Origin of the sequence: Subtercola sp. YIM 133946, from assembly GCF_036553535.1 — a bacterium.
Taxonomy (GTDB): Bacteria; Actinomycetota; Actinomycetes; order Actinomycetales; family Microbacteriaceae; genus Subtercola.
Genome location: NZ_JAZHPE010000023.1, coordinates 56,613 through 170,403, shown reverse-complemented (window position 1 = coordinate 170,403; position 113,791 = coordinate 56,613). Strand labels below are relative to the sequence as shown.

At 66.8% G+C, this 113,791-nt stretch carries 109 protein-coding genes and 1 pseudogene (2 of these 110 only partly in view); 56 read left to right on the top strand and 54 right to left on the bottom strand.

Going from position 1 to position 113,791, the window contains the following annotated elements; all coding sequences use genetic code 11:
* Positions 1-1,020, top strand: partial view of an NYN domain-containing protein gene (locus tag V3W46_RS09105; RefSeq protein ID WP_331782779.1) — the 3' portion only. The gene continues 105 nt to the left of window position 1, outside the view; the window shows 1,020 of its 1,125 coding nt (coding positions 106-1,125); the start codon falls outside the window, past its left edge; the stop codon is at positions 1,018-1,020.
* A 105-nt stretch (positions 1,021-1,125) separates the two neighbouring features.
* The gene (locus V3W46_RS09100) at positions 1,126-2,904 is read left to right on the top strand and encodes an MFS transporter (protein WP_331782778.1); all 1,779 of its coding nucleotides are present in this window, start codon (positions 1,126-1,128) and stop codon (positions 2,902-2,904) included.
* 46 nt (positions 2,905-2,950) lie between these two features.
* Here V3W46_RS09100 and V3W46_RS09095 read toward each other — a convergent pair whose 3' ends face one another.
* From V3W46_RS09095 to V3W46_RS09080, 4 genes are all read right to left on the bottom strand, one after another.
* Positions 2,951-4,105, bottom strand: coding sequence for a bifunctional 2-methylcitrate synthase/citrate synthase (locus V3W46_RS09095; protein ID WP_331782777.1), 1,155 nt, complete (start codon positions 4,103-4,105; stop codon positions 2,951-2,953).
* Between the two features lie 114 nt (positions 4,106-4,219).
* Positions 4,220-5,125, bottom strand: a complete 906-nt coding sequence (gene prpB / locus V3W46_RS09090; RefSeq protein WP_331782776.1) for a methylisocitrate lyase — start codon at positions 5,123-5,125, stop codon at positions 4,220-4,222.
* Positions 5,125-6,636: an MmgE/PrpD family protein gene (locus V3W46_RS09085; protein WP_331782775.1), complete on the bottom strand. Its 1,512-nt coding sequence runs from the start codon at positions 6,634-6,636 to the stop codon at positions 5,125-5,127. Before V3W46_RS09085 ends, prpB begins: the two co-directional genes overlap by 1 nt.
* The gene (locus tag V3W46_RS09080; RefSeq protein ID WP_331782774.1) at positions 6,633-7,331 is read right to left on the bottom strand and encodes a GntR family transcriptional regulator; all 699 of its coding nucleotides are present in this window, start codon (positions 7,329-7,331) and stop codon (positions 6,633-6,635) included. The genes V3W46_RS09085 and V3W46_RS09080 overlap by 4 nt, the downstream gene beginning before the upstream one ends.
* Positions 7,332-7,728: 397 nt before the next feature.
* Here V3W46_RS09080 and V3W46_RS09075 point away from each other — a divergent pair, with 397 nt between their 5' ends.
* Entirely contained in the window at positions 7,729-8,667 is a 939-nt protein-coding gene (locus V3W46_RS09075; protein ID WP_331782773.1) for a type IV toxin-antitoxin system AbiEi family antitoxin domain-containing protein, read from the top strand.
* 357 nt (positions 8,668-9,024) lie between these two features.
* Here the strand turns inward: V3W46_RS09075 and V3W46_RS09070 are convergent, their stop codons facing one another.
* Both V3W46_RS09070 and V3W46_RS09065 read right to left on the bottom strand, forming a co-directional pair.
* Entirely contained in the window at positions 9,025-11,625 is a 2,601-nt protein-coding gene (locus V3W46_RS09070; RefSeq protein WP_331782772.1) for an ATP-dependent Clp protease ATP-binding subunit, read from the bottom strand.
* A 92-nt stretch (positions 11,626-11,717) separates the two neighbouring features.
* Positions 11,718-12,335, bottom strand: coding sequence for a TetR/AcrR family transcriptional regulator (locus V3W46_RS09065; RefSeq protein WP_331782771.1), 618 nt, complete (start codon positions 12,333-12,335; stop codon positions 11,718-11,720).
* Positions 12,336-12,449: 114 nt separating this feature from the next.
* On the opposite strand from V3W46_RS09065, the gene V3W46_RS09060 reads away from it, so the two are divergent.
* The 3 genes from V3W46_RS09060 (at position 12,450) to V3W46_RS09050 (ending at position 15,975) form a co-directional block, all read left to right on the top strand.
* A complete protein-coding gene (locus tag V3W46_RS09060; protein ID WP_331782770.1) occupies positions 12,450-13,715 on the top strand; it encodes an ABC transporter permease in 1,266 nt (421 codons plus the stop codon).
* Between the two features lie 37 nt (positions 13,716-13,752).
* Positions 13,753-14,952 carry a low temperature requirement protein A gene (locus V3W46_RS09055; protein ID WP_331782769.1) on the top strand — a complete coding sequence of 400 codons (1,200 nt, stop codon included), beginning with the start codon at positions 13,753-13,755 and terminating at the stop codon, positions 14,950-14,952.
* A gap of 90 nt (positions 14,953-15,042) precedes the next feature.
* Complete coding sequence (locus V3W46_RS09050) at positions 15,043-15,975, top strand: 2-deoxy-5-keto-D-gluconate 6-phosphate aldolase domain-containing protein (protein ID WP_331782768.1); 933 nt, start codon at positions 15,043-15,045, stop codon at positions 15,973-15,975.
* 56 nt (positions 15,976-16,031) lie between these two features.
* Here V3W46_RS09050 and V3W46_RS09045 read toward each other — a convergent pair whose 3' ends face one another.
* Positions 16,032-16,457 (bottom strand): MarR family winged helix-turn-helix transcriptional regulator, encoded by a 426-nt coding sequence (locus V3W46_RS09045; protein WP_331782767.1) that lies wholly within the window; start codon positions 16,455-16,457, stop codon positions 16,032-16,034.
* A 62-nt stretch (positions 16,458-16,519) separates the two neighbouring features.
* Here V3W46_RS09045 and V3W46_RS09040 point away from each other — a divergent pair, with 62 nt between their 5' ends.
* Positions 16,520-17,266 carry an alpha/beta fold hydrolase gene (locus V3W46_RS09040; protein WP_331782766.1) on the top strand — a complete coding sequence of 249 codons (747 nt, stop codon included), beginning with the start codon at positions 16,520-16,522 and terminating at the stop codon, positions 17,264-17,266.
* 114 nt (positions 17,267-17,380) lie between these two features.
* Here the strand turns inward: V3W46_RS09040 and V3W46_RS09035 are convergent, their stop codons facing one another.
* On the bottom strand, positions 17,381-18,364 hold the full coding sequence (locus V3W46_RS09035) for an alpha/beta fold hydrolase (RefSeq protein WP_331782765.1): 984 nt from the start codon (positions 18,362-18,364) through the stop codon (positions 17,381-17,383).
* Between the two features lie 86 nt (positions 18,365-18,450).
* Between V3W46_RS09035 and V3W46_RS09030 the strand changes: the two genes are divergently transcribed.
* Both V3W46_RS09030 and V3W46_RS09025 read left to right on the top strand, forming a co-directional pair.
* Positions 18,451-19,527: a Gfo/Idh/MocA family protein gene (locus V3W46_RS09030; RefSeq protein WP_331782764.1), complete on the top strand. Its 1,077-nt coding sequence runs from the start codon at positions 18,451-18,453 to the stop codon at positions 19,525-19,527.
* A 141-nt stretch (positions 19,528-19,668) separates the two neighbouring features.
* Complete coding sequence (locus V3W46_RS09025) at positions 19,669-20,181, top strand: DUF6790 family protein (protein ID WP_331782763.1); 513 nt, start codon at positions 19,669-19,671, stop codon at positions 20,179-20,181.
* 63 nt (positions 20,182-20,244) lie between these two features.
* On the opposite strand, the gene V3W46_RS09020 is transcribed toward V3W46_RS09025, so the two are convergent.
* The 3 genes from V3W46_RS09020 to V3W46_RS09010 form a co-directional block, all read right to left on the bottom strand.
* Positions 20,245-21,486, bottom strand: a complete 1,242-nt coding sequence (locus V3W46_RS09020) for a beta-ketoacyl-[acyl-carrier-protein] synthase family protein (protein WP_331782762.1) — start codon at positions 21,484-21,486, stop codon at positions 20,245-20,247.
* Between the two features lie 229 nt (positions 21,487-21,715).
* Positions 21,716-22,510, bottom strand: coding sequence for a hypothetical protein (locus V3W46_RS09015; protein WP_331782761.1), 795 nt, complete (start codon positions 22,508-22,510; stop codon positions 21,716-21,718).
* Between the two features lie 219 nt (positions 22,511-22,729).
* Positions 22,730-23,530, bottom strand: a complete 801-nt coding sequence (locus V3W46_RS09010; RefSeq protein WP_331782760.1) for a fumarylacetoacetate hydrolase family protein — start codon at positions 23,528-23,530, stop codon at positions 22,730-22,732.
* A 15-nt stretch (positions 23,531-23,545) separates the two neighbouring features.
* Between V3W46_RS09010 and V3W46_RS09005 the strand changes: the two genes are divergently transcribed.
* The 5 genes from V3W46_RS09005 (at position 23,546) to V3W46_RS08985 (ending at position 27,739) form a co-directional block, all read left to right on the top strand.
* Positions 23,546-23,752, top strand: coding sequence for a hypothetical protein (locus tag V3W46_RS09005; protein WP_331782759.1), 207 nt, complete (start codon positions 23,546-23,548; stop codon positions 23,750-23,752).
* Complete coding sequence (locus V3W46_RS09000; RefSeq protein ID WP_331782758.1) at positions 23,749-24,657, top strand: alpha/beta hydrolase family protein; 909 nt, start codon at positions 23,749-23,751, stop codon at positions 24,655-24,657. Before V3W46_RS09005 ends, V3W46_RS09000 begins: the two co-directional genes overlap by 4 nt.
* A gap of 63 nt (positions 24,658-24,720) precedes the next feature.
* Positions 24,721-25,080, top strand: a complete 360-nt coding sequence (locus V3W46_RS08995; protein WP_331782757.1) for a hypothetical protein — start codon at positions 24,721-24,723, stop codon at positions 25,078-25,080.
* Positions 25,081-25,188: 108 nt separating this feature from the next.
* Positions 25,189-26,907, top strand: a complete 1,719-nt coding sequence (locus tag V3W46_RS08990) for a lamin tail domain-containing protein (protein ID WP_331782756.1) — start codon at positions 25,189-25,191, stop codon at positions 26,905-26,907.
* A 103-nt stretch (positions 26,908-27,010) separates the two neighbouring features.
* The gene (locus tag V3W46_RS08985) at positions 27,011-27,739 is read left to right on the top strand and encodes a Pr6Pr family membrane protein (RefSeq protein WP_331782755.1); all 729 of its coding nucleotides are present in this window, start codon (positions 27,011-27,013) and stop codon (positions 27,737-27,739) included.
* On the opposite strand, the gene V3W46_RS08980 is transcribed toward V3W46_RS08985, so the two are convergent.
* Entirely contained in the window at positions 27,697-28,587 is an 891-nt protein-coding gene (locus V3W46_RS08980; RefSeq protein WP_331782754.1) for a DUF5996 family protein, read from the bottom strand. The two genes, V3W46_RS08985 and V3W46_RS08980, sit on opposite strands and share 43 nt — an antisense overlap.
* A 101-nt stretch (positions 28,588-28,688) precedes the next feature.
* On the opposite strand from V3W46_RS08980, the gene V3W46_RS08975 reads away from it, so the two are divergent.
* Both V3W46_RS08975 and V3W46_RS19640 read left to right on the top strand, forming a co-directional pair.
* Positions 28,689-28,898 (top strand): hypothetical protein, encoded by a 210-nt coding sequence (locus V3W46_RS08975; protein ID WP_331782753.1) that lies wholly within the window; start codon positions 28,689-28,691, stop codon positions 28,896-28,898.
* Positions 28,899-28,965: 67 nt separating this feature from the next.
* Positions 28,966-29,718, top strand: coding sequence for a sulfite exporter TauE/SafE family protein (locus tag V3W46_RS19640; RefSeq protein ID WP_443069960.1), 753 nt, complete (start codon positions 28,966-28,968; stop codon positions 29,716-29,718).
* A 261-nt stretch (positions 29,719-29,979) separates the two neighbouring features.
* Here V3W46_RS19640 and V3W46_RS19635 read toward each other — a convergent pair.
* Positions 29,980-30,450 (bottom strand): annotated as a pseudogene (locus V3W46_RS19635) (HupE/UreJ family protein); the annotation flags it as partial.
* A gap of 605 nt (positions 30,451-31,055) precedes the next feature.
* Positions 31,056-32,225, bottom strand: coding sequence for a DUF3500 domain-containing protein (locus V3W46_RS08960; protein ID WP_331782750.1), 1,170 nt, complete (start codon positions 32,223-32,225; stop codon positions 31,056-31,058).
* A gap of 93 nt (positions 32,226-32,318) precedes the next feature.
* Between V3W46_RS08960 and V3W46_RS08955 the strand changes: the two genes are divergently transcribed.
* The 5 genes from V3W46_RS08955 (at position 32,319) to V3W46_RS08935 (ending at position 38,128) form a co-directional block, all read left to right on the top strand.
* The gene (locus V3W46_RS08955) at positions 32,319-33,401 is read left to right on the top strand and encodes a LacI family DNA-binding transcriptional regulator (RefSeq protein WP_331782749.1); all 1,083 of its coding nucleotides are present in this window, start codon (positions 32,319-32,321) and stop codon (positions 33,399-33,401) included.
* 188 nt (positions 33,402-33,589) lie between these two features.
* Positions 33,590-35,275 carry a xylulokinase gene (locus V3W46_RS08950; RefSeq protein ID WP_331782748.1) on the top strand — a complete coding sequence of 562 codons (1,686 nt, stop codon included), beginning with the start codon at positions 33,590-33,592 and terminating at the stop codon, positions 35,273-35,275.
* 74 nt (positions 35,276-35,349) lie between these two features.
* Positions 35,350-36,027: an L-ribulose-5-phosphate 4-epimerase gene (locus tag V3W46_RS08945; RefSeq protein WP_331782861.1), complete on the top strand. Its 678-nt coding sequence runs from the start codon at positions 35,350-35,352 to the stop codon at positions 36,025-36,027.
* A complete protein-coding gene (gene araA, locus V3W46_RS08940; RefSeq protein WP_331782747.1) occupies positions 36,024-37,541 on the top strand; it encodes an L-arabinose isomerase in 1,518 nt (505 codons plus the stop codon). Before V3W46_RS08945 ends, araA begins: the two co-directional genes overlap by 4 nt.
* A gap of 74 nt (positions 37,542-37,615) precedes the next feature.
* The gene (locus V3W46_RS08935; RefSeq protein ID WP_331782746.1) at positions 37,616-38,128 is read left to right on the top strand and encodes an SDR family NAD(P)-dependent oxidoreductase; all 513 of its coding nucleotides are present in this window, start codon (positions 37,616-37,618) and stop codon (positions 38,126-38,128) included.
* Between the two features lie 33 nt (positions 38,129-38,161).
* Here V3W46_RS08935 and V3W46_RS08930 read toward each other — a convergent pair whose 3' ends face one another.
* The 6 genes from V3W46_RS08930 to V3W46_RS08905 all read right to left on the bottom strand — a co-directional run bounded on the left by V3W46_RS08930 (position 38,162) and on the right by V3W46_RS08905 (position 41,601).
* Entirely contained in the window at positions 38,162-38,569 is a 408-nt protein-coding gene (locus V3W46_RS08930) for a VOC family protein (protein WP_331782745.1), read from the bottom strand.
* A gap of 175 nt (positions 38,570-38,744) precedes the next feature.
* On the bottom strand, positions 38,745-39,443 hold the full coding sequence (locus tag V3W46_RS08925; protein WP_331782744.1) for a helix-turn-helix transcriptional regulator: 699 nt from the start codon (positions 39,441-39,443) through the stop codon (positions 38,745-38,747).
* Between the two features lie 79 nt (positions 39,444-39,522).
* Positions 39,523-40,272 carry an alpha/beta fold hydrolase gene (locus V3W46_RS08920; RefSeq protein ID WP_331782743.1) on the bottom strand — a complete coding sequence of 250 codons (750 nt, stop codon included), beginning with the start codon at positions 40,270-40,272 and terminating at the stop codon, positions 39,523-39,525.
* Between the two features lie 2 nt (positions 40,273-40,274).
* On the bottom strand, positions 40,275-40,589 hold the full coding sequence (locus V3W46_RS08915) for a ferritin family protein (protein WP_331782742.1): 315 nt from the start codon (positions 40,587-40,589) through the stop codon (positions 40,275-40,277).
* 23 nt (positions 40,590-40,612) lie between these two features.
* Positions 40,613-41,218: a GNAT family N-acetyltransferase gene (locus V3W46_RS08910; RefSeq protein ID WP_331782741.1), complete on the bottom strand. Its 606-nt coding sequence runs from the start codon at positions 41,216-41,218 to the stop codon at positions 40,613-40,615.
* Between the two features lie 2 nt (positions 41,219-41,220).
* Entirely contained in the window at positions 41,221-41,601 is a 381-nt protein-coding gene (locus V3W46_RS08905; protein ID WP_331782740.1) for a hypothetical protein, read from the bottom strand.
* A 50-nt stretch (positions 41,602-41,651) separates the two neighbouring features.
* Here V3W46_RS08905 and V3W46_RS08900 point away from each other — a divergent pair, with 50 nt between their 5' ends.
* The 5 genes from V3W46_RS08900 to V3W46_RS08880 all read left to right on the top strand — a co-directional run bounded on the left by V3W46_RS08900 (position 41,652) and on the right by V3W46_RS08880 (position 47,932).
* Entirely contained in the window at positions 41,652-42,851 is a 1,200-nt protein-coding gene (locus tag V3W46_RS08900; RefSeq protein WP_331782739.1) for a histidine kinase, read from the top strand.
* Complete coding sequence (locus V3W46_RS08895) at positions 42,848-43,525, top strand: response regulator transcription factor (RefSeq protein ID WP_331782738.1); 678 nt, start codon at positions 42,848-42,850, stop codon at positions 43,523-43,525. The genes V3W46_RS08900 and V3W46_RS08895 overlap by 4 nt, the downstream gene beginning before the upstream one ends.
* A gap of 74 nt (positions 43,526-43,599) precedes the next feature.
* A complete protein-coding gene (locus V3W46_RS08890; RefSeq protein ID WP_331782737.1) occupies positions 43,600-45,027 on the top strand; it encodes an alanine--tRNA ligase-related protein in 1,428 nt (475 codons plus the stop codon).
* Positions 45,028-45,143: 116 nt separating this feature from the next.
* Positions 45,144-46,556 (top strand): flavin monoamine oxidase family protein, encoded by a 1,413-nt coding sequence (locus V3W46_RS08885; RefSeq protein ID WP_331782736.1) that lies wholly within the window; start codon positions 45,144-45,146, stop codon positions 46,554-46,556.
* Entirely contained in the window at positions 46,553-47,932 is a 1,380-nt protein-coding gene (locus V3W46_RS08880) for an NAD-dependent succinate-semialdehyde dehydrogenase (RefSeq protein WP_331782735.1), read from the top strand. The genes V3W46_RS08885 and V3W46_RS08880 overlap by 4 nt, the downstream gene beginning before the upstream one ends.
* Here the strand turns inward: V3W46_RS08880 and V3W46_RS08875 are convergent.
* From V3W46_RS08875 to V3W46_RS08860, 4 genes are all read right to left on the bottom strand, one after another.
* The gene (locus V3W46_RS08875) at positions 47,929-48,939 is read right to left on the bottom strand and encodes a patatin-like phospholipase family protein (RefSeq protein WP_331782734.1); all 1,011 of its coding nucleotides are present in this window, start codon (positions 48,937-48,939) and stop codon (positions 47,929-47,931) included. The two genes, V3W46_RS08880 and V3W46_RS08875, sit on opposite strands and share 4 nt — an antisense overlap.
* Positions 48,940-49,143: 204 nt before the next feature.
* A complete protein-coding gene (locus V3W46_RS08870; RefSeq protein WP_331782733.1) occupies positions 49,144-49,401 on the bottom strand; it encodes a DUF6458 family protein in 258 nt (85 codons plus the stop codon).
* Positions 49,402-49,482: 81 nt separating this feature from the next.
* The gene (locus V3W46_RS08865) at positions 49,483-49,647 is read right to left on the bottom strand and encodes a hypothetical protein (protein WP_331782732.1); all 165 of its coding nucleotides are present in this window, start codon (positions 49,645-49,647) and stop codon (positions 49,483-49,485) included.
* A 137-nt stretch (positions 49,648-49,784) separates the two neighbouring features.
* On the bottom strand, positions 49,785-50,297 hold the full coding sequence (locus V3W46_RS08860; protein WP_331782731.1) for a MarR family winged helix-turn-helix transcriptional regulator: 513 nt from the start codon (positions 50,295-50,297) through the stop codon (positions 49,785-49,787).
* 92 nt (positions 50,298-50,389) lie between these two features.
* Here V3W46_RS08860 and V3W46_RS08855 point away from each other — a divergent pair, with 92 nt between their 5' ends.
* From V3W46_RS08855 to V3W46_RS08845, 3 genes are all read left to right on the top strand, one after another.
* Positions 50,390-51,865, top strand: a complete 1,476-nt coding sequence (locus tag V3W46_RS08855) for a serine/threonine-protein kinase (RefSeq protein WP_331782730.1) — start codon at positions 50,390-50,392, stop codon at positions 51,863-51,865.
* Entirely contained in the window at positions 51,862-52,566 is a 705-nt protein-coding gene (locus tag V3W46_RS08850) for a VIT1/CCC1 transporter family protein (RefSeq protein ID WP_331782729.1), read from the top strand. Before V3W46_RS08855 ends, V3W46_RS08850 begins: the two co-directional genes overlap by 4 nt.
* A 160-nt stretch (positions 52,567-52,726) precedes the next feature.
* Entirely contained in the window at positions 52,727-53,341 is a 615-nt protein-coding gene (locus tag V3W46_RS08845; RefSeq protein WP_331782728.1) for a VTT domain-containing protein, read from the top strand.
* Here the strand turns inward: V3W46_RS08845 and pxpA are convergent.
* From pxpA to V3W46_RS08820, 5 genes are read right to left on the bottom strand one after another with little or no spacing between them, the layout of a single operon-like run.
* Entirely contained in the window at positions 53,338-54,108 is a 771-nt protein-coding gene (gene pxpA / locus V3W46_RS08840) for a 5-oxoprolinase subunit PxpA (RefSeq protein ID WP_331782727.1), read from the bottom strand. The genes V3W46_RS08845 and pxpA overlap by 4 nt on opposite strands.
* Positions 54,105-55,604, bottom strand: coding sequence for an amidase (locus V3W46_RS08835; protein ID WP_331782726.1), 1,500 nt, complete (start codon positions 55,602-55,604; stop codon positions 54,105-54,107). Before V3W46_RS08835 ends, pxpA begins: the two co-directional genes overlap by 4 nt.
* A gap of 13 nt (positions 55,605-55,617) precedes the next feature.
* Entirely contained in the window at positions 55,618-56,670 is a 1,053-nt protein-coding gene (locus tag V3W46_RS08830; RefSeq protein ID WP_331782725.1) for an ABC transporter permease, read from the bottom strand.
* Between the two features lie 3 nt (positions 56,671-56,673).
* The gene (locus V3W46_RS08825) at positions 56,674-58,269 is read right to left on the bottom strand and encodes a sugar ABC transporter ATP-binding protein (RefSeq protein ID WP_331782724.1); all 1,596 of its coding nucleotides are present in this window, start codon (positions 58,267-58,269) and stop codon (positions 56,674-56,676) included.
* 3 nt (positions 58,270-58,272) lie between these two features.
* The gene (locus V3W46_RS08820) at positions 58,273-59,358 is read right to left on the bottom strand and encodes a sugar ABC transporter substrate-binding protein (protein WP_331782723.1); all 1,086 of its coding nucleotides are present in this window, start codon (positions 59,356-59,358) and stop codon (positions 58,273-58,275) included.
* A gap of 147 nt (positions 59,359-59,505) precedes the next feature.
* Between V3W46_RS08820 and V3W46_RS08815 the strand changes: the two genes are divergently transcribed.
* Complete coding sequence (locus V3W46_RS08815; protein ID WP_331782722.1) at positions 59,506-60,315, top strand: FadR/GntR family transcriptional regulator; 810 nt, start codon at positions 59,506-59,508, stop codon at positions 60,313-60,315.
* A gap of 30 nt (positions 60,316-60,345) precedes the next feature.
* On the opposite strand, the gene V3W46_RS08810 is transcribed toward V3W46_RS08815, so the two are convergent.
* Positions 60,346-60,528 carry an Rv0909 family putative TA system antitoxin gene (locus V3W46_RS08810; protein ID WP_331782721.1) on the bottom strand — a complete coding sequence of 61 codons (183 nt, stop codon included), beginning with the start codon at positions 60,526-60,528 and terminating at the stop codon, positions 60,346-60,348.
* A gap of 409 nt (positions 60,529-60,937) precedes the next feature.
* Between V3W46_RS08810 and V3W46_RS08805 the strand changes: the two genes are divergently transcribed.
* Entirely contained in the window at positions 60,938-61,105 is a 168-nt protein-coding gene (locus V3W46_RS08805) for a hypothetical protein (protein ID WP_331782720.1), read from the top strand.
* Positions 61,106-61,200: 95 nt separating this feature from the next.
* Positions 61,201-62,457, top strand: coding sequence for a M23 family metallopeptidase (locus V3W46_RS08800; protein WP_331782719.1), 1,257 nt, complete (start codon positions 61,201-61,203; stop codon positions 62,455-62,457).
* Between the two features lie 53 nt (positions 62,458-62,510).
* Here the strand turns inward: V3W46_RS08800 and V3W46_RS08795 are convergent, their stop codons facing one another.
* From V3W46_RS08795 to gabT, 3 genes are all read right to left on the bottom strand, one after another.
* Positions 62,511-64,028 (bottom strand): NAD-dependent succinate-semialdehyde dehydrogenase, encoded by a 1,518-nt coding sequence (locus V3W46_RS08795; RefSeq protein WP_331782860.1) that lies wholly within the window; start codon positions 64,026-64,028, stop codon positions 62,511-62,513.
* Between the two features lie 61 nt (positions 64,029-64,089).
* The gene (locus tag V3W46_RS08790; RefSeq protein WP_331782718.1) at positions 64,090-65,373 is read right to left on the bottom strand and encodes a Glu/Leu/Phe/Val family dehydrogenase; all 1,284 of its coding nucleotides are present in this window, start codon (positions 65,371-65,373) and stop codon (positions 64,090-64,092) included.
* Positions 65,370-66,731 carry a 4-aminobutyrate--2-oxoglutarate transaminase gene (gabT, locus tag V3W46_RS08785; protein ID WP_331782717.1) on the bottom strand — a complete coding sequence of 454 codons (1,362 nt, stop codon included), beginning with the start codon at positions 66,729-66,731 and terminating at the stop codon, positions 65,370-65,372. Before gabT ends, V3W46_RS08790 begins: the two co-directional genes overlap by 4 nt.
* Positions 66,732-66,926: 195 nt before the next feature.
* Between gabT and V3W46_RS08780 the strand changes: the two genes are divergently transcribed.
* The gene (locus V3W46_RS08780; RefSeq protein WP_331782716.1) at positions 66,927-68,666 is read left to right on the top strand and encodes an APC family permease; all 1,740 of its coding nucleotides are present in this window, start codon (positions 66,927-66,929) and stop codon (positions 68,664-68,666) included.
* 37 nt (positions 68,667-68,703) lie between these two features.
* Here the strand turns inward: V3W46_RS08780 and V3W46_RS08775 are convergent, their stop codons facing one another.
* Positions 68,704-70,203, bottom strand: coding sequence for a PucR family transcriptional regulator (locus V3W46_RS08775; protein WP_331782715.1), 1,500 nt, complete (start codon positions 70,201-70,203; stop codon positions 68,704-68,706).
* 141 nt (positions 70,204-70,344) lie between these two features.
* Here V3W46_RS08775 and V3W46_RS08770 point away from each other — a divergent pair, with 141 nt between their 5' ends.
* The 6 genes from V3W46_RS08770 to V3W46_RS08745 all read left to right on the top strand — a co-directional run bounded on the left by V3W46_RS08770 (position 70,345) and on the right by V3W46_RS08745 (position 76,765).
* On the top strand, positions 70,345-71,643 hold the full coding sequence (locus tag V3W46_RS08770) for an aspartate aminotransferase family protein (RefSeq protein WP_331782714.1): 1,299 nt from the start codon (positions 70,345-70,347) through the stop codon (positions 71,641-71,643).
* Between the two features lie 49 nt (positions 71,644-71,692).
* Complete coding sequence (locus V3W46_RS08765; protein WP_331782713.1) at positions 71,693-72,094, top strand: cupin domain-containing protein; 402 nt, start codon at positions 71,693-71,695, stop codon at positions 72,092-72,094.
* Positions 72,094-73,500 carry an NAD(P)/FAD-dependent oxidoreductase gene (locus tag V3W46_RS08760; protein ID WP_331782712.1) on the top strand — a complete coding sequence of 469 codons (1,407 nt, stop codon included), beginning with the start codon at positions 72,094-72,096 and terminating at the stop codon, positions 73,498-73,500. The genes V3W46_RS08765 and V3W46_RS08760 overlap by 1 nt, the downstream gene beginning before the upstream one ends.
* A gap of 129 nt (positions 73,501-73,629) precedes the next feature.
* Positions 73,630-74,934: an ABC transporter substrate-binding protein gene (locus tag V3W46_RS08755; protein WP_331782711.1), complete on the top strand. Its 1,305-nt coding sequence runs from the start codon at positions 73,630-73,632 to the stop codon at positions 74,932-74,934.
* Positions 74,931-75,869 (top strand): carbohydrate ABC transporter permease, encoded by a 939-nt coding sequence (locus tag V3W46_RS08750; protein WP_331782710.1) that lies wholly within the window; start codon positions 74,931-74,933, stop codon positions 75,867-75,869. Before V3W46_RS08755 ends, V3W46_RS08750 begins: the two co-directional genes overlap by 4 nt.
* Positions 75,870-75,913: 44 nt before the next feature.
* Positions 75,914-76,765 (top strand): carbohydrate ABC transporter permease, encoded by an 852-nt coding sequence (locus tag V3W46_RS08745; RefSeq protein WP_331782709.1) that lies wholly within the window; start codon positions 75,914-75,916, stop codon positions 76,763-76,765.
* A 71-nt stretch (positions 76,766-76,836) separates the two neighbouring features.
* On the opposite strand, the gene V3W46_RS08740 is transcribed toward V3W46_RS08745, so the two are convergent.
* The 3 genes from V3W46_RS08740 to V3W46_RS08730 all read right to left on the bottom strand — a co-directional run bounded on the left by V3W46_RS08740 (position 76,837) and on the right by V3W46_RS08730 (position 79,649).
* Positions 76,837-78,057, bottom strand: coding sequence for an NAD(P)/FAD-dependent oxidoreductase (locus V3W46_RS08740; protein ID WP_331782708.1), 1,221 nt, complete (start codon positions 78,055-78,057; stop codon positions 76,837-76,839).
* Between the two features lie 165 nt (positions 78,058-78,222).
* On the bottom strand, positions 78,223-79,206 hold the full coding sequence (locus tag V3W46_RS08735) for a zinc-binding dehydrogenase (RefSeq protein ID WP_331782707.1): 984 nt from the start codon (positions 79,204-79,206) through the stop codon (positions 78,223-78,225).
* Positions 79,203-79,649: a MarR family winged helix-turn-helix transcriptional regulator gene (locus V3W46_RS08730; RefSeq protein WP_331782706.1), complete on the bottom strand. Its 447-nt coding sequence runs from the start codon at positions 79,647-79,649 to the stop codon at positions 79,203-79,205. Before V3W46_RS08730 ends, V3W46_RS08735 begins: the two co-directional genes overlap by 4 nt.
* Before the next feature lie 406 nt (positions 79,650-80,055).
* Here V3W46_RS08730 and V3W46_RS08725 point away from each other — a divergent pair, with 406 nt between their 5' ends.
* A complete protein-coding gene (locus V3W46_RS08725) occupies positions 80,056-81,042 on the top strand; it encodes a hypothetical protein (protein WP_331782705.1) in 987 nt (328 codons plus the stop codon).
* Here V3W46_RS08725 and V3W46_RS08720 read toward each other — a convergent pair.
* Positions 81,015-81,464, bottom strand: a complete 450-nt coding sequence (locus V3W46_RS08720; protein ID WP_331782704.1) for a MarR family winged helix-turn-helix transcriptional regulator — start codon at positions 81,462-81,464, stop codon at positions 81,015-81,017. The two genes, V3W46_RS08725 and V3W46_RS08720, sit on opposite strands and share 28 nt — an antisense overlap.
* 101 nt (positions 81,465-81,565) lie before the next feature.
* On the opposite strand from V3W46_RS08720, the gene V3W46_RS08715 reads away from it, so the two are divergent.
* Positions 81,566-82,015, top strand: a complete 450-nt coding sequence (locus tag V3W46_RS08715) for a RidA family protein (RefSeq protein ID WP_331782703.1) — start codon at positions 81,566-81,568, stop codon at positions 82,013-82,015.
* A 53-nt stretch (positions 82,016-82,068) separates the two neighbouring features.
* On the opposite strand, the gene V3W46_RS08710 is transcribed toward V3W46_RS08715, so the two are convergent.
* Positions 82,069-83,286, bottom strand: a complete 1,218-nt coding sequence (locus V3W46_RS08710) for a DNA polymerase domain-containing protein (protein WP_331782702.1) — start codon at positions 83,284-83,286, stop codon at positions 82,069-82,071.
* A gap of 181 nt (positions 83,287-83,467) precedes the next feature.
* Positions 83,468-84,475: an oxidoreductase gene (locus V3W46_RS08705; RefSeq protein WP_331782701.1), complete on the bottom strand. Its 1,008-nt coding sequence runs from the start codon at positions 84,473-84,475 to the stop codon at positions 83,468-83,470.
* Between the two features lie 393 nt (positions 84,476-84,868).
* Between V3W46_RS08705 and V3W46_RS08700 the strand changes: the two genes are divergently transcribed.
* Entirely contained in the window at positions 84,869-85,672 is an 804-nt protein-coding gene (locus V3W46_RS08700) for a helix-turn-helix domain-containing protein (RefSeq protein WP_331782700.1), read from the top strand.
* A 154-nt stretch (positions 85,673-85,826) separates the two neighbouring features.
* Here V3W46_RS08700 and V3W46_RS08695 read toward each other — a convergent pair whose 3' ends face one another.
* From V3W46_RS08695 to V3W46_RS08685, 3 genes are read right to left on the bottom strand one after another with little or no spacing between them, the layout of a single operon-like run.
* Positions 85,827-86,279: a hypothetical protein gene (locus V3W46_RS08695; protein ID WP_331782699.1), complete on the bottom strand. Its 453-nt coding sequence runs from the start codon at positions 86,277-86,279 to the stop codon at positions 85,827-85,829.
* Entirely contained in the window at positions 86,276-86,686 is a 411-nt protein-coding gene (locus V3W46_RS08690; RefSeq protein WP_331782698.1) for a helix-turn-helix domain-containing protein, read from the bottom strand. The genes V3W46_RS08695 and V3W46_RS08690 overlap by 4 nt, the downstream gene beginning before the upstream one ends.
* Positions 86,687-86,716: 30 nt before the next feature.
* Positions 86,717-87,094 (bottom strand): hypothetical protein, encoded by a 378-nt coding sequence (locus V3W46_RS08685; RefSeq protein WP_331782697.1) that lies wholly within the window; start codon positions 87,092-87,094, stop codon positions 86,717-86,719.
* 463 nt (positions 87,095-87,557) lie between these two features.
* On the opposite strand from V3W46_RS08685, the gene V3W46_RS08680 reads away from it, so the two are divergent.
* Positions 87,558-88,205: a hypothetical protein gene (locus V3W46_RS08680; protein WP_331782696.1), complete on the top strand. Its 648-nt coding sequence runs from the start codon at positions 87,558-87,560 to the stop codon at positions 88,203-88,205.
* Here the strand turns inward: V3W46_RS08680 and V3W46_RS08675 are convergent.
* From V3W46_RS08675 to V3W46_RS08665, 3 genes are all read right to left on the bottom strand, one after another.
* Positions 88,202-88,339, bottom strand: a complete 138-nt coding sequence (locus V3W46_RS08675) for a hypothetical protein (protein WP_331782695.1) — start codon at positions 88,337-88,339, stop codon at positions 88,202-88,204. The genes V3W46_RS08680 and V3W46_RS08675 overlap by 4 nt on opposite strands.
* A gap of 2 nt (positions 88,340-88,341) precedes the next feature.
* Complete coding sequence (locus tag V3W46_RS08670; RefSeq protein ID WP_331782694.1) at positions 88,342-88,848, bottom strand: hypothetical protein; 507 nt, start codon at positions 88,846-88,848, stop codon at positions 88,342-88,344.
* Between the two features lie 137 nt (positions 88,849-88,985).
* The gene (locus V3W46_RS08665) at positions 88,986-89,537 is read right to left on the bottom strand and encodes a hypothetical protein (protein WP_331782693.1); all 552 of its coding nucleotides are present in this window, start codon (positions 89,535-89,537) and stop codon (positions 88,986-88,988) included.
* Between V3W46_RS08665 and V3W46_RS08660 the strand changes: the two genes are divergently transcribed.
* From V3W46_RS08660 to V3W46_RS08650, 3 genes are all read left to right on the top strand, one after another.
* Positions 89,536-90,105, top strand: a complete 570-nt coding sequence (locus tag V3W46_RS08660; protein ID WP_331782692.1) for a helix-turn-helix transcriptional regulator — start codon at positions 89,536-89,538, stop codon at positions 90,103-90,105. The two genes, V3W46_RS08665 and V3W46_RS08660, sit on opposite strands and share 2 nt — an antisense overlap.
* Before the next feature lie 343 nt (positions 90,106-90,448).
* Positions 90,449-91,126 carry a hypothetical protein gene (locus V3W46_RS08655; RefSeq protein ID WP_331782867.1) on the top strand — a complete coding sequence of 226 codons (678 nt, stop codon included), beginning with the start codon at positions 90,449-90,451 and terminating at the stop codon, positions 91,124-91,126.
* The gene (locus V3W46_RS08650) at positions 91,050-91,253 is read left to right on the top strand and encodes an integrase (protein WP_331782859.1); all 204 of its coding nucleotides are present in this window, start codon (positions 91,050-91,052) and stop codon (positions 91,251-91,253) included. The genes V3W46_RS08655 and V3W46_RS08650 overlap by 77 nt, the downstream gene beginning before the upstream one ends.
* Positions 91,254-91,763: 510 nt before the next feature.
* On the opposite strand, the gene V3W46_RS08645 is transcribed toward V3W46_RS08650, so the two are convergent.
* From V3W46_RS08645 to V3W46_RS08630, 4 genes are all read right to left on the bottom strand, one after another.
* Positions 91,764-92,813: an LLM class flavin-dependent oxidoreductase gene (locus tag V3W46_RS08645; RefSeq protein WP_331782691.1), complete on the bottom strand. Its 1,050-nt coding sequence runs from the start codon at positions 92,811-92,813 to the stop codon at positions 91,764-91,766.
* A gap of 4 nt (positions 92,814-92,817) precedes the next feature.
* Entirely contained in the window at positions 92,818-94,119 is a 1,302-nt protein-coding gene (locus V3W46_RS08640) for an O-acetylhomoserine aminocarboxypropyltransferase/cysteine synthase family protein (protein WP_331782690.1), read from the bottom strand.
* A 32-nt stretch (positions 94,120-94,151) separates the two neighbouring features.
* Positions 94,152-94,907, bottom strand: a complete 756-nt coding sequence (locus tag V3W46_RS08635; RefSeq protein WP_331782689.1) for an alpha/beta hydrolase — start codon at positions 94,905-94,907, stop codon at positions 94,152-94,154.
* 96 nt (positions 94,908-95,003) lie between these two features.
* On the bottom strand, positions 95,004-96,050 hold the full coding sequence (locus V3W46_RS08630) for an LLM class flavin-dependent oxidoreductase (protein ID WP_331782688.1): 1,047 nt from the start codon (positions 96,048-96,050) through the stop codon (positions 95,004-95,006).
* Positions 96,051-96,298: 248 nt separating this feature from the next.
* On the opposite strand from V3W46_RS08630, the gene V3W46_RS08625 reads away from it, so the two are divergent.
* Together V3W46_RS08625 and V3W46_RS08620 are read left to right on the top strand one after the other, a co-directional pair.
* Entirely contained in the window at positions 96,299-97,669 is a 1,371-nt protein-coding gene (locus V3W46_RS08625; RefSeq protein ID WP_331782687.1) for an aminotransferase class I/II-fold pyridoxal phosphate-dependent enzyme, read from the top strand.
* Between the two features lie 143 nt (positions 97,670-97,812).
* On the top strand, positions 97,813-99,222 hold the full coding sequence (locus V3W46_RS08620) for an LLM class flavin-dependent oxidoreductase (RefSeq protein ID WP_331782686.1): 1,410 nt from the start codon (positions 97,813-97,815) through the stop codon (positions 99,220-99,222).
* Between the two features lie 73 nt (positions 99,223-99,295).
* On the opposite strand, the gene V3W46_RS08615 is transcribed toward V3W46_RS08620, so the two are convergent.
* On the bottom strand, positions 99,296-100,132 hold the full coding sequence (locus V3W46_RS08615; RefSeq protein ID WP_331782685.1) for a DUF1684 domain-containing protein: 837 nt from the start codon (positions 100,130-100,132) through the stop codon (positions 99,296-99,298).
* Positions 100,129-101,139, bottom strand: a complete 1,011-nt coding sequence (locus V3W46_RS08610; RefSeq protein WP_331782684.1) for an LLM class flavin-dependent oxidoreductase — start codon at positions 101,137-101,139, stop codon at positions 100,129-100,131. Before V3W46_RS08610 ends, V3W46_RS08615 begins: the two co-directional genes overlap by 4 nt.
* A 199-nt stretch (positions 101,140-101,338) precedes the next feature.
* On the opposite strand from V3W46_RS08610, the gene V3W46_RS08605 reads away from it, so the two are divergent.
* The 8 genes from V3W46_RS08605 to V3W46_RS08570 all read left to right on the top strand — a co-directional run bounded on the left by V3W46_RS08605 (position 101,339) and on the right by V3W46_RS08570 (position 110,790).
* A complete protein-coding gene (locus V3W46_RS08605) occupies positions 101,339-102,898 on the top strand; it encodes an ABC transporter substrate-binding protein (protein WP_331782683.1) in 1,560 nt (519 codons plus the stop codon).
* A gap of 144 nt (positions 102,899-103,042) precedes the next feature.
* On the top strand, positions 103,043-104,083 hold the full coding sequence (locus V3W46_RS08600) for an ABC transporter permease (protein WP_331782682.1): 1,041 nt from the start codon (positions 103,043-103,045) through the stop codon (positions 104,081-104,083).
* Positions 104,084-104,087: 4 nt separating this feature from the next.
* The gene (locus V3W46_RS08595; RefSeq protein WP_331782681.1) at positions 104,088-105,098 is read left to right on the top strand and encodes an ABC transporter permease; all 1,011 of its coding nucleotides are present in this window, start codon (positions 104,088-104,090) and stop codon (positions 105,096-105,098) included.
* Positions 105,095-105,964, top strand: a complete 870-nt coding sequence (locus V3W46_RS08590) for an ABC transporter ATP-binding protein (RefSeq protein ID WP_331782680.1) — start codon at positions 105,095-105,097, stop codon at positions 105,962-105,964. The genes V3W46_RS08595 and V3W46_RS08590 overlap by 4 nt, the downstream gene beginning before the upstream one ends.
* The gene (locus V3W46_RS08585; RefSeq protein ID WP_331782679.1) at positions 105,957-106,841 is read left to right on the top strand and encodes an ABC transporter ATP-binding protein; all 885 of its coding nucleotides are present in this window, start codon (positions 105,957-105,959) and stop codon (positions 106,839-106,841) included. The genes V3W46_RS08590 and V3W46_RS08585 overlap by 8 nt, the downstream gene beginning before the upstream one ends.
* Before the next feature lie 34 nt (positions 106,842-106,875).
* The gene (locus tag V3W46_RS08580; protein ID WP_331782678.1) at positions 106,876-108,213 is read left to right on the top strand and encodes an NtaA/DmoA family FMN-dependent monooxygenase; all 1,338 of its coding nucleotides are present in this window, start codon (positions 106,876-106,878) and stop codon (positions 108,211-108,213) included.
* A 90-nt stretch (positions 108,214-108,303) separates the two neighbouring features.
* Positions 108,304-110,064, top strand: coding sequence for an FAD-dependent monooxygenase (locus V3W46_RS08575; protein ID WP_331782677.1), 1,761 nt, complete (start codon positions 108,304-108,306; stop codon positions 110,062-110,064).
* Positions 110,065-110,298: 234 nt separating this feature from the next.
* Positions 110,299-110,790, top strand: coding sequence for a beta-class carbonic anhydrase (locus V3W46_RS08570; protein WP_331782676.1), 492 nt, complete (start codon positions 110,299-110,301; stop codon positions 110,788-110,790).
* A 681-nt stretch (positions 110,791-111,471) separates the two neighbouring features.
* Here V3W46_RS08570 and V3W46_RS08565 read toward each other — a convergent pair.
* On the bottom strand, positions 111,472-113,085 hold the full coding sequence (locus V3W46_RS08565; protein ID WP_331782675.1) for a SulP family inorganic anion transporter: 1,614 nt from the start codon (positions 113,083-113,085) through the stop codon (positions 111,472-111,474).
* 341 nt (positions 113,086-113,426) lie between these two features.
* Positions 113,427-113,791, bottom strand: the 3' portion of a protein-coding gene (locus tag V3W46_RS08560; protein WP_331782674.1) for a DUF6325 family protein. It continues 124 nt past the right edge of the window; only the last 365 of its 489 coding nucleotides appear in the window; its start codon lies off the right edge, out of view; its stop codon occupies positions 113,427-113,429.

The following is a 113,791-nucleotide window of genomic DNA, read 5'->3' as shown; positions in this document are numbered from 1 at the left end:
GGCATCCGTGACTTCGTGCGGTCGAGCCCGGAGGCCGATCCCGAGGTCGCGGCGAGACTGGCGGCCGCGACGGTCGACTTCGACGCCATCATCGACTTCGCCGCCTCGTTCGGCACGATGGTCGTCAACCGCGCCTACGCCGACTGGTCGGTGCCGGTGAACGCGAGCTACCAGCGCCAGCTGATGTCGCGGGCGGTCGACCTCACCCAGCTCTTCACCACCACGACGCGCGGCACGAAGAACGGCGCCGACATCAGGCTCGCCGTCGACGTGGTCGAAGACCTCTTCAGGCTGCCCGACCTCACCCACGTCATCATCGTGGCGGGCGACAGCGACTACATCGCGCTGGCCCAGAAGTCGAAGCGGCTCGGGCGCTTCGTCGTGGGCATCGGCGTGGCCGGTTCGACGAGCACGTCACTGGCGGCGGCGTGCGACGAGTTCGAAGACTACGACTCACTGCCGGGCATCCAGCGGGTCGCCGTGACCGCCCCCGTCGGGGCCGCTCGGGGCGAGCGGCAGGCGGCAGCGGGGTCGGGCGCCTCGGCCGGCGGGTCAGTCGGCAGAGGCGGCTCGGCCGGTGCCACCGCTGCTACCGCTGACACCGCTGCGGCGGCACCCGCGTCGACGGCCGACGCTGCCGCCGACGCCGCAGAGGCACCCGAGGCGCCGCCCGCCAAGAAGTCACGGCGTGTCTCCACGATTCCGACGTTCTCGCACATCGTCGACACCCAGCTCGACGACCTCGACCCCGAGCCCGCCCCCGACATCGACCCGCAGACCTTCGCCACCGAGCTGCTCGTGCGCGCCCTGCAGATCGGTCACGCCAAGGGCGACGCCGAAGAGTGGCTGAACACGGGCACGGTGAAGAACCAGATGCGCCGCATGGATCCGTCGTTCAACGAGAAACCCCTCGGCTTTCGTTCGTTCACCGACTTCCTGGCCTCGCACAGCGACATCGCCGAGCTGCAGGAAGACGGCCCGCAGCGGCTGATCAGGCTGCGCCCCACCGCCGACCGCTGACCGAATTCTCCTGAGGTTGGCCTCAGACTCACCAGTGCAGATATAGTTGCTATACAACAACTATCTTTCTGCGCTCGATGGCGAGGCTGACCCTACGGAGGAATCGTGGCTGAGAAGGCTACTCGCGAACGCGGCATGATGTTCAGCAAAGACCACCCCCGGTACAAATGGGTGGCACTGAGCAACACCACGCTCGGCATGCTGATGGTCACCATCAACAGCTCGATCGTGCTCATCTCGCTGCCCGCCATCTTCAAGGGCATCCAGCTCAACCCCCTCGAGCCCGGCAACGTCAGTTACCTGCTCTGGATGCTCATGGGCTTCATTCTCGTGACAGCTGTTCTGACGATGACGTTCGGCCGGCTCGGTGACATCTACGGTCGCGTGAAGATCTACAACCTGGGCTTCGTGATCTTCACGGTGGGCGCCATCGCTCTGGTCTTCGACCCGTTCCTGTCGGGGCAGGGCGCCCTGTGGCTGATCGGCTGGCGCGTCATCCAGGCTGTCGGCGGCGCCATGATCTTCGCCAACTCGACCGCCATCCTCACCGACGCCTTCCCGTCGAACAAACGCGGCATGGCCATCGGCATCAACCAGATCGCGGCCATCGCGGGGTCGTTCCTCGGCCTGCTGATCGGCGGCGTTCTGGCCACGATCGACTGGCGAGCGATCTTCCTCGTGAGTGTGCCGTTCGGCATCCTCGGCACCATCTGGTCGTTCAAGTCGCTGCACGAGGTGGGCCAGCGCAACCCGGGCAAGGTCGACATTCCGGGCAACGTGCTCTTCGCGGTGGGCCTCATCACGCTGCTCACCGGCATCACGTACGGAATCCAGCCCTACGGCAACGATTCGATGGGCTGGCTGAACCCGTGGGTGCTCGGCGCCATCATCGGCGGCGTCGCCCTGCTCGTGATCTTCGTCTTCGTCGAGCTGCACCACAAAGACCCGCTGTTCAACGTGCGGCTGTTCGCCATCAAGGCCTTCGCCTGGGGCAACGTCGCCGGCCTGATGGCCTCGATCAGCCGTGGTGGGCTGCAGTTCATGCTGATCATCTGGCTGCAGGGCATCTGGCTGCCGCTGCACGGCTTCTCGTACGAGTCGACCCCGCTCTGGGCCGGCATCTACCTGCTGCCGCTGACGGTCGGCTTCCTCATCTCCGGCCCCCTCTCGGGCACGCTGAGCGACAAGTTCGGTGCTCGCACGTTCGCCGTCGGCGGCCTGCTGCTGGTCGCGGCGACCTTCATCGCGATGCTGCTCATCCCGGTCGACTTCAACTACGGAATCTTCGCGGTGCTGACCTTCCTCAACGGCGTCGGCTCGGGCATGTTCGCGGCCCCGAACCGCACCGCCATCATGAACAGCGTGCCGGCGAACCAGCGCGGTGCGGCATCCGGTATGACTGGAACGTTCCAGAACGCGGGCAACTCGCTCTCGATCGGCATCTTCTTCTCGCTGATGATCGCGGGCCTCGCAGCCACCCTGCCGAGCGCCATGTACGACGGACTCACCGCTCACGGCATCGCGACCGATGTCGCCAACCAGGTCGCGGCGACTCCTCCGGTGGGCAGTCTGTTCGCCGCGTTCCTCGGGTACAACCCGATCGAGTCGATTCTCGGCCCGACGGGCGTGCTGAACACGCTCTCGCCCGCGAACGCCTCGGCGCTCACCGGGCAGGAGTTCTTTCCGCAGCTGATCAGCGACCCGTTCCACTCGGGGCTCGTGATCGTGTTCACGGTCGCCGCGGTGCTTTCGGTGTTCGGTGCGGTCGCGTCGTTCCTCGCCGGCGGCAAGTTCATGCACACTGACACCGCAGCCGTCACGACGCAGCCCGCCACCGAGCGCCCCGAGCCCGCCGACCTCGCAGCCGAGCTCAGCGACGTCTGATCCGCCGACGGGTCAGAGCAGGTCGCGAGTCAGAGCAGGTCGCGAGTCAGAGCAGGTTGGCGACGTGCCGCTCTTCCGGGCCATTGTAGAGGCTCAGGGGGCGGATCAGCGCGTTCGAGGCGAGCTGCTCCATGATGTGCGCCGTCCAGCCGGTGATGCGTGAGGCCACGAACAGCGGCGTGAACATCTCGGTGTCGTAGCCGATCAGGTGGTAGGCCGGGCCCGACGGGTAGTCGAGGTTCGGCTTGATCGCCTTGCGCGCCTGCATCGCCTCGTCGAGGGCGACGTACAGCTCGAGCAGCTCAGGCGCGTCGTACTCTTCGATCAGCGTGTCGAGGGAGGCCTTCATGGTGGGCACCCGCGAGTCGCCGTTCTTGTAGACGCGGTGGCCGAAGCCCATGATCTTGCGCTTCTCCGACAGCGCCTGCTCGAGCCAGTCTTGCGCCTTATCGGCCGTGCCGATCTCGTCGAACACATGCATGACCGCCTCGTTCGCCCCGCCGTGCAGGGGGCCCTTGAGCGCGCCGATGGCGCCGACCACGGCCGAGTACAGGTCGCTCAGCGTGCTCGTGATCACGCGTGCGGTGAACGTCGACGCGTTGAACGAGTGCTCGGCGTACAAGATCATCGACACGTCGAACGCCTTCACCACCACGTCTGACGGAACCTCGCCGAACGTCATGTTCAAGAAGTTCGCCGAGTAGCTGAGGTCGTCGCGGGGTTCGACCACGCCCAGCCCGCGCCGGCGGCGCTGGTCGTACGAGACGATCGCGGGCAGCTTGGCGAGCAGCGTGATCGACTTCGCCAGGTTCGACTCGGGCGACGAGTCGGCCGTGCTGGGGTCGAGCGCACCGATGACGCTGACGGCGGTGCGCACCACGTCCATCGGATGAGCGGTCAGGGGCAGCTCGTCGATGACCCGTTTCACGGCGTCGTCGAGGCCACGCTGCGATCGCTCGGCGGCTTCGAACGCGCCGAGCTGCTGGGCATCCGGAAGCTCACCGTGCCACAGCAGGTACGCCACCTGCTCGAACGAGCAGTTCGCGGCCAGCTCCTGCACCGGGTAGCCCCGGTAGAGCAGCGAGTTGGTCTCGGGGTTGACCTTCGAGACGGCGGTGTAGTCGACGACGACGCCCGCGAGGCCCTTGCGGATCTCGGGCTCGGCGGGGCTGGTGGCGGTGGGTGTTTCGGTGGTGCTCATGGTCACTCCCTTGTGAGGTGTCTGCTGGTGCGGGTTCGCTGATGCGGTGGTCTGGTGAGGTGGTCGCCGGTGAGGTGGTCGCCGGGTGAAGTGGTTGCCGGGCGGGATGATCGGTCAGCGTGCGCTGGGGATGTCGAAGTTGAAGACCGAGGTGTCGAAGGCGTTGTACGCCTCGTAGTCGAGCAGTTCATACAGTCTGGCGCGCGTCTGCATGTTCGTCACCTGACTGTTCAGTGAACCCTCGGCGACGATCGTGTCGAGGCCACGCTCGGCGGCCCCCATCGCGAGCCGCAGCAGCGACACCGGGTAGATCACGATGTTGATGCCGGCGCTGGCGAGCTGCGACGTCGAGAACAGCTCGCTCTTGCCGAACTCGGTCATGTTCGCCAGCACCGGAACGTCGAGGGCGTTGCGCATCGCCTCGAACTCGCTGAGGTCGGCCATCGCCTCGGGGAAGATGGCGTCGGCTCCCGCGTCGACCAGCGCTTTGGCCCGATCGATGGCCACGGCGAGGCCCTCGATCGCCCTGATGTCAGTGCGGGCCATGATCAGCAGGTCGGGGTCGCGCCGGGCGTCGACGGCGGCCCGGATGCGCTTGGTCGCCGTGGTGGCGTCGACCACCGCCTTGCCGTCGAGGTGCCCGCAGCGCTTCGGGTTGACCTGGTCTTCGATGTGCAGGCCGGCGACCCCGGCGTCTTCGAGGGTCTGCACGGTTCGCGCCACGTTCATCGGCTCGCCGAAACCGGTGTCGGCGTCGACGATGGCCGGCAGGTTCGTCATACGCGCGATCTGCTGAGAGCGCCCGGCCACCTCGGTCAGCGTGGTGAGCCCGATGTCGGGCAGCCCGAGGTCGGCGGCGAGCACGGCACCCGAGATGTATACGCCTTCGAAGCCCTTGTCTTCGATCAGCTTGGCGCTGAGCGGGTTGAACGCGCCCGGAAAGCGCAGCAGCTCGCCGCTGGCGAGGGCTTGGCGCAGGGCTCGGCGCTTGTCGGCCGGGGTCACGGTGGAGTACAGCATCAGAACAGGCCCTTCGGGTTGTCGGCGGCGATGATGAGGCCGGGCTTCGCGGTGACGGTCAGGCCGGCGAGCTCGTGCGGCTCGAGCTCGGGCAGGCGCTGCACCAGCTCGAGAAAGCGCTCGATCTCGGCGGGCTCGAGCACGCCGTCTGCGAGCGTTCTGAACTTCTGCGTGTACTGCTCGCGGGCGAACGGCCGGGCGCCGAGCGGATGCGCGTCGGCCACAGCGATCTCGTCGACGATGCGGGTTCCGTCGGTGAGGGTGATCTCCACCCGGCCGCCGAATGCCTTCTCGGCGGGGTCGTTGGAGTGGTACCGGCGGGTCCACTCGGCGTCTTCCTCGGTGCTGATCTTCTGCCAGAGCTTCACCGTGTCGGCGCGGCCCGCGCGCTCGGGCGCGTACGAACGCTCGTGGTTCCACTCCCCGTCTTGCAGGGCGACGGCGAAGATGTAGGGCACCGAGTGGTCGAGCGTCTCGCGGCTCGCGGCGGGGTCGTACTTCTGCGGGTCGTTGGCGCCCGATCCGATGACGTAGTGCGTGTGGTGGCTCGTGTGCAGCACGATGCTCTCGACGCTGTCGGCGGTGACCTCCGGATGCCCGTGGTGCAGCTTCCGGCCCATGTCGATCCACGCCTGAGCCTGGTACTCGGCCGAGTGCTCCTTCGTGTACGTGTCGAGTATCGCGCGCTTGGCCTCACCGCGTTCCGGAAGAGGTACTTCGTACCGGGCATCCGGCCCGTCGAGCAGCCACGCGATGACGCCGTCTTCGCCCTCGTAGATGGGGGTGGGGCTGGTCTGGCCGCGCATGGCCCGGTCGACGGCCTCGACCGCCATCTTGCCGGCAAAAGCGGGGGCGTGCGCCTTCCAGGTGCTGATCTCACCCTTGCGCGACTGGCGGGTGGCCGTGGTGGTGTGCAGCGCCTGGCCGACCGCCTGGAAGATGGTCTGAACGTCGAGGCCGAGCAGGGTTCCGATGCCCGCTGCCGCGCTCGGGCCGAGGTGCGCCACGTGGTCGATCTTGTGGGCGTGCAGGCTGATCGCCTTCACGAGGTCGACCTGGATCTCGTAGCCGGTCGCGATGCCGCGCACGAGGTCGGCGCCGGTGCTGCCCACGTGCTGGGCCACGGCCAGAATGGGCGGAATGTTGTCACCCGGGTGCGAGTACTCGGCCGCGAGAAAGGTGTCGTGGTAGTCGAGCTCGCGCACGGCCACGCCGTTCGCCCACGCAGCCCACTCGGGGCTGACGCGCTCGGCGGCGTCGAGTCCGAAGACCGTCGAGCCGGGGCTGAAGGGGTGCGCTTCGGCCTGCGAGCGGGCGGCCACGGCGGGGGCCCGGGTGAGGGAGGCGGTGGCCACGGCGGCGTTGTCGATCATCCGGTTGATCACCATCTCGGTGACCTCGTCGGTCACGGCCACGGGGTCGGCGGCGACCTCGGCGATGGCGTAGGCCAGCTGGTCTTCGCGGGCGAGGTTCTCTTCGCTTCGGTAGACACGTACGTGGTGCAGTTTCATCGGGTTGGTACATCTCTCTGTTCGGGGGCTGCGCGGGTGAGCGTGGTGTCGAGCGACCCGAGGGTCGAGTGCAGGCTGCGGTAGAGATGCACCCGCGTCGCGTCTTCGGCGAGCCGGGCATCCCCGTCGACGATCGCGTCGACGATCATGAGGTGTTCGCGGGCGGCCTCGAGCAGCCGCGCGGGGTTGTCGTGCGACAGGCGACGGATGCGCGAGAGGTGCGTGCGCACCCCGTTCAGCGCGCCGACGAGGTACGGGTTCTTCACGGCTGCGTCGACGGCGTCGTCGAACCGGCTCACCAGCTCGTAGTAGGCGCGGCGTGAGGGGTCTGCCGCGGCATCCGCTTCGGCCAGCAGCGCCGGAACCTCGCGCAGCTCGTTCTGCAGACGGACGAAGACGCTCACATCGCGGCGCTCGGCGGCCAGCGCCGCGGCCTGCTGCTCGAGCGCCTGGCGCAGCTCGAACAGCTCCACCACGTTCTCGGCCGAGACCTGGGTGACCACGAGCCCGCGCCCGCCCTGCGGCTCGGCGAGCCCGTCGGCGACGAGTCGGGCAAGCGCCTCCCGCACGGGCGTGCGCGAGATGCCGAGCCGGTTGCTCAGCTCGACCTCGGCCAGCACGGTGCCCGGCTCGAGCTGCCAGCCCACGATCTCGGCGCGCAGCCGCTCGTAGGCGCTGTCGCTAGCGCGGGCCACGGGATGCCCGCCCCTCCGCCGCGCTTGCGCCCTCGCCCGCGTTTGCGCCCTCGGCCGCACCTTGTGTATACACAAACCCCACCTTAGCCCCGCCCCACCCCCCCTCGCAACCCCCTGTGTATACACACTCCTCCCTGCACGCCGCCCCCTCTGCGGTTCCTCGCACCCCACCCATTCGGCGGGAGCGAACCCTTTCGGCGGGAGCGCACCCTTCCGGCAGGTTTGCACCCTTTCGGTGAGAGTGCACCCCCTCGAAGTGGAGCGCACCGACCGAAAGGGCGCGCACACAGAGGGTCGAAACCCGTGCAGGGCATTCCACAGCCGAGCCAGGCACGCGTTATCCACAGATCGTGGTCGCGGCGGGGAATCCGCGAGCGACCGCGGCGACGATTGACGGATGACCCAGGCCATCCCTCCGACCATCACACAGGTGCGCGAACTCGACTTGAGCGACGATCGACACCGGCTCGCTCAGGCGGCGCGCGCAGGAGTGCAGCATCGCATCCGTCGCGGCGCCTACGTGAGCACGGCGAGCTGGGCCGGTCTGCACGCCGACGCGCGGTATCGCCTTCGCTGCCTCGCCGAATCAGAGGCGAAGCGCACGCGCCCGATCTTGTCGCACTGGTCGGCGGCCGTCGTACACGGCATCCCTGTCATCGGTGATTGGCCGCCGCACGTACATCGACTCGTCGAGCGCGCCTCGGGAGGTCGTTCCCGCAACGCGGTGGTGGCGCATCCCACCTCGCTCGACTCCGTCGAGACGGTCGAGGTCGATGGCATGCTCGTCACGTCGGTGGCCCGCACGATCGTCGATCTCGCCGGCGCCGGTTCGTTTATCTCGGCCGTCACCAGCGCCGACTACGCCCTTCAGCGAAGGCGCAAGAATCGGGTACGTGCGAGCGATCTCAGGGCTGCGTTCGATGCGGCGATGCCTGTGAGGGCGACCGCACGAATCGAGAGGGTGCTCGAGTTCGCCACCGAACTCACCGACTCCCCCGCAGAATCGGTGAGCCGAGTGAACATGTACGTGAGCGGGTTCGTCATGCCGAGCCTGCAGTCCGAATTCTTCGACGCGCAGGGGTTCATCGGCGCTGTCGACTTCGATTGGCCGCAGCTCAACCACGTGGGCGAAGTGGATGGCCGGCACAAGTACATCAAAGACGAGTACCTCAACGGCCGCACGCCCGGCGAGGTCGTCTACGAGGAGAAGCTGCGTGAAGATCGCCTTCGGGCACTCCCGAAAAAGGTCACCCGCTGGGACTGGCACTGCGCCCTCGACCCGCAGCGACTGCGCGCCCACCTTCTGCGTGCAGGCATCCCGCTCCGGCGCCGCTAGCCTGCCTCGTTTCCGCTCCCTCCCTCTCTCCTCTCACACTCCCTCTCCTCTCCACCTCCGTCCCTCCCCCCTTCCTCCTCCCTCCCCCAGCCCTCGCTCCTCCCTCGTTCCCTCTCCCTCCCTCCCCCCTCCCTCCCCCCTCCTTGTTCCTCCATCCGGCGCGCACGCTGGCTTCGAATGCGCACCCTTTTGGCAGGACCGCACCGGCTCGAAAGGGTGCGGTCTTGCCAAAGGGGTGCGGATGGGAGGCTTGCGGGACGGGCGGGACGGGCGGGACGGGCGGGACGGGCGGGACGGGCGGGACGACGAAAGGCCCGCCTCCGGAGGAGACGGGCCTTTCGAGGGGGCGGGACGGTACTAGGCCGCGAACGCCAGTTCGGGGGTGTCGGGGTCGGCGGCGTCCGCCGAGCCGACGGCGGCAGCCGCGGTCACGGTGAGGTCGCCCGCCGAAGCGGAGACGGTCACCGAACCGCCGTCGGTCAGGGCGCCGCTGACGAGCAGGTCGGCGATACGGTCATCCACATCGCGCTGGATCACGCGACGCAGCGGCCGGGCGCCGTACTCGGGCTCGTAGCCGTGCTCGGCGATCCAGTCGGTACCTGAATCGTCGACGACGAGCGAGATCGACCGGGCCGCAAGCCGGGCGCGCGAGGCACCCAGCAGCAGCGACACGATCTGGCGCAGCTGCGGCTTCTCGAGCTTCTGGAACAACACGATCTCGTCGATACGGTTCAGGAACTCAGGCCGCATGGCCTCGCGCAGCTTGCCCATCACACGGTCGCGTAGCGCCTTGTCGGAGCCGAATCCGCCGCCGGCCGAGTGGTCGGCAACGAAGCCGATTCCGCCACTGCGGCTGGCCAAGAACTCAGAGCCCAGGTTCGAGGTCATGATGACCACCGTGTTGCGAAAGTCGACCGTGCGACCCTGACCGTCGGTCAGGCGACCGTCGTCGAGCACCTGCAGCAGCAGGTTGAACACGTCGGGGTGCGCCTTCTCGATCTCGTCGAACAGGATGACCGAATACGGGTTGCGGCGAACGCGCTCGGTGAGCTGCCCGGCCTCGTCGTAGCCGACGTATCCAGGAGGGGCACCGACGAGCCGCGACACGGTGTGCCGCTCGCCGTACTCGCTCATGTCGAAGCGCAGCATGGCCTTCTCGTCGCCGAACAGCGAGCCCGCGAGGGTCTTCGCCAGCTCGGTCTTGCCGACACCGGTCGGGCCGAGGAACAGGAAGCTGCCGACGGGCCGGTTGCGGTCGCCCATGCCGGTGCGGTTGCGCCGCACGGCCTTGGCCACCACGGTCACGGCGTCGTCCTGCCCGATCACGCGGGCGTGCAGTTCGTCTTCGAGCAGAGCGAGCCGCTCACGGTCGACCTGGGTCAGCCGGTTGGCGGGGATGCCCGTGGCCCGCGAGATCACGGCAGCGATCTCGGGCTCGTCGACGACGGCCGCGACATCCGCGATGTCGGTCGACTTCACATTCGACAGCTTCGCCTGAACGCCCTCGATCTCGTCGCGAAGACGCGACGCCTCCTCGTAGTGCTCGGCCGCGACGGCCGAGTTCTTCGAGGCTTCGAGATCGGCCAGCTGCTGCAGCAGCGCCGACGCGTCGACCTTCTTACCGAGACGCAGCCGCAGTCGCGCGCCGGCCTGGTCGATCAGGTCGATGGCCTTGTCGGGCAGGAAGCGGTCGCTGACGTACCGAGCCGAGAGCTCGACGGATGCCCGGATGGCCTCCGGCGTGTACGTCACGGCGTGGTGCTCCTCATACGCCGGGGCGAGCCCCGCGAGGATCAGCACGGCGTCTTCGATGCTCGGCTCCCCCACGGTCACGGGCTGGAAGCGGCGTTCGAGCGCCGGATCCTTCTCGATGCCGCGGTACTCCTTCAGCGTGGTGGCGCCTACGAGGTGCAGGTCGCCGCGGGCCAGCCGGGGCTTCAGGATGTTTCCGGCATCCATACCGCCCTCGCCAGAACCACCGGCGCCGACCACGGTGTGGATCTCGTCGATGAACACGATCAGCTCACCCTTGTGGGCAGTGATCTCGTCCATCAGCTTCGTCAGCCGCTCTTCGAAGTCGCCACGGTACTTGGTGCCGGCGAGCATCGCGGGCAGGTCGAGCGAGACGACGCGCTTGTCGCGCAGCTGCTCGGGAACGCCGCCATCCATGATGGCCTGCGCCAGGCCCGACACGATCGCGGTCTTGCCCACGCCCGCCTCGCCGATCAACACGGGGTTGTTCTTGGTGCGGCGCGACAGAATCTCGATGGTCTGCTCGATCTCGTCGAGCCGGCCGATCACGGGGTCGAGGTCGCCCTCACGGGCCATCTCGGTGAGATCGGTGCCGAACTTGTCGAGTGTGGGGGTGTCGGATGCGGACTCAGCCGTCTCGCCGGATTCGGCAGAGCCCGGCGCGCCCGCATTGACGGTTTCGCGCATGCCGGCTTGCAGAGCATCCGGGGTCACCCCGGCGGCAGCCAGAACGGCACCCGCGGGCGAGTCCTGGTTGATGACGAGCGCGAAGAAGAGGTGCTCGGGGTCGATGTAGGTCGAACCGGATGCGCGGGCGACCTGGTACGCGTGGAACAGGGTGCGCGTGGCCGACTGGGTCAGCGACGGGGCGACGTCGGTGCGCTCCTCAGAGGCCTGCGGCAGACGCTGCTCGGCCGCCTCCGCGATGGCGCGCGGGTTCGCACCGACACGACGGATGGCGTCGGCGGCGGGCTCCTTCTCGGCGATGGTGCGCAGAATGTGCAGTGCGTCGAGCTCGGACTGGCCGTGCTCGAGCGCGTACTTGCCGGCCTCGGCCAGCACCTCGTGGGTGCGACGGCTCAGGAACCGGCTGATGTCGATGGAACGGGCACCCTGTTGGGCGGCGCGTTCACCCTCGAGGTAACGGGCGAGAAACTCGTCGAATGAGTTGCCGCCGGTACCTTCGGGGTTTGAGTTGTTTGGCAAAATGTCCTCCTGGTGAAACTTGAGTGCCCTCGACTCAAGTTAACGCTACGGAGGGTGGGTTATTCCCGGCTGATCGCTCTGGGCGAAAAACCTTAGTCGCCTGCGCTCATGTTTACCGCCTGAGCGGGCCGGAGGGCCGATGCGGCGGCGAAGTAGGCCTCGCGGTCGAAGCTGTCGAAGATGGCGTTCTGAATGACGTAGCCCTGCACGAGCCCGACGTACAGAGGCGCGAATAGGGTGGCGTCGCGTGCGGCGTCCGGCCCGGGCATCCGGAGCCCGCGGGCGTACCAGTCGGTCAGGTACGACTCGAAGACGCGCCTCAGGTGTGCGCCGACACTGTCGGTGGCCTCGCGACTGGAAGGGTCGAGGGCCGCCTGCGCCCACACCTGCAGCAGCAGGCCGAGGTCGCCCACTTCCTCGCCCATCGCCGTCACGAACCGGCGCAGCAGCTCACCCGGGTCGACCGGAGAGTCGGCGTCGAGCGAGCCGACGGCATCGAGGCGAAACTGCAGGATGTCGGAGATCGCGTGGTGGATGAGTTCGTCTTTGCTCTTGTAGTGCCCGTAGATCGCTCCGGCCGACAGACCGCTCTCGGCGATGATGTCGGCCATCGACGTGGCCTGGAAACCCTTCTGCGCAAAGAGGCGCAGCGCGGCCCTGGCGATCTCATGGCGGCGGGCGTCGCGGTACTCGGCGGTGACTTTGGGCATGGTGCCAGCCTAAAAAGAACGATCATTCTTGACAAGTGGCGCGACCCTGATTGACAATAAAAAACGAACATTCTTTTTAGCTCGATGTGATCGGGCACTGATCGAGGAGCAGTCATGAGCCACGTATTCACCACACCGCCGCCCTCGGCGTCGCGAGCGCCGCAGGCCGCACAGACGACGCGGGCGCCGCAGACGCCGCCTCTGCGCCCCCACACCGCCTGGGGGCGCAGCGTCGGCATCGCCGTCGGTGCCGCGCTCGTCGTCGCGCTGATCGTGCTGGCCTTCGTGTGGCCGACGGTCACCTCGAGCGTGAAGAACATTCCGATCGCGGTCGCCGGCACGTCGCAGCAGGTCACCGCGGTGACGGATGCCCTGAACCGCGCCGCCGACGGGGCGTTCACAGTCACGCCGGTGGCCGACCGGCAGGCCGCGGTCGACCTCATCGACACCCGCGACGTGTACGGGGCGATCGTGCTCGGCGACGCGTCGGCCGGCGGCAGTGCGGGCAGCTCGGCCGTCGGTGCGGGCACCGGCTCGGGCACCACCACCGGCCCCGAGATTTTGACCGCCTCGGCGAACGGAGTGGCCGTCAGCCAGGTGCTGGCGCAGCTGGCTGCGCCCATCCAGAGCCAGGCGAATGCGGCGGCCCAGGCCGCCGTCGCGGCAGCCGTGGCCTCGGGCGCGGCGCCGGCCGGTACCACCGCCCCGGCGATCTCTGTGACCGTGACCGACGTGGTTGCGCTGGCTTCGACGGATGCCCGCGGCCTCGGTCTCACGGCAGCGGCGTTCCCGCTCGTGCTGGGCGGCATCCTGGGCGGCGTGCTGGTGTCGCTGCTGATCACCGGTGTGTGGCGCAGGCTCACCAGCGTTCTGGTCTACGCGGTCGTCGCCGGACTCGCCGTCGCGGTGGTGATGCAGCCGCTGTTCGGCATTCTGCAGGGTTCGTTCTGGATCAATGCGCTGGCGATCATGCTCGCGATGGCTGCGACATCGTCGTTCGTCGTCGGCGCCAACGCCCTCCTCGGCCGCGCCGGCATCGCGGTCGGCTCGGTGCTCACAATGCTGATCGGCAACCCGCTGTCGTCGGCGGCCCAGCCCCTGCAGTTCACCGTGGCGCCGTGGGGAGCGGTGGGGCAGTGGTTCGTGCCGGGGGCGTCGTCGACGCTCATCCGCGACCTGTCGTACTTTCCCGCCGCGAACACCGCGTTCCCGTGGCTGGTGCTGGCCGGCTGGACGGCGCTCGGCGTCGCCGGCATGATCGCCGGTCACTGGCGCAACCAGCGCGTCATCCGCTCCCTTCCGGTGGAGGAAGACGCTCGGCATGCGGCGACCCACGCGGCCCCGCACGGCGCCGATGCCGCGGTGCCGAGGCCCGCCTAGGCGAGCACGCGCGGGCGGGTTCGCGCGAGAATGGAGCATGCCGAGCATCCTGAATCGCCTCGACCTGCTGCCCGTGCGGCCCCGCGACAAGCACGAGAAGGGGCGCGTCGCCTCGAGCCTCGAGCTGTTCTTCGACCTGGTGTTCGTGATCGCGGTGGGGCTGGCGGCGACCACGCTGCACGAACTCGAGGGCGACGGGCACCTCTGGTCGGGGGTCGGGGCGTACCTGATGGTGTTCTTCGCCATCTGGTGGGCCTGGATGAACTTCACCTGGTTCGCGACGGCCTTCGACAACGACGACTGGTTGTACCGGTTGACCACGATCGCCCAGATGGCGGGGGTGCTGGTGCTGGCGGCGGGGGTTCCGACCGGCATGGAGCACGGCGACTTCACCGCGGTGACGTTCGGCTACGTCATCATGCGCCTGGCGATGGTGAGCCAGTGGATTCGCGTGGCGGTGAACTCCCCCGAATACCGTGCCACGGCCCTGCGCTACGCCGCGGGTATCACAGTGGTGCAGGTCGCGTGGGTGCTGCGCCTGCTGCTGCCGCCCGAGGTCGGGGTGGCGAGCTTTCTCGTGCTGGTGCTGGCCGAGGTGATGGTGCCGATCTGGGCCGAGCAGAAGAACGTGACGCCGTGGCACAATCACCACATCGCGGAACGGTTCGGGCTGTTCACGCTGGTGGTGCTCGGCGAGGGGCTGCTCGGGTCGGCGAACGCCATCATCGACGGGCTGCAGGATGCCGAACACGTTCTGCCCCTCGCGCTGCTGGCGGCCTGCGGGCTGATCATCACGGCGGCCATGTGGTGGATCTACTTCGCGGTGCCGCAGCACGACCACTTCACGAACCTGCGGCAGTCGCTCGTGACCGGATACACGCACTCGGTGATCTTCGCGGCGGCGGGGGCGGTGTCGGCGGGCATCGAGGTCGCCGTCGCCCTGCAGTCGGGCACGACCGAGCTCTCGCCGGTCGAGTCTGCGGGCGCACTGACGATTCCGGTGGCGGTGTTCGTGCTGGCGGTGTGGGCGCTGGCCATCAGGCCGGCGGGGCGGCGGGTGCCGAACATCCTGATTCCGGTGGGCGCGGTGCTCGTCGGGCTGAGTGCGTTCACGCCGTGGGCGCTTGCGACCGCGACGGTGCTGCTCGTGGCGATCGTCGTCGTGGTGGTGGCCGGGGTGCAGCCGCACGTGCCGGCGGAGGGGGCGGCCGAGGGGGCGGCGGTCGAGGTCGAGTAGGGGCACGAGCCAGAACCTCGCGGTCTCCTGGCGTCGGCGTGCCCGTCGGGTTACGATTCGAGCGCACCCCACACCGAGCCGGAGGCAGCCATGACCGATCCCGAAGACGCGGCGCCGCGCGAACTGCTGCTGCTCGCCATGGACCACCGCGAGTCGCTGCAGAAGAGCGTCTACGGCATCACGGGCGAGCCCACCCCCGCCGAGGTCGAGCAGATCGCCGCCGGCAAGACGCTCATCTTCGAGGGCCTGCTCGAAGCGGTCGCGCAGGGCATCGACCCCGGCGCCGTCGGCGTTCTCGTCGATGAGCGCTACGGCACCGCCGTGGCTGAGAAGGCCCTCGCCAACGGCATCGACCTCGCCATGCCGATCGAGAAGAGCGGCCAGGACTTCTTCACCCTCGAGTACGGCGACTTCACCACCACCGAGTGGCTGACCCACGTCGAGACCTTCGACCCCGCCCAGGTCAAGGTGCTGGTGCGCGACAACCCCGCCTTCGCTGCCGCCGACCGCCAGGCCCAGATGACACACCTGGCGGCGGTCGGCCAGGTGCTGCGTGAGGCCGGGCGAACCTTTCTGATCGAGCTGCTGATCCCCGCGACGCCCGAGCAGCTGAAGGGCGCCGGGGATGCGCTGCAGTACGACCGCGAGTTGCGTCCGGCGTTGACGACGCAGGTGATCGGCGAACTGCAGCGCGCCGGCGTCGAGCCCGACATCTGGAAGATCGAAGGCCTCGAGACCGGCGACGCCGCCGCTGCGGTGGTGGCTGCGGCCAGGCAGGATGGTCGGGCATCCGTCACCTGCATCGTGCTCGGTCGCGATGCCCCCGCCGACCGCCTCGACCACTGGCTGAGCGTGGCGGCACCGGTCGACGGCTTTCGGGGCTTCGCGATCGGCCGCAGCATCTGGGAGCAGCCGCTCGTCGCGCAGCTGCAGGGAACGATCGGGCAGCGCGAGCTCGTCGACCGCGTCGCCGCCGCCTTCACCCACTTCGTGGCGGTCTACGACAGCGCCCGCGCGGCCTGAGGCGCTGCGCGCCGCGGTGCGCGCCGCGGTGCGCGGCCCGGTTCGCTTTCGAGAGCTCAGAGTGACGCGAGGTCGGGCGGGGCGACCCGGGCGAGCAGGGCGAGGAGGGTGGCGCGCTCGGGCTCGGTGAGGGCGGCGAAGGAGCGCTCGAGCATGGCCTTCGAGTGGGGGCGTCCGGCGTCGAGGGTGGCCTGGCCGGCGGGAGTCAGGCGGTGCTCGATGCGGCGGCCGCGACCGGGGATGCGCTCGATCAGGCCCTGCGCGGCCAGGCGGTTTGCGAGAGTGCCGAACGCCTGGTCGCTCTGGAAGGTGGCCGTCGCCAGAGCGTGGGCCGACGCGCCCGGGGTGCGCCCGATGGCTCGCAGGGCATCCCACTGGGCGAGGGTGGTTCCCGCGGCGGCGAGCCGGGCATCCATCGCCCTGTGGTGCCGGTACTGCACTTCTTTGATCGTGCGGCCGAGGGTTTCGAGCTCTGTGACCATGATTCGACTTTAGCAGAGTGAATAAGGTTGCGTATATAAACATGTTGACTTAAGGTGGAACCATGAACACTTCATCAACACCCCGCCTGGCCCTCGTTCTGCACGGTGGCGGCGGTCCGTTCACCGTCGCGTCGATCGCCGCACACCTCGACGGGCTGCGCACGCCCGACGGGAGCCCGGCGTACCGCACGTTCGCACCCACCCTGCCCGGCTGGAACTCGACCGAACGCCCCGAATCCATCACGCAGGTCTCCGACCTCACCGCGCTCTACCTCGAGTTTCTGATAGCGAACGACCTGCGTGACGTGCTCGTCGTCGGCTCGTCGCTCGGCGGATGGATCGCCGCCGACCTCGCCAGCCGCGACACCGAGGGTCGCATCGGCGCGATCGTGCTCATCGACCCCGTCGGAATCGAGGCGCCGGGCCAGCCCATCCGCGACTTCTTCGCCCTCGACGCGCGCGGGGTCGCCGAGTACGCGTGGCACGACGCCGACCGTTTCTATGTCGACCCGGCCACCGTGCCACCCGCCCAGCAGGCCGCGCAGCGCTCGAACATGGCGACCATGGCCGCCCTCACCCCCGGCGGAATGTTCGACCCCACGCTGCTCGCCCGCCTCGCCGACATCACGGTGCCCGCGTTGGTGCTCTGGGGCGCCAGCGATCGCATCGTGACGCCGGAGTACGGCGCGGTCTTCGCCGCCGCGATTCCGGATGCTCGGCTCACGGTCATCCCCGACGCCGGCCACCTCCCCCACCTCGAGCAACCCGCGCCCACCTTCGCCGCGCTCGACGCCTTTCTCACGCCCTGACCCACGTACTGACCCCGCCCACTGACTTCGCTCACTGACCTCGCACACTCACCTCGCTTATCCACCTCGCCCGATCACCTCACCCAGCCGGGGTGATGACGGCGGTTCGGGGCGTCAGGGGTGTGAGCTCATCCAGTCGAGCGCCGCCGGGCAGGCGTTCAAGACGGAGATGTGGCCGTCGAGAGGCCGCGACCAGAGTTCGGCCGAGGGGATGCGGGCGAGCATCCATTCGGCGTGCAAAGGCGGAACGACCCGGTCGCGCGAGCCCTGAACGAGCAGCACGGGTGCGACGATCGACTCGAGCTCGAAACCCCAGGGCCGGGTGAAGGCGACGTCGTCGTCGATCAGGCCGTCGAGGCCGGCCGGGCCTGCGGCCGTGGCCAGGGCGACGTCGGCGCCGAGGCTCGACCAGGGCCCGTTCAGCGCGTCGATGTCGCGGTCGATGAACGAGTCGGGGTCGAACTCGGCGGTGAGCTCGTGGGCGCGGCGCGCATCGCGGCCTCGGAGCGCCGCCCGCAGTCCGCTGGGGTCGGCCATGCCCGCGAAGAAGTCGAACCCGCGGGGAGTGCCGGGCGCAACGGGGTACGGCGCGATGCCGGCGAGCGTGACGGCGGCAGACACGCGGTCGGGCAGAAGGGCCGCGCAGGCGAGGGCGTGCGGGCCCCCGCCAGAGGCTCCCATGACCGCGAAACGCTCGAGCCCCAGGGCATCGGCGAGCTGCTCCACGTCGCGCGCCGCCGAGGCGACCGAACGGCCCGGGTCGGGCGTCGAGGTTCCGTAGGCGGGCCGGCCGTACGAGACGAGCCGGATGCCGCGCCGCACGGCCTCGCTCAGAACGGGTTCGAGCGGGGCGCCGGTCTGCGGCGACCCGTGGTGCCAGATCACCGTCATTCCGCCGTTCGGCGTCTTCACACCGGAGGCGGCCGCGCGGCCCCAGACGGATCGGCCGCCCACCGGCCGGCGACCATCAGCCGCCCCACCCTCGACCGGCCCACCGTCGTACGTGCGCAGCACCCGCCCGTCGTCGAGCCGCAGGTCGCGCACCGTGACGGGGTAACCGCCGATGTCGCGAACGCTCAGCCCGATGATGCTGGTCACGAGCACAGCGTAGATCATCGGGCGCACGCCGGGCACCCCCGGGCTGCACTCCCCGCTCGGCGCGACGGTTCTGACACGATGGAGTCATGACCACCGATTCACCCGATGCCCGCGCAACCCAGAAACCGAACACAGGCGCAGGCCTGAACGCCAACGTGAGTACCACCGCGCGAGCCCTCCGCATCGGCATCCTCGGCGCCGCCGGCATTGCGCCCGCCGCGATCATCCGCCCCGCCCGCCGCCGCCACGATGTCGAGGTGGTCGCGGTGTCGTCGCGCCGGGCATCCGCCGCCGCCGACTACGCAGGCGCGCACGGCATCGAGCGGTCGTACGGCGGGTACGCCGAGATGCTCGCCGACCCCGACATCGACCTGGTCTACAACGCCTTGCCGCCCTCAGAGCACATGCAGTGGTCGATCGCAGCGCTCGAGGCCGGCAAGCACGTGCTCTGCGAGAAGCCGTTCGCCATGAATGCGGCGCAGGCCGAGGCGATGAACCGGTCGGCCGCCGACACCGGGCTGAGGCTCATCGAGGCCTTCCACGACCGCTACCATCCGCTCAGCCTCGAGGTCGACCGCATCGTCGATTCGGGCGTTCTGGGCGATATCGTCGACGTGCACGCCGACTTCTCGGGGTCGAACCCGTTCGATCCGAGGTCGATCAGGCACGATCCGGCCGTCGGCGGCGGCTCGCTGATGGATCTCGGCTGCTACCCCGTGCACTGGGTGCGCGCGCTGCTGCGCGACGAACCGACGGTGGTCGAGGCGCAGGCCACCCTGAATCCGCTCGGCGCCGACCTGACGATGGATGCCGCACTCACGTTCCCGTCGGGGGCCCGTGCCCGGGTGACCTCGAGCATGGTCGACGGCGTCACCCTGAACGCGACGCTCGACGTCACGGGCCGACGCGGAACGGTGCACGTCGACAACCTCGTCTTCCCGTCGTCGGGGCACAGCATCACGGTCGCGGTCGACGGCGTCGACTACGTCACCACCGTCGCTGGCCGCACCACCTACGACCACCAGCTCGACGCAGTGGTGGCGGGGCTGGCGAGCGGCGAGACGCTGCCCACTGAGGGCGCCGACACGGTCTCGAACATGGCGCTCATCGACGCGATCTACACGGCGGCGGGCTTCGACCGAACGGTGTACTCCGCTCGCTGAGCGGCGGCCCTCTGCGCGGCACATCCCCGAGCATCCCTCGACCGGGCGCCGCCGCTCCGCTACTCTCGTCTCAGGGTCGCCCGCGGCGCGTTCGCGGGCCGCCGCAGGAGCATTCTTCGTGCTGAGGGGAACGGGGTCGTCATGTCTGCCACCACCTATTCGACGCAGGCCGAGCAGAAGCCGAACCTGGTCGTGGGGCTGTTGCCCTTCGCCGGGGTGGTGCTGTTCGTCATCGCCGAGATCGTCACACTGGTGGCCTCGGGCACCAGCGGGTTTCTCGAGGCATCGACGCTGAACGCCGTGCTCTTTCTGATCGGCTCGTCGGGCATCGGCAACGGCATCGCCCACCTCTTCTTCGGCCCGGCGATCGCGCGGTCGATCGGCTGGCAGCCGGGGCCGTTTCAGTTCGAGGTGGGCGGCGCGAACCTCGCGATCGGCATCGCCGGGGTGGTGGGCGCCTTCTACGGCAGCGACTTCTGGCTGGCGGTGATCATCGTCGACCTGATCTTCCTGTTCATGGCGGGCGGCGGCCACATCGCCGAGATCGTCAGAAAGAAGAACTTCTCGATCAACAACGCCGGCCCCATTCTCTTTCTCGACTTTCTGATGCCGGCCTTCACCCTCGCCCTCTGGATCGCCTACACCGCGAGCTGACGCCGCGACCGGCCGCCCGTCACTCCCCCGACCACCGGTTCACCGAGCTGCGGATGCCCGGGCTCAGGCCGAGACGGGCACGAAGACGAGGCTGCCGTTGTGGCCGCCGAACCCGAAGCTGTTCGACAGAACAGGGCCGGGCTGCCAGGGCCGGGCATCCGTGGCGATGTCGAGGTCGATGGCCTCGTCTTGGTTCACGAGCCCCGCGGTCGGCGGAACGGTGGCGTTCTTGATCGTGAGGGCCACCGCGACCGCCTCGATGGCGCCGGCGGCGCCGAACGAATGGCCGGTGACGCCCTTGATGCTGGTGAGCACGGGACGCGCGTCGCCGAAGACCCGGGCGACGGCCTGGCTCTCGGCCGCGTCGTTCAGGCCGGTCGAGGTGCCGTGGGCGTTGATGTGGGTGATGTCGCCGGGCTCGAGGCCGGCGTCGTCGAGGGCGAGACGCATGGTGCGCTCGGCTCCGCGACCCTCGGGGGCGGGGGCCGTCACGTGGTAGGCGTCGGCGGTCGAGGCGGCGCCCTCGATGGTCATGTAGACGTGGGCGCCGCGCGCCAGGGCCTGATCGAGGGGCTCGAGCACGAGCATCCCACAGCCCTCTGAGGCCGCCAGGCCGTCGCGGTCGCGGTCGAACGGGCGCGAGATGCCCGACTTAGACAGGGCGCGCATGTTGCCGAAGCCGGCGATGCAGACCGGGGTGAGGCTCGAGTCGGTTCCGCCGGCGAGCACGACGTCGGCCGTGCCCTGGGCGATCATGCGCGCGCCGGCCGCTATGGCGTCGGTGCCCGCGGCGCAGGCGGTCGTGATAGTCGAGGCGGTTCCGCGCAGGCCGAAGCGGATGCTCAATGCCCCTGCAGCAGCGTTCGGCATCACCATCGGCACGGTGTGCGGCGACACGAGCCGCTCGCCACGGTCGCGCAGCACGTCGGCCTGCGCCGCGAACGTCTGGATTCCCCCGATGCCGGTGCCCATCGACACCGCCGCGCGGTCGAGGTCGACCTCGTCGACGAGCGGCTGCACGTCGGTCTCGGCGGGGCCGTCGTGTGCGGCATCTGCCAGCAGGCCGGCGTCGCGCAGCGCCTCGTCGGCGGCCACCACGGCGAAGTGCACGTTGATGTCGGCGTTCTTCGCGGCCTTGTGCGTCATCACCCGGCGCGCGTTCAGCTTCTCTTCGTCGACGCGCCGCACGGCGGCATCGGCCGCGGGCTCGAACAGGCTCTGCCAGAAGTCGTCGACGCCCACCCCGCCCGGCGTGACGACGCCGATTCCGGTCACGGCGACGGTGCGGTTCTGCAGTGGCTTCACGAACGGTTCTCCTCAACGTGCGTTTCGGGCGACGGATGCCCGGCAGAAGCCGGCGGCCCGACCAGTCATGCTCTGGTACCCCTCAACCCAAACACCCCGAGGCTGTCGGCGAGGCCCACGAGAGGCTAAACATCGTCGTGAGGATTTGTAGCATTCCCACCACAGATCCCGCGAGACGCGAACGTTTGCGCCACTGCAGCAGCGGGATCGCCTCGAGCAGCCTGCGGAATCAGCCCCAGGTGCCCGACGGCGATGCGTAGATCGGAACGGCCGTGTACGACCAGTGCGCGCCGTTGGCGTAGTGGCTCGCCGCCCACGGCGACGCCCAGATGGCCGCCTCGATCTGCGCGGTGGGCGCGCTCGCGGCGAACCCCGCGACGATGCCCGAGTAGCCGCCGACGCTGTGCAGCGCCTCGGCGGCGTTCTCGGCGGCCGTGACGAGGTTGTCGTAGCTGCCGAAGCCGCTGCCTCCGCCCGAGCCCCAGCCGTTGTTGAGCGGGTTGTTGCGGTTCCACCAGTCGTCGGGCCCGTTCTCCTGGCGCATCCAGCGCAGCATCACGGTGATGTTGGAGTCCGACATCGGAAAGCCGGCCAGGAACAGCACGAGGGTCGCCCAGTCGCGGTTGGTGCTGCCCGCCGAGAGGGTCTTGACGCCGGGGGTCGACGAATAGTCGTCACGCGTGATGATGACACCGCTCGCCGAGCCGGGAACGGAGATCACCTGAAGGGTGCCCTGCAGGCTCGACTGCGCGTACGACTCGGTGACGGGCAGCGGCGGCGGGGCGAGGGAGGTGATGGCGACCAGTGCGAACGCCGCGGCCGCCGCCGCGATGGCGACGATGCGCCCCACCCGGCGGGTGTCGGTGTCGAGGGGCCCCGGCTGCACCGCGCGCTGGGGCTGCTCCGGCATCCTGGGCATCCCGGGCATCCCGGGCATCCCGGGCATCCCGGGCTTCCCGGGCATCACGGCGCCGGAGCGCTGCGCGCCGGGGGTCGTCGCTGGGGAGGGGTTCGGTTTCGTCATGGGGGCTCAGCCGGTGGGGCGGCACGCCTCGCTCGAGGCAGCGCAAGACCCCAGATTACCAGCGGGGGCGGATGCTGCACAGGGGGCCGGGGCCGGCCGGCGACGCTGGGGCTGCCTATGGGCCACGCCCGGGCGGGCGGGCGGCGGCGCTCGGGGTGGCCTACGGGCCACGCTCGGGCAAGCCGGGCAGCGACGCTCGGCCCAGCCACCCGGCTAGGTTCAGACGACGGTGAAAGCGATCTCGGCCAGGCCGCCGATGCCGCCCGCCGCCGAGTCGCCCACCACCAGTGCACCGACGCCCGCGGGTGTACCCGTGAAGACGAGGTCGCCCGGCCTGAGCTCGACGAACGACGACAGCGCCGCCACGATCTCGGCGACGCTCCAGATCTGGTCGGCCAGGTCGCCGGTCTGCCGCCGCACGCCGTCGACGTCGAACCAGATGGGTGCGGCATCCGGATGCCCCGCCACTCCCGCCGGAACGAGCTCGCTGACCGGGCCCGAGTAGTCGAACCCCTTCGACAGATCCCAGGGGCGACGCTGCTGTTTCGCGGCATCCTGCAGATCGCGCCGGGTCAGGTCGACGCCCACGCCGTAGGCCACGACGTGGTCGAGGGCGTCGACGGGGTCGATGTCGCGGCCTCCGGTGCCGATGGCGACGACGAGTTCGATCTCGTGGCTGAGGTTCGCGGTCTGCGGGGGGTAGGGTACGGTGCCCGGGGCGATACCCTCTGCCGAGACCCCTTCGGCGACCGCGTAGACGGCGTCGGCCGGCTTGGTGAAGAAGAACGGCGGTTCGCGGTTGGGGTCGCCGCCCATCTCGCGGGCGTGCTCGGCGTAGTTGCGGCCGACGCAGTAGACCCGGCGAACGAAGAACCGGTCGGGCGTTGACTGCGTCGGGCCGGGCGTTGCCTGCGTCGGGTCGGGCGTTGCCCGCGTCGGGCCGGGCGTTGCCCGCACAGGAAGGCTGGTGGGTTCGGGCGCGACAGACGCGTTCGCGGCGGCGGTCATGGGTGAGGTCATGGGTGCCTCGTCTCTGTGCTGGTAGTCACGGTGCTGGTCGTCACGGTGCTGGTCGTCACGGTGCTGGTCGTCACGGTGCTGGTCGTCACGGTGCCGGTCGTCACGGTTCCGGCCGCCGGGCCGGGCGGCGACGATGCGCCTCGGCGAGGCTCATGCACTATTGTCGCAGTGGCGCGCGGCTCCCCGTTGCCAGCCCCCGTCCGCGGAAAGGCACCCCCGTGACTTCGATCGACTTCGGCATCGCATCGGCCCTCGGCGACATCCCCGCCACCCTCGTCACGCCCGACACGTCTGACCTCTCAGGAGCACGGGCCCCAGGAGCTCGGGCCGCGGGAGCACGGGCCGCGGGAGCACAGGCCGTGGGTGAGCGGCTCGACGTGCCCACAGACCCGAGAGAAGCCGACGGGCGGCCCGGCGTACCCGCGGTGCTCCTGCTGCACGGAACCGCCAGCAGCCGCAGCGAGGTCGGCGGAATGTTCGTTCGGCTCGCCGAGGCACTGGCGGCCCGCGGCGTCGCGTCGTTGCGCATCGACTTCGCCGGCAGCGGCGACAGCACCCGGCCGCAGACCGGGTTCACCGTCGCCTCGCAGCTGGCCGACGCGCAGGCCGCCTTCGACTGGCTGGCCGCCGAAGGCCGCATCGACGCGGGTCGCATCGGCGTGCTCGGGTTCTCGCAGGGGGGCATGATCGCGACACTGCTCGCAGGCCGGGAGCCGCAGGTGGCCGCCCTCACCCTGTGGTCGTCGGGCATCGTCGCCGGCGGTGCGTTCGGGGTCTTCGCGCCGTACTTCGAGGGGCTCGAAGCCGTCGACGAGGCCACGGTCGACCTCGGTTTCACGACGTTCACCTTCACACGCGAGTGGTGGCTGCAGGCGCAGAGCATGCCGCTCGTAGGCGCGATCGGGCGGTACGGGCATCCACTGTTCGTCGTGGCTGGCTCAGACGACGACACCATCGCGCCCGACGCGTCGCTCGAATTGCTCAGGCACGCCGCCTCGGCCGACGTCGAGTTTCGGATGATCGCGAACGCCGACCACATCTTTCGGGCGCTCGATGCGGGCTCGCCCCTGGCCGACACCGTGATCGAACTCACTGCCAGCTGGTTCGCCCACCGCCTGGGCGCCTGACGGCGGCGACGGAGGTAAACTGGCGGCTGGAACAGACCCTGCTCACTAGCGAAGGATGCCTCGGTGACCACTCAGACGCACGATTTGATGACACCCGAGACGAACGTGCAGCGCATCATGTGGACAGGTACCGCCTGGTTCGGCGTCGCCGTCGGCGCCTCGGCGATCACGCTCGCCCTGCTGCTCTCGTCGGGCTGGCGCCCGGCGATTCTGCCCATCGGCATGAAGGTGCTGTGGTGGATCGGGTCGGGCCTCGTCGCCCTCAGCATCGGCCTGATCGGCTGGTCGGGTTGCCCCATTCTCGAGGTCAACGTTCCGGTCGCCGACCGCAACAAGACGCGCACGATGCAACTGGGCACCCTGCTGTTCATCGTGGGCGGCTGCGCCGCGATGCTCGCCGTTCTGCTCGGGCCGGCCACCTAGGGCGGCACCCCGGCGCTGTTCTTCCGGCGTTCACGTTCTGTTCGCCGGCCGGGGGCACAGTGGAAGCTGTCTGAGAAGACTGACATCCACTGCTCCCGAAGGACTCCCATGCCCAGATTCTGGCGACCATCGACGGTTGCGCTCACCACACTCGCACTGGCGGTGCCCCTGCTTGCCGCCGTGGCACCTTCGGCCACCGCATCTGCGAGCGCCGCCGCACTGCCCACCCTCGTCGTGAACGAGGTCGACGCGAGCGGAGTGCCGCAAGACTGGATCGAGCTGAAGAACGTGGGTGCGGCATCCGTCGACGCCTCGGGCCTCATTCTCAAAGACGACAAAGACGACGACCGTTTCGACATTCCGGCCGGAACCGTCATCGCCGCCGGCGGCTACGCCACGTTCGACGTGGCCGGCTCGTTCGACGGCGCCTTCGGCCTGGGCAAGGGTGGTGATTCGGCCCGCCTGTTCCTCAGCGACAACACCACGCTCGTCGACGGCTTCACCTGGTCGAGCGACGCCGCGCCGGCGACGTGGGGCCGCTGCCCCGACGGCACCGGAGCCTTCGCCGTCACCAACGCCGGCACGAAGGGCGCCGCGAACGACTGCGTCACCGCTCCGCCGACGACACCGCCCACCACTCCCCCGACGGTGACGGATGCCCTGGCCTGGCCGGGCGGCGCTGATGTCAGCACGGCGAGCGTCAAAGACTTCTTCGGCAGCAACCTGAGCGGGCTGAACTACCAGCTCGGCGCCGGCGGCAGCCCCGACACGCTCTGGGCCGTGCAGAACGGCCCTGGCACGCTGTACCGCCTGCAGCAGAGCGGCACCGACTGGGTGCCCGCCACCGACGACGGCTGGGGCGCCGGCAAGGCGCTGCACTACGCCGACGGCACCGGCGACGTCGACGCCGAGGGTGTTGCCGTCACCGACACCGGCGTGTTCGTCTCGTCAGAGCGCGACAACGACCAGAACGATGTGAGCCGCCCTGCCGTGCTGCGCTACGACACCGGCGCCTCCGGCACCGAGCTCTCGGCCGCCATCGAGTGGAACCTCGCGGCAGACCTTCCGGCGGTCGGGGCGAACCTCGGTCTCGAGGGCATCACCTTCGTGCCCGACTCGTTTCTCGTGGCAGAGAAGTTCGTCGACGAGAAGACCGGCAGCGCCTACGACCCGGCGCGGTACGCGAACCACGGCGACGGGCTCTACTTCGTCGGGCTCGAGGGCACCGGCTCGGTGTACGCCTACGCGCTCGATCAGACCGACGGCTCGACGTTCACCCGCGTCGCGACCATCGCGAGCGGGTTCCCCTCCATCATGGAGGTGCAGTACGACCCCGAGAAGCGGGCGCTCTGGGCCGTCTGCGACAACACCTGCGGGGGTCAGTTCGCGCTGCTCGACGTGGCCCAGTCGGGCGCCGACGCCGGCCACTTCGCCGTGACGACCGTCTACAACCGCCCCGCCGGGCTCGGCGACTTCAACAACGAGGGCTTCGTCACCGCCCCGCAGGCGCTCTGCGCCGACGGCGTCAAGCCGGTGTTCTGGGCCGACGACGACGAAGACGACGGCTACTCGCTGCGACAGGGCACGATCGACTGCACCGCGGCGGCCGTCACCCCGACCGACCCGACTGCCACACCGACACCCAGCACGCCGGCGGCCCCCGCGGCCGGCGCCGCAGCCGGCGGCAGCGGCTCGGGCACGAGCACCGGCACCGGCGCCCTGGCCTCCACCGGCTCGGAGCCCCTGCTGCCCGCGGGCGTGGGCGTGCTGGTGCTGCTGACGGGAGCCCTGGTGCTGACCGTCACGCGCCGGCGCAGGCGCGCCTGAGCGACGGCCGCCCGGTGAGGGGTGCGGGTGCCCGGGCATCCGCACCCCTCACCGATACCATGGCTGAGTGTGGGCGACGGGGTGCCCCGGGGAGGGGTACGACATGACCGAAGCGACGACGGATGCCCGCCTGCGTGCCGCTCGCACCTGGTTCGGTGCCATCGCCGTCGTCGTGGCCTTCGCGCTCGTGGTTCAGCTCATCCTGATCTTCACCGGCGGCCAAGACGCCAACTCGGGCTCGAGCGGATCGGGCGAGAGCCTCGGCACCCGCCTCGGTCGGCTGTTCAGCTTCTTCACCATCCAGAGCAACCTGTTCGTGCTTGGCACGTCGATCGTGCTGGCCCTGCGCCCCGCCCGCGACGGCCGCGTCTGGCGCGTGCTGCGGCTCGACGCGCTGCTCGGCATCATCATCACCGGCCTCGTCTACGAGACCGTGCTCGCGCCGCTAGTGCACCTCACCGGGTGGGCGTTCGTGGCGACGATCTGCTTCCACTACATCTCACCCTGGGCGACGCTGATCGGCTGGCTGCTCTTCGGGCCGCGGCCGCGCATACCGTGGAGCACCACCGCGTGGGCCTTCGTCTGGCCGGTGCTGTGGCTCGTCTACACGTTCGCGCACGGGGCCGTCAGCGGCTGGTACCCGTACCCGTTCCTCGACGTCACCACGATCGGCCTCGGCGACTCGCTTCGCAACTCCGCGGTCATCCTCGTCATCGGCATCGTGATCACGGTGCTGCTGACCGTCGCAGATCACCGGCTGCCCGCGACACCCCGCCCGGCGCCGCCCCCTCAGGCCTCGCCCCAGGAGCCGAGGCCCGCCGCGGCGTCGTAGGTCGCCTGCAGAAACGAGAGCACCAGCGCGTCGGGATCGTCGGCCGCCCTTGCCACCTCGTAGGGCAGCAGAAACTCGCCGTACTCTGCGCTGAAGAACGCGCCCGCCGGCATCGGCGCGTCGGCGAAGCCCTCGGGCGACGGATAGGCGTACGAGTAGAACGCGCCCTCGGCGCCGCCGCCCGGCCAGAATCCGGCGCTGCTGATCTCGTGCGAATAACCCTCGACCATCACGCGGGCGGGGCAGTTCGGCACGCCACCGGGATGCTCGGGTGCGGGGCGTCCGGAGAAGCGGGTGACCGCCAGGTCCATCGCTCCCCAGAAGAAGTGCACGGGACTGACCTTGCCGGTGAACTGCGCACGGAACCGCCCCAGAACCCGGTCGGCCTGAATGAGCTGCAGCCAGAACGCGTGGATGCTCGCGCGGTCATATGACGCGTGAACAGTGTCGTCGGCGAACGGAATCGCCTCAGCGACCTCGTTGGGCACCGGGTGGATGTTCGCTTCGACGCCGACGCGCCGCAGGGCATCCTGAACCTCGCCGAAGAAGGTCGCGACCGTCATCGGGCGAAGCGCCACCACCTGGCGACCGCCGGCGCTGTGCCGAACGACGAACTCGTGGTCGACGAGGTCGAACTCCATGTCGAACACGTCGACCCCGTGCGGAATGGCGCCGGTGGTGAGGCCCCTGGCACTGACGTAGAGCGGCACCTGCCACCAGTGGTTCACCATCGGCGCGAACGCCATGCGGATCTTGCCGACGATCTGAGTGAACATGTGGAAGGTCGAGCGGGTGTCTGGCCACTGGTCGACGGCCAGCGCGGGCCACGCCTTCGGTTCGCGGGTCATGAGCACCAGCGTAGACGTGGGCGCCAGCGTTGAGCAGTACCCGCTGCGCCCTCGCAGCGCAACGGGGGGCGCCAGCCGGTGGGTGAGCGTAGGTTCGGCACATGACCACTTCAGACGACAAGCCCGACGCCACCCTGACCGGCAACACCGATCGCGACACCGACTCGAGCGCGCCCGCCAGCACCGACAGCGACGCCGGTGCCAGCACCGACCCGAACGCCTCCGACCCCTTCCACGATTTCAGCGTGCCGCAGGACGCCGACTTCACGTCGACCGAGACCGAGGAGCCCGACGACACCGACGGGCAGTAGGAGGCCTGGAGCTGTCGCGCGGCCCACTGGCGCGCTTCGCACGCGTGCGCTGTGACAGGGTGGTCACGTGACCGGTGCAGCGGAGTGGGCGTTCCTTCTGAGCGCCGGGCTCGTCGCGGGCGTCATCGGAACGGCGGGCGGCATCACGTCGCTCGTGGCGTATCCGGCGCTGCTCGCGGTGGGCATTCCGCCCCTCGCGGCCAACGTCACCAACTCCGTCGCCCTGCTCGGCAGCGGGTTCGGCTCGGCCCTGCGCGCCGGGCCGGATGTGACGGGGCACTCGCGCACCATCCGAACCTGGCTGCCGCCCACCGTCGTGTTCTCGCTGGCCGGGGCCGTGCTGCTGGTCGTGACGCCGAGCGACGTGTTCGACCGTGTCGTGCCGTTTCTCGTGGCCGCCGGGTCGGTCATCCTGCTGCTGCAGCCCGCCATCTCACGCTGGCAGCAGCGCGGCGGCACCCGGCTCAGCCGAACCACCATCGGCGCCTCGGGTGCCGGCGTCGCCCTGTACAACGGCTACTTCGGCGCCGGATCGGGCATTCTGTTGATCGCCCTGCTGCTGCTCAGCACCGAGCCGGTGCTGCACCGCGCCAACGCCCTGAAGAACGTGATTCTCGTCGTCGCCGACATTCTGCCGGCCGTGCTGTTCGCCGTGCTCGGCACGGTGGTGTGGCACTCGGTGTGGCCGCTCGCCATTGGTGCCGTCGCGGGCGGACTGATCGGCCCGAGCGTCGCCCGTCGGGTGCCTGCCGCGATTCTGCGCTGGTGCATCGCGGCATGCGGGTTCGCCCTCGCGGCGTGGCTGTTCGTGAGCTACTGAGGCCCGCGACGGCGGCGCCGAAGCACCGACACGCTCAGCCCGTCTTCGGCTTAGCATCACGCCCAGGGCAGCGCCCAGGGCAGCGAGCCACAGCCCGGCGACCACCGGAATCGACAGCACGCCGATGGCGTCGGCCATGGTGGCCACCGGGTTCGCGAACCCGATTCGCGCGACCAGCCAGCCGACGGCGGCGACCGCGGTGGCCACGGCCGCCATCGCCCGCAGCACGGAGTAGCGCCGTGTGCGCGTACGTGACAGCACGATGAGCGGCGGCAGCACGAGGGCGACGACCGCGAGCTGCATCGCCTCGATGCCGAGGTTGAAGCCGAGCAGCGATAGCGCGAGCCTCACGCCGGTCAGGTCGAGTTCGCGCAGCGTCTCCGAGAAGGCCAGCCCGTGAACGAGGCCGAACAGCCCGGCGATCAGCACCTCCCTGCCCGCGAAGATCGGCCTCAGTGCATGCACGGCCGCGACGAGGATGCTCGCGGCGATCAGCACCTCGATGAGCCCCGCCGGCACGGGCAGCCCCATCGCGCCGAGCGCTAGCGTGATCGAGTGCCCCACCGTGAAGGCCAGCGTGATCGACGCGATGCGGCGCACCGCCGTCTTCACCGGGGCGACGGATGCCCATCGGCGGCCGCGCGCGACGAGGGGCGCGGGCAGCAGCAGCGTGAGCAGGAACAGCTGGTGATCGGTGCCCTGCTGAATGTGCTGCACCCCGAGCGTCACCATGCCGGCGAAGCCGCTCCAGAGACTCGCGTCGCCCAGGTCGACGTGCAGCGACGGCACCGTGTCGGTGACCGTGTCGAGCCTGATCGTGCCGATCTCGCGAGCGCCGCCGAGGTCGCCTCCGGCCCAGTCTGAGCGCACCGTCACGAGCACGACGTGCGTCACCTCTCTGTCGACCACGATGTCGTAGCCGAGGTCGAACGAACGCCTCTGGTCGCCGGCCGGCGGTGTCAGCACGAACGTGGTGGTCAGCTGCGCGTACAGGCCGGTCGTCACGGTGTCGCCGGCCTGCGTCACCGTCAGCGCACCGACCGTGACCGCCCAGGCCGAGCCGTCGTCGCTCGTGGGCGCGAAGTGCGCGAGCAGGTAAGCCGTGATCGCAGCAGCGTTCGCGTCGACCGAGGCCTGCGACTCGTCGGCGAGCACGATTCCGCTCGCCGACTCGAGATCGGCGAGCGGAATCGCAACCGCGGCGTCGATGTCGCTCTCGTGCACGTCGAGCTGCACGGTCGACGTGGGCAGCACGTGCGCCGAGGCGGCGGGTGCACCGGCGACGAGCAGCAGCAGTGCCACGGCGAGCGCAGCGACGACGGCGCCGAGCCGGCGCATCAGCTCTGGGTTCCGCCGTAGTCGGTCGTGCGATCGCGCCACACCGAGTGCGGGTGATTGCCCGACAGAACGATGCCGTTCTGCATCGAGAATTCGATCCACACCGACGGCCCGTCGATGCGCACGTAGTCGTTGCGCTGCGTGAGGGCTGTCGTGCCCGAGTAGGCGATGAAGGTGTCGTCGAGCTCGCCCTGGTACCGGGCGAGAACGGCCTGGGCATCCGCGTCGGCGAGATCGTCGACGTACCCTGCGATCGCCGCGAGGGCGAGCTGCTTCTGGGCATCGGTGAAGGTCGAAACCTGCACGCCCTGGCGAGTGGCCGGAAACGCCCAGTCGTTGCCGGGGCCGAGCTCGAGGTCGCTGTAGACGTCGCTGAGCTTCGCCGTGGCCAGCTGGTCGGCGCTGAGGCCCGCGAGCAGCGCCGTGAACGCTGCCTCCTTCACCGCGAGAGGCTGGTTGGTGCGACCGTTCTCGTCGAACGCCGCGTTCGGCTCGATGCCGCGGAACGACGGGGTGGCACCGGCGAGCGTTCCGTCGACGTAGGTGTTGGCGACGGCGAGGTGGTGGCCGCCGAACTGCAGCTCCCACGTGCCGGTGTCGGCGGGTGTGCCGAGAAAGGCGACGTAGAAGTTGGCGCGGCCGTAGGTGCTGCCGCCGCCGTTCGCGGCGAGGTAGTCGTCGGCGTTCAGGTGCTGCTGAATCTCGTCGTAGCCCTCACCCGCACCCGAGCCGGTCGCTGCCGCGAGCAGGGTGTCGAACGCGGCCAGCTGCGCGTCATCGAGGTCGCCGAGACTGAGGCCGATACGTGCGCCGGTGCCGCCGCCCGGCCCGCCGGCACCGCCCATTCCGCCGCTCAGGAGGCCCTGCGGCAGGTTCGACCAGAGCTTCGCGTTGGCGAGCGAGTACTGCTGCAGCAGGGTCGACTGCTGGTCGCTCGACAGGGTCGACTGGAACGCCTGCGCGAGGGCGGCCACGCTGCCGGCCGCCGCGGCACCCGAGGCCGTGGCCGACGGTGTCGCGGTGGCACCGGTCGTGGCCGTGGCGGTCGTCGACGTGGTGCCGGCGTTCGCCGAGCATCCGGCCAGCACGAGCGCGGCGGCCGGGATGCCCGCGAGCAGTGTTCGCCTCGAGAGGGTCGCCGCGGTGAGGGGTGAGGTGGTTTTCGACATACGTGCACCGTAGAGAACCTCACTAATCAATCACTATGCGGCGGCTATGAGGTCACTGTGCGACGCCGGGCGGCCGTCACATAGAGTGGGCGCATGTCGGTCGAGCAACCACCGCGCCGGCCACCGGGCCTCTACGACGTCGCGAAGCGAGCAGGCGTGTCGCACCAGACCGTGTCGCGGGTGCTCAACAATCACCCGAGCATCCGCGAGTCGACGCGCGAGCGTGTGCAACAGGCGATCGACGAGCTGAACTACCGGCCGAACCGTCTCGCCCGCGCCCTGAAGTCGAACCGCTCGCTGCTGCTCGGGGTGCTCTCGGCGTCGAGTTCGCAGTTCGGGCCGTCGGCGTCGATTCGCGCGATCGAGGTCGCAGCCAGAAGCGAGGGCTACTTCGTCATCACCGTGAACGTCGACTCGTCGGTGCAGGCCGAGGTCGAACGCGGCCTCGACAGTCTGCTCGACCACGCCGTCGAGGGCCTGGTGGTGATCGCGCCCGAGCTGCACGTGCTCGAAGCGTTCCAGGCGCTGAACGTGTCAGTGCCGTTCGTCACCCTGCAGTCGACCGCCGACAGCCGCGACAGCGAACTCTCGGTCGACCAGATCGCGGGTGCGCGCGCCGCCACCCGGTACCTCATCGACCTCGGGCATCGGTCGATCGCCCACATCGCGGGGCCCGGCGACTGGTTCTCGGCGCAAGCCAGGGCCCAGGGGTTCGCCGCTGAGATGAGCGCGGCCGGGCTCGCGGCGCCGCCGCCCTTCGCGGGCGACTGGTCGGCGGCCTCGGGGTACCGGCGCGGGCTCGAGCTGCTTGGGTCGGGCGCGTTCACGGCAGTGGTCTGCGCCAACGACCAGATGGCCCTCGGGCTGATGCACGCCGCTGACGAGCTCGGGCTCGCCGTGCCCGACGACCTCAGCGTCATCGGGTTCGACGATATGCCCGAAGCGGCATATTTCAGCCCGCCGCTCACGACGATGCGGCAAGACTTCGAGGAGCTCGGCCGCCGGTCGGTCGAACTGCTGTTGCGCAAGCTGAGTGGTACGGCCGAATACCAGCTCTCGATGCAGCCCGAGCTGATCGTGCGGGCCAGCACAGCGCGGGTCGGCACTGCGCGGGTCGGCACGGCGGAAAGCAGCACGGCGGGGTCCAGCACGGAGACCGCCGCGGGGGCTGACTGATCGAGAGGGGCGGCACGGCGCCCATCACGGGGCCTGCCCGGTCACGCGGGTGCACGCCCGGGGCCGCCCGGTCTGCGCCCGACGTCGCGATTTCGCTTTCCGAAGTCGCTCTCGTATGTTAACGTTCACATAGATCGCTGTTCTGCTCCGGATGCACGGCAGCGCCGCCTGAGACGAAGAGGTCGATCATGCCCACCCCCCCTGCCGCCGCCGACGCATCTGTCGCAACCGGGAATGTCGCCGCCGACCGGGCGGCCATCCGCGACGCCATCGCCGACGGCCGAACCTCGCTCGGCATCGAACTGGGCTCCACCCGCATCAAGGCCTGCCTCGTGGGCGACGACCCCGCCACCGCGCTCGCCGTCGGCAGCCACGACTGGGAGAACCAGTTCGTCGATCGCACCTGGACGTACTCGCTCGACACCGTGTGGTCGGGTCTACAAGCCGCCTATGCCGATCTCGCCGCCGACGTCGAGCGACGATACGGCGTGCGCCCGCAGACCTTCGGCGCCATCGGCGTCTCGGCGATGATGCACGGCTACCTCGCGTTCGACGAGAACGACGAGCTGCTCGTGCCGTTCCGCACCTGGCGCAACACCAGCACGGGGGTCGCGGCGGCAGAGCTCAGCGAGGTGCTGGGCGTGAACATTCCGTTGCGCTGGTCGATCGCGCACCTGCACCAGGCGATCGTCGACGACGAGCCACACGTCGCCCAGGTGCGATCGATCACCACGCTGGCCGGGTATGTGCACTGGCGGCTCACCGGCCGCCGCGTCATCGGCGTCGGCGACGCATCGGGCATGTTCCCCATCGACTCGGCGACCTGCGACTACGACGCCCGACTGCTCGACCGCTACGACGAACTCGTCGCCGGGCGCTCCGCGGCCGTGCACCTGGCGGAGCTGTTGCCCGCGGTGCTCGTCGCCGGCGAGGCTGCCGGCACGCTCACCGGCGACGGCGCGATGTTGCTCGACCCGTCGAGCGGGCTGCGGCCGGGCGCGGTGTTCTGCCCGCCCGAGGGCGACGCGGGCACTGGCATGGTGGCGACGGCCTCGGTGGCGCCGCGCACGGGCAACGTGAGCGCGGGTACCAGCATCTTCGCGATGGTCGTGCTCGAACATCCGCTGGCCGGCGTGCACCACGAGCTCGACCTGGTCACCACTCCGGCGGGCGACCCCGTGGCGATGGTGCACTGCAACAACGGGGCCAGCGAACTGGCCGCATGGGCAGGGCTGTTCGGGCGGTTCTCGGCGGCCGCCGGCACGCCGGTCGACGCCGACACGGTGTTCGAGACTCTGCTCGGCGAAGCGCTCGAGGGCGATTCCGACGCGGGCGGCCTGCTCGCGTACAACTACCTGGCCGGCGAACCGATCACCGGTCTCACCGAGGGCCGGCCGCTGGTGGTGCGCTCGCCCGACAGCCGGCTGACGCTCGCCAACTTCATGCGGGCCCAGGTGTACGGCGTCTTCGGCACGCTGGCCCTCGGCATGCAGGTGCTGAACGAGGAGGGCGTCGCCCTCGAGCGGATGTTCGCCCACGGCGGCATCTTCCGCACCGCGGGTGTGGCGCAGCGCTTTCTCGCCGCAGCCCTCGACTCGCCGGTCTCGATCGCCCACTCGGCCTCGGAGGGCGGGGCCTGGGGAATCGCCGTACTCGCCGCCTACACAGCGGCCCTGACGGCCGAACCCGACGACGGGCCGACCCTCGAGGCGTACCTGCGCGACCGGGTGTTCGACCGCGCGAGCTTCGAGACCGTGCATCCCGTCGCCGACGACGTCGCCGGCTTCGCCTCATACCTCGCACGCTACCGGGCGGGCCTCGACATCGAGCGCGCCGCCCAGACCGCCCTGCCCCTGGAAGGAACCCGACCGTGACCGATCTCTCCCCCGACACCGACACCGCCCCCGATGCCACCCCCGACGCCGATGCCGACGCCCTCGAGGCGACCATCGCCCGCGTGCGGGCCGACGTGGCCGCGCTGCACGCCGAGCTCACGAAGTACGGCCTCGTCATCTGGACGGGCGGCAACATCTCGGCCCGCGTGCCCGGCGCCGACCTCTTCGTCATCAAACCGAGCGGTGTGAGCTACGACGAGCTGAGCGCCGAGAACATGATCCTCTGCGACCTCGACGGCACCGTCGTGCCCGGCTCGCCCGGTAGCGACCGCTCGCCCTCGAGCGACACCGCCGCGCACGCCTACGTGTACCGGCACATGTCGCACGTGGGCGGTGTCGTACACACCCACTCGACCTACGCCACCGCGTGGGCGGCGCGCGGCGAGGCGATTCCGTGTGTCATCACCGCCATGGCCGACGAGTTCGGCGGCCCGATACCCGTGGGCCCGTTCGCCATCATCGGCGACGACTCGATCGGCGTGGGCATCGTCGAGACCCTCACCGGCCACCGGTCGCGCGCGGTGCTGATGCAGAACCACGGCGTCTTCACCATCGGAACAGACGCGCGCGACGCCGTGAAGGCGGCCGTGATGACCGAAGACGTCGCCCGCACCGTGCACATCTCCCGCCAGCTCGGCGAGCCCCTGGCCATCCCCGGGGCCGCCATCGATTCCCTGTTCGACCGCTACCAGAACGTCTACGGCCAAGCGCCAGAAGGAGCACTGAAGTGACCCGCATCACCCCCGACCTGGCCTCGTACGAAGTCTGGTTCTTCACCGGCAGCCAGAACCTCTACGGCGATGAGACGCTGCGCCAGGTCGCCGAGCAGTCGCAGCAGATCGCCGCCACCCTGCAGGCCTCGACCGACATTCCGGTCACCGTGGTGTGGAAGCCCGTGCTGAAAGACTCCGAGTCGATTCGGCGTGCCGCCCTCGATGCCAACGCGAACGACAGGGTCGTCGGCCTGATCGCCTGGATGCACACCTTCAGCCCGGCCAAGATGTGGATCGCCGGCCTCGACGCCCTGCAGAAGCCCCTGCTGCACCTGCACACCCAGGCGAACGTCGAGCTGCCCTGGGCCGACATCGACTTCGACTTCATGAACCTGAACCAGGCCGCGCACGGCGACCGCGAGTTCGGCTACATCCAGACTCGGCTCGGTGTGGCGCGCAAGACCGTGGTCGGCCACGCCTCGAACCCTGCGGTCACGGCCTCGATCGGCACCTGGAGCCGCGCGGCAGCGGGCTGGGCCGCGACCCGCAGTCTCAAACTCGCCCGCTTCGGCGACAACATGCGCTACGTCGCCGTCACCGAGGGCGACAAGACCGAGGCCGAGCTGAAGTTCGGGGTTCAGGTCAACACCTGGGGCGTCAACGAGCTGGCCGATGCGGTCGCTCTGGCGACGGATGCCCAGATCGACGCCCTCGTCGCAGAGTACCTCGAGGCGTACGACGTCGCGCCCGAACTGCTGCCCGGGGCCGACCGCCACGAGTCGCTGCGCTACGGCGCCGCCATCGAGATCGGCCTGCGCTCATTTCTCGACGAGGGCGGATTCGGCGCCTTCACCACGAGCTTCGAAGACCTCGGGGCCCTGCGACAGCTGCCGGGGCTGGCCGTTCAGCGCCTGATGGCCGACGGCTACGGCTTCGGCGCCGAGGGTGACTGGAAGACCGCGGTTCTGGTGCACGCCGCGAACGTCATGGGGTCGGGGCTGCCCGGTGGGGCATCCCTCATGGAGGACTACACCTACGACCTGACCCCCGGCAGCGAGCTCATTCTCGGGGCGCACATGCTCGAGGTCTCGCCCTCGCTCACCACGTCGAAGCCCACGCTCGAGATTCACCCGCTCGGCATCGGCGGCCGCGAAGACCCCGTGCGCCTGGTGTTCACCGCCGACTCGGGCCCGGCCGTGGTGGTGGCGATGAGCGACATGCGCGACCGGTTCCGGCTCGTCGCCAACGTGGTCGAGGTCGTTCAGCCGACCTCGCCGCTGCCGAACCTGCCTGTCGGCCGTGCGGTGTGGAAGCCCCAGCCCGACTTCGCGACCAGCGCCGCCGCGTGGCTGACTGCGGGTGCCGCCCACCACACGGTCATGTCGACCGCGCTCGGCATCGAGGCGTTCACCGACTTCGCCGACATCGCGAAGACCGAACTCCTGGTCATCGACGAGGGCACCGAACTGCGGGCGTTCTCGAAAGAGGTGAAGTGGAACCAGGCGTACTACCGCCTGGCACAGGGCCTGTAGGCGGCCTGGCCGGGTGTGTACCTCACCCGGCCCCGCCGATCAAGGGATGCCCGGGGCCGGCCGGCCGGCGCAGGATGACCTCACGAGCGAGCCACATCGACGTGTGGGTGAACAACGTGGGCATCGGCGCGCTCGGTCTGTTCTGGGACATCCCGCTCGACGACCACGCCCGCGTCATCGACGTCAACCTGAAAGGGCTGATCTATGGCGCGCACACGGCTCTGCGGTTGTTCCGGGCGCAGGGCGCGGGCATCCTGATCAATGTCGGGTCGGTCGACAGCGAGGTTCCACTCGCCTACCAAGCCTCGTACGCCGCCTCGAAGGCCGCGGTGCTGAGCCTCGGCCGCTCGCTCAACGAAGAGCTGCGCCTCGTCGGCGACGACGACACCATCTCGGTGGGCACGATTCTGCCGTGGGCCGTCGACACCCCGTGGTGGACCCACGCGGCCAACTACACCGGTCACGAGCCGCGCATGGCCGCGATGGACGACCCCGCCATCGTGATCGAAGCGATCGTCGCCGCCTGCACGAACCCCGTCGATGGCGGCATCCGCGCGCGCATGAAGGCCGAAGACCAGCGCCGCTGACCCGAACGCCGGGCCGCCAACGCCGCTCCGCCGTCAGCGGGGCGTCTCGGCGAACCTCTGAATCGCATCCGGGCTCACCGGCGTGAACAGGTTGACGAGGGTGCCGTCGGTGTCGCGCAGCAACAGCGACCGATTGCCCCACGGCAGCGTGGTCGGCCGGTTGACGAACGTCGTCACCCAGCCGGCCAGCCGCTCGTAGACCGCATCGACGTCGTCGACGAGAAACTCCACGATGAGGCTGCGGTTCGCCCCGGGCTCCGCAGAGCCCGCACCGAACAACGCGACCGTTCGCGTGCTGCCGACAGCGATCGTGGCGCTCGGCGTTCGCACCTCGGCGAAGTCGTCGGTGAGGTGCACGACGGTTCCGCCGGTGAGGCGTTCGTAGAAGGCGGCGAGCGCCGCAACGTTGTCGGTGATGATGCGTACAGACACCAGGTTCATGTCGGTCCTTTCCGAGGATGACCGTCGCAGACGGCCGGTCGGGAGCATCCCGACACTCCATCGTCGCCACCACTCGCGACAGCCCCCTGTCGGTGTTCGGCGGCACCTCGAATGTTCCGGCGTGTGCCGGAGAAGCCGTGTGCCGGACAAGCCGAGTGCCGGAGACGGCCGGGCGTCAGAGCAGTTCGAGCGTGCGCACGTCGCCGTACGGAATGTCGAGGTCTTCGGGTCGCAGCACTCTGGGCGCGGGCACCTCGGCGGTCATCGCGCTCGACGTGATGCGGTCGGTGCGAAAGGCCCGAACGCCCTCGCGAAGGCGGCACCAGCCGATGAGGAACCAGTGCGCCGGCGTTCCCACGTAGCCGAGCGGCTCGACGTCGCGCGTGGTGACCGCCGCCTCTCGGTCGCGGTAGCGCAGGCGAATCACGCGCCCGGCGGCGAGCGCGTCGGCGATCACGGCCGGCACCGACCGGGGCGTCTGCACGTCGTCGAGCAGGTGCACGCGCCCGGCGAGCTCTCGCGCGGAGGCCGCGTCGGCACCGTGCATCGAAGCGAGCACCTTGCGCAGCGCGGCCCTGGCCTGCTGGTCGAACGGGGTGCCGGTCATGCGTTCGAGTGCCACCGCCATCGCCACGGCCTCTGACGGCGTGAGGTTCAGCGGCGGCAGCGTGCGCGCCGCGTCGAGGCAGTATCCGCCGGTGCGCCCCGGCTCGGCCCAGATCGGCGTGCCCGCCTGCTGCAGCGCCCCGATGTCGCGCTCGATCGTGCGCAGGCTCACCTCGAAGTGCTGAGCGAGCCAGCTCCCGCTGCGGGGACGCGGGGCGACCGCCCGCAGCTCTTCGACCAGCGCGTAGAGCCGATCGGTTCTGTTCATACCGACACCCTAGGCCGCTCCTCCGACGCCCGACGCCCGACGCCCGGCGAGCCGAGCGCGGCAGACCGGCGTCACCGGGTCAGCGGTGCTGCGCCCGCCTCACCGGGGCGAACGTGGCCGGGCGCTCGATCCGCAGAAACTCCCTGATCAGGTCGGCGCACAGCTCGGGCTTCTCGACGAGCACACCGTGTGACGCGTGCGGCACGACCGCGAGTTCGCCCTGCGGCAGGGCGCGGTAGAGGGCGATGATGTGCTCGAGCGCCATGTCGTCGTCATCGCCCACGATGATGAGAACGGGCATCCGGATGCCCGCCACCTCATCGAGCGTGAGCGTCGGCCCGAGCTCGTGCGTCCGCCGCAGCTTCGCCAGTACGACCTCGTAGTGCCCGCGCCCGTCGGGTGAGACCTCGGCGTACGCGTCGGCCATGAACGAGGGGACCTCGTCGTCGAGAGTCTCGGCCGGCCAGCCGTCGAGCGAGTACACACCCGATACGAAGACGAGGTGCGACACCAGGTCGGGCCGGCGCAGCGCCACCAGCAGCGCGACGACCGCGCCGTCGCTGTAGCCGAGCAGAACGACCGGCGGGCCGCCGAGGTTCTCGAGCAGCGCGACGGTGTCGTCGGCCATGCCCTCGAACGTCATCTCGCCGGCGTCATCGGGCGTGCGGCCATGACCGCGACGGTCGGGCAGCAGCACCGTGTGGTCGCCCGCGAACTGTGCCGCGATCGCCCCGAGGGCGCGCGAGTCGGTGCCACCCGGATGCAGCATCACGAACCCCGGCCCAGCACCCTGCCGGGTGACGTACAGGCCGCTCGCATCGACCGGCACGTTCAGCCGGCCGCCTCCTCGGCGGCCTCGCCGTGGTCGACGATGTCGCCCTCGGTGAACAGGATGCCCTGGGCGATCTCGCGCCACTTCGGGGTCTTGCGCAGCAGAAACTCGAGCTCCATGCTGAAGTGCTTGAACTCCTCGCCGAGCGAGTCCTCCATGATCGCCCTGGCCTCCTCGTCGGGCTCGACCGAGATGCGCTGCACGTACCAGCCGATCGCCTCCGCCTCCTCGCTGAGTCCGGCGCACATGCGCGCGAACGTGCGTGTCTCGGCGCTGAGTTCTTCGGGCGGTTCGTGATACTGGTCTGTCGCCATGGGATCTGCCTTTCGGTTCGCCCTCAGTCGACCACATCGGCGTCGCCGCGGGAACCCCCTTGCCGCGGCACCTCGGCCCGCATCACCCAGCGCCATTTCGCGATGCGGCGCACCCGCGTGAAGCCGAACTGCTCGTAGAGGCTCTCTGGCCCGGTCTGGAAGTACGCTCCGCGCTGCGGCGCGCGCCCCTCGGCCTGCTCGGGGTACGCCTCGACGAGCCCGCCCCCGGCGGCGCCGATCTCAGCGAGCGCCGCCGCCACGGCCGCACGGGCGACCCCCCGGCCGCGAAAGCCGTTGCCCGTGAAGATGCAGCCGATGCGCCAGTCGGGCAGAACGTCGAGTTCTTTCTCGTACGTCTTCGCGTTCTTGATGCGCGGCAGCTCGGGGGGCGGCCCGAACTGGCACCAGCCCGCGCAGCGCTCGTCGTCGTAGACGAGCACCTGGTGCACGCTGCCCTCCTGCACGTGCGCGAGCTTGGCCTCGCGGTTGGCCTGGCGACTGGGCGGGTCGGCGAATCCCTCGACGTGAAAACCCATGCACCAGCATCCGCCCCACACCCCGTTGTTGGCCTCGACCAGCCCCGCGAAGTCGTTCCACGTCGCCGGGGTCAGAAGTCGGGTCGTGAACACCGCTATTCGCCCGTCGCCACCGGTGCAGGCTCGTCGACGATGGCCACGAAGCGGCTGCCGATGCCGTCGATCTCGCGGCGCACCAGCCCGGCCGACGCGCGTGGCAGGTCGGCCGGCGAGTGGCTGTCGCAGCTCACGTAGGTGAACGCGGGCCACCACTTCTTCGGGCGCACCGCCTCGGAGTAGCCGCAGACCCAGCACGACAGCTGCACCCACACCGGCTTCTTACCCGTGCGGTTCGCCCGCGACTGCACGAGCCACGCCGGCGGATCGGCATCGATCGCCACGATGTCGGCCTCGCTGAGCCGCGCGGGGATGCCGTGCCGCTGCGCCATCTCGAGCGGAATGTCGAGCCTCAGGGCCGCTTCTCGTCGTGTGATCATCGTGCTACGAGGGTAACAGCGCCGCCGCGCGCCGGGTTAGAGTGACGCCTGTGTTCGCATGGTTCGAGGGTCGCCCGAGGGTCACTGACGTGCTGCTCGGTGCCGTGGCGCTGGTGCTCTTCGGCACGGCCGACCTGGTGCGCGACGGCGTGACTGCCGCGCTCATCACGATCATCTTCGCGGTCGCCATCGTGTTCTGGCGACGGATGCCCGGGCTGGGGCTCGCGATCGCCTGGGTCGGGGCGCTGGTGCAGATCGCGACCGTCGACGGGCTGCTGGTCGGCGACCTGCTCATTCTCGGGGTGGTCTTCGCCACCGGGCTCTCGGGCAGCAGAACGGTGCGGTGGTCGGGACTCGTCTCGAGCATCGCCGGCGGCGGGGTCGCCGGCACCCGCCTGATCCTCTACGCACCCGCGTACGGCGACGGCGCGCTGGTACCGACCGACCCGCTCTATCGCGGCGTCTACTTCGTCGTCGTGAGCGGCGTCATCGCGGCGGCACTCGCCCTGTTCTGGACCCTCGGCGTGATCGTGCGCAGCCGGAGCGCCACCGCGGCGGCGCGTTCCGAGCGCGAGCGCGAGCGCATCGTCGCCGAGGCCACCCTCACCCAGGAGCGCGAGCGCGCTCTGCTCAGTCGTGAGATGCACGACCTCGTCGGGCATGCGCTCGCCGTGGTCATCGCCCAGTCAGACGGCGCCCGCTACGCCAAGCTCACCGACCCGAACGCCGAGACCGCCGCGCTCGAGACCATCAACCGCACCGCACGCTCGGCGCTCGACGACGTGCACGAGCTGCTGCAGGTGCTGCGCGAGCCGTCGGGCGGCAGTCGGGCGACTCCTGGCGCCGCCGACTTCGAGTCTCTGGTGGCGAGCGTTCGGGATGCCGGACTCACCGTGACGCTGACCGAGTCGCCCGGCCGGCTGCCCATGTCGGCGGCCCACGAACTGGCCCTCTACCGTGTGCTGCAGGAGTCGCTGACCAACGCCATCAAACACGGCGGCCGCGGCACCGAGGTCGACGTGACCCTCGACTGGCAGAGCGACGCCGTCGCCTTCCGGGTGCTCACCACCGAACCGGCCGCACTCACCGTGCCGGCCCGCCGCACCGAGCTCGGCCAGGGCCTGGTCGGCATGCACGAACGCATGCGGCTGCTCGGCGGCACCGTGCACACCGGCGTTCGCACCGTCGGCGGCACGGGCCACCTCGTGGAGGGACGACTGCCGTTCACCCCTGCGGAGGGCGATCGGTGAGCGCGGCATCCCGGGCCGCAGAGGCGCCGATCACGATCGGCCTGGCCGACGACCAGCCGCTGTTCAGGGCCGGCATCGCCATGGTCGTCGACTCTCAGCCCGACCTCACCGTCGTGTGGCAGGCATCTGACGGGGTCGAGGCCGTCGAACGCTGCGCGACTTCGCCCGTCGACGTGGTGCTGATGGATCTCGAGATGTCGCGCATGGGCGGTGTCGAGGCCATTACCCGCGTCATGGCCGCCGGCGGGCATCCGCCCCGGTTCATCGTGCTGACGACGTTCGACCTCGATGACACCACCTTCAGGGCGGTGAACGCCGGGGCGAGCGGCTTTCTGCTCAAGACGACCGACCCGGAGTTCTTGCTCGCCGCCATTCGCACAGTGCATGCGGGCAGCGCAGTGCTTGCACCGAGCGCCACGGCGAACCTCGTGCGGCGGTTCGCCGGCCACAGCGCGGCGCGTGCACCGGGCGACGTGCTTTCGGCGCTGACCCCGCGCGAGCGCGATCTGTTCGCGGCCGTCGCGACCGGCCTGAGCAATGCCGAGATCGCCGCATCGCTGCACCTGAGCGATGCCACCGTGAAGACCCATGTGAGCCGCATTCTCGGCAAGCTCGAGCTGCGCGACCGGGTGCAGCTGGTCATCTTCGCCTACCAGAACGGGCTGATCTCCTGACGCGGCCGACACCGTACTCGCGACGACGCGCAGACGGCCGTGGCGGTGACCGGCGAGTGTGAGATTCTAAGGGCATGGACGCCCACGAGATCCGCAACTCGTTTCTGCAGTACCTCGAGAGCAGGGGCCACACGGTCATCCCACCCGCCGACCTCGTTCCCGCAGACACGAGCACACTCTTCACCGGCAGCGGCATGCAGGCCCTGCTGCCGTACCTGCTGGGCGAGCCGCATCCCGACGGCGTACGCCTCACCGACAGCCAGCCGTGTGTGCGCGCCCAAGACATCGAAGACGTCGGTGACAACCGGCACACCACCTTCTTCGAGATGCTCGGCAACTGGAGCCTCGGCGACTATTTCAAAGAGCAGCAGATCAGGCAGTTCTTCGAGTTTCTGGTCGACATCGTCGGCCTCGACCCCGAGCGGCTGTCGGTGACCTGCTTCCTCGGCGACGAGGCCTACGGTATTCCGCGCGACGACGAGGCCGCACGCATCTGGCAGGCCGTCTTCGCCGAGCGCGGCATCGAGGCCGGCATCGTGGCGATCGGCAGCCAGGCCGACGGGGATGCCCGGGGCGTTCACGCGGGCGAGCGCATCTTCTTCTACGACGGCGGTGAGAATTGGTGGTCGCGCGGCGGCTCGCTCGTCGGCACACCCATTGGCGACCCCTGCGGGCCCGACAGTGAGGTGTTCTACGACTTCGGAGCCGAGCACCACGACCCGGCCTACGGCAGGGCGCACCCGGCCAGTGACAGCGGCCAGTACATGGAGATCGGCAACCAGGTCTTCATGCAGTACCGGCGGCTCGCCGACGGCTCGTTCGAGCCCCTGGCTCGCCGCAACGTCGACTTCGGAGGCGGGTTGGAGCGCATTGCGGCGGCCGCCATCCACTCGTCTGATGTGTTTCGCATCAGCCTGCTCTGGCCCATCGTCGAGAAGCTGCAGCAGCTCACCGGGCGCAGCTACGACGACGAGACCACCTCGATGCGCATCATCGTCGACCACCTGCGCGGTGCGACGTTTCTGGCCGTCGACGGCGTGCGCCCCTCGAACAAAGAGCAGGGCTACGTGATGCGCCGCCTGCTGCGTCGGGCCATCCGGTTCGCGCTGTCGCTGGGGTTGAACGAGAACTTCTTCGGCGAGATCGTTCCGGTGATCGCCGACCTCTACGCCGACGACTACCCCGAGGTGCGCGAGCGCCGCGCCGAGGTCATCGAGGTGCTGGTCAGAGAGGAGCGGGCCTTCCGGCGCACGCTCGCCGCCGGCCTCGCTGCGGTCGCCGGCTTCGCCGGGCAGACGATGACGGGGCACGACGTGTTCGTGCTCTCAGACACGAGCGGTTTTCCTAAAGAACTGAGCGTCGAAGAGGCGCTGCGCCTCGGCATCGACGTGTACCCCGACTGGCGGGCCGACTTCGACGCGGCTCTCGAACAGCAGCGGGCCCGCTCCCGCGCGGCAACCCGGCTCGGCGCGGCGGGCCTTCCGGGTGGCGCGGGTGCATGACCGCGTCATCTTCTGCGCGGCAGAGCGGGGCGTGATGTTCCGAAAAGCGCAGTGATATGAGAATATGAATGCGGATTCGTTACCGAAACGCGTCTTTTTATGCGAAATGAGTAGAAGTGCAGCACTTAGAGCGTGACGTCGTCATCGTCGGGGCGGGGGCGACCGGGCTGACCGCCGCCGTTCAGTTGCAGCGGAGCGGCCTGTCGGTCATTGTGCTCGAGGCGCGCGACCGCGTCGGCGGGCGGCTCTGGACAGACCGCATCGACGGCCAGCTCTACGAGATCGGCGGCCAGTGGGTCTCGCCCGACCAGACGGCGCTGCTCGAGACCCTCGACGAGCTGAACCTGCAGACCTACGAGCGCTACCGCGACGGTGACAGCGTGTACATCGGCGCCGACGGCGTTGCCAGGCGCTTCACGGGCGACATCTTTCCGGCGAGCGAGCACACGAAGGCCGAGATCGAGCGCCTGATCGTGACGCTCGACGCCCTGGTGGCCGAGATCGACCCGGCGGCGCCGTGGAAGCACCCCCACGCAGCCGAGTTCGACCACGTCTCGTTCCGCTCGTGGCTCGAACAGCAGAGCGACGACGCCGAAGCGCGGGAGAACATCGCCCTGTTCATCGCCGACGCCATGCTCACCAAGCCCGCGCACTCCTTCTCGTTGCTGCAGGCGCTGCTCATGGCGGCGAGCGCCGGCAGCTTCAGTCACCTCGTCGACGCCGACTTCATCCTCGACAGGCGGGTGATCGGGGGCCTGCAGCAGGTTCCGCTGACCCTCGCCGGGCAGCTGTCGCCAGACGACCTGCGACTCGGGCAGCCCGTGCGCCGCATCCGCTGGTCGAACGCGGCCCTGCCCGACGATGCCGTCGAGGGCGAGCCGGTCGAGGTGGTGACCGACGACCTCACGGTGACCGCACGCCGGGTGATCGTGGCGGTGCCGCCGAACCTGCAGAACCGCATCGAGTACGCCCCCCCTCTGCCCCGCCTGCGCCAGCAGTCTCAGCAGCACCAGTCGCTCGGCCTGGTGATCAAGGTGCACGCCAGCTACGAGACCCCGTTCTGGCGCGAAGACGGCCTGTCGGCCACCGCCTTCAGCCCGTACCAGGTCGTGCACGAGGCCTACGACAACACGAACTTCGGCGAGACGCGCGGCACGCTGGTGGGCTTCGTCTCAGACGAGAAGGCCGACAGACTGCTCGCGCTGCCGGCCGCCGAGCGCAGGCAGCGCATCTTGAGCTCGCTCGCCGCCTACTACGGTGAGCGGGCACTCGACCCGGTCGTCTACTTCGAGAGCGACTGGGCGGCCGAGGAGTGGACGCAGGGAGCCTACGCCGCGAGCTTCGACCTCGGTGGGCTCACGCGGTACGGCGCGCTGCAGCTCGAGCCCGTCGGGCCGCTGCGATTCGGCTCGAGTGACGTCGCCGCCGAGGGGTACCAGCACGTCGACGGCGCCATCCGCGTCGGCCGTCGGCTGGCAGAAGAGACCGTGGCGAGCCTTCGCCATGTGAACGAGGAGGTTTCAGTATGAGTGTGTATGCCGTCGTCAATCCCGCCACCGGCGAGACCCTGAAGGAGTACGCCACGGCCACCGACGCCGAGCTCGCAGACGCGCTCGCGTCGACCTCGTCGGCGTTCGAGAGCTGGCTGCGCCGGGTGAGCGTGGCCGAACGTGCCGCGCTGATCGCGAAGGTGGCGCAGCTGCACACCGAGCGGCGCGACGAGCTGGCCGGGATCGTGGTGCGCGAGATGGGCAAACCGCTCGACCAGGCCCTCGGCGAGGTCGACTTCGCCGCCGCGATCTACCAGTACTACGTCGACAACGGCGAGCAGTATCTCGCCGACGAGCCGATCGAGCTCGAGGAGGGCACCGGTTCGGCCATCGTCAGGCGCCAGGGTCTCGGCGTGCTGCTCGGCATCATGCCGTGGAACTTTCCGTACTACCAGGTGGCCCGCTTCGCCGGCCCGAACATCGTCGTCGGCAACGCCATCCTGCTGAAGCACGCCCCGCAGTGCCCCGAGTCGGCTCTCGCGATCGCCGCGATCTTCACCGAGGCCGCCGCCGCGGTGGGCGCGCCCGACGGCGTCTACGCGAACATCTTCGCCAGCAACGACCAGATCGCGACGGTCATCGCCGACCCGCGCGTGCAGGGCGTATCGGTCACCGGGTCTGAGCGTGCCGGTTCTGCCGTCGCCGAGATCGCCGGTCGGCACCTCAAGAAGGTGGTGCTCGAGATGGGTGGCTCAGACCCGTTCATCCTGCTCTCGACCGACGACATCGACAGCGCGGTTCAGGATGCCGTGAACGCCCGTCTCGACAACAACGGGCAGTCGTGCAACGCCGCCAAGCGCTTCGTGGTGATCGACGGCCTCTACGACGAGTTCGCCGAGAAGTTCACCGCCGCGTTCACCGCCGCCCAGCCCGCCGACCCGCTGGCCGACGGTACGCTGCTCGGCCCGCTCTCGTCGGATGCCGCCACCGACCGTCTCGCCGAACAGGTCGAACGCGCTGAGCAGCAGGGCGCCACCGTGCTGGCCGCCGGCACCCGCTCGGGCAACTACTTCGGCCCGACCGTGCTCGCCGACGTGTCACCGCAGATGGACGCGTACCACGAGGAGTTCTTCGGCCCCGTGGCCACCCTCTACCGGGTCGCGACAGAAGACGAGGCGGTGCGTCTCGCGAACGACACGCCCTTCGGGCTCGGCTCGTACGTCTACACGACCGACCCCAACCAGGCGCTGCGCGTGGCCGACGCCATCGACGCCGGCATGGTGTGGATCAACCTCGTGCTCGGCGACGCCGCCGAGCTGCCCTTCGGCGGGGTCAAGCGCTCGGGCTCGGGCCGCGAGCTCGGGCGCTTCGCGCTCGACGAGTTCGTCAACAAGAAACTCATCCGTATCGCCTAGGCGCGCGGGGTGCCGGCGATGATCGGCGCGTAGTTCCCCTTCTTCCACAGCTCCCAGTCCCAGCACCTCAGGAACGCCTCACCACTCGACCGGCCGTTGTCGTAGAGGGTCGCCTTGTCGGCCGCGGTCAGGTCGAACTGGGTGGCCGAGTATCCGGTGGTGTCGACGAAGACGGTGCGCGACGCGAAGGCGGGGTTCGAGATGTAGGCGCGGTCGTGCGCGCCCAGCAGGGTGCGCAGCACCGAGACCGCGAACTTCAGAATCGAGTTCGTCACATTGTCTTCATCGGCGACCGCCGTCTCGCGCGCCGACAGCTTCACCCCGATCGTCGGCCAGCGGGAGTTCTCAGGGTCGGGCCGATCGAAGATGTCGATGGGGTAGTTCGAGAGCAGGCCGCCGTCGACGATCATCGCCGACCCCTTCGCGCGGGCGAACGAGAATGGGCGGAAGAAGAAGGGAATCGAGGCCGAAGCCGTCACGGCGTCGGCGACGAGCCGGTCGTCGGGGTCGACGCCGTACTCGGGCGCGAACGCCCACGGAATGCGGCGCATCTTGCCGGCCGACACGTCGGAGACCATCACGACCAGCCGGTACCGCTGCTCGGGTGGCAGCGCGCTGCCCGGATCGTCCTGCTTGAGGTCGGCCCAGGTGACCACGCCCTTCGCCTTCAGCTTGTCGGCGATCCACGAGTGCATGAAAGCGGTGCGGTACATGCCCCGGCGGAACACGAGCCCGATGATCGACCCGGCCTTCTTGGTGCCGGCGGTCATCCGGAACGCCTTGGGCAGGTCTTCGAAGAGAATGAAGTCGAGTTCATCCATCACCACCTTGAGCTCGTCGGTGGTGTACCCCGCGGCGAGCAGGGCCGCGACGATGGCCCCGGCCGAGGTTCCGGCGTAGCGCTTGAAGACGTAGGGGTCGTCGCCCGCCTGCAGCGCGGCGACCGCGCCGACCAGCCCGGAGCCCTTCACGCCCCCACCCTCGAGCACCAGATCTGCAAACGGCATGTGGCTCCCCCGCCTTCGTCGGCGACACCGGTCGCGACGCCCGCGCGTCGCAGCATCCGTTATACCCCCCTGCGGCGACCCGGTCCAGTCGCTCCAACCGACCCACCCCACGACAGACGCGGTTGCTGGCGCACATCCGGTCGGTAATGGTGCCAGCGAACTGGCGTTCTGACCGGGTCTCGCAGGGTCCCGCCGTGGCTCCGCTCAGACGAGCGGGTCGTCGCGATCGACGGTGCGCCGCGAGACCTGGTCACCGCTGACGGGATCGACGCCCGACCGCGTGGTCATGGTCGTCTGGCGCCGCCTCGTGATGAGCACGATGCCGAGGATGATGCCCACGACCCCGGCAGCCATGAGGATGTAGCCGACGAGGTGCAGGTCGATCCACGACACCTGGATGTCGAGCGCGAACGCCAGAATGGCCCCTACGACGAACAAGAAGATTCCTGATCCGAGACTCATGCTCTGTTCTCTCTCTGTTGGTTCGGCGCACTGTTGGTTCAGCGCGTTGTTGGTTCAGCGCGAACGGGTCTGGCGGCGCGGTCAGACGCGGCGGTTGCCGGTGATGAAACGCAGCAGGAAGACGATGAGCGCGATGACCAGTAGAACGACACCGACCCAGATGAGGAAGTTCAGGGTGTGTGCGATGCCTCCGGTGATCAACAGGATGATGGCGATGATGGCGATGATCGCGACGAGGATGTTCATGGGGCCTACCTTTTCTCAGTCTGCTCGCCGAGTGCGAGCCTGAAATCGACTCACGGGTGAGAGTCAAGCGATGCTAACAACTAGTTCAGTGATCTAGCAATTGCTTGACAAACACGACGGCGCTGTGCCACGCGTGACTAACTGGAGGAACCGATCGAGTCGACCGTCTGGCGCATCAGCGTCAGAAACCGGGCGACCGTGCGAGCCTCGTCGACGGTCAGGGTCTGGATGGCCGTGGCCATGCTGTTCTGAGCAACGGCGAGCATGGGGCCGGTGTCACCCTCTGCCGCAGGGGTCGGCACGATCTCGCTCGACCGCCGATCCGCGAGGTTCTCGCGGCGCTCGACGAACCCGCCCGACTCGAGCCGCCTGAGCAAGACGGTGGTCGAAGCGCTCGAGATGCCGAGGTATCTCGTGACGTCTTTCGAGGCCACAGGATGCCCGGCGGCCCTCTGGTCGAGAATGAACCGCAGCGCCAGAAGGTCGTTCTCGCCGAGCCCCATCGCCGTGCCCGTGCGGCGCCGCATAGCCGCTTCGGCCGCACGATACATGTGCAGCGCCTCGAGCACATTCGCTTCGTCGTGCGCGTCGGCTGCAGCTGGGTTAGAGTCTGCTCTGACGAGATCGCTGAAGTCGAATGTGCCAGTCACGACCTCTAGTCTCCGTCACGATTCGCTAGTTTGCCTAGCGAATCGGCGCATACCCAGCTACCGACACGATTCCCCGCGCCAGAGAGGAAGCCATGGCGTCTGACGATGGCGACCCCGTCGGCACGAACCTCGCGGGGCGGTATGCGATCACCTCACGCATCGGCTCCGGCGGCATGTCGACGGTCTACGAAGCGCTCGACAGCCAGCTCGGCCGCAGGGTCGCCGTCAAGATCTTCCATTCGGGCGAGGCCCGCGACGACCAGCGCCGACGAAGCGAGGTCGACGTACTCGCCAGGCTGAACCATCCGAACCTGGTCACGATGTACGACGCCCACCTGGCCTCGGCTGACTCGGCCGCGTCGAGCTTCGTCGTGATGGAACTCGTCGACGGGCCCGACCTGCGCACCACTCTCGACCACGGGCCCCTGCGCGGAGCGATCGCCGCCCAGGTGACCACCGACATCGCAGACGCTCTGGCTGCGATGCACGCCCAGGGCATCGTGCACCGCGATCTGAAGCCGGCCAACATTCTGCTCTCCCCCACCGGCGTCGCATCGGCGCCGTACCGGGCAAAACTGACCGACTTCGGAATCGCCCACCTGGTCGGCACAGACCGCATGACCACCGCCGGAACCATCGTCGGAACTGCCTCGTACCTGAGCCCTGAGCAGGCCGAAGGCGCGCCTCCCGGCCCAGAGGCCGACGTGTACGCCCTCGGCCTCGTCATTCTCGAGAGCCTCTCGGGGCACCGCGAGTACCCCGGCACCGTCGTCGAGTCGATGAGTGCACGGGCATCCCGAGATCCCGTGGTGAGCGACGACCTGCCGGCCCAGTGGGTGTCGCTCCTCACCCGGATGACCGCCCGCTCGCCCGAGGCTCGACCGAGCGCCCTCGGCGTCGCCCAGCAGTCGCGGCAGATCGCCCCCGACCTGGCTGAGTGGCAGGGCGGCTCGCCGTCGACAGACGAGGAGCAGGTCACCGTCGCGATGGCTCCTCCGACACGCAGGCTGCCCGAGGTCGTCGCTGAACCGATCGAATCCCTCGGACCGGTCGAACCCGTCGGACCGGTCGAACCCATCGAACCGGTCGAACCGGTCGAACCGGTGCGACGTCGCGGGCTCCGGCCGGGCATCCTGATCGGAGCGGCGGTCGTCGTTCTGGCCGGTGCCATCTGGGCGGGGGCGATGCTGCTGCCGTCGGCGGTGACGTCGGAGTCGAATCAGCCGGCGCCCGTTACCACGACGGCTCCCGCCACGAGTGCGCCCCCTGCCGACCAGGGCGCGACCACCGAGGTCGAGCCCGTAGCGACGACCGAACCGACGACCTCGCCGCCCGCCGACACGACAACCGACGCCCCGGTGCCGGCGCCGACCCCCACGTCCGCCACGACGACCCCCGCGACCGGCGACACCGGGAACGGGAACGGGAACGGAAATGGGAACGCCAACAACGGGAACAACGGGAACGGGAACGGGAACGGGAACGGGAACGGGAACGGGAACGGCAACGGGAACGGGAACAACGGGAACGGGAACGGCAACGGCAACGGAAACGGTGGCAACGGATGACACGCGTCGAACCGCACTCCGGTAGCCTGGCGGGCCGGCTGAACTGGCTGCGCGCCGGCGTTCTCGGCGCGAACGACGGCATCGTCTCTGTGGCAGCCATCGTCGTCGGCGTCGCGAGCGCGAATGCACCGACGGCGGCCGTCGTGGCGGCCGGGTCTGCCGCGCTGGTCGGCGGGGCCATCTCGATGGCGCTCGGCGAGTACGTGTCGGTGAGCAGCCAGCGCGACTCGCAGAACGCCCTCATCGAGAAGGAGCGCGTCGAACTGCACGACGACCCGGCGGGCGAGCTGGATGAACTGGCGGCCCTCTACGAAGACCAGGGCCTGTCGCCGCAGACCGCCCGGCAGGTCGCCGTCGAACTCACCGCGAAGAACGCCCTCAAAGCCCACCTGGCCATGGAGCTCAACCTCGATGAGGATGACGTCGTGAGTCCGTGGGCAGCAGCCGGAGCATCCGCTCTGTCGTTCATCGTCGGCGGAATCCTGCCCCTGTTGGCGATTCTGCTGCCGCCAGAGACGGTGCGCGTGGCCGTCACCTTCGGCGTCGTGCTCATCGCCCTCGCGGCTACCGGCGTCACCGGCGCGGTGCTCGGAGGCAGTCGAGTGGTTCGCGCCACCCTGCGCGTGCTGTTCGGCGGGGCCCTCGCCCTCGTGGCCACGTTCGTGATCGGCTCACTGCTCGGCACGTCGGGCATCGGGTAAGCGGCTGCTGCCCCCTTCGGTCACCTCGCACCTCCGCCCGCGTCATCACAACGGTGTACGCGCCCGCCCGAAGGTCATTCGCACGGCCGATTCGCTGAACTCGGCGCTCTCCTAGCGTGGAATCGACCCTGACGCGATCTGCCCGAGCATTGGCCACCGAGTGAACCTGCTGAACCCCACCGCCCTCCTCGAAGGCGCGGGCCCCTGGGTCATGGTCGTCGTCATGGTGATCGTCTTCATCGAGACCGGCCTGCTCTTTCCGTTTCTGCCCGGCGACACTCTCGTCTTCACCGCCGCGCTGCTCTCGGTGCCCCTCGGCCTGCCGCTCTGGGTGCTTGTGCTCGGCACCGCTGTCGCCGCCGTGCTGGGTGACCAGACCGGCTACCACATCGGCAGACGCTTCGGGCCTCGCCTGTTCAGACCGGATGCCCGCATCTTCAAGACGCGCTACCTGAACGAGGCCGACGCGTTCTTCACGAAGTACGGCGGCCGCTCGCTCGTGCTCGCTCGGTTCGTGCCCATCGTGCGCACGTACGTGCCCCCCGTCGTCGGCATGTCGAAGATGCCCTTCCGGGGCTTTCTCGTCTGGAACACCATCGGCGGTGTCGCATGGGCGCTCGTTCTCACTCTGGCGGGCTACTTTCTGGGCGGCATCCCGCTCGTGGCGAACAATGTCGAGATCATCGCGGTGATCATCGCGGTCGTCTCCATCGGCCCCGTGGTCGTCTCGTTCATCCGCGGCCGCCGCAGCGGCCAGAAGAGCGAAAGCGCCTAGCGCGTCTCGGGTGAGACCAACCGATGGAGGGCCGCGCGCACCGTTTCGGCGACTGCCGCTGCGTTGGGAAGGTCGGAGTGGATGCAGAACGAGTCGACCCGAACCGGCAGGCTCGATCCGGTCACCGAGGCGGCCGTTCCGCTCTGCAGGGCACGGTCGGCTCGCAGCGCCACCAGTTCGAGGTCGGTCGAGGCGCTGTGCCTGTTGACGACGATGTTGCCGTCGTCGGTGTAGTCCAGGTCGACGTAGAACTCGGAGACGAACGGCAGTCCACGGCGTCGGGCGACGCTCTCATGGAAGGTACCGGCCAGACCGAACACGGGAACCTGGTACTGCACGGCCACGTCGCAGACCGCATCCATCAGCTCTTCGTCACGCGACACCATCGCGAAGAGCGCTCCGTGCGGTTTGATGTGGTGCAGAACCCCACCCGCAGCGTCGAGAAAGGCGACGAGCGCACCGACCTGGTATCGAACGAGGTCGCGCACTTCGTCTGCGCTCAGTGCCATCGCCCGACGCCCGAACCCGACGATGTCGGGCAGACCCGGGTGCGCGCCCACGGTGACTCCGGCCGCCAGCGCACGTTGCACAATGAGCTTCATCGAGCCGGGGTCGCCGGCGTGCATGCCGCACGCGACGTTGATCGTGTCGACGAGGGTCAGCAGCGCTTCGTCGTTGCCGAAGCTGTGGATGCCGATCGATTCGCCCATGTCTGAGTTCAGCGTGATCTCGGCTGTGCCGCGCGCAGCAAGGCCCGGTGCAGTCACAGCGCGGGGGTTGCGAGCGACGGACGACGACGCGCGCCGACGGCGACTTCGGCGCCGCGGGCGATCTTCAGCAGCGCGGCCTCTGAGTACGGAACCGTCATGAACTCGATGCCCACCGGCAGCCCGTTCGGCGTGAAGCCCGCGGGCACCGTGATGGCAGGCATGAGCAGCTGCGAAGCGATCACCGTGTTCGTCGGGTACGTCAGGCACGTCCAGCGGTCAGACATCACGTCGTCGTGGCTCGGCGCAGGCAGCCGCACATCGGGAAAGACGATCGCGTCGATTCCCTTCGAAGCCATGACTCCGATGACGCTGCGCTGAAAGACGCCCTGGGCGATGAGCCGGTCGAGGTAGTCGGGGTCGTCTTTCGGGTCGACCGGCCCGGCGACGATCGCCTCGAGCAGGTCGAGCTTCGGGTGGTATGCCCCCTCGGCCTGAATGGCCTGCATCGACTCGATGCCGAGCTCGGGCCGCTGCCCGACGAACGCGTTCATGTCGCTGAGCGACCGCGTCGTGTAGAGCGAGGTGAAGCCGACGTAGTGGTCGAGCTCGTCGATCTCGACGTCGACGAGCTCGGCTCCCGCATCGGCGTAGCGCTCGAGCGCCGCGGTGATGACGCTGTTGACGGATGCCCCTTCGGCATCGTTCTCGTCACCGAACGCCTGGCGCAGTACACCGATGCGAACGCCGCTGAGGGTCGCCCCGTCGAGTTCTGCCGCGTAGCTGCCCGCGTGCGCAGACACGGCGTAGGCGGCGGTGTAGGGGTCGTGCTCGTCGAAGCCCACGAGCACGTCGAGCAGCTTGGCCGCGTCGAGAACGGTTCGGGCCATCGGGCCAGACGTGTCCTGCGGCGTGACCAGCGATGACATTCCCGTTCGGCTGATGAGTCCGGGCGTCACCCGCAGGCCCACCAGGTTGCAGAACGACGCCGGCAGCCGGATCGAACCACCGGTGTCTTCGCCGATTCCGACGAGCGAGAGGTTCGCCGCGACGGCGGCGGCGGTTCCGCTGCTCGATCCGCCCGGATCGCGGGCGAGGTCGTAGGGGTTCTTGGTGAGCCCGCTCTTCGACGAGGTCGAGAACCAGGAGGTGGCGAAGTCGGGCATGGTCGTCTTCGCGAGAATGATGGCGCCGGCATCCCGCAGCCGTCTGATGGCCGTGGCATCGTTCGCCGGCACGTAGTCGCCTGACGCGATGCTGCCGAAGCTCGTGGCGATGCCGGCGGTCTCGATCTGGTCTTTCACCACGATGGGCACTCCGAACAGGGCGCCCGCCAGCTCGCCCGACGCAGCGAAGGCGTCGTCGAGACGATCGGCCTCCTCCAGTGCGCCGGCCGACACCGTGATGACGGCGTTGAGGTTCACCCCGGTGCGGTCGATCGCTTCGATGCGGTCGAGATAGGCCTGCACGAGTTCGCGAACGGTGAACTCCTTCGCCCGATAGGCGGCATGAACCTGGTCGATGGTGATCTCTTCGATCGACTCGTTGATGGGCATTCGCGTCTCCTTGTTATCTGTGTGTGAGTGTGTCAGACGTTGACGATGGGGCGGGGGTCGGGCTGGGCGGCGCCGTGCGGGGCGAACCCGGTCGGCGCAGCATCCGGCGCCAGTCGACCGTTGCAAGGGCGGCGATGATGATGAGGCCCTTGATGATGTTCTGGTAGTAGGCGTCGATGTCGAGCAGGTTGAACCCGTTCTGCAACGTGGCGAGAATGGCGACACCCACGGCGGTGCGCCAGATGGCGCCTCTGCCGCCGGTCAGCGAGGTGCCGCCGACGATGACCACCGTGAGCACGTCGAACACCAGGTTCTGGTTGGTGCTGGGCTGCGCCGAACTCAGTTGGGATGCCGTGATGATGCCGGCTATCGCTGCGCAGAGCCCCGAGAGGGCATAGCTGCTCGCGGTGGTGAACGAGGTGCGGATGCCCGCGAGCCGTGACGCCTCGGTGTTGCCTCCGACCGCGTAGATCGCCTGGCCGTAGGGCGTGTACGCCAGAATCAGGCCGGCCACGACCATCAGCACGATGAGCAGCATCCCCGAGAAGGGAATGCCGAGCATCCGGCCCGTGCCGAGCACCGTGAACGGCTCGAAGTTGACGACGAACGCGATGTTGCCCGTGAGCACCAGCGTGACGCCGGAGATGATGAGCGACATGCCGAGGGTCGCGATGAACGGATTCACGCGCAGGCCGGTGACCACGAAGCCGTTGGCGATGCCCACCACCAGGCCCACCAGCAGCGCCACGGCGAAGGCCAGAAGGGGCGGCTCCGACCGGCCCAGGGCCGCGGCGACGACCGCGCAGAGCGAATAGATCGCCGCAACCGACAGGTCGAACCCGCCGGTGATCACCACGTAGGTCATGCCGATGCCCATGATGCCCACCGGAGCCCACTGGCTCAGGATGTTCATGAGATTGCCGTAGGCCAGAAAACCCGGTTGCGCCACGGTGATCGCGCCGACGAGAATCACCAGCGCGACGACGATGCCGTACGAACGCAGAAATCCGCCGACGGTGAGCCCCGAGCCGCGCCGGCCGGGGGTTGTGACAGAAGCTGAGGTCATCGGTCAGACCGGGCCTTTCGAATCGGTGGATGCGCGGCCGGAGCCGGCGGAAGCGTTGGAGACGGCGCCGGAGGGCTCGGCGAGGGCGTCGCCCGTGGCTGCATACGAGATCTCGAGCACGTCGTGCACCGTCGACCCGCCCGGCAGTTCGGCGACGACACGGCCTGCCGCGACGACCAGAATGCGGTCGCTGTGACGCACCACCTCTTCGAGGTCGCTGCTCGACCAGACGACCGCGCGGCCTTCGCCGACGATCTCGCGGGTCGTTTCGAAGATCTGCGCCTTCGCTCCGATGTCGATGCCGCGCGTCGGTTCGTCGAGCAGCAGGCAGATCGTCGGCCTGCTGAGCCAGCGGGCCAACACGAGCTTCTGCTGGTTGCCGCCTGACAGCTCCCCGGCGAGCGCGCCCAGCCGGCTCGACGAGAATCCGACGCGGGTGCTCGCCGGCTCGGCCCAGCGGGCCAGTCGCACCGCTCGAACCGCCCGGTGCGCTGCGGCGACGGCGAACCGGCCGAGGGCGACGTTCCACGCGGCCGGCCGGCCGAGCAGGAGGCCCTGGTGTTTGCGGTCTTCGGGGGCGAGGGCGATGCCCAGCGAGAGCGCCCGTCGTGGGGTCGTGGGCCAGCGGCGGGCGCTGCCGCCCACGGTGATGCTGCCGCTGTCGACGCGTTCGGCACCGGCCAGGGCCCGCAGCAGGCGGGTGCGGCCAGAACCGACGAGCCCCGCGAGCCCGACGATCTCGCCGGCGCGCAGCTCGAGGTGCTCGAGATGCACCCCGGGGGCACGCAGCCCAGAGACCTGCAGCAGCGCGGGGCCCGCCGGGGCGGAGGGACGCCCGGGCGCCACGGTGTCGAGGGTGACCCCGCCGAGCATCCGGCTGATCAGCGACGACTTCTGCCACTCTGCGGCGGGTCGCGTCTCGATGACGCTGCCCTCACGCAGCACCGTCACCGTGTCGCACACCTCCAGCACGGCATCGAGGTCGTGCGAGACGTAGACCACCGCGTGGCCGGTGTCGCGCAGACTGCGGATGACCGCGTGCAGCTTCTGGCTGTCTTCGGGCCCGAGCGAGGCTGTGGGCTCATCCATGATGACCACGCGTTTGCCCAGAACGAGCGCTCGCATGATCTCGAGCAGTTGCTGCGCCGCGGTCGAAAGGCCACCCGCACGAGCTCCCGCCCGGGCCGTGAGGCCGACGGTGTCGGCCGCGTCGGCGAACGCCGCCCGCGCCCGCCGAGCGTCGACAATGCCGAAGCGCTGCGGCAGGTGGCCGAGAAAGACGTTCGACACGGCAGAGAGGTCGGGCACGATGGTCAGCTCTTGGTAGATGGTCGCCGACCCCGCGGCCGAGGCCTCGTGAGGATCGCCTCCGGCGAGGTGGGTGCCGCAGATCACGACGGCGCCCGCGTCGTGCCGAACGGCGCCCGAGATGATCTTCAGCAGGGTGGACTTACCCGCCCCGTTCTCCCCGACCAGCCCGTGAACCTCGCCCGCGTGGGCGACGAACGACACGTCGGTGAGGGCCCGCACTCCCGGGTAGGCCTTGGTGAGGTGGCTCACCTCCAAGAGGCGTTCCGGCATCATGGTCTGGTCGGTCACGGTTCAGTACTCCGGGGTGAACTTCGACGCGTTGTCGGCGGTGACGAAGATCGAGCCGGGCCCCCCGGTCACGACAGGCGACTCGGCGAGATACGTGAACCCGGTCGTCGCGTCGCCCGTCTTCAGAGCATTCGCGAGCTGAACGACTCCGTAGTACGACTCCTCGTAGGGCAGCAGAACCGTGGTGGAGTTCCAGGTGGCCGCCGCGACTTCGGCCACGCCGTTCTTCGTGCCGCCGACGCTGTAGATGCGAACATCCGTTCCCGGCTTCTTGCCGGCGGCCACGATGGCCTGCTCGGCGCCGCGGGTCATGTCATCCCACGACGACACGACGACGCTCACGTCGGGATTGCTGCTGAGGGCATCCTGAACCACCGTGAGGGCGGTCGCGGCGTCGAAGCTGCCGGGCTGGTCAGAGACCACCGTCACGTTCGGGTACTTGGCCTTCGCTGCGGTGATGGCTGTCTCCCAGCGCGTGTAGAGGTCGCTGCCGACATACCCGCCGACGGCGACCGCCTTGCAGGCAGAGGTGCACGACGCGAACGCGTTCTCGACATGCTCCTGGAAGAACGACTCGGTCTGCATGGCGACGAACCCGTCGGTGCCGTCTGTGAAGTCGGGGTTGCCGCACATCGGGCTGTTGATGTTCACCACGGGCTTGCCGGTCGCCTTGAGCAGTTGGAACTCGGCGCATCCCGACGAGTCGGCGACCGGCGAGAAGACGTAGCCGTCGAATCCGCGCTGAATCGCATCCTGCACCTGGGGCAGCTGGGCTGCCGGGTCGAAGCCGGCGTTGAAGAGCGTGAGGTCTGCGCCGATCTTCGCCGCGGCATCCTGAGCTCCGGTGAGCCGAGTCTGGCAGTACGTGTTCTCAGTCGCGCATTCGGCGATGTAGGCGATCTTCTTGCCGCTCATGTCGGGCAGGCCCGCCGAGATGTAGCCGAGCGTCGCCGTCATCGCGTCGCTGTCGGCGACCGCGCTCTGGGCAGGGGTTGCCGAACCCGACGGGCTCGACGGAGCACTGCACGCTGTCGCCATGAGGGTGATTGCTACAGCGACCCCCGCGAGGGCCAATCGTCTGAGTTTCATCGAAATCTCCTAAGGTGGATGAGAACACGGCTTCGCGCTAATGTCCAATGTCAGACATTCAACATTGGATGTATTACGAACAGAACACGCCTCTGTAACGAACGTGTTTCCGCGGCCGTGCGCCGTGCCACAGAAAGCGAGAAGACGGTGACCGATCAGCAGTTCGACCCCCAGCCGCTCGAACGCCGCGACGCGTCGGGCCAGATCGCGCGTCAGCTGCGAAGCGCGATCAGCACCGGTGTCTGGGCCGTCGGGCAGCAGCTGCCCACCGAGCAGGAACTGGCTGAGCTGTTCGACGTCGCCCGCGCCACGGCCCGCGAGGCCCTGAAGATTCTCTCGGCGACCGGCCTCGTGACGTCTGCGCGCGGCAGCAGAGGAGGCACATTCGTCGCCGTCCCCGAGGCGTCGCTGGTCGCCGAACAGCTCAGCGATTCGATACAGCTCTGGTACCGAGCCGGCAACGTTTCGCTGCAGGATGTCGACGAGGCCCGGTGGGTGCTCGAGATGCAGTGCGTCGATCTGGCCGCGCGTCGGCGCACCGACGACGATCTCGCCGCGATCTCGAGGCCGGTCGAGGCGTCACGCGACCTCGACATGGACATCGTCGAATGGCTCGACCTCGACCTCGAGTTCCACACCGCGGTCACCCGCGCCGCGCGCAACCAGATTCTCGAGCTGTCGATGATGTCGGTGCATCTCATGCGCCCCGTCACCAACACCGTCTTCGTCGAACTGCTCGACCGGCAGTCGGTCACAGACCAGCACGAAGCGATCTACCTCGCAATTGCGGCGGGCGACCCGAAGAAGGCACAAGACGCCTTCCAGACGCACGTCAGCTACCTCGACGACGTGCGACGCAAGGCCCTCGCCGACGTCGACGCATCAGAGGTGATCGTGTCGTCGCTGCCGGCCGTCAGACACTCAGCGGGCAGCCGGCCGATCTCCGGCGCACGCTGAGTTCTGGCTCAGACGGTTACGTTCGTACCGTCACTGGCCGATCTTGCCGTCGGCCGCCGTGCGGGCGTCGTCGATCTTGTCGTCGAACTTTCCGCCCGTCGCCGTGCTCGCTGCGTCGTCGGCCTTCTGCAGTGCGCCATCGGTGACCTGCTCGCCCTTGTCACTGTCGGCGAACTCTTTCGCCTTGTCGCCCAAACTTCCGAAGTCAACCATCGTGCATCCGATCTTCTGTTCGTACCCGACCGTCGGGTACGTTCCGATCTTCGCCGCCGAACGGGCGATGCGGCAGGGCTTGCGAACTCCGCCAGTACCCTCCCGGCGAAGTGTCGGGCGCGGTGTACGCGGGCTGGGAACTTCGGTCTGATCGGTTGTGGCGCCGGGATCGGCGTACGGTGAGGGCAGATCGGATTCTTCACCGGTCTCGAGCCCTATCCCCAGACTCCGGATGCGACACGGAACGTGAAGCTCAGCCACGAACCGGAACCGGGGTTTTCATGCACATTCACAAGGTCCACATCGACGGTCAGACGTCATCCTGACCGCCGGCCAGAACGTCGCCGCCCTTCAGGCCAGCATCGTTGCGGCTCTGCAGACCGGCGCGGGATTCGTCGAATTCGAGACGGTGGGGCGCGGCATCGTGGCGGTGCTGGTCACGCAGAACCTCCCGGTGCGCTTCGAGACCGTGGAGCGCAGCGCGGATCAAGTGTCTGAGTGGGAGGAGAATCCGCCGAGAATCGAAGACTGCAACAGCTTCGACTTCGACAGCTTCTTCGACTCGTACTCCTCCTGACGCAGCTCCGAGCGGGTGCGTGGCGCATTCACGCCAGACCGATGCGGCTCCGTGATCGCTTGCACCCGGGCCAGCGCGAGCCCTACGATTACCCCGTGTCGGTTCGTCCCTTCATTGCGGTCAGCCTCCTGACCGTCGTGAGTCTGCTCACGGCGTGTACCGCCGATGGGCAGACGCCGCCGACCGGCACGCCTTCGGTGACCGCCCCGTCGACCGCCGTTCCGAGCGGCGCGCCGACCGACGATGAGTTCTCTCCGTTGATCGTCTCATCGGTCGCCGGCGACCCGGTCGCCGTGCACGGCACCGACGGACTGTTCCACCTGGTCTACGAGCTGCAGGTGCTGAATGCCTCGCCTCGGCCGGCCACGATCGGCAGCATCGTCTCGTCGGCCGGCGGCAGACAGATCGGCACACTGCAGGGCGCCGACCTCGTCTCACGCACGATTCCCATCGGCGACTACCCGTTCCCGCCCGAGCCTGCCTCGCAGATTCCGGCGGGCACCACCGTCGTCATCCTCATGGATACGACCTTCGAGTCGAAAGACGAGGTTCCGAACCAGGTCGATCAGACCATCGCCGCCACCTTCGGCGACGTTCGGCCGGGGCAGGCCAACTACGCCGAACTCTTCCCGACCGAAGCCGTGGCCCATTCGGTCACGCAGGTGGGTGCGGGCGATCCCGTCGTCGTCGGGCCTCCGCTGCAGGGGCCCGACTGGGTCGCCGTCAACGCGTGCTGCAGCCTCTCACCACACCGCGGCTCGATCATTCCCATCGGGGGGCGCATCAACGCCTCCGAACGCTACGCGATCGACTGGTCGCGGTTCGACCTGACCCGGCCGCTCGTCGAGAACGGCGCGCAGTCGACCTTCTCGGGCGACGCCTCCAGCAACGCCAGCTACTTCACCTACGACCAGCCTGTTCTCGCGGTGGGCGACGGCGAGGTGGCCGCGGTTGTGAACGACCTTCCGGATGCCGCACCCCACGAATTGCAGAACGGTCTGCCCTTGGACCACTACGGTGGCAACGAGGTCATTCTGAAGCTGTCTGAGGGCGTCTACGCGTTCTACGCGCATCTCAAGCCAGGCTCGGTGACCGTGAAGGTCGGCGACAGGGTGACGCTCGGCCAGCAGGTCGCGCGAACCGGCAACAGCGGCAACACCACCGAATCCCATCTGCACTTTCAGATCATGGACGGCATCGCGCCACTCACGGCCACCAACCTGCCCTTCGAGATCAGTTCGTTCGACATGGTCGGCACCGGCAGCGAAGACGGCAGCACGTTCACCCGCGACGGCGGTGCCCGCGAGAACGAGCTGCCCCTCATCCTCTCGGCGATCAGCTTCCCGGGCTGACGGGGGCGTGCAACGCACCGCACGAAGGCACCATCCAGGCGACACGGTTGCGTTCAGCTCGGCACGAGGGTGTATTTGGTCGAGAGGTACTCGTGAATGCCTTCCGCACCGCCCTCGCGACCGAGCCCAGACTGCTTGACGCCACCGAACGGCGCTGCTGCGTTCGAGATCACGCCCACGTTCAACCCCATCATTCCGGTGTCGAGCCGGTCGATCATCCGCTGACCGCGCGCCAGGTTCTCGGTGAAGACATAGCTGACCAGCCCGTACTCTGTGTCGTTGGCCAGGGCGACCGCCTCGTCATCCTCGTCGAATTCGACGATGGAGAGCACCGGGCCGAAGATCTCTTCGCGCAGGATGTCGCTGCCGCCCTGCACCTGCGTGATCACCGTCGGTTCGTAGAAGCTGCCCGCCCGAAGCGACCGGTGACCCCTCGAGATCAGGTTCGCGCCCCGCGCGACGGCGTCGTGCACCAGAGCGTCGACCTTGTCGACGGCCCTCTCGTCGATGAGCGGCCCGATGGTCACGCCCGGCTCGGTGCCCCGGCCGACGACGAACTCGCTCACCCGGTCGGCTATGCGATGTGCGAACTCAGCCGCCACCGAGCTGTGCACGATGAACCTGTTCGCTGCCGTGCAGGCTTGCCCCGTGTTGCGGAACTTGGCGGCCAGCGCGCCGTCGACCGCCGTGTCGAGGTCTGCATCGCCGAACACGATGAAGGGCGCGTTTCCGCCGAGTTCCATCGAGGTACGCAAGACGTTGTCGGCGGCCTGTTTGATCAGCACGCGCCCTACGCCGGTCGATCCGGTGAAGCTCAGCTTGCGCAGTCGCGGGTCGGCGATGATCGGTGTGGTGACCTCGGATGACCGTGATGTGGTGATCACGTTCAGAACACCCCCGGGCAGGCCGACCTCCTCGAAGAGCTTCGCAACGAAGAGGGTGGTCAGCGGGGTCAGTTCAGCCGGTTTCACGACGACGGTGCACCCGGCCGCCAGCGCGGGGGCGATCTTGCGGGTCGCCATGGCGAGCGGGAAGTTCCACGGTGTGACGAGAAGAGCGGGGCCGACGGGGCGCTGCGACACGATCATCTGCCCCGTTCCCTCGGGATTCTGGCCGAACCGCCCAGAGATGCGAACGGCCTCTTCGCCGAACCAGCGCAGGAATTCGCCGCCGTATGCGACCTCGCCGGCCGCTTCGGCCAGCGGCTTGCCCATCTCGAGCGTGATCAACAGCGCGACATCGTCTCTGCGCTGCTGCAGAAGATCGAACGCGCTTCGCAGCAGCTCACCCCGCCTGCGCGGAGCAGTGGCTGCCCACTCGTCGGCCGCGGCGACGGCGGCATCGAGCGCTGCGACGCCGTCGGCCGGGGCGGCGTCGGCGATGCTCTTCAGCAGGTCGCCCGTGGCCGGGTCGTAGACGTTCAGCGTGGCACCGGACTGCCCCGCGACCCATTCGCCGCCGATGTACAGCCGGCTGGGTATGGAGTCGAGAAGGGCGGATTCGCGCGGGGTGGAATCGCGCAGGGTGGAATCGCGCAGGGCCGATTCGAGCGGGGTTGTTCCAGTGGTCATCGTCATCAGGGTTCCTCAGCAGTGGGTAGCGCCGTGCATGTTCGTTCGTGCGGGCAGACGGTCAGGGGTAGAGGCCGCGCAGGCGGTGGGCTTCGGTGACCCGGGCGACGGCGAGACGAGTGGCCGCCGCGCGCAGGGTGAGGTCGTGCGCACGAGCGTGTTCGTTGACCGAGGCCCAGGCGGCGAGCATCCGTTCTTCCAGCCGGGCCTCGACGTCACGGGCCTCCCAGCGATACGACTGGTTCGCCTGCACCCACTCGAAGTACGACACGATGACACCACCGGCGTTCGCGAGAATGTCGGGTGCGACGAGAACGCCGTTCGACGCCAGAATGGCGTCGGCGTCGCGCGACGTCGGCCCGTTCGCGCCTTCGACGACGATGCGTGCCCGAATACGTCCGGCATTGCCCTCATGGATCACGCCCTCGACCGCGGCGGGCACGAGCACGTCGACATCGAGTTCGAGGAGGTCGTTCGCGGCGAATGCATCCGCCGAGCCGAAACCCACGACAGATCCGGTGGTGTCGACGTGGGCGGCCAGCGCCTCGATGTCGAGTCCGGCCGCGTTGTGGATGGCGCCGTACTGGTCGCTCACGGCGACGACCAGAGCGCCCTCCTGAGCCAGGAATCGGGCCGCATCACGCCCGACCTTGCCGAAGCCCTGAATGGCGGCCGTCGAACCCGCCACCGCGATGCCCTCGCCGCGGAGAGCGGCCGTGGCGATGTGCACGACGCCGCGCGACGTCGCGCTCGCCCGCCCGAGAGACCCGCCCAGACTCAGTGGCTTGCCGGTGACGACACCCGGCACGGTGTGGCCCTGGCTGACCGAGTAGGTGTCCATGATCCACGCCATCGTGCGTTCGTCGGTACCGACGTCGGGCGCCGGAATGTCCTGCTGGGGCCCGATGATCGGCAGGATCTCGCTGGTGTAGCGCCGGGTGATCCGTTCGAGCTCCGGCGTGCTGTACAGCCGTGGGTCGAGCGCGATCCCGCCCTTCGCACCGCCGTAGGGAACGTCGAGCAGCGCACACTTCCACGTCATCCACATCGCCAGGGCACGCACTTCATCGAGCGTCACCTGGGGGCTGTAGCGCAGACCGCCCTTGGCGGGCCCCCGCGAGATGTTGTGCTGCACCCGGTAGCCGGCGAGAACCTGCGTGCTGCCGTCATCGCGGCGCAACGGGATGCTCACGGTCAGTTCCCGGCGCGATTTCGAGAGCATCGCGTGGGTGCCTTCGTCGTAGCCGAGGCCGGCCACCGCTTCAGCCAACTGGGCCTGGGCGTCTTCGAGGGCCGAGGTGTGCTGGGGGGCGAGGCTGACAGCCGGTGTCTGCAGGAGGGTCATGAGTGGGCCAGTACTTTCCGCAACACGGCGATGCCGTCGTGAAGCAATTCGTCAGAGATGGTCAGCGGCGGCAGAAAGCGGATGACGTTGCCGAAGGTGCCGCAGGTCAGCACGATGACGCCCTCGGCGTGCGCGGCCGCCGCAACGCGCGAGGTGAGGGCGGCGTCGGGTTCTCGAGTCTCGGGATGCACGAGTTCGATGGCGATCATCGCACCGCGGCCGCGCACCTCTCCGATGCGCGCATCCTCATGTTTCAGCGCATCCAGGTCATGACACAGTACGGCCTCGATGTGCTGGGCCCGCTCGACGAGCCCGTCGTCGAGGTAGCTGTGGATGGTCGCGATCGCGGCGGCACAGGCGATCGGGTTGCCGCCGTAGGTGCCGCCGAGGCCGCCCACGTGAGCGGCATCCATGATCTCGGCTCGGCCGGTGACGGCCGAGAGTGGGAGCCCCCCTGCGATGCCCTTCGCGGTGACGAGGAGGTCGCCGACCAGGCCTTCGTGCTCTGACGCGAACAGCGCGCCCGTGCGTGCGAAGCCGGTCTGCACTTCGTCGGCGATGAACACCACGCCGTTCGCCCGCGACCAGTCTGCGAGCGCCGGCAGAAACCCCGGAGCGGGAACGATGAATCCGCCCTCGCCCTGAATGGGCTCGATGATGACCGCGGCCAGGTTCGAGGCCCCGATCTGTTTCTCGATCTGCGTGATCGCCCGGCGGGCCGCCTCGGGCCCCGAGAGGTCTCCGTCGCGGTACGGGTACGAGAGCGGTGCACGGTACACCTCGGGGGCGAACGGACCGAACCCGCTCTTGTACGGCATCGACTTCGCGGTCAGCGCCATCGTCAGGTTGGTGCGACCGTGATAGGCGTGATCGAAGGCGACGACCGCCTGCCTGCCGGTGTAGTGCCGCGCGATCTTGATGGCGTTCTCGACCGCCTCGGCACCGGAATTGAACAGTGCACTCCGCTTCTCGTGGTCGCCAGGGGTGAGTTCGTTCAGCAGTTCGGCAACCTCGACGTAGCCCTCGTACCCGGTGATGGTGAAACAGGTGTGCGTGAACTGGGCGACCTGGTCGACGATCGCCGACACCACTGCCGGGGCCGCGTTGCCGACCCCGGTCACGGCGATTCCCGAGCCGAGGTCGATGAGCGTGTTGCCGTCGATGTCGAGAACGACGCCGCCACCTGCCGCCTGCACGTAGATCGGCAGCGAGACACCGACGCCGCGAGCGACGGCGGCGGTCTTGCGGGCATGCAGTTCGACCGACCGGGGGCCGGGAATCTGAGTCACGAGGGTGCGCTTCTGGAGCAGCCCCGGGCCGCCCTGCGGGGCCTGCGAGGTGGAAACCGTGGTGGTCATCATCATCCAATCGAGTGGGATGCCCAGACCATCAGGTTTCGTTCGCTGCGTCGTGCGACAGTGTGTCGCAGATTTCCGCCGACGGGGCCAATCTGGCAGGTGGGGCGGTTCTCGGCGACGTAATAGGGTGTGTCTACTCGCCGACGGGAGTCTGCGAGCAGACCGAAGCCGTCAACGCTGACAGATTGGTGCCACATGACCTCCCCCTCCACCACGACAGACGCCCCCGGAGGCGTCAACAGCAAGGGACTGAAAGGCGGGGTGCTGGGCCTGACCGGCAGCGTCGTCGTCGGAATCGCCTCCACCGCCCCGGCCTACTCGCTCGCGGCGAGCCTGGGCTTCATCGTCGCATCGGGCGGCTCACTGCTGGCCGGGGTGCAGTCGCCGGGCATCATCCTCCTGGCGTTCGTGCCCATGTACTTCATCGCCGTCGCCTATCAGGAGCTCAACAAGGCAGAACCCGACTGCGGAACCACGTTCACCTGGGCGTCGAGGGCCTTCGGCCCGAAGACGGGATGGATGGGCGGCTGGGGAATCATCGCCGCCGACGTGATCGTCATGGCGAACCTCGCGCAGATCGCGGGCTCGTACTCGTTCACCCTCGTCGGAAAGCTCTTCGGCAACCCCGATATCGCGGCGCTCTCCAGCGATGTGTTCTGGTCTACCGTCGCCGGGCTGGCCTGGATCGCGATCATGACCTACATCTGTTACCGCGGCATCGAGATCTCGGCTCGCCTGCAGTTCGCTCTTCTCAGCATCGAGGTTCTCATTCTGATCGTGTTCGCCGTCTGGGCGCTCGTCAGGGTCTACTCCGGCACGGCTGAGAGCTACTCGCTGGTTCCCGACATCTCGTGGTTCCTGCCGTTCAACCTCGACTTCGGCACGGTCATCGCCCCGGCCATCCTCACCGCCGTCTTCATCTACTGGGGCTGGGATTCGGCGGTGAGCGTCAACGAGGAGAGCAAAGACCCGAGCCGCACGCCCGGCCGCGCAGCGGTGATCTCCACTCTGCTGCTGCTGGTGACGTACGCCCTGGTCGCCGTGGCGACGATCGCCTTCGCCGGGGTCGGCACCGACGGCGTGGGGCTGGGCAACCCCGAGAACGCCAACGATGTCTTCAGCGCCATCGGCCCGGCACTGTTCGGCGACTCCGCGATCGGCGGCGTGATGCTCGCGCTTCTGTACATCTCGATTCTCACCTCGGCCGCGGCCTCCACCCAGACCACGATCCTGCCCACCGCGCGTACCGCGCTCTCGATGGCGGTGTACCGCGCCGTGCCGGCGAAGTTCGCGAAGATCCACCCGCGCTTCCTCACCCCCACGTGGTCGACGGTGGGCATGGGGGTCATCTCCGCCGTGTTCTATCTCGTCTTCACCCTCATCTCGCCGACGCTGCTGAGCGCTCTGATCGGGTCTGTCGGCCTGCTGATCGCCTTCTACTACGGGCTCACCGGATACGCGTGCATCTGGTTCTACCGCAAGACGCTCACGAGCACGTTCCGAAACTTCATCATGCGCGGTGTCATCCCCCTGCTCGGCGGCCTGATGCTGACCGCCGTCTTCATCTTCGGCCTCGTGCAGTACGCGCTGCCCGACTGGCTCACCGATGAGGATGACAACAACGTGACGATCTTCGGCATCGGAGCCGTCGCCGTCGTCGGAATCGGATCGCTCGTCATCGGGTTCGTTCTGATGTTCGTGGTGCGCTGGCGATCACCCGCGTTCTTCAAGGGTCAGACGTTGGAGAAGCGTTCCGATCTCATACTGCTCGGCGAGAAGTACCCCACCGGAATCCGACTCCCCGACTCCGAAGAGACGACCGTCGTCGCACGCGACCTCTCGAACCTTCCGACCGGGCTCATCGCCATCGACCTCGAGTCGGGCGAGAAGTACTCGAAGAAGAAGGGGTCACGAGACGCCGACCCGCGTTCATAGCCGTCGGTCGCAGTGAGGCTCAGCCCTGCAGCTCCGGTCACTCGAGAAGCTGCAGGGCACTCCACAGCTCTGCACGTGCAGCGAAGCTCTCGAGGTCTGTGCTCAACGTCGCATCCGCGACCCGCACCCGGCTGCGGAGCGTGTGGCGATGCACACCCAGCTCCCGCGCCGCCGGATCCCACGCGCCGTTGTGCCAGAGCCAGACCCGAAGCGTTCGAAGCATCATGTCGCGTTCGTCTTCGGGCAGGTCGAGCACTGGCTGGAGCAGGCGTTGCGCGACCAATTGTCCGCCCGACGTCGCCAACAAACCCTGCAGGCCCTGTTCGGCGAGATGCTCGAAGCGAACGAAGGGCTGCTCACGGCTGACAGAGCGTGCAGAGCGCCGCGCCTCGGTGAGCCCGCGCGGCAGATCGGCCCATCCGACCGCAGCCGAGCATCCGGCGCCCAGGCCGTGCCGCCGCAGCACCGATTCGAGCTCTTTCGGGTCACGCGACACGACGAGAATCTCGTCGCCACGTTCGGCGTAGAACATGCCGCCCTCGTGTCGCGCGGCGGCGAGCTCGAGTTCGTCGAACAACGACTGCCCGCTGACCGTGCCCGCGACGACCGAAACATGCACCGGCTCGTCGGGCAGCGGGCCCCAGAGGCTGGTCGCGGTACGGTCTGCGACATCGACGACCCCCGAGAGCAGAAGTTCGAACAGGCCCGTCCGCAACCGGCGGCGGGCCGCATCGAGCGCGCGCCGCTGCTCGAGGGCGATGCTCGCGAGCCCGATGACACTGCCCACGAGGTCGTTCTCGGCCGGATCGAACGGCGTCGTCGTTCCGACGACCAGCACGCCGAGCAGGTGGCTGGTCTGGCCGAGGGTCTGCATCGTGTAGCCGACACCGTCGTCTGAGACGCGCACGCTGGCACGCGCGCCCCGCGCAAGAGTGGCCAGCACCTCTGCCTCCACCTCGCCGCGCAGTCGCTCGGGCACGGGCTCGAGACTCGGCACGGTGAGCGCCGTGCGCGCCGAGTCGTAGAGACCGACCCAGCAGCCCAGACGCCTCGAGAGTTCGAGCAGGATGGCCGGGAGCCCGTCGGCCCGCAGGGCCGCGCGGGCGACAGCGCGCTGGGCCTCGAGCGACCACTCCAGCCGGGAACGCCGGTCGTCGGCGATGACGTCAGCTACGAAGCGGATGATCGCAATGAACGGGATGGCCGGGTCGACCTCGAACAACGGAAGCCGGGCCGCGTCGCACGCCGCAATCAGATCATCGGGAACCACGTCGGTGACGACACCCGTCGCAAAGCCGAGGGCCAGCACACCCGTCTCGCGGAGGCGCCTCACGTAGTCGACGACGAAGTCATCGCGCTCGGACTTCGTGGCGGCCGGAGCCGATGCCACAGCAGGGTTGACGGCGAACTGCGCGCCGTTCGTCAGCAAGACCTGGCCCGGTTCGAGCCACGGCGTCGGGTCTTGCAGGTCAGAACTGTGCACCCAGTTGACCGGCACATCCATCACCGCGTCGTCAGAGCCGGTACCTGCCAGCACGCGAATGCGGAATTCTCGGTGCGAAACCAATCCCCTCAGAGTCGTCGGCATGCTCGCCACGCTCCTTTCTGTCTAGCGTCGAGCTCAGCGTTCGACAATTCAGCAGACCGAGACTAACCCGATTCGTCGAGACTGAGACGCATGAGCACAAACGAATCCGTCAGCCTCGCCGACCGCAGCTCGGTCTTCCACTCCTGGTCTGCCCAGGGCTCGCTGGCGCCGATGGCCCTCAGCGGGGGTTCGGGCTCGACGGTCTGGGACTTCGACGGAAACGACTATCTCGACTTCTCGAGCCAGCTGGTGAACGTCAACATCGGCCACCAACATCCGAAGGTCGTCGCGGCGATACAGGAGCAGGCCGCCCTGCTCACCACCGTCGCCCCCGCTCACGCGAACGAGACTCGCGCTCGAGCGGCCGAGCTGATCCTCGAGCGCGCGCCGGGTGCGTTCGAGAAGGTCTTCTTCACCAACGGCGGCGCAGACGCGAACGAGAATGCCATTCGCATGGCCCGCCAGGTCACCGGCCGCGACAAGGTCATCTCGCACTACCGCTCCTACCACGGCAACACCGGCGCGGCCATCGTGGCCACGGGCGACTGGAGACGGATGCCGAACGAATACGCCCGTGCACACGTGCACGCGTTCGGGCCGTACCTGTATCGCTCGGAGTTCTGGGCCGAGACGCCCGAGCAGGAGTGCGAGAGAGCCCTGCAGCATCTCGAGCGAGTCATTCAGTCAGAGGGCCCCGAGACGGTCGCCGCGCTGCTGCTCGAAACGATCCCCGGCACCGCCGGCGTTCTCGTACCACCGCCCGGGTACCTGCGGGGCGTGCGCGCTCTCGCCGACCGTTTCGGCATCGTGTTCATCCTCGACGAGGTCATGGCCGGGTTCGGGCGCACGGGAGAGTGGCTGGCGCTCGACGCCTTCGGTGTCGTTCCCGATCTGATCACCTTCGCCAAGGGGGTGAACTCCGGCTACGTTCCGGTCGGTGGCGTCATCATCAGTTCGCCGATCGCGCACTACTTCGATGACCGCGTGTTTCCGGGAGGGCTGACCTACTCCGGGCATCCACTCGCCGCCGCCAGCGTCGTCGCGACCCTGACGGTGATGAACGACGAGGGAATCGTCGAGAACGCGAAGACGGTGGGTGCCGAAGTACTGGGCCCTGGCCTTGCCGAACTGGCGCAGAGGCGAGACGTGATCGGAGACGTCAGAGGCACCGGCGTCTTCTGGGCCGTGGAGTTGGTGTCTGACCGGGCGACGCGCGTTCCGGTCGACTCCGCAACGATGGTGAAGGTCAAGAACGAGCTTCTGCAACGGGGGCTCCTGCCGTTCATCAGCGAGAATCGTATCCATGTGGTGCCCCCGGCCATCGTCACCCGAAGCGAGGCCGCACGTGGGCTCGCCATCATCGACGAAGCGCTTGCAACGCTCTTCTGACACCACCCCACCACCCTCTCCACCTGATTCCCGTGAGCAGAAGAAGACAATGACGACATCGCTACAGCCCAACACCGTACTCAGGGCGGGGTCGGTGCGCCTGGAGCACCTCGATCTCGAGGCGGCCGACGTTCTCTGCGGAGACCCGAAGACCCGGATTGCAGAGCTGGCGGTGATCGACGACGTCTCGGTGGGTGTCTGGGAGGTCACGCCCGGCATCGTGACAGACACAGAATCTAGTGAGGTGTTCGTGGTCATCTCGGGCTCGGCCGTCGTCGAATTCGAGAATTCCGAGCGGATGCTGCACCTCTCCCCCGGCACGATCGGCCGACTGGAGGCGGGCACCCGCTCCCGCTGGACGGTGACCGAGACTCTGCGCAAGGTCTACATCACGCTGCCCGATGCGTCGGCCGCCCAACGAGGCGCGCCTGCGTCGGAAGAGAGGGCCTGATGACGAACCCCGCGTACGGGCACGAGCTTCGAGGCTCGCGCGAGCAGATCGCGGCCTCGCTGGCCGGAGCATCCGCGACCCCCTTCTGGCTCGACGCACCGGCGCCCGAGCCGACCGCAGCGCTGCGGGGGGCGCTGACGACAGACCTGCTCGTGGTAGGCGGCGGGTTCTGCGGTCTCTGGACCGCACTGCTGGCCAAAGAGCGCGATCCCGACCGTGACGTCGTGCTCATCGAGGCCAACCGCATCGCCTGGGCAGCCTCTGGTCGCAACGGAGGGTTTCTCGAGGCGTCTCTCACCCACGGTGACGAGAACGGCGAGCGCCACTTCTCGTCAGAACTCGAGGCCATCAAGCGGCTCGCCCACGACAACTTCGAGGAGTTCAAACGAACCCTGAGTCGCTACGACATCGATGCCGAATTCGAGCAGGAGGGTGTTCTCTCCGTGGCGACCGAACCCCACCAGGTGCAGGAGCTGCTCCGATCGGGCGACCACGTTCTGGTCGGTGAGGAACTGGCCGCGGTCACGACATCGCCGGTCGCACGCGCCGGCGTCTTCACCGAAGACGACGTGGCGCTGGTCAACCCCGCAAAGCTCGCGTGGGGGCTGCGCGAGGCGTGTCTCTCGCTGGGCGTGGCGATCTTCGAGAAGACCCCTGCGACTCGCCTGGTCAACGCGGGTGCGACGGTCGTCGTGACGACCCCGTCTGGTCAGATCACGGCCAGGCGCGCTGCCCTCGCGACGAACGGATTCCCCTTCCTGCTGAAACGCAACGCACTCCGCACGGTGCCGATCTACGACTACGTTCTCGTCACCGAGCCGTTGACCGACGAACAGCTCGAGCAGATCGGCTGGCAGGGTCGCTACGGAATGACCGACCTCTCGCGCCAGTTCCACTACTACCGCAAGACGGCAGACAACCGCATCCTCTGGGGTGGATACGACGCCGTGTATCACCGGGGCCGGCGCATCCGGCCCGCGTACGACCAGCGCCCCGAAACGTTCGAGCGGCTCGCAGATCATTTCTTCACCGCACACCCCAGCCTTCGCGGCATCCGATTCACGCACGCCTGGGGCGGCATGATCGACATGTCGACGAAATTCGTCTCGTACCAGGGGCTCGCTCTCGGCGGCAAGGTCGCCTACAGCTCGGGATACACCGGTCTGGGCGTCGGCGCTACCCGCTTCGGCGCATCCGTCATGCTCGACCTCCTCGCGGGCCGAGACACCGAGCGAACGAGGCTCTCGTTCGCAACAGCCAAACCGTTCCCGATACCACCCGAGCCCATCGCCTACCCCGCGATCCAGCTGATGCGCAGGGCCATCGCCGAATCCGACCAGAACGGCGGCAGAGACGGGATGCTCATCAGAGCCATGGAGCTCCTCGGAATCGGCTTCGACTCCTAGCTCCAGCCGGGATCGGGGCCCGGGGAACCACGAGCTTCCTCTCATATGACTTTCGCGCAGGCTGGCAAGCCCCTGTCGCACCGATCGAGTATTTGTGACGATAAGACACCGTCGTGAGGAATGAATCGGATGCAACTGAATCGTCGAACCTTCTTGATGGGAGCCGGTCTTGTTGCGGCTCCCCTGGTACTCGCAAGCTGCGGATTCGCGCCGCCCGCGACCCAGTCGTCGGCGGGCGCCGATACGCTGACGTTCACCACCTGGGGTACCGACAGCGAGCTGGCTGGTTTTCAGGCGGCGATAGCCCGCTTTCAGAAGGCGAACCCTGGAACGACGGTCATGTTGAATGCCGTTCCGTACGCACAGATGTTCACGAACATCGACGCGCAGCTGCAAGCCGGGAACCCGCCTGACGTCTTTCGCGTGCCGTATTACACCTTCGGCAGTTATGCCGGCCGCGGTCAATTGTTGGATCTGAGTTCTCGTCTACCGGGTGGCTTCAGCGACTCGTTCACGCCGGCTGCGTGGGCCGCGGTGCAGAACACGGGCAAGACCTTCGGCGTTCCGCACCACACCGACACGTCAGTCATCTACTACAACAAGGCTGCCCTCCAGTCCGCCGGTATCGGCGCTGTGCCGACGACGCTCGATGCAGCGTGGAGCTGGGATGAGTTCCAGCAGGTACTCCAGACCCTTCGAGGCTCGCTGCCTGCCGACAAGTATCCGTTCGCCTACAACTGGCAGGGCAACGGTGTGACACGCTGGCTGAGCTGGTTGTTCGAGTCGAACGGGCGCTTTCTCAGCGATGACCTGATATCTCCCGCCATCGACTCCGACGCCGGCCGGGCTGCTGTCGACTACACCCGCACCTTCTTCTCGGCCGGGTTCGTGCCGCAGAACAACTCAGTCAAATCGACCACCCTCGCCGCCGATACCTGGTACTCGCAGACTGCTGCGATGTCGTCGGGCGGCGCGTTTCAGATTCCGGATGCCGCCAAGAATCTCGACTTCGACTGGGGCGTCACCTACTCCCCCAGAAACGCCCGCTCGGCCGGCGACTTCGGTGGTAACGCCCTCGTCGCGACTGCTGCCACAACCAAGCCAGACCTTGCAGCCAGCTTCTTGCAGTTCATGACGCAGCAAGAAGAGATGAGCCAGTTCTGCGCCAGCGCGTCGCTCCTGCCCACCCGATCCGACCTGACCTCGAGCGGAATCGATTTCGCCGTTCGCCCCGAACTCTCGCCCGTCTTCGTCGGCCAGGCCAGCACGGTTCAAGCCCAAGACTCAGCCCAGGTCGCCTCCCCCTCCATGTCGAAGATCATCACCGTCTTGAAAGACCAGCTCGAACTGGCCTTCGTCGGCGGCCAGAGCACGGCCGACACCCTCACGAACATGGCCACCGGTATCGCCGGGGCGACGTCGCCCACGCAATGACAGCAGCAGGCATCCCGGGTCGCGCCGCCACCGCCACTCTGCCTCGGCGTCGCCGATCACGTTCACGTTCCATCAGGTCGTCGCTCTCGGGGTACGCGTTTCTGTCGCCGAACCTCATCCTCCTCGGTGTGTTCGTTCTGTTTCCCCTCGTGTCAGCCGTCGTCATCAGTTTTGAGCGAACGAACGGCTTCGGCACGGGTACGTTCACCGGCCTCGATAACTATGCGCGGTTGGCAACAGACCCGGTGTTCTGGCGGTCGACCTTCAACACGGCACTGTTCACCGCACTGGTCACTCCGCTGTCGATGGCCTTGGGGCTGGGTGCGGCCGTACTGATGAATTCGGTGTTGCCCGCCCGCGGCCTCTTTCGAAGCATCCTGATCGTGCCGATGGCCATCTCGGGTGTCGCAACCGCACTCATCGGAGTGCTGATCTTCGATCAGAACAACGGCGTGCTCGACAAGCTGCTGCGCTTTTTCGCACTGCCGGCCATCGACTGGCAGTCGGGAGGCGCCGCAGCATTCGCTTCGGTGGTGATTGTCACGCTCTGGTGGCGGGTCGGATTCAACATGCTGATCTACCTGGCTGGGCTGCAGGGCATCAGCCCCGAGCTCTACGAGGCCGCCCGGCTCGATGGTGCCGGCGGCTGGAACCGTTTTCGCTACGTCACCGTGCCGCTGGTCGGACCGTCGTCGTTCTTCCTGCTGATCATGAATGTGATCTATTCGTTCCAGGTCTTCGACATCGTCTTTGTTCTCACCGGCGGAGGGCCCCAGAACGCCACCTCTGTGTTGGTCACCTACGCCTACGACAACGGATTCGTCACGCGGGATCAGGGCTATGCGGCCGCAATCGGTGTGGTTCTTCTGCTGCTGACACTGACGTTCACTGCTGTTCAATGGCGGGCCAGCCGGTCGAGAGATCTCGTCGAGTGAGCGCCGCAACGCAGCTCAGGCCGGCAGCCGGTACGCGAACGTCGGTGCCCGTTCGCAGACCACGTGTCTCGAGTCGCGGCGGCAGTCGGCGGTGGTGGGCGCTTCGGCTCATCATCGCGGTGGTCGTGTCGGTCGTGGTCATCTTTCCGCTGTACTGGATGATCGTGGTGGCCTTTTCGAGCCGATCCGACCTCCTCGGCGGTGACCTCCGGCTGTGGCCGAGCAGCCTGACGCTCGACAACTTTCAACGCGTATGGTCATCCTTCCCGGTTCTCACCTGGTTCGGAAACTCTGCGGCCATCGCCCTCACCGTGGCGATCATCACCGTCAGCGTCAATCTGCTCGGTGGTTACGCTCTGGCGCATCTGAGGTTTCGCGGGTCATCGGTGCTGTTTCTCATTGCCCTCTCGACGCTGATGATTCCGGTGCAAGTGATCATGGTGCCGTTGTTCAATCTGGTCACCGGCCTCGGGTTGTACGGCAGCTACTGGGCCGTGATCCTACCGACGGCCGCCAGCGCGTTCGGTCTGTTTCTGGCACGACAGTTCATTCTCGCCATACCCACTGATCTCATCGAGGCCGCACGGATCGATGGCGCCGGCAACTGGCGGGTGTTCACCCGCATCATCCTGCCCCTGTCGAAGCCCCTGATCGCGGTGCTGTTCTTCATGAGCATCCTGCAGACATGGAACGACTTCGCCTGGCCGCTGATCGCTCTCAAGCAGAACGCGCTCTTCACGCTTCCCATCGGCTTGCTGTACCTGCAGGGCCAGTTCGGGTCGGACTACGGTGGCACAATGGCCTTCGCCCTGCTGAACGTGGCACCGATGATCGTGCTGTTCCTCGTTTTCCAGCGCTACTTCGTGCAGGGCTTCGCGCGCAGCGGAATCCGCTGACGCGAGCCACGGCAGAGCGTCAGACAGGCCACGACGCTGTTCGGACGGAGCGGGCTGGGCACCGCCCTCGGTCAGGCGCGACCCTTCAGGATGAGGTGCCAGTACACCCACGGCAGAACGTAGCGATCCGCCACGAAGGTGAGTCGGCGTTCCTTGGCCAGTCCCTTCCAGAATGGAATTGTCGGCATAGGTCTGTACCGATCGTCGAACTCAGCGAACACGACACTCGACCGCGACACCACGAACGGGCACACCGAGTAGCCGTTGTACGTCTCAGGTAGCGTCTTGCCTTTCAACGCAGCTGCAAGGTTCTTCGCGAGCACCTTCGTCTGCTGCCGCAGAGCTCCCCCAGACTTGGAGTTGAAAGACGCGGCTGCATCACCGAGTGCCCACACGTCGGAGTAACGCGGGTGCCGAAGAGTCAACGAATCGACGTCGACGAAGCCGCCCTGGTCTGGATCGACACACAAGTCGGTGGCTGGGAGCCAGTTCGGAGCTGATTGCGGCGGCACCGCGTGGAGAACGTCGTAGGCGAGCGTCTCACGAGAGCCGTCGGTTCCTTCTGCTGCGATCTGGATGGTCTTCTCAGCGGCATCGACCTCGACGAGTTGACGGCTGTAGCGGACCTCGATTCCGTATTCGGCGACCTTGCGCTCCAGCTCAGCGTCGATCATGGGCATACCGAAAAGCGAGGGCGTGGGCACGACCAGCACAACCCGGATATCGTTCAGCACGCCCTCCTGTCGCCAGAAGTCGCACGCAAGATACATGGGTTTCTGGGCCGCTCCCGCGCATGTCGCCGGCCCCGCCGGCTGAGTGAAGACCACCGTACCGCCGCGCACCCCCCTCAGTACCTTCCACGCTTTCTGGGCGTATTCGTACTCGTAGTTCGAAATCCCGAACGGAGAATCCATGGCCTCTCCCAGGCCTGGAACTGCGTCCCAGTTCTTCTGAATGCCCGGGCAGACGATCAGCTGGCTGTAGCTGACAAGCTCCCCCGAGCTCAGAGAAACCGTCTGAGCGAGCGGGTCGATGCCGTCGACCCGGGCTTTGATCCAGCTGACCCCCTTGGGCATCACCGACGCTTGGGGCTTCGTCGCCTTCGCCGGTGCAGCTGTTCCGCCAGCAACGTGGGAGAACATCGGCTGATAGAGGTGCTGCTCTCGAGGCTCGATGACTGCCACATCGTCGACCTTGTAGCGGCGCAGACGACCCGCGACAGAAAGCCCCGCGTTACCTCCGCCGATGATGACCACGTTGTGATGAACAGAGCTCGATTGACCATATTTCATCGGCCCACCGTAGGCAGGTTTGTCTCCTGGTAGCCAGGGGGGGCAAGCATTGTTGCCGCAACGCGCCACGATGTGCATTCGCCGGTTCGTCGCGTCTGAGATTGTTCCGGCATCTGTCGGTCACGCACTCCGTCAACGCCAGACCGAAGAGCGCGAAGAGAAGGGTCAGTCGACGACGACGACGGCCTTGCCGCCGACCGTGTTCGCCTCGAGGTCGCGATGGGCCTGCACGATTTCGCCCATCTGGTAGACGTGCCCGAGGGGCACCACGGCCGAGCCCTCGGCGAGTGCATCGAGATAGTCCTGGAGCACGGCCGTCGGCAAGCCCTCGGCCTCCCCCGAATACGCGGTCAGCCGAACGCCGTTCGGCAGCCAGTCCATGGGGTAGAACTCGGGGATGATCCAGTCGTCAGAGAGCATCCCTGTGAAGCACACGGTGCCGCCTTGGCGCGTGGAACGCAGGGTGTCGCGCATCACGTTGACACCGACCAGCTCGATGGCGCCGTCGACGCCATCGCCGAGCAGTTTCCGAACATCCGCAGCAACCTCACCAGTATCGACGAGTGGATGATCGACCCCGACCGAGCGCAGAAGGTCGAACCTCGCCCCACTGCGCGTCGTCGAGATGACCGTCATGCCGCGCCGTTTCGCGAGCACAGCAGCGGCGAGCCCGACCGACGAGGTACCACCGCGGATCAGGATGCTCTGGCCGTCGACGGCCTCGAGCCCGACCGCGATCGAACCATACGCCGTCTGCAGCATTTCGGGGACCGCCCCGAGCATCGACCAGGGCAGATCGCTGGTGAACGGAATCACCTGCGAGGCGGGCACCGATACGAACTCGGCATAACCCCCGTCGAACGAGCGGCCCATGCCGCCCATCATCGTCATAACCTGGGCTCCCGGCTCGAATTCACCACCCGGCGCATGGTCGATCACGCCCGTCGCTTCGATTCCCGGAATTCGGGGAAAGTCGCCGGTCGACGCGACGCCTCGACGAAAGTGCAGCTCAGAGCGATTCAGCCCGAACGCCTTCACGCGGATGATCACGTTGCCCGGCGCGGCCACGGGCCGCTGCACATCCCGAAGCTGCAACACCTCAGGTGGCCCCGGATGATCGATCTGCACGGCTCGCATCGTCGCAGTCATGACGCCAGCCCCTCGGCTCGAAGCGATCTCCTGATCGTTGACAGGGTTTCTGCGAGCTCCGTGGCTCGCGTTTCGCTGAGCCCGTCGCCCAGCATCTGCTCAACGTGACCGGCGGCCGACGCGGCAGCAGCGTGAAACGTCTCGCTTCCAGATGGCGTCAGGGCGACCACCATGGAACGCCGGTCGAACGGATGAGCATTGCGCACGGCGAGGCCGTCTCGCTCGAGACGATCGACCAGCTTGCTGGCCGCACCGACGGTGATCTGCAGGTCGTCAGACACGTCTTGAACCCGCGCTCCGCCGGCCCGGTCCGCAATCGATCGCAGAGCCTGAAGGTGCGCGACGCCCAGATGGCCATCTGCCTTCAGGGCCCCGTCGAGCTGGTTCCACAGATCGATTTCGAGCCGGACGATTTCGGAGAAGAAGGTCGCGTAGGGATGCATGACCAGTCAAACTCCATTCCTGTGAACTATATTCCTCGGAATTGAAAAGAGAACAAGCGCATGGCCGCGACCCGGCGCCTGAGGTACGAGTCGAATATAGTACGCTTCTTGACTATCTCGATCGAAATTATGTGGGAGTCTTATGCCGAACGCTGATCCAACACCCGTCGATCTCTGGTCGCGATATGAGATCGAGCGCGCCGACGATGTCGCAACGGCGACTCGGGTCATCGAGGCCGCACAGGCGCTTCGGGAACAGCTCCGTGCCGAACAGTCCGACTCGGAGAGACGTGGAACATACTCACCTGCGGTGCACGAACGCATGAGGGAGAGCGATCTCTACCGCATCACCGCCCCGAGGAGATTCGGTGGTCTTCAGCTGCCACTCCCCGTGTTGACGAAGTCAGTGATCGAGATCGCACGTGCCGACCCGGGCAGCGGATGGTGTTACGCGCTTGGTGCCGGGCACCAGATCACTCTCGCGTCGTATTGGCCCGCAGACGTTCAGGCCGTCGCCTTCGGCCCCCGGGGCGAGTTCATCGCTCCCCACAATTTCGCACGGACGGGAAAGGCACTCAAGGTCGATGACGGATGGCTGGTCGACGGCGAGTTCCCATTCGGATCCGGCGTGCCGTATTCGACGCACTTTCTTCTCACCATTGCCGCCTCCGGCAGCGATGCAGCCGACGATTCCGTCACACTCCTGCTCGAACGTGCGGAATACGAGGTACTCGATGACTGGTCGGGTGCATTCGGCATGAAGGCGAGCGGCTCGAACGCGGTGCGAGTGTCGGGCGTCGTCGTGCCCGACGCCAGGGCGATCATCCGCGGATTCGACGACACCGACGCCACGAGCACCGTCGGCAGCCGCCTCCACGACGATCCGCTCTATTTCGGGCGCACCGACGGGTACCACTATGCGGGGCTGGCTGCCGTGATTGTGGGCACTGCGCGCGCGGCATTCGACGAGTTCGAGCGAATCGTCACCACATCGATGAGCGCGAACATCCGGGGTGCCGGTAAAGCCGACGACCCGGTCTACCAGGAAGTTCTCGGGGGCGCCCTCGCGTCGATCGACTCTGCTGAAACCCTGGCACTGGCTTCTGCCGGCTCGTACGTTCGTGCAGCGCGTCGCGCGGTGCGCAGCGGGGAGACCTTCACTGCGTTGGATGCATCGCGCATGGCCGGGCTGGCGCGAACGGCCGGAGCCCTGGCTACTGCCGCTATCGATGAGATGTTCGTGTACGCCGGCACGCTCAACGTCAGCGACGGAACGCGAATGCAACGGTACTTTCGCGACTCCTCGATGTTCCGAACACACGGGCGCCAATTGCCCCGATCGTCTGCGAGTCAGCTCGCGCGGGACTACTTCGCCGATTCGTCGGTCGCGTGATCGGGCAGCGTCTCCGGCACATTCGTCATCATCTTCGCGAGCAGTCCGATGAGCTGCTCCCGCTCAGCCTGATTCAGAGCTGATGCCCAATGCCTCTCGCGTGCGTTCACGCCCAAGACGATCGTCGCAATCCGGGCTTGGCCCTCCTGCGACAGTGAGACGAAGACGACGCGAGCATCCGCCTCAGAGTACGACCGCTCGACCCAGCCGTCGCGAACCAGCGTTTTGATGAGCGACGAGACAGCCGAGCGACTCATTCCACTGATCGCCGCCACCCTCGAGCTCTCGAGCGGCCCGGCGAGCCAGAGGATCGCAGCGACATAGAACGCCGGTGAACTGAGCCCGCCCGGGCGCTGGGCCCACGATTCGATGTCGTACGACACCATGCGCGACACTCGCGTGAGAAGGAGCACGAGGTGCATGGCAGAACGATCGATTTCAGGCAAACGATCGACCGTGAGATCTACGTAGTTCTGCGTGTACGACGAGATGTCGCTTGTCTTGAACGCTTCGCTTCGCGTCAATGCAGCGCGAGCCGATTCCTGTGGCGTACCTTGCGTCAATCGATGCTCCATCTCGTCGCTGCGGCGACAACTCTACTGTGCACCCACCGGCGGCGAACCCCTGCGGGGCCGTGGTGCCCCTTCTGACGGCGCTTGCGGGTCAGGTCTCTTGGGACGCGGACGGGCGTCTTGTCGGAGAAGGCGACCTCACCGCACAAAGCGAGCAGGCGTACCTCAACGTCGCCCGAGCGCTGATAGAACTGGGAGCATCCACAGATGACATGACCCGAGTCACCGTGTACGTCGTGGGTATGACACCAGAGAGCACCGCAATGGTCATGGCCGGCCGCCGCCGCGCATCCGACGCTCTCGGTGTCGAATTCCAGCACCCCGGCACCTTCGTCGGCGTAACTGCGCTCTGGGACCCGAACTACCTCATCGAAGTGGAAGCCACTGCCATCATCGACTGAAGGAAATCATCGCCGCACAGCGCCCTCCAGCTGATCATCAAGCTATTGATACGTCAACGCGCCCAGGGGTCGTAATCGGCCAGCAGCGGCTCCTGGGCCGGGCGGATGCCCTCCGGAACGTGCTGCAGATTCACCCGCACGCGGTACCAGAGTGAACTCGAGCCCCTCATGCCGTCGATCAGCACATCGGCCGGATGAAGGGCGGCTGCGGCATCCGGATGCCCGGCGCGCCACTGCTCGTACAACTGCGTCGCCTCGCCCTTCGTCTTCGTGCGCGCGACCTCGATGAGCGGCATCGTCGATGATCGACGACCAGACCCGTCGGAGCCCCGGGGCGGCTTCTCCGCCGGGCCGAGCTCTTCAGCGAGGCGCAGCAGTCCCTCGAGCGACCCGGCCGCCTCATCGATTCCGCGGTGCGGGTCGCCGATGTCGGCGAAGCGCTCGAGCACGGTGGCCACGGTGAACTGCTCGGGCTTCAGCGCGCGCACCTCGCTCCATTCGACCGGAGTCGAGACCCGGGCATCCGGGAGCGAACGGATGGAATAGGCCGAGGCGACGGTTCGATCCTTCGCGTTCTGGTTGAAGTCGACGAACACGCTTTCGCCACGCTCCTCCTTCCACCACCTGGCCGAGGCCAGCCCCGGGGCGCGGTTTTCCACCTCTCGCGCGAGCGATTCCGCAGCAAGCCGCACCTCGGCGAAGCTCCACTCGGGGCGGATGCGGATGAGAATGTGCAGGCCCCGCGACCCGCTCGTCTTCGGCCAGCCCACCAGCTCGTAGTCGGCGAGCACCTCCTGGGCGATGTAGGCCACGTCGACGATCTGCGACCAGTCGACACCGGGCATCGGGTCGAGGTCGACGCGCAACTCGTCGGGGTGGTCGAGGTCTTCGGCGCGCACCGGATGCGGATTGAGATCGAGGCAGCCGAGGTTCGCCACCCACGCCAAGCCGGCCGCGGAGCGCACGACCGTCTCCTCGGCCGACGTGCCGCGCGTGTAGTGCAGGGTCGCCGTGTCGATGTACGGCGGATGGCTCTCGGGCACCCGCTTCTGAAAGAAGGCCTCCTCGTCAATGCCCTTCACGAACCGCTTCAGCACCATCGGCCGGCCGCCGGCCCCGCGCAGGGCGCCCTCGGCGACGGCCACGTAGTAGTTCACGATGTCGAGCTTTGTGAGCCCGACGTCGGGGAAGACCACGCGGTCGGGGCTGGTGACGCGCACCTCCTCGCCGTCGATCTCCACAACGGCGGCGGGCGTCTTCGCTGCACTCATGCTGAAACGCTACCGCCGGGCGGCGTGGCGGCGGAAGCGGGTAGCGGTCGAGGGCGCAGCTCACCGGTTCGCGGGCCGGATGACCGCCTAGAGGGCCAACGCCCCCGCCACCGTCGCTCGAGCTCGAATCCGGTCCCGATCGAGATGCTGCCGATTGGTTCGACCCGGCTCCGGTGAACGTTCAGCGTCGGGCGCGCTTCGTTGCGAGCGTGAGGGCAGCAGCTCCCACGATGGCGCCCGCTGTGAGCCAGGCAGCCGTTTCCGCTTTGGTTGGTGCGCCGCCGACAGCTGCAATCTCGGCGCCAGGTGGAACGGGTGACAGGAAGTGCACTCCGGTCAGTGTTTCTGAGAGGTCCCAGAGTTCGGCTGCTGCTGCAGCGTTTCGGGCTGTTCGAGTCGAGAAAGCGGGGCGGGGGTAGCCTCGGATCTCTCCGGGGCCGCCTGGTCCGTAGTACTGGCCACTGGTCGCGTTCGGAGAGGTTGCTGCGTAGAGGGAAGGAAGGGCGCCTTTCGCGCTGTTCTGCCCGACGCTCGTGAGGGCTGCGATCAGAGCGCTCTGCACCCGATCGGTGTGGGTGTGGAGTTCGGTGCGTGCCATGCCCGGATGCGCAGCGATCGATCGGACCGCGGATCCGGAGGCGTGCAGGCGCCGGTGCAGTTCGTACGAGAACATGAGGTCGGCGAGTTTGGACTGTGCGTAGGCGGGCCAGCGCCGGTAGGTGCGCGTGCGCCAATTCGGGTCGTCGTGGTCGATGCGTCCGATGATGTGCGCGAGGCTGGAGACCATCACGACACGTTCGCTGATCTTCGGCAGCAACAATCCGGTGAGGGCGAAGTGTCCGAGATAGTTCGTTCCGAGCTGCAGCTCGAAACCGTCGGCCGTGCGTTGCTCGGGGGTGGCCATCACTCCGGCGTTGTTGATGAGCACATCGACGTGGCCGGTCTGGTCTGCGAATCGGCGGACGGAGCCGAGATCGGCGACGTCGAGTTGCCTCACCGTCACATCGCCGTTCATTCGCGTCGCCGCGGCGGCACCTTTATCGGTGTCGCGGCAGGCGAGGATGACGTGCGCGCCGTGTGCGGCCAGGGCGCTGGCGGCCGCCTCGCCCAGGCCGCTGTTGGCTCCGGTGACGATGATGGTTCTGCCGGTCTGGTCAGGGATGTCCGCTGCGGTCCACCGAGATGTCATACCGCCAATCTACGCAGCAGAAGAGACCCAGCGGCCCCGTCGCAGGGGCCTTGACATCCGCAGCCGCACGGACGGCGACCACGATCGCCGGATTGGGCGGTCGCAACTGTCTCCAGATTGATCGACCTGGTGTCATTCAGGGCAGTCGAGAGGTGTCCAGACGGGGTGCAGAGCACAAGAAAACCCCCTGACTTCCGCGTGATGACAGGGAAGCAGGGGGTTTGAGAGTGGCGGTACCGGTGGGGTTTGAACCCTAGTCGCGCCCCGCTAAACGCATCGCATCCTGCCGAGATGCCCGTATTTGCAGTGCTCTTGAGCAATATCGATACGGTTACGACACCGCACGATGAGGTGTACCGTTGCCATTCCGTTGCCACTAGTAGTGTTCGGGGCATGGGGGACGAACTTGAGATCGTCGTGGGCACCACAGCAAGTGAACGGCGGGCCGAGCGCGTCCGGCAACACCACGACCAATGCCAGGAGTCCCTCGCCCACAAACTCGCCTATGGGGGCAGCGAACGTCGAACCGCACTGAACCTGAGAGTGCGCGGCGAGCTTGTCTTCTACTGGATTCCTGACATCGAGGAGTTGAAACGAACGGGCGATCTCTACGGGGCACTGAACCTCGCGCGCGAATGCATGGTCGCGGTCGGGAACAACCGTGAATGGGACACGATGCCGCCCGGCTGGGCCGCGAAAGTCGCAATCATTGAACGCAAGCTTGGCAACTATCGGGCCGAGGTCGACGTCCTAGAGCATGTGCTCGAAATGAATCGCTCCTTCCCCGAGCAGTTCCCGCCGGCCGATGTCGAGAAGCGGCTGACGAAAGCCCGCAGCTGCTCGTGGCGCAGTCAGCTGTCCGTTCGTAGCTCGTTCGACGAGATCCTGCAGCCCGGCCAAATCAACTACCTCGACTGGTTGTTCGAGGAGTGGCCGGACACCCTCGGTTTCAACGACACGATGCGGTTCATGCATTCATCCGGTGCGCTGGTCACCAGATGGCTACAACGCGGTGAACTCCCAGGCGACCGCAGCGGTGGTCACTGGAGGATCTCGAAGACCGAGCTTCGAGCAGCGTTCGAAGCCGGTAGCAACCACACCATGGAACCCGTACGACGACCTGAACCCGAACCGCCCACGGCGAGAAAGCCGTGGCTTGAGAAGACACTCGAAGAAATAGGCCGCTCCAGAATCTGAAACTACGGCCGTAGCGTGAACTACGCGCACCTAGACGACGACGGACCGACCACCGGCGTCACGCCGGCCATATGAGCCCACGCTTTGAGCCCTATATTGGGGACTGGAGCTCCGGCCCATGCTGCGTCCCATCGTCCTGAGAGCCCCAAGGGGGTCAGGCGGAGGGCTCGTCTGCCGAAAGGTCGCGTGGATCTTCACCCTGCTGCAAGCTGAAGTCACCTTGCTTCACAAGACCAAGTATCGGGGCCGGATGACCCAGCCGTGAGGCCATGCTGAAGACCGTTTCGCGGATGAATGGATAGACGGTCATAAATGCAACCCGCTCCGCAAACTCGATGATCACGGCTTGATCAATATGAGTCTCTTGAGACAAAACGTAGCGAGCCGCTATATCGACCGAGTATTCCCCCGCCGTAGCTTCAAATTTGTACACAAATCTGATCCACAGGAAGCCCCGTTCATGTCGGACAGCTCCCGATATTGCGGACCGGTCTTCGAATCCTTCATCCTCGCGGGCAACGCCCCTCGCCACGATTTCGTAGACTTCGATGCCGTCGATGTCTATGGATTCAACAAGAGCCTCTATGTCCGTGATCGGGCCACTCATGCTGACAGAGCGAAAGCAACCTTGGCGGCGGGCACGGTGCGGGTGGTTCGCACCGGCGCGAACGCCGGGTCTTCTTGACGGCCTGCGAAGACGAAGGACACCCATTCTCCAGAGTTCGCGAGCTGGCCCTTATCTGCCGCGACAGCATGGCCTACGAGCGCTCCAACGGCGAGGGCATACCTGCGCACTGTCGAGAGCTTCGGGTCGCTATCGTAACGTTCAAACGATGCTACCGAGGGTTGGGTGATTCCCAATCGATCGGCAACTTCTTGCTGAGTAAAGCCCTGGCTCTCACGGACCTTCACCAGAGACCTTAGAAACTCGCGATCGCGTCGGACGAGTTCAGCAGCGCGAAGTTGATCGGGCGAAGTCGGATCGATTCCGATCAGTTCAGCTAGTTCTTGCATAGAGTGGAGTCTATACGCACCGAATGTCGGCTACGCGAGTGGATTTTCGATGTTTCCCCAGAGCGTATTGTCTGGGTCGTGGTAACGCAGAATGGCCCTCTGAATCTCACCGTTCTGTCGTGCGGTCACCGATAGAGGGTCACCTGAGGTGTCCTTCAGGTGAAATCGAAGCGAGACCAGGATGGACAAGTCACTACTTGGTTCGGCGTGGTACAAGCGGTACTGCTTGCCGTCGACGTTCCACCTCAGTTCCCACAAGACAGGGTCCTGAGCGATTTTCTTGACCTCGTCCTGAGGCGTCAACCCGCCTTCCTGCGCCAATTGCATGACGGAGCTGATCTCGGCGTATAGCGCGTGCTTCTGGATATTTGTGAGCCCTTCGAAAACCGCCGCCATCTCTGCGATCACGTGTGGAATCACACTTGGACCGACGCGACAGTGGACCCAATCCAGAGGAACCACTCGCGGCGTCGCGCAACGTGATACTGGATTCGGCACGTGTTCCAATCAGACTCATTGACTGAGCGAGAGTCTAGCCAGACTTGCCGTCATTCATTCCGAAGCGCACTCCAACCGGTCGAAGTGGGTTCATCGCGCACGTGTGATGCGCGCGTAGTTCACACGACTCTTCATCACTGTCCCGGTACAACCGGACTCCGCGCGCACGCGTCGCGCCTGTAGTTCACTGCTCGCTGCACTCGACCAGTCAAAGCAGCCCGCGCGCGTGTGATGCGTAGGTAGTTCAAATGGGGCGGTTCGAACGGTACGAAGGTAAAACGGGTGGGTCCCTCTGCCGAACGTTCGGCATCGGCCATGCGCGTGTGCGCGTTGCGCTTGTAGTTCACCATCCGGCTCTCGCTAGTGTCTGGGCATGGGTAATGAGCGAGTGGAGGACCTGTCGGGGAGTTTCGAATTGGATTCGGGATGGTCAAGAGCCACGATGATGCTGAATCACGTTCGACCGATCTCTTTCGATGTATGGGTGCCAGATGATGACGCCAAGTCCATCGCTATTGGCTCGGCTCGAGTGGAACGGGTTGGGGGCCCATCGGCGGCTGACGAGGCATACAGGCGTGATCTCTATTACTGGGTGGGCCGTCTCGCGGTAGCCGGAGGCAAGGCTGAGGCGGCCATGAAGCGTCTTCTGGTGCTGGATAGGAAGCTGGCGGAGCGTTCATTTGAGGAAGTCGACGAGACTTGGGCGACTCTGGTGAAGCTTCTCCGATCAACTGAGCAGAACATCCCGGGTTTGAAACAAGTTCTCGATTGGAGTGACACGAACCGGGTGAAGATTCGACGCGATGACGCGATCCACTGTGACTGGTGGGACTGGGCCGACACCGAGCTGACGAAGGGCCGAACGTTCCGCAAAGGGCCTTCAGCGCTGGTCGTCGACAAGTTCGACACCCTCACAGACGCCGCCTTAGCGGTCGAGGAGTTTGCGTCCCGCCTCGATGAACTCGTCGGCTTGCGCTGGTTGACAATGCGGATCATTTCCCCTGATGCTGACGCGCGCTAGTCGCCAGCACTGAGCATGTCGACGTACTGCTGAGCTTGCTCGGCGTCCAGGTGGTGGGCGCGCATGTATGCCACCCGGATCTCGTCATCGGTTGCGTACTCGAGCGCCGCGATGTCGATGTCTTGGGTGATCATCGCTACGATGACCGGGTCCACGCCGGCGAGAGACCGCACTGGCGTCGGCCTGCTCGATGCTGTGGGCCCCTGTGAGCGCTTCTCCGCGTGGGTGGCTGTTGAGTGTGCGGGGGCTGTTCCACGGCGGCTAGAGCCGGCAATGCACGCAGCTGTGCGCCTTTCTCATCTAGGCGTCGCCGCCACGCTTCGATCTGGCGGCGGGTGTCCCGTTCGACGAGCTTCGGGTTACGTCGACGTGGGTCGTACTTGTAGTGGAGGTTGTGCTGCTCTCGTTTGCGTTGCTTCTCCCACGCGTGGAGCCTCGCCATTCGCTTCAGCGTGAACTCCTCATCGCCGAGGTTCTCCGAGACGAGTTCACGCATCGCGTTGACCCACTGCTCGGCCGAACGTTCGTCGATCGCCAGCATCTCGAGCTGCTTCGCGCGCACCCGTTGCTCGTCGGAGTCGATCCACATCACGCCCGCCTGCGGACCCAGGCTGCTATCCGACATCCGGCGGACGCTCGACATGTGATTTCCCTTCAGTACTGCGAGGTGATCCGGATGCAGCCGGAAAGGCCGTCTTGCGTGAGAGATGACAGAGTTGAGAACCCACCGTGGTTGATACCAACACCGCGTGCGTCGCCGCCAGATTTCAGTTCGTCACCTCACGAGTTCGGGAGCGTCAACCAACCGCCCGCGAGAGGGAACGACTGGCTGGTGCCGTACGACGGTGCGCCGCCCGGTTTGCTGGCGTAATTGTGGAGCGCGAAGGTGGGGTTACCGGCGGACTGCGACTGAATCGAAACATGGATCTCCACCTTCTGAATCACCGCTGTCGCGGGGACGGTGTCTGCGATCTTCGTGCCGTAGAACCATGCACCCTGCCAATGATCCTGGGACAGCACTTGCGGGTTTGACCAGCCTGACCCGTACGTGGAGGAGTAGGAGCCGGCGTCGTACGCGTTGAACGTGTCGACGTGGTTGCTGACACCGCCGCCCGGGTTCGGGGGTGGGGTGATGGTCGCTGAACCGGTCGACATTGGGGCGACAGCGAACCCGCCGCCCTGCCACACCAGTTTCCACAGGTCACCGACCGTCGGGGTTGTGCCGACAGGGTACGGGACGGTCACGTTGCCAAAATCGGTGCTGAGCGTGCACCAGTTGCCCGTCACACCGGTGATCGTGCCTTCGCCAGGCTTCGGGACGGCGGCACCCATGCGAGTATTCCAAAGCGAAGACGACGCGTTCGCTGTCACCTTTCGACGAGCCAGAGAGCGCAAGGGGCTCACCCAAGAAGACGTGGCTCGTCACATGACGATGCGCGGGTACGACTTCCATCAGCAGACCGTTTACAAGATCGAAAGCGGTAAACGAAAGGTCACCGTAGGTGAGGGTGTCGCTCTAGCCGAACTCGTCCATATTCCCGTGGAGTCTCTGGCTGATCGATTCCCCGACTCTCCCGAATCGCTAGCAAACGATGTCCGCCGTGCCGGTCGCGACTACGCCGAAGACCTGTTCAATACCGCAGCGAACATGATTGGACTGCGTTCGTTCCGAGCTATATACCTAGACGCCGTTCAGAAGTACGCCGAGCATCCGACCGCTTGGGTAGAGGACCCCAACGGCGATCGAGTGCCAATGACGGAAGTATTTCTCTCACTAGCCATGTTTCCGGGCATCGGCGATTACCTAACGGCGTGGAAGGAGCCCCTCGCAAATCCCGCCGCGCGCGCGACGCTCAAGGCGTCCGGCTGGGACCCCGACGAGGAGGAAGAGTTTGGGTAGCGTCCACTCGTACACGACGGCTGCGGGCAAGCGATACCGGGTGCTCTATCGCAAACCCGACCACTCGCGGGGCCAGAAGCGTGGGTTTAGGACTAAGCGTGACGCTGACCTGTACCTGGCGTCGGTTGAGGTGTCGAAGGCTCGAGGCGAGTTCATCGACGCGTCAGCCGCAAGATCAACCGTGAGCGCGCTCGGAGTCGAATGGCTGGCGTCACAGACGCACCTCAAGCCGTCATCATTTCGGCCTGTCGAGATCGCGTGGCGGCGGCACGTCGAGCCGAAGTGGGGTATGCGCGCAGTAGGCACAATCCGACACACTGAGGTGCAGACGTGGGTGTCGGAGATGAGCGCCGACTCGGGTGCCACGACCGTCCTGAGGGCCTACGGAGTGCTCGCTGCGATCCTCGACAACGCCGTGAAGGATCGACGCGTCAACGCCAACCCAGCTCGCGGGGTGAACCTCCCGCGCAAGGTCGGAAAACGCCGCGTATACCTGTCGCACGACCAGGTGCAGACCCTCGCCGACAGTGCCGGCCAAAACGGCACCCTCGTCCTCTTCCTCGCCTACGCGGGCCTTAGACGGGGAGAGGCGACCGCACTCCGCATCCGAGACATTGACACGCTCAGACGGCGTGTGCTGGTCAGCGAGAACGCTGTCGACGTCAGCGGCACGATCATCGTCGGCACCCCGAAGTCGCACGTCACCCGCTCGGTGCCGTACCCGGCGTTCCTGTCGCTGCCGATCGCCGCTCTCTGCCAAGGCAAGGATCGTGACGCACTCTTGTTCGGCGACGGACACAGTCACATGCACCTGCCGCACTCGCTGAGGGGGTGGTTCGCCTCGGCCGTCAGGAAGTCGCAGGCGGCCGACCCGACGTTCTCGCGGCTGACGATACGACATGCGACACACGGCTGCGAGCCTCGCAATCTCGGCCGGCGCGAATGTGAAGGCGGTGCAGCGGATGCTCGGTCACGCCTCCGCCGCGATGACGCTCGACACGTACGCGGACCTGTTCGATGACGACCTTGACGCCGTTGCCACGGCTCTGAATAAGGCCAAGAATTCTGCGGATGTTGCCAAACCGTTGCCAGAAGCACCTCCGGCGCAAGCAAACACCCCTGACTTCCGCATGATTACGGGGAAGTAGGGGGTTAGAGAGTGGCGGTACCGGTGGGATTTGAACTCGAATGAGCCTCAGATACCCATGGTGGATGGGGCCAAAAACCCCGGAAATACAAGGATATTGGGTCTCATGGAGGCGCACCAAATCACATGAATTTCAACCAAGTGTGTCCAAAATGTGTCCAAACCTCGAGAGCCGGGACTTTGGCACCTAAGCCTTTCGTCCAGGCAAATGCGGAGCGGTCCACATCAACGTCGGGCGCGCAAATAGCAAATTCGGACCACTTTGGGTATTGACGTAACGTTCATTATCAGCGCAACTTCACCGTAAGCCATAGGGCGATGTCTGGGCCACCGCCGACCAACATAGTCGCGCAACCATCTGCGCGACGAGCACATGCCGATACGGGGGCGGGGTGGGCCCCGATCGGACACGAACGCGCCGTATCAATCGTCAATTCGTGGAGCTGCATAGGTCATCAACTGCGCATCCCGCGTCCGCGAGCGGTACCGCCAGTTGTGAAAGTGGGCGTCGTCAGACGGCGCTGTTGGTGAGTGAGCGTCGACCGACGAGCGGAATCAGGTCGGCTGCGATGCGCTCCAGCTCCTCGTGCAGTGGAGACGATTGAATAAGCAGTAACGTCAGCCCGGCATCCTGATAGGCCAGGATGCGTTCGGCGACCTGCTCAGGCGTGCCCACTAGATTGGGCCGAAGTCCACGCGTGCCGACAGAGTATTCGCGTTTGCTGAGCTCGACGTCGAGCTGCGAGTGAGCGCGGAACTCCTCAAATGAGGCGTAACCCGGAGACCCGGGATCCACCGTCGTGATGCGATCGAGCTCCCGCTGAGCCTCGGCTTCGGTGTCGCGAACGATGACGTACGCTGCCATTCCGAACTCGGCGAAGTCGGAACCTGTGACGCGATTGCGGCGCTCGTTTAGGTCAGTCACCTTGTCGCGCACTTCCTCGACCGTGCCGCCGTGCAGAACGTACGAGTCGGCGAATGCGGCAATAGCGTCGCGACCAGCTTCACTCTCCCCTCCAGCAAAAATCGCGGGCAGCTTGTTCGGCTTCGGCGAGAGCACGGCCTCATCGACCGAGTAGTACTCGCCGTTGTAGCTGAACGGAGTAACGCTCCACAGGCCCTTCAGTATCTCGACGAATTCGGTCGCCTGAGAGTAGCGGGCGTCATGCGTGGTGAAATTCCCTCCGTACTGTTTCGCTTCTTCGGCCCACCACGCCGCCACGACATTCAGGGCGAACCGGTCGGAGCCGATGTCGGTGATTGTCGTCGAGGTCTTGGCGGCGACCGTGGGCAGGTGAAAGCCCGGCCGGATCGCAGTCATCACCCGCAGATTATCGGTGACGGCCAGAATCGCGCTGCTGAGCGCCCACGCTTCGAGGCTGGGGGCCTCGATGCCCTTGCGGTCGTTCAGGTACAGCTCGGGCACCAGAGTTGTGTGGAAGCCGAGGCGATCGGCCTGCACCGAGATCTGTTTGATGTAGTCCCACGTAGCGGGCATGCCCTCGTCGCCGACATTGCGCAAGAAGCCGCCGTACACCGGCGTCCAGTATCCGAAATCCATTGGTCTACTCCTTTGTCAGTGGCTCGCGTGTCAGCAGCTCGAGCGATCGGGATATGTCGCCGATCAGGTCGTTCGGGTCTTCGAGACCGATCGAGAGCCGCACCGTGCCGTGCGAGAAGCCAGCTTCAACAAGCTGCTCCTCGGAAAGATGGCTGTGTGTCATCGTCGGCGGGTGGATGACGAGGCTTCGTGCATCGCCGATGTTCGCCACCAGGCGGAAGATCTGCAGAGAATCGATGAATCGCTGTGCCGCCGCTTCGCCGCCGGCGAGGTCGAACGAGAAGACCGATCCGGTGCCCTTCGGCAGGTACCGGCGGCCCGGCTCGTACCAGCGGTTGCCTTCGAGGCCCGCATAGTGCACCGCCGCGACTCCGGAATGGGCATCGAGGAATCGTGCCACGGCGAGAGCACTAGTGGTCTGTCGTTGCACGCGCAGGTCAAGTGTCTCGATGCCCTGGAGGATCTCGAAACTGTTGAACGGCGAGAGCGAAGGGCCGAGGTCGTGCACGAGCTTTGTCTTTGCGTAGACGAGGAAGGCGCTGCGTTCGCGGCCGAACGTCGTCCACAGCGTAACGTCGCTGACGCGGTCGTAGGGTTCTGTGAACTGCGGCCACCGTGCGGGGTCGGCACCGAAGTCGAAGGTGCCGAGATCGACGATCACCCCGGCCAGCGAGTTGCCGTGCCCGCCGAGGAACTTCGTCGCCGAATGCACGACGATGTCAGCCCCGAAGTCTTTTGGGCGCTGCAGGTACGGTGTCGCGATCGTGTTGTCGATGATGAGCGGAACGCCGGCCGCATGCGCGATGTCGGCGATCTCCTGCACGGGCAGCACGCTGTTGATCGGGTTGCCGATCGACTCCGCGAAGTAAGCACGAGTCTCTGGCTGCGCCGCGGTACGCCAGGCCTCGAGGTCGTCCTGGTCGACGAACGTCACGTCGATTCCGAAATCGGCGAAGGTGTCCGCCAGAAGGTCGACCGTTCCGCCGTAGAGCTGGCGCGCGGCGACGATGTGCTGGCCCGATTTGGCGAGGGTCAGCAGAGCGATGGCGGTGGCCGCCTGACCAGAAGAGACAGCAAGCGCCGCGACGCCGTCTTCGAGGGCAGCGAGGCGTCTCTCGAGGGCGCCCTGCGTCGGGTTGCCCGTGCGTGAGTACAGGTTGCCGACCTCACGCAGCGCGAAGATGTTCTTCGCCGACTGGAAATTCGCGAACTCGTAGGCGACGGTCTGATAGATCGGCACGACGGCCGGATTCTGCGGCTCACCGTTCGACGCTCCGGCGTGCACCTGGTCTGTGGCGAAACTCACTGCAGCAGTGATCTGCTCCGCGATCTCCCCCGTCACTGCACGCGCCGCGCGATCGACTCGGTTGCTCCCGACCGCACGGCTTCGAGAAACTGCACCACGACCGCAGCCGTGGTTCGGTGGGTCGAATCGTTCAGTACGTCGTGCTTCGCGCCTTCGATGACCCAGATCTGGGCATCCGGATTCGACCGATACGTCGCCAGTGCGTCGTCGAGCGGGCTGACCAGGTCGGCACCGCCGTGAATCGCGACGACGGGAACCGTCAGGGTACTCAGATCACGAGCCACCAGATCGGCGTCGAGCGCCTCGGCGAACGAACCGTGCTCGACGCCCGCATCGGCGTCGAGCACACCGCGGTGCACGGGGCACGTGGTTCGCTCGAGCAGTTCTTCTTGCCAGTCGGCCGCGACGAAGGATGCTCCCGCCGTCGGGTAGGCGGCGACGATGACCGCCGCGATCTCCGACCCGAGCTCTTTCGCAACATCGACGGCAGAAACCGCGCCGACGTCGGAACCGACCACGACGATCGGCGCGGTCAGCTCGGCCGAGGCGATTCGCGAACGGATCTCGTCTGCGACGTCGCCCTCGTTGCCGAACGCATCAGCGAAGGCGACGACCGCGTAAGCGTCGATCGAGATGCGGTTGCCGAAGCGGTTGTACACATCTGGCGTCTCACCGCGGCCGCCCAGCACGACGACCGTGCCGCGAACCCGCAGTCCCTGAGGTACGGGCCAAGTTCGGGAGATCAGCGGTGATGTCGTGGTGGTGACGGTGTCGTGGGTGGTGGTCACGGGAGACGGTTCCTTTTCGTGAGGGTGGTTGACGGCGAAGAGAAGTGAAGTGTCTGGGAGCAGTGTCGGGGCAAGGAAGGCGGTCGAGACAGAGAGTCAGAGCGCCGCAAGGGCAGGTGCCGCCACATTTGCGGGGTGCTGTCGCTGCCAGCCCAGCGCCGGGGCGACTTCGGTGGCGAGCAGTTCGAGAGCCCGAATGGATGCATCGAGCGTCGGCCGCGCCGGGTTGAACTGCGCAAGCAGATCGGTCGCTACGGGTAACGCCTGTTCGCGGCCGAGCTGTTCGATGACCTCATCAGGATGCCCGTAGAACGCGTGGAAGCGGAACAGCGCGTTCTCCAGGCTGTCGTCGCCGAGGTTGTCGAACCCGCTGTGCTTCTTCATCGAGATCAGGCTGTCGAGAATGCCGTCGCCGATGAATGTGAGCGACTCCTCTTTCGACGCGGCGGGGAAGATCAGGCGGGACAGCCCGACGCGCGCGGTCGGTTTGGTGAGCGACGCGAGGTAGGCATCTGCCCACGGACGCTGCACGACGTCGGTCGGCTCGCTGTGCCCGTAGGTCGCGCGGTTGAGCAGCAGGTTGCTGCCGGCCGCGGCCGCGTAGTGCGCACCCTGCTCACTGAAGACGCCCTGCCAGATGCGATTCTCGGCGAGATCGGTCGAGAACGGCTTGAGTTGCGGCCCACCCTCGAACAGCGGCTCGCCGGCCAGTGCGCGACGCAGGCGGTCGAGGCCGTGTGTGGTGAGTTCACGCTTCTTCTCGATGTCTTTGCCAAGGGCCCGGTAGGCCGCCGGGTCGTATCCGCTGCCCACACCCAGCTGCACGCGGCCGCCCGAGAGCAGGTCGACGACGGCGACGTCTTCGGCCAGGCGGATGGGGTCTTCGAGGGGCAGGATCGTGATGGCGGTCCCGAGATGGATGTTCGTGGTCTTGGCCGCGACGTTGGCCAGAAACGTCCACGGCGAACCCAGGCCGGCATTCGGCTGCGGCGAGAAATGGTGCTGAGCGACCCATCCCGTGTCGAAGCCGAGTTCATCGGCTGCGACGAACAGTTCTTGGGCGTTGAAGTACGACTGTTTGAGTGAGTCGCCACCCTCGACATGGGTGAGAAAACCGAGCTTGAACTTCGTTGGCTGCGACACGATCGATCCTCTTCCATCTGGTAGTCGTGCGACTGTATCAATTTCGCAACCGCGTCAGTGTAACAAAGCGATCATTGTTGAAACATAACGACATGCGTCTCTGCGCCGGGCCAGCGATACCCCCACTGTTTGCCTGTGACGCATCCGCTCTCGCACGGGACGGAGCCGCACTCCCACGGGACTGCGAGATGGTTTGAACAATATGATTGAAGCAATCATTGTGAACATCGAACCCGGAGAGACTACGGATGAGCTCGACGACGGTCAGCCGAATTTCACCCGAGTGGCTGGCGCAGCGCATCGCCGACACCAGCGCCGTGGGCATCGGAGAAGCGGTGGCCGCGCTCATCCGATCGGGCGATGTCGAGCGTGGAGCGCAGCTGCCCACCATCCGCGACCTGGCGAAGGCGACGGGCACGAGCGTCGGAACAGTGTTGACGGCATGGAACTCACTACGAGAATCGGGCCTCGTCGAGACCCATCGGCGCGGAGGCACGACCGTCGCCCTCGAATCCGAGGCAGCGCTGCCCGGGCCGCCGTTCTCCGATTGGTCGGCTATCGACCTCTCGCAGAGCGCTCCCGACATCTCGCTGCAGCCCGAACTCGGTGCCGCGCTGCTATCGACGCTCGATTCGAAGAACCTCAACGTCTTCGGCCGCGAATACATGACCGAACGGCTACTCGCTGCCGTGACGCCGACGTGGCCCTTCGAGCCCGAAGCCTGGGTGACCGCGGGGGGAGGCACAGAGGCGCTACTGTTGGCCACCGCTGCGGCGGCACCCCCCGGATCGGTGGTCGCGGTCGACGAGCCCGTCGGTCCCGGTTTTCTCGATACCCTGCGCGAGCTCGAGCTGACCGCCATCGGTGTCGCGGCAGACGACGAGGGCCCCACGGTCGATTCTCTGCGAGCGGCGCTGGCCCAGCATCCGGTGGCTTTCGTCTTTCAGCCGGGAGCACCCTTCGCCGTCAGCCACCAGGTCTCACCCGCCAGAGCGGAACAACTCGCCGACGTGCTCCGATACCATTCGGAGCCGGTCTGGATCGTCGAAGACGACTCCATCGGCCCGCTCGGCGTCGCGGAGTCGCCGTCGCTCGGCGCGTACCTTCCGCGCCAAGTCATCCGCATTCGCAGCTACTGCAAAGCGTTCGGCATCGACGTCAGAACCAGCGTGCTGGCGGGGTCGCGCGAGCTAATCGAACGCACGATTGCACTGCGCAGCCACGGGGTCGGGTCGAACAGTAGAATCCTGCAGGATGCCCTGGCCTACCTGATCGACAGCGACGACGCTGCGGCCTCAGTGGCTCTGGCGCAGTCGACGTACGCCGCTCGCCGCGCCGCGTTGACGACGGCGCTGCGGCGCGAGGGACTTCGCGTGCGCTCGGGCCCCGAGTCCCTGGTGGTCTGGGTCGAGGTGAACGACGAGACGGATGCCCTGCTGACGCTCGCCCGCAAGGGCATCTCTGTCGGTGCCGGCAGCAAATCGTTCGTGACGCCGCCCTCGACGCCGTTGCTGCGCATCTCGGCGACCCAGTTGCCCGACGACGAAGCTCTCATGGCACAACTCGCCCGCGCCATCGCCGAGGCATCGAGCGCGAGCAATCGCGAATACTTCGACTGACAACGACGGCGGAGCGACTCGTTTGTTGGCAGAACATAACAGTTTGTTACTGCAACAATAAGTAAGGAAACACAGCCCGACCGCTCCCGACGACGACAATGGCGAGACATACATACGTCGATTTCGCGAGGGGCACGACCGCAATGACAGAAACAGGCAACCGCCGTCAGATCAAACTCGGTGCAGTTCTCACCGGAGTGGGAGGGCCCAGTCAATTCAATACCTGGCTCGATCCGAACATCCCGTCGAACGCCAGCATCGATATCAATTGGTACATCGAACAGGCACGAATCGCAGAGGCTGCGAAGTTCGACCTGGTCTTCATCGTCGACAGTCAATTCATCACGGCAGACTCACCGCCGCACTACCTGAACCGGCTCGAGCCACTGACCCTGCTGTCAGCCCTTGCCGTGACGACAAAAAACATCGGGCTGGTCGGCACGTTGACCACCTCGTTCAACGACCCGTTCTTCATCGCACGGCGCTTCGGCTCACTCGACGTGATCAGCGGCGGCCGTGCCGGCTGGAACGTCGTCACCAGCGGCGACGCGGGCACAGCAGGCAATTTCAGCCTCGACGAGCACTACGACTACGACACTCGATACGGGCGCGCGTTGGAGAACGTACAGGTTGCTCAGGGACTCTGGGACTCGTACGAAGACGATGCCTTCCCCGCCGACCGCGAGACCAAGGTGTTTCTCGACCCGTCGAAGCAGCACACCCTAAATCACCGCGGCGAGTACTACCACGTGGTCGGCCCGCTCAACCTGTCTCGCTCTCCCCAGGGCCAGCCCGTCATCTTCCAGGCCGGCGACTCCGAGCAGGGCAGAGACCTGGGCGCGGCCATCGGCGAGGGAATCTTCACCCACGCCCCGACCCTCGAGGCAGCACAGGCCTTCTACAGCGACATCAAAGCTCGGGCCGCCGCCAAAGGCCGCAATCCCGATCACGTTCTGATCGTTCCGGGGGTATCTGTGTTCGTGGGCGACACCGATGAGGATGCGCGCGAGATCGAGCGAGTCACCCAACTCGCCGACGGCGGCTTCGAACAGTCGCTGGCCGAATTCGGCCGGGCATTCGCCTGGCACGATTTTCGCCAGTACGATCTCGATGCGCCGTTCCCGGCCGAGACCCTGACGTACGCGGAGCGCGGGTTCTACACGCAGGCAGCGAAGATCGTCGAGCTGGCGGTGGAGAAGAAGCTGACCCTGCGCCAGGTCATCGAGACGACGTCGAGCCCGCGTCAGGGCCCGTTCGTGGGCTCGGCCGAGACGGTCGCAAACGAGTTCGAACGCTGGTTCGAGCAGCGTGGGCTCGACGGGTTCAACATCCACATCGGTCATCCCGATCAGTTCGCCCGCTTCGTGGACGAAGTGCTGCCCATCTTGCGTGCGCGCGGCCTGTTCCGCACAGATTACGAGGGCACCACGCTGCGGGAGAACCTCGGTCTGCCGTTCGTCGAGAACCGTTATACCGCTGCTCGCGAGGAGCTCGAAGCGTCATTCGCCGACCCCGAAGAGGCCGAGCAGGAGCCGTTGTTGCCCGCCCGCTGATGCACGCGAAAGCGGTCACAGATGTGGGGCCGTCACTCTCTCGAGGGTGACGGCCCCAGATGTGTTGCACTCGTCAGTTGCCTACGTGTTCGGTGCCGAACACGGGAATCTTCTCACCGGCCTCGATGGGCACCGGCAGCTTGTTCTGCGCGGGCGCGAGCGGGCACGGCGAGAAGTCGGTGTAGGCGCACTGCAAGTTTCCGGCGCGGTTGAAGTCCAGCGCGAACGGGCCGCCACCGACGGGCAGTACGGTGTGCAGCGACCTGCTCGCCCGATAAGTGGTGACACCGCTGGTCGAGTCGGTGAAGACCGCGAATGCGGCACCGGGCTGGCCGGCCCGCGGCGCCTCCAAGAACAACAGACGGTGCTCCTCGCCACCCAGTTCGAAAACGACTTCGCCCACTGCTCGGTGGCTGTGAGTGATTCCCTCGACCGCTGCTTCGATCGCGGTATCGCGCGAAAGATCGAACGGCTCGAAGACCGCGTCGATGACCCATGCGGGGTCGGGACTGTACGCGGGTGTCTCGACGTACCATTCGCGCAGTCCGTGCGCCGGGTCGATCGGGCGCACGAGGTCGACACCGCCGCGCTCCGAGAGCTCGATCACGATGTCGCCGAAACGCGCAGCGCGCCGAAACTCGCGCTCCGCCACCACGGCGAAGGTGTGACGCCCGGTGACCGCACTCGCGTCGATGGTCAACTCCTCCGAGTCCCCCAACTCCACCGTCGGGCCTTCCGGTCCGGTAGCCCATTCGCCCGGCAGTCCGAAAAGTCGCCTCGGTGTCTGGTCGAGCCGATAGATGGCCGAGTAGGCGAGGAATCCGTACGGGTCACGCCGGCGCGCCTCATTCTGCTCGCGACAGACATTCCAGTCGCTCGTGAATGCGGGTGTGCCCAAAGAGATCGTCATCTCACGACCTGCGCAGCGCCGAGGGGAAGTCTCGTGTACAGCTCGTCGGCGATGACGTGCAGACTCTCGAGGAATTCCGGCGAATCGTTCGGGAGCGGAATACTGAACAGATAGTCGGTCGATCGTGCGACCGCAGCATCGTCGTTCAGACGCTCGGCGATGTCTTCGATCTCGCCGTAGTAGACGTTCGAACGCGCAAGGTAATCATCGGGCGATGTCGCTCCGAAGCCGGTGTACTGACGGGGGTTCTTCTCGAAGTCGGCGCGAATGAGCGCGATCGCATCGGCCCTCGATGCCGCGGGCAGCACAGACCGCGACACTCCGATGCGCGGCGATGCGTCGGCCGTGTAGGCGTCGAGATAGCGGTCGATAAGCGCCGATTGCACCGGCCCGGTCTCGCCCGCGAACGCAAGGCGGTGCAACAGCAAGCCGTCACCTGCTCGCCCGATGTTCGCGGCATTTGCCGGCGTGGCCGTCGCCTGCCAGAGACGAGACAGCAACGGTTGCGGCGGCGGGTACACGCTCAGCGATTTCTCACCGCTCTCGATGACTCCCTCGAGCGCATGTCGCAGCTGCGCGAAACTCTCGTCGTAGAGCGCGTCTTTCTGCTCTTCCGGCAGCCCGAAGGCCTCGAACGCAGGCGTTGAGAAACCCCCGCCATTGCTCTTGCCGACACCGAACTCGAGGCGGCCGCCACTGAGGTAGTCGGTCACCGCGGCCGTCTCAGCAAGACGGATCGGATGATCGAACACCACAGGAATGATGGCCGTGCCCAGCCGGATAGACGTCGTGCGCTGGGCCGCGGCCGCCAAGAAGGTGAGCGCCGATGGCAGACCGATCGGAGCGAAGTGCGCCTCCGCGATCCAGGCGATCTCGTAGCCGGTTCGCTCGGCGATCTCGATCACCCCGATGGCTTGCTCGTAGATACGGGCCGGATTCTGGTTCGGCGGCGTCTGCAAGAAGAGGGACAGCCCGCGTCGCGGGCTTCGAATTTGATGGTCAGTCACGATTGAGCGCCTCCAGTGTCAGGTCTCGCGGTCACAGCGAGCATAGGCAGTTCAGCATTGTTCGGTTCGATTTACGCAACAAACCGCCACATATCTGAACATCTTTCGTAACAAAGCTAAGCCTTCAGTAACAAACAAGCGGCCCGCGAAATCGCTGTGCAAGCATGACTTCACACCCAGCCCATCCCCTTGGAGAATCATGAAGAACAGAACTCGCGGCCTAGCCATAGCCTCCGCGCTCACCCTGACGAGCCTGGTGCTCGCAGGATGCTCGGCGAGCGGAGGAACGGGCGATGCGTCTGCCAGTTCGACGCCCGTCGACGGTGGAACGATCAACTGGGCGTACACCAGCGCTCCGGCCAACTGGGACCCGCTGGTCATCGGCGGCACGTCAGGCACTTACCTCACGACCCCGATCTATGCGTCACTGTTCACCCTCGACACCGACCACAACATCGTTCCCGATCTCGCGACCGGATTCGACTACAACACTGCGGGCGATCAGATCACCATCCACCTCAAGACCGGGCTGACGTTCCAAGACGGCACTCCGGTGAATGCGGCCGCCGTGAAGTTCAACATCGACCGCATCTTCTCGCAGACCAACTCCGCGCTCAAGGCGGTATATGCCGACGTGAAAGACGCCGTCGTGATCGACGATGCCACCGTTCAGCTCGATCTGAAACAGACCGACTACCAGATTCCCTACATCCTCGCCGAGAAGACCGGCCAGCTGGAAAGCCCTACCGCCGTACAGAAAGACCCGGTCGCGTTCAACGCATCCGGCCCCGTCGGCGCCGGCCCGTTCATCGTCGAAGAACTCGTTCCCGGCGACCACGTCACGCTGAAGAAGTGGGACGGCTACTGGAACGCCGCGAACATCCACCTCGACACCATCCGCATCAACTTCGGAGTCAGCCCCACCACACTGGTCTCGGCTCTGCAGTCCGGCGTCGACAACTTCGCCACTCTGACACCCGACCTCGTCGACCAGGCCACCCAGGCCGGCCTCACGGTGCAAGACACCAAATCGTGGGGTTCGAGCTTCTTGAGCGTCAACACCAACCAGGCACCGTTCAACAACCCGGCCGTGGTGAAGGCGATCAGGCTCGCCACCAACCCCGACCAGTACGTGCAACAGCTCGCACTGGGCAAGGGTCAGTCGAACTACCAGCCGTTCCCGCAGGGACACGTCGACTTCGTGCAGTCGTTGACGACCGAGAACACCTACAACGTCGACGCGGCAAAGAAGGCCCTCTCTGACGCCGGCGTCGATCCGAGTTCGATCTCGTTCGATGTGAACTACCTCACCGGTCAGTTCGACAAGGTCGGCGAGGTCTTGAAGTCGCAGCTCGCGGCGATCGGCATCACTGTGAACCTGAAGGCGCTCGATACGGCCACCTGGGCCAAGGGCTACTACGGCAAGACCTTCGGCGCGTCGCTCTTCGGCTGGGTGGGACGCGACTCGCCCGTGTCGGCCATCTCCGACCAATACGACAGCCTCGGTGTTCTGAACCTCAGCTCGCCGACCGTTTCACCCGATCTGACCGCGGCCCTGTCGAAGGCACGCTCGACGCCGCTCGACTCGCCCGACTACGACGCGAACCTGCAGGCTGCGGCGAAGGTCGGTTATGAAACCGCCAGCAACATCTCGCTCTACACCTACTCGACTCCGGTCGCCCGGGGCGCGGGAGTGTCAGAGCTGCCCGCCGTCGACGGCTTCATCGACTGGACCGGCGTGTACGTCAGCGACAACTAACCGCTGAACCCGGGGTGTGGATGATCGGCCCCCGATCATCCACACCCTCCGCCCCTCGCCCCTCGCCCCGCACCTCGCACTACGCACCTGAGCACGATCCTCTTCCCCCTCGAAGCCCTCCCCACTCGGAAAGGAGCACCACTCATGACAGCCTCGACCGTCGCGCCGACCACACCTCTGACGGGTGGCCGAGCACCCGTCGGCACCAAGAACATCGTTTGGCACCGTGCTCAGCGCGTCTTTCTCTCGGTGTGGAAGCCGATCAGCATCTTCATCCCGGTCTTCATTCTGGGCTCCTTCTTCACCTTCGGTCTCGGCGCGATCAGCGGGCGAAGCCCCGCTGCTCTGCAGCTCGGTGATGCCGCGACGCCCGACGCCGTCGCGGCTCTCAACCATCAGTTCGGGCTCGACCAGCCCTTTTTCTCCCGCTACTTCGACTGGCTCGGCGCTCTGCTCTCTGGCAACTTCGGCAACAGTTGGGTCAACGGCGTTCCCGTCATCAAGCTGCTCGGCGATCGCGCGGCCGTCAGTCTTTCGGTCGCGGGCCTCGCTCTGCTCATCGGCGTCGTCTTCGGATTCATCTTCGGCAGCATCGCCGCGCAGTTCCAGACGCGCTGGCCCGACCGACTGATCACCACCGGCACCACGATCATCTCTGTGCTGCCTCCGTTCGTCGTCGGCATCGCTCTGATCGCCGTCTTCTCCATTTGGCTGCGCCTGTTGCCGGCGGTGGGCTTCGTTCCCATCACCAAGGGTTTCTGGCCGTGGTTCAGCCATTTGATATTGCCCGCCATCGCCCTCAGCTTCGATACGGTCTCCGACGTCGCCCGGCAGCTGCGCACCGGCCTGGTCTCCGTCTATCGCGAGAATTACGTGACCGGTGCAGTGGTGCGCGGACTGGGGCCGCGTCGAGTCTTCTTCGTGCATGTGCTGCGCAACGGCATCGGACCCGCGCTTTCGGTGCTGGGCCTGAAGTTCCCCGCGCTGCTCGGCGGCGCCGTGCTGATCGAGACGATCTTCGGGCTCGCCGGCTACGGCGTGTTCGCGGCCCAATCGGCGGTGAGCGGCGACGTGCCGTCAGTGCAGGCGGTGCTGGTGATCTCGATCGTGCTCGTCGTCGTGTTCAACCTGCTCGTGAACATCATTCTGAACCGCCTGATTCCGTCTGCCGCGAGAGGAGTGTGACGCCATGGTCAAGACAACGTTGAAGCTACGGAGCGCGAAGATCGCGGTGGCGATGATCATCTTCATCGCCCTGATCACGATCCTGGGACCGTTCATCGCACCGTACGATCCCTTGGCCAACAGCGCCGATGCACTTGCAGCTCCGTCGGCAGCGCACTGGCTCGGCACCGACTACCTCGGCCGTGACGTGCTGAGCCGCATTCTGGCCGGCGCCCCGCTCAGCATCGGCAGTACGGTGCTCGTCGCGGTGATCGCCCTGGTCTTCGGCGCTATTCCGGGCATCCTGTCGGTCTATCTCAAGGCCGGCTTCGAATGGATCTCGCTGCGGATCGTCGACACGTTCATCGCGTTGCCCTTCTTGGTCTTCGCCGTCGCTACGACCGCACTGCTCGGCAACGGCATTCTGCAGGCCATGATCGCTGTGGGTCTGCTCGTGTCGCCGTTGTTCTACCGCGTCGCCCGATCGGCGACGCTGTCGGTGGCCAACTCGCAGTACGTCGAGGCGGCGACCCTCGCCGGAGCAACGACGGGCTGGATCGTTCGCAAGCACGTCTGGTCGAAGGTGCTGCCGCCGATCTCCATCTCGCTGGCCACGACCCTCGGACTCGGACTCATCGTCATCTCGAGCCTGCAGTTCCTCGCCATCGGCGTTCAGCCGCCCACTCCGACCTGGGGTGGAATTCTGGCCTCCGACCTGGGATACCTGCAGCAGCAGCCGTATGCGCCGATCTACCCGACCGCGCTGATCCTCATCACCGTGCTGGCGTTCAACCTGCTGGCCGACGCGATTCGGGATGCCGCGGGCGAATCCGGTCGCACCCTCATCGGGTCGAAGGGCGCCAAAGCCAACCGCGAGCGCCGCCTGGCCGCCAGGGGCGACTACGGCAACGCGCTCGTCAACAGCACGGAGGGCGTCGAAGACGCGGGCTTCCCCGACAGCGCCGCGTTCGCCGAGAGCACCGCCGGTTCAGAAAACACCGCATACCCCGAGAGCACCGAGAAGGAGCCCGTATGAGCATCCCAGTGGCCGGCCGCGAAAGTGCGATCGTTCTCGATCTGAAGGGCGTCACCATTCACGATGACGTCTCCGACAGGGAGTTGGTGAAAGGCGTCACACTGCAACTCAAACGTGGCGGCGTTCTCGGCATCGTCGGGGAGTCAGGCAGCGGCAAAAGCCTCACCTGCCGCGCCATTCTCGGCATTCTGCCCAAATACATTGAGGTCTCGGGGGGCTCGATCACCCTGCTCGACCGAGACATCAGCGAACTGACGCCGAAAGAGTGGACCCAGCTGCGAGGAACGAACATCTCCGCCGTGTTCCAAGACCCGGCGTCGTACCTGAACCCGTCGATCCGGGTGGGCAAACAGGTGCAAGAAGTACTGCGTGTCAAGGCGGGACTGAGCCGCAAAGAGTCTCGGAAGCGCACCATCGAGCTCTTCCACGACGTGCGCTTGAACGATCCCGAGTACGTCTTTCAGCAGTACACCCACGAACTCTCCGGCGGCATGCTGCAGCGGGTGCTGATCGCCGCGGCCATCGCACTCGAGCCCGACATCCTGATCGCCGACGAGGCGACGACCGCGCTCGACGTCACCGTACAGGCCGAGATTCTCGACCTGCTCGGTGAGTTGAAGGTGCGTGCCGGTCTGTCGCTGATCGTCGTCTCGCACGACCTCGCCGTGGTCGCGCAGCTCTGCGATGAAGTGCTGGTCATGAAAGACGGTGCCGTCGTCGAGCAGGGCTCGACCCGCGACATCCTCTACAACCCGCAGCATGAGTACTCGAAGCTGCTCATCTCCGAACACGATCTCTACGGCCTCGAACGTTTTCTCTATGTGCCGGAAGACGAGTTGGAACAGGAGCAGTTGCGCTATGCCTGACAGAACAGCCACTGAACCTCGAACTGCCCGAACCCACGACGCCCAGACCTCCTCAGCTCTCGAGGTCGCCGAGCTGAACGTTCACTATGGGCGAGGCAGAGCCCGCAAACAGGTTCTGCACGATATCTCGTTCCAGATCGGCCAGGGCGAGACGGTCGGCCTCATCGGCGAGACGGGTTCTGGCAAATCGACAATCGCGCGCGCGGTGCTCGGCCTCGTCGACCCATCGGCCGGGTCGTCGGTGCTGGTCGCCGGGAGACAAGTGGTCGGGCTGTCGTCGAAGGCACGTCGAGACTTTCGGCGCAGCGGGGTGACTCAGTACGTGTTCCAAGACCCGCAGCGCAGCCTCGATCAAGACTTCACCGTCGAACAGGCGATCGCCGAACCGCTGAACATCGCCGGCACGCTCAGCCGTTCGGCGATCGCCGATGCGGTGCGCGAACAGGTTCAGGATGTTCGGCTCGACCCTGACCTTCTCGGCCGTTTTCCGGCAGAACTCTCTGGTGGCCAACGGCAGCGGGTCGCAATCGCTCGTGCGCTCATCACCAAACCCCGGCTGCTCATTCTCGACGAGCCGGTCAGTGCCCTCGACTCTGCGAACCGAGTGCGCATCCTCGAACTCCTGGGCAGGCTGCGGCTGACCGACGTCGCGATGCTCTTCATATCGCACGACCTCGGTTCGGTCGCCGGCATCTCCGACCGCACCCTCGTGCTCTACCGCGGCGAGCTGGTCGAAGTGAACCAGACGTCGGCGATCATCAACGCTCCCCACCATCCCTACACACGATTGCTTGTCGGCTCCGCGCCGACCCTGTCGGGTGGATCGATCGACCGCGAGCGGCGCGACACGCTGCGCTCTGAACTAATTTCCTCGTGACTCGCACAACCAGAACCTCAGAAGGGCTTTCTTCGTGACTAAAAAGCAGGTGCACCTCACTCTCAATCTCCAATCGACCGGTCGGCACGACGCGGCCTGGAAGACCTTCCCCTCGACCAGCGATTGGGTCGACGGAATCGACTACTTCATCGAGATCGCTCAGCTGGCCGAACGCGGCAAGTTCGATGGCATCTTCATCGCCGACCGTCTCGGCGGGCTCGACAAGACCGGTCGAGTTCGGCCGTGGCGCGGGCTCGACCCGACCGTCCTGCTCGCAGCGCTTGCACGGGAGACGTCACACATCGGCCTGCTGTCGACTAACCCCGCCATTCACGGCAATCCGTTCTTGCTCGCTCGCCAGATCGCCTCGCTCGACCACGTGAGCAAGGGCCGCGCGGGCTGGAACATCATCACCAGCCAGGAGTCGAACACGCTGCAGGCGCTCGGCAAAGACGCGGTGCTCGACTCCGAGACGCGCTATCGCGCGGCCGACGAGTTCGTGTCGATCGTCGACGGCTTCTGGAAGTCGTTGCCCCCAGAGGCCTTCGTGGGTGACGCCGAGGCAGAGGTTTACATCGACGAGAGTCTGACTCGGCCGGTCGACATTCAGGGCGAGTTCTTCAGCGGTGCCGGCGTGCTGCCGCTCGTCGGCGGCTACCGCGGCGAGCGGCCCGTGCTCTTCCAGGCCGGTACGTCGAGGGCGAGCAAGGAGTTCGGTGCTCGGTGGGCGGATGCACTGTTCACGTCTCAGCGCCTGCCTGAGCTTGGGCGGGCCTTCTCCGACGAGGTGAAGTCGCTGGCAGAGGCCAACGGCCGCAGCCGTGATTCGTTGCTGGTGCTTCCGGGGCTGTACGTGATTCTGGGCGACACAGAGGTCGCGGCGCATGCCCGAAAGGCGGAGCTCGACGAGTTGCTTGCCCTCGAGCCCCTGATCGCGACGCTATCCGAATACATCGAGTTCGACGTGAACGGTCTCGACCTCGATAAAGAGTTGCCCTACTCCTCGTTCGACAGCCCCGCGAGCACCTCGCACTCGACCGTTCGCCGCAACCAGCTCGTCGCCGACGCGAAAAACCGGCAGCTCAGCGTCCGTCAGCTGCTTTTCAACAACCTGTCGGGCGGTCAGCGCGTGCTCGTCGGAACACCTGAGCAGGTCGCCGACGACATCGAGAACTGGGTCGATACCGGGGCGGCCGATGGGTTCACCATCAACATCGACGTGCAGACGAGTGGTTTCGAAGCCTTCGTCGACGGCGTCGTCGTCGAGCTACAGCATCGCGGGCGGTTCCGCCGCGAGTACGAGCACGACACATTGCGCGGCAACCTCGGGCTGCCGAGCTCGTTCACGAGTCACGGACTTGTGAACGCCTAGCGCCCAGCCGGGCATCCTGACACCCCGACCGAACATCTGCATCGAAGACCTGAACCGACCTCTGCATCGACCTCCGGAAAGCGAAGAACAATGACCAGTAGCACCAACCCTGCCCCTGACTCGAGAGGCGTGAACGTCGTCACGTTTCCCAGGGCGATCCCGCCAGAACAGGTCGAGGTGCTCATCGTCGGCGCCGGACCGTCAGGCCTCGGCGCCGCGCTCGAGCTCCAGCGCCACGGCATCGAGGTAGCGGTCGTGGATGCTGCGACCGAAGCGACTCTGGTTCGCGCCGGCGCCGCGGGGGTGAGTGCCCGTACGGTCGAGATCTTCCGCACCTGGGGTGTGGCAGAAAGGGTACGCGAGAGCTGGACTGTGCCGCCCGAATGGAACAGAGGCAACATTCTGGTCACGTCAGTAGTGGGTCACGTACTCGGCGGCGCCGTGCCCGATGCGTTCTCGAAGCGCGCCGGCAGCATCTTCTCGCGCGAAGATGGTGTTCGCCGGCCGCAGACCGTCTTTCAGCAGGTCTTTCTCGACCGCCTCGACGAACTCGATGTCCCCGTCGCGGCAGGCTGGCTTGTCGAAGATCTCGCATACGACACCGACGGTGTCACGACTACCGTCGTCGACATCCACTCGGGCGAGAAGCGCACCATCCGCTCGAAGTATGTGATCGGCGCCGACGGCTCGAAGAGCACGGTGCGTCAGCTCGCGGGCATCACACGCACCGGCGAGTACGCGACCCGACGCAAGTGGCGCTACGTGGTACGCACGAAAGGTGGCGTACCGGCACAGCTCGGCCCGGCTCCGAGCGCGAGCAACATCGTTTTCAACAACCACTACTCGGGCTTCATCTCCGCACTCAACGAGACGGACTGGCGTGCCTACGCTGGGCCGCTGCCGCTGGACTATGAGCCCACCGAAGACGAACTCATCGAAGGCGCTAAACACGGGTTCGGCTTCGACGTCGACCTCGAAGTGGTTAGTAAGACCTCGTTCTTCGAAAGCACCCGCATTTCCGACGAGTTCGTGCGCGGGCGAGTCGTCTTGGTGGGCGACGCCGCTCACGTGCGAACTCCGGGCGGCAACCTGGCCGAGGGATTCGGCGACGTTGCTAACCTCGGCTGGAAGCTCGCCGCCGTGCTGCGCGGCTTCGGCGGGCAACAGTTGCTCGCGTCATACGACGAGGAGCGCCGTGTGCACAACTGGCGGGTCGCCGATCACGCTCTCGCCCGCTCGGTCGCCAACGAAAAAGCGATCGCGAAGATCAGGGCACTGGGCGTACCAGATGACGCCGACACAGGCCCAGAGGCCGCCGCGCGGCGGGCCGAGATCGAAAGCATCGTTGCAGAGGACTTCAACCTCTCTCTCGGAATCATCTTCGACGAACGGTACGACTACTCCTCGGTCATCGCCTACGACGACGATCAGGCAAAAACCGACACGGACTGGTCGGCGTCGGTCTACATGGACGACGCGCGCCCCGGCCATCGCGCCCCGAACGGCGCGATCGAGACGGGCGGCGTTACGCTCTACGGCCGGTTGACCACCTGGCCGACCCTCTTCGTGCTGAGCGACGACACCAGCGCCGTGACCTCATTCGCGGCCGCCGCCGAGACCCTGGCCGTGCCGCTCGACGTGGTCTACCTCACCCAGCCGGAAGTGCGCGCCGTCTACGGCTCCGACTACGTGATCGTGCGTCCCGACCACCACGTGGCGTGGCATGGAGACGACCAGAAGCTCGATGCTCGGGCCGTTCTTGAGACGGTCTACGGTCGCGCCCTGAAACAACGTGACACGCACTCCGGCGACGATGCATCAGAGCCGACGTTAACCTCCGTCGACGTGTGATGCTTCCGAAAGGCGCCCGGCTGGTAAACCACCGGCGGGCGCCCTTCTTCGACCAGAGGCCGCGCTCCGCACGCTCGCCGCGTTCGCACTCGGAACCGACGGCGAATCGAATCGGTCACCGCGTCATGCAGCGCAACGAGCCGTCACCCTTCGTAACACGGGCCAAGATCGGGGGTTTGAAGCTCAGACTTGCCATTTCAGCTATCCGGCTGGCCCGACAGGTAAGACACACTCATGAGCGTCACCGACGACCTGCTTCGCAACAACGAAGCCTATGCAGTGGAATTCACCGGCCCACTCCCCCTCCCGCCGAGCAAGCATGTCGCCGTAGTAACCTGCATGGATGCCCGGCTCGACGTCTACCGCATCCTCGGCCTCCACGAGGGCGAGTCGCACGTCATCCGCAACGCAGGCGGCGTCATCATCGAAGACGAGATCCGATCGCTCGCGATCAGCCAACGGCTGCTGGGCACTGAGGAGATCATTCTCATTCACCACACCGACTGCGGAATGGTCACCTTCACCGACGACCAGTTCAAGCAAAGCATCCAGGACGAGACCGGCATTCGATCGGCCTGGGCACCTGAAGCCTTTCCCGACGCATACGCCGACGTCGCCTACTCGATCCGGCGCATCAAGGCCAACCCCTTCGTGCCGAAAAAAGACTCCGTCAGAGGCTTCGTCTTCGACGTCGCGACAGGAAAGCTCGACGAAGTGACGGCGTAGTAGGCCGCAGCCAGGCGCTCCGACCTGAGGGAGGGAGGATACGTCAGAACGAGCGTCTCGCAGAGACTAAGGAAGAAGGCGATGGCACACTGCCGGGCGGGATCTTGGGCGCTCAGGTGGCTAATTGGACCAGCATCGGCAATGTTCGATCAATTTCCCTGCGCCCGGCGACGACAGTGCGCAGCAGGCTCACTCCTGAGCTTCACGAGCAACCCGGCACCTCACCGACCTTTACTGCTATTGGTTCGACAACTTGGCGTCACCCGATACCTGCTGCTCCGCGTGGACCCTGTCCGTGAAGGCAATTCAGTCGTAACGACGATTCAATTGAGAGCCGTCCTTCGGACGGGCGTCTGGCAACTCCATCTCTCCGAGGCTGCTTTTAATCATCGCCCCGTCTCGAGTCAATTGTCAGCTCACTGTCGTCTCTGTCAAAAGAGCGCGTAGTTGAATTCGGCAATCCGAAATACACCAAGTTGCGGCGCGTCGGGTGGCGGCTACCTGTCCAGGCGGTCTCGAGAACGAACTCGTGCTGGAGCCGACCGTCAGAGGTCAGAGCATCCCTCAAACTCTCATGGTCTTGACGTAATATTCATTATCAGCGCAAATACACCGCAGGCGTTCATACCTTTTCAGAACTGAATTGAAGCGTCAGAGACGTACAGTGAGTCTGAGCTCGGTTCACTCGGAAATCTGGGTGAGAATCTGTGCCCGCGCCAGACTCGCTGTAAGAGATTCACCGACGTTGCGGGTTGCAGCGAAGACATTGCTTGCCCTGACCTCGGCCATGGCCTGGGTCGATTCGAGCTGGTTGATCAGGCTCGGGCCAGCACCGGCGATGAGTAGGTGTGCTCCGGCAGCGTTGAGCTCACTGTTGTAACGAAGCAGTGCCTGAATGATCGTGCTGCCGAGGTCTTCTTTGCCACGTAGCCGCAACACGACTACGGCATTGCGCGACTCGTCAGTCACAACGGGCAGTTGCGAGACAAACGACTGGGCCGATGCGAAGAACAGGCTGCCGTAGACCACCAACACCACAACTTCGGACGACTGAAGAGTGGCGGGTGGTTTCTCTTCACTCGGCAGAATCTCGCCTGAGAACCGCCATCGCATCACCCTGATGCGGTTCGACTGGCGAGCAACAAACAGAATGACCGAGATGCCGATTCCGATCACGACGGCGTATTGCAGTGGAATGATGAGCGTCAGCACGAATGTTGTGATCATGATGACGCCCTGCGTTGGGCCGGTGCGCCAGACCATGTGCAGAGCGCTCGGCTTGAACACGCGGGCCCCGACGAGCATGAGCAGGGCCGCAAGCGCGGGCATCGCGATGTACCCCGCCAGACTGCTGAACAGAACAATGACGATGGCCATCACGGCAGCCGCCACGAGGTTCGCCAGTCTCGACGTGGCCCCCGCTGCTCGCACGACCGCTGTCGCAGACATCGAGCCGCCAACTGGAATTCCGCGCAGGAAGCCTGAAGCGATGTTCGCTATGCCTTGCCCGCGGAAGTCTCCCGAGACATTCGGATAGGTGCCGTCGGGGTTCGGGATCGACTGACTGATCGCAGCACCTTGCACGAGGCCGACGAAGGCGAGTGAAAATGCGGGAATGATCAGAACCCCGATCGCCGACACTGCCGGAAGCACGGGCAGCGGCAGGCCGCCCGGTATCGCCGCGGTGTCATTCAGAATCTGAACCGACCCGAAGAACGGAACGAGAGCCAGCGCCGAGGTCGCGACGATCGCGACGAACAGACTGAGAGATCCGAGCGGTGTGCGCTCGAGCACCAATATCAGCACGATCGTCAGCACAGCGATGAGCACTGTCCGCCAGTCGAATAGCTGCGGATGAACAAGGGTCGCGAACGCACGAAGCAGCCGGTTCGGCGCGTCACTCGTGTAGCCCGTGAACGCAGAAAACTGACCCAGAACGATGTTGATCGCCACGGCGTTAATGAATCCGACGAGCACCGCGTTCGGCACAAATCTGATCAGCGAACCTAGCCGGAACAAACCGAGCGCAAGCATGATCACGCCGGTCAGTATGCCGAGGGTGGCTAGGGCTGCCGCCTGGCCGTCACCGGTGTGCACCTCGGAAATGTCGGCGATGATGACGGCCATGGCTCCGGTGCCCTGCACCGACATGAATACCGAACTGGTCGATACCGCGCCGGCAGCAGTGCCGACGAGATAGCCGTACAGACCTGCGACCGGGTTCACTCCGGCGAGCAGGCCCGAAGCGAGACCGTCGGGCACGCTCACCAGCCCGTGCACCGTGCCCGCGATCACGTTCTTCAGAACGTTCTTCATTCACACGCCCGGTTCTGCCTGATCAGATCCGAGTTACGGCTGCGGTACGAGACCGGCACCCTCAAATTCGTCGGCGGCGAGGGCTCGCCACAGCGCCGACCACGGCTGCGGTGGCGAGTGGTGAGCGTCCCGGAGTGACTGCCGCTCCAACAACGGCCGCTTTCACGATGGGTGACGGGCCAGGCGTGACGACTGCCCCGACAACTGCGGCCTTCGCGAGGGGCGAGCGCCCGGGGCTGACAGCGGCACCCACGACCGCCGCTTTCGCGATCGGTGCGCGAACGACGCCTACTCGGCCGATGCGTGCTGCTCGGATCATGTCAGACTCCTTCTTTTTCGAGTGACGTAATTGTTTCGAGTGCTTGTTCGAGTTCGGCATCGGCTTCGAGCGAAGCGATTATGGCCTGAATGGGGATGCGCCCGTTCGCGGTCAGCTGGCCGCCCGCGCGGCGAGCTGCAGAGGCGAACGGTGCCGCCCACACGTTCTCGTAGACGAGCACGCCCGCCACGCTGCCGGGATCCATCGCTGCGGCAAGGTTCTCGATGTCTTCCTCGGCGAGCAGGTCGGCCAGCTCGGCCTCGATCTCCTGAAGCGGTCCGAGATCATCGATTTCGTCCAGTTCCACGACATCGACGCTGCCGTCGGCGTTCTTCGTGAGAATGAGAACGTCGATGAGGCGCACAA

What these genes read in the sequence shown, in the direction of transcription:
- V3W46_RS08930 (WP_331782745.1), bottom strand. Translation starts at nt 38,569, where the DNA reads ATGAACCTGGTGTCTGTACGCATCATCACCGACAACGTTGCGGCGCTC.
- V3W46_RS08740 (WP_331782708.1), bottom strand. Translation starts at nt 78,057, where the DNA reads ATGAAATATGGTCAATCGAGCTCTGTTCATCACAACGTGGTCATCATC.
- V3W46_RS08595 (WP_331782681.1), top strand. Translation starts at nt 104,088, where the DNA reads ATGGTCAAGACAACGTTGAAGCTACGGAGCGCGAAGATCGCGGTGGCG.
- V3W46_RS08850 (WP_331782729.1), top strand. Translation starts at nt 51,862, where the DNA reads ATGACACGCGTCGAACCGCACTCCGGTAGCCTGGCGGGCCGGCTGAAC.
- V3W46_RS09075 (WP_331782773.1), top strand. Translation starts at nt 7,729, where the DNA reads ATGACCCAGGCCATCCCTCCGACCATCACACAGGTGCGCGAACTCGAC.
- V3W46_RS08735 (WP_331782707.1), bottom strand. Translation starts at nt 79,206, where the DNA reads ATGACTGCGACGATGCGAGCCGTGCAGATCGATCATCCGGGGCCACCT.
- V3W46_RS08980 (WP_331782754.1), bottom strand. Translation starts at nt 28,587, where the DNA reads ATGACCCGCGAACCGAAGGCGTGGCCCGCGCTGGCCGTCGACCAGTGG.
- V3W46_RS08600 (WP_331782682.1), top strand. Translation starts at nt 103,043, where the DNA reads ATGACAGCCTCGACCGTCGCGCCGACCACACCTCTGACGGGTGGCCGA.
- V3W46_RS08770 (WP_331782714.1), top strand. Translation starts at nt 70,345, where the DNA reads ATGAGCACAAACGAATCCGTCAGCCTCGCCGACCGCAGCTCGGTCTTC.
- V3W46_RS08755 (WP_331782711.1), top strand. Translation starts at nt 73,630, where the DNA reads ATGCAACTGAATCGTCGAACCTTCTTGATGGGAGCCGGTCTTGTTGCG.
- V3W46_RS08865 (WP_331782732.1), bottom strand. Translation starts at nt 49,647, where the DNA reads ATGAACATCCTCGTCGCGATCATCGCCATCATCGCCATCATCCTGTTG.
- V3W46_RS08795 (WP_331782860.1), bottom strand. Translation starts at nt 64,028, where the DNA reads ATGACCACTGGAACAACCCCGCTCGAATCGGCCCTGCGCGATTCCACC.
- V3W46_RS08950 (WP_331782748.1), top strand. Translation starts at nt 33,590, where the DNA reads ATGCCCACCCCCCCTGCCGCCGCCGACGCATCTGTCGCAACCGGGAAT.
- V3W46_RS08700 (WP_331782700.1), top strand. Translation starts at nt 84,869, where the DNA reads ATGGGGGACGAACTTGAGATCGTCGTGGGCACCACAGCAAGTGAACGG.
- V3W46_RS08765 (WP_331782713.1), top strand. Translation starts at nt 71,693, where the DNA reads ATGACGACATCGCTACAGCCCAACACCGTACTCAGGGCGGGGTCGGTG.
- V3W46_RS08605 (WP_331782683.1), top strand. Translation starts at nt 101,339, where the DNA reads ATGAAGAACAGAACTCGCGGCCTAGCCATAGCCTCCGCGCTCACCCTG.
- V3W46_RS08645 (WP_331782691.1), bottom strand. Translation starts at nt 92,813, where the DNA reads ATGGATTTCGGATACTGGACGCCGGTGTACGGCGGCTTCTTGCGCAAT.
- V3W46_RS08590 (WP_331782680.1), top strand. Translation starts at nt 105,095, where the DNA reads ATGAGCATCCCAGTGGCCGGCCGCGAAAGTGCGATCGTTCTCGATCTG.
- V3W46_RS08830 (WP_331782725.1), bottom strand. Translation starts at nt 56,670, where the DNA reads ATGACCTCAGCTTCTGTCACAACCCCCGGCCGGCGCGGCTCGGGGCTC.
- V3W46_RS08975 (WP_331782753.1), top strand. Translation starts at nt 28,689, where the DNA reads ATGACCACTTCAGACGACAAGCCCGACGCCACCCTGACCGGCAACACC.
- V3W46_RS08960 (WP_331782750.1), bottom strand. Translation starts at nt 32,225, where the DNA reads ATGTCGAAAACCACCTCACCCCTCACCGCGGCGACCCTCTCGAGGCGA.
- V3W46_RS08855 (WP_331782730.1), top strand. Translation starts at nt 50,390, where the DNA reads ATGGCGTCTGACGATGGCGACCCCGTCGGCACGAACCTCGCGGGGCGG.
- V3W46_RS09055 (WP_331782769.1), top strand. Translation starts at nt 13,753, where the DNA reads ATGCCGAGCATCCTGAATCGCCTCGACCTGCTGCCCGTGCGGCCCCGC.
- V3W46_RS08710 (WP_331782702.1), bottom strand. Translation starts at nt 83,286, where the DNA reads ATGAGTGCAGCGAAGACGCCCGCCGCCGTTGTGGAGATCGACGGCGAG.
- V3W46_RS08935 (WP_331782746.1), top strand. Translation starts at nt 37,616, where the DNA reads ATGACCTCACGAGCGAGCCACATCGACGTGTGGGTGAACAACGTGGGC.
- V3W46_RS08925 (WP_331782744.1), bottom strand. Translation starts at nt 39,443, where the DNA reads ATGAACAGAACCGATCGGCTCTACGCGCTGGTCGAAGAGCTGCGGGCG.
- V3W46_RS08585 (WP_331782679.1), top strand. Translation starts at nt 105,957, where the DNA reads ATGCCTGACAGAACAGCCACTGAACCTCGAACTGCCCGAACCCACGAC.
- V3W46_RS08715 (WP_331782703.1), top strand. Translation starts at nt 81,566, where the DNA reads ATGCAGCGCGAGCCGATTCCTGTGGCGTACCTTGCGTCAATCGATGCT.
- gabT (WP_331782717.1), bottom strand. Translation starts at nt 66,731, where the DNA reads ATGACCACCACGGTTTCCACCTCGCAGGCCCCGCAGGGCGGCCCGGGG.
- V3W46_RS09060 (WP_331782770.1), top strand. Translation starts at nt 12,450, where the DNA reads ATGAGCCACGTATTCACCACACCGCCGCCCTCGGCGTCGCGAGCGCCG.
- V3W46_RS08695 (WP_331782699.1), bottom strand. Translation starts at nt 86,279, where the DNA reads ATGAGTGGCCCGATCACGGACATAGAGGCTCTTGTTGAATCCATAGAC.
- V3W46_RS08875 (WP_331782734.1), bottom strand. Translation starts at nt 48,939, where the DNA reads ATGCCGTTTGCAGATCTGGTGCTCGAGGGTGGGGGCGTGAAGGGCTCC.
- V3W46_RS09065 (WP_331782771.1), bottom strand. Translation starts at nt 12,335, where the DNA reads ATGCCCAAAGTCACCGCCGAGTACCGCGACGCCCGCCGCCATGAGATC.
- V3W46_RS08820 (WP_331782723.1), bottom strand. Translation starts at nt 59,358, where the DNA reads ATGAAACTCAGACGATTGGCCCTCGCGGGGGTCGCTGTAGCAATCACC.
- V3W46_RS08575 (WP_331782677.1), top strand. Translation starts at nt 108,304, where the DNA reads ATGACCAGTAGCACCAACCCTGCCCCTGACTCGAGAGGCGTGAACGTC.
- V3W46_RS08620 (WP_331782686.1), top strand. Translation starts at nt 97,813, where the DNA reads ATGACAGAAACAGGCAACCGCCGTCAGATCAAACTCGGTGCAGTTCTC.
- V3W46_RS08880 (WP_331782735.1), top strand. Translation starts at nt 46,553, where the DNA reads ATGAGTGTGTATGCCGTCGTCAATCCCGCCACCGGCGAGACCCTGAAG.
- V3W46_RS09010 (WP_331782760.1), bottom strand. Translation starts at nt 23,530, where the DNA reads ATGACCTCACCCATGACCGCCGCCGCGAACGCGTCTGTCGCGCCCGAA.
- V3W46_RS09085 (WP_331782775.1), bottom strand. Translation starts at nt 6,636, where the DNA reads ATGAAACTGCACCACGTACGTGTCTACCGAAGCGAAGAGAACCTCGCC.
- V3W46_RS08790 (WP_331782718.1), bottom strand. Translation starts at nt 65,373, where the DNA reads ATGACCCTCCTGCAGACACCGGCTGTCAGCCTCGCCCCCCAGCACACC.
- V3W46_RS09015 (WP_331782761.1), bottom strand. Translation starts at nt 22,510, where the DNA reads ATGACGAAACCGAACCCCTCCCCAGCGACGACCCCCGGCGCGCAGCGC.
- V3W46_RS08780 (WP_331782716.1), top strand. Translation starts at nt 66,927, where the DNA reads ATGACCTCCCCCTCCACCACGACAGACGCCCCCGGAGGCGTCAACAGC.
- V3W46_RS09045 (WP_331782767.1), bottom strand. Translation starts at nt 16,457, where the DNA reads ATGGTCACAGAGCTCGAAACCCTCGGCCGCACGATCAAAGAAGTGCAG.
- V3W46_RS08955 (WP_331782749.1), top strand. Translation starts at nt 32,319, where the DNA reads ATGTCGGTCGAGCAACCACCGCGCCGGCCACCGGGCCTCTACGACGTC.
- V3W46_RS08690 (WP_331782698.1), bottom strand. Translation starts at nt 86,686, where the DNA reads ATGCAAGAACTAGCTGAACTGATCGGAATCGATCCGACTTCGCCCGAT.
- V3W46_RS08675 (WP_331782695.1), bottom strand. Translation starts at nt 88,339, where the DNA reads ATGATCACCCAAGACATCGACATCGCGGCGCTCGAGTACGCAACCGAT.
- V3W46_RS08730 (WP_331782706.1), bottom strand. Translation starts at nt 79,649, where the DNA reads ATGCATCCCTACGCGACCTTCTTCTCCGAAATCGTCCGGCTCGAAATC.
- V3W46_RS09030 (WP_331782764.1), top strand. Translation starts at nt 18,451, where the DNA reads ATGACCACCGATTCACCCGATGCCCGCGCAACCCAGAAACCGAACACA.
- V3W46_RS08670 (WP_331782694.1), bottom strand. Translation starts at nt 88,848, where the DNA reads ATGTCGAGCGTCCGCCGGATGTCGGATAGCAGCCTGGGTCCGCAGGCG.
- V3W46_RS08990 (WP_331782756.1), top strand. Translation starts at nt 25,189, where the DNA reads ATGCCCAGATTCTGGCGACCATCGACGGTTGCGCTCACCACACTCGCA.
- V3W46_RS08655 (WP_331782867.1), top strand. Translation starts at nt 90,449, where the DNA reads ATGAGCGCCGACTCGGGTGCCACGACCGTCCTGAGGGCCTACGGAGTG.
- V3W46_RS08615 (WP_331782685.1), bottom strand. Translation starts at nt 100,132, where the DNA reads ATGACGATCTCTTTGGGCACACCCGCATTCACGAGCGACTGGAATGTC.
- V3W46_RS09040 (WP_331782766.1), top strand. Translation starts at nt 16,520, where the DNA reads ATGAACACTTCATCAACACCCCGCCTGGCCCTCGTTCTGCACGGTGGC.
- V3W46_RS08680 (WP_331782696.1), top strand. Translation starts at nt 87,558, where the DNA reads ATGGGTAATGAGCGAGTGGAGGACCTGTCGGGGAGTTTCGAATTGGAT.
- prpB (WP_331782776.1), bottom strand. Translation starts at nt 5,125, where the DNA reads ATGCTGTACTCCACCGTGACCCCGGCCGACAAGCGCCGAGCCCTGCGC.
- V3W46_RS08810 (WP_331782721.1), bottom strand. Translation starts at nt 60,528, where the DNA reads ATGGTTGACTTCGGAAGTTTGGGCGACAAGGCGAAAGAGTTCGCCGAC.
- V3W46_RS08570 (WP_331782676.1), top strand. Translation starts at nt 110,299, where the DNA reads ATGAGCGTCACCGACGACCTGCTTCGCAACAACGAAGCCTATGCAGTG.
- V3W46_RS08835 (WP_331782726.1), bottom strand. Translation starts at nt 55,604, where the DNA reads ATGCCCATCAACGAGTCGATCGAAGAGATCACCATCGACCAGGTTCAT.
- V3W46_RS08890 (WP_331782737.1), top strand. Translation starts at nt 43,600, where the DNA reads ATGGACGCCCACGAGATCCGCAACTCGTTTCTGCAGTACCTCGAGAGC.
- V3W46_RS08625 (WP_331782687.1), top strand. Translation starts at nt 96,299, where the DNA reads ATGAGCTCGACGACGGTCAGCCGAATTTCACCCGAGTGGCTGGCGCAG.
- V3W46_RS09025 (WP_331782763.1), top strand. Translation starts at nt 19,669, where the DNA reads ATGTCTGCCACCACCTATTCGACGCAGGCCGAGCAGAAGCCGAACCTG.
- V3W46_RS08760 (WP_331782712.1), top strand. Translation starts at nt 72,094, where the DNA reads ATGACGAACCCCGCGTACGGGCACGAGCTTCGAGGCTCGCGCGAGCAG.
- V3W46_RS08985 (WP_331782755.1), top strand. Translation starts at nt 27,011, where the DNA reads ATGACCGAAGCGACGACGGATGCCCGCCTGCGTGCCGCTCGCACCTGG.
- V3W46_RS08870 (WP_331782733.1), bottom strand. Translation starts at nt 49,401, where the DNA reads ATGAGTCTCGGATCAGGAATCTTCTTGTTCGTCGTAGGGGCCATTCTG.
- V3W46_RS08750 (WP_331782710.1), top strand. Translation starts at nt 74,931, where the DNA reads ATGACAGCAGCAGGCATCCCGGGTCGCGCCGCCACCGCCACTCTGCCT.
- V3W46_RS08905 (WP_331782740.1), bottom strand. Translation starts at nt 41,601, where the DNA reads ATGATCACACGACGAGAAGCGGCCCTGAGGCTCGACATTCCGCTCGAG.
- V3W46_RS08915 (WP_331782742.1), bottom strand. Translation starts at nt 40,589, where the DNA reads ATGGCGACAGACCAGTATCACGAACCGCCCGAAGAACTCAGCGCCGAG.
- V3W46_RS08705 (WP_331782701.1), bottom strand. Translation starts at nt 84,475, where the DNA reads ATGACATCTCGGTGGACCGCAGCGGACATCCCTGACCAGACCGGCAGA.
- V3W46_RS08665 (WP_331782693.1), bottom strand. Translation starts at nt 89,537, where the DNA reads ATGGGTGCCGCCGTCCCGAAGCCTGGCGAAGGCACGATCACCGGTGTG.
- V3W46_RS08660 (WP_331782692.1), top strand. Translation starts at nt 89,536, where the DNA reads ATGCGAGTATTCCAAAGCGAAGACGACGCGTTCGCTGTCACCTTTCGA.
- V3W46_RS09095 (WP_331782777.1), bottom strand. Translation starts at nt 4,105, where the DNA reads ATGAGCACCACCGAAACACCCACCGCCACCAGCCCCGCCGAGCCCGAG.
- V3W46_RS09050 (WP_331782768.1), top strand. Translation starts at nt 15,043, where the DNA reads ATGACCGATCCCGAAGACGCGGCGCCGCGCGAACTGCTGCTGCTCGCC.
- V3W46_RS08720 (WP_331782704.1), bottom strand. Translation starts at nt 81,464, where the DNA reads ATGCACCTCGTGCTCCTTCTCACGCGAGTGTCGCGCATGGTGTCGTAC.